Here is a 115,343-nt window from a genome sequence, read left to right on the forward strand (position 1 = left end):
AGGCACCATGCCTCTTTCGGGGTGCAAAATTACTGCAAAATTCAGACAATACCAAAAAAAATCCCAGCAATCTTTTACCGATTGCTGGGATTTTTATAAATTATTGATGATTTACGCATTCACTGCAACTGAAATCCAGTCGAAGACGAATGAGCAAATACCGAATGCTACGATACCTACGGTGCAGATTGCAAGCGCCAACTTGGTTGAGCATGCGCTCTGGAAAGTAGGAAGCGGATTATCGCTGTGCTTGATGAACATAGCCTTCACGATGAGCAGGTAGTAGTACAAGCTGATAACTGTGTTTACCAATGCGATGAATACTACGCCGTATGCCCAGGCTCCCAATGTGGTGTGGATGTCGTGTGTACCAACTGCTGCCATGAACACGAAGAACTTCGAGAACATACCGGCGAATGGAGGAATACCACCCAATGAGAACAATGCCAAGGTCATCAGGAATGCCAGACGTGGGTTGGTCTTGTACAAACCATTGTAGCTGTCCATCTGAACAGTACCGTTGTTGTGCTCCTCAATAGATGAGATGATGGTGAAGACACTCAGGTTGGCTACTACGTAAATCAATACATAGTAAGTCAGGGCGCTCACGCTCATCGCTGAGTTACCTACCACTGCCAACATGATGTAACCTGCCTGAGAGATAGAAGAGAATGCCATGAAACGCTTCAGGTCGCTCTGACGGATGGCAAACAGGTTGGCGATAGTGATAGAAAGTACAATCACGATGTAAAGCAATACGGTCCAGTACTCTACCATTGGCTGGAACACCTTCATGAGGATAGCGCAGAGAGTAAACGCTGCAGCACCCTTAGATACTACTGACAGATAACCTGTAACTGTAGTTGGTGCACCCTGATATGAATCGGCTGTCCAGAAGTGGAAAGGAACCAAGGAAATCTTGAAACCGAGACCACTGAAGAAGAATACCATACCGGCGATGGTCAATGGTGATGCTGAGATAACCTTTGCTACATCATCGAAGTACAAAGTACCACAAGCTGCATAGAGCAGAGAGATACCGTAGATCATCACGCCACTTGAGAAAGTAGCGGTAAGGATGAACTTAGCACCTGCCTCAGCAGAATTGTGACGGTACTTATCGAATGCTACCAAGCAAGCCATTGGCACAGATGCCATTTCGAGACCGAGGAAGAACAGGAGGAAGTGGTTGGCACTAACCATCATGTTCATACCGAGCAAGGTAGAGATAATCAGCATATAGAACTCACCCTCCTTGAAGGCTGTGTCTTTGCGGCTCAACCACTCCTTAGCCTGTACCATCACGATGAGGGTACCCAGCGCCAGGATAGTCTTCAAGACACCGGCAGCAGGACCTGTTGTGTACATGCCGCCAAATGCCTCTGTGGCTTCTGTTGGGAAGATATTGATGGCAATATGAGCCACCATCAAGAGACATACCAGAGGATTGAACCACTTACGGTCTGCGCTCTTGGAACTGCAGAAGTCAGCAATGAAAGTGATCAACAGAACTACCATCAGGGTAGCTTCTGGAATCATATTTAAAAATTGACTGTAATTCATTTCTTCTGATATTTATTACATGATTACACTAAAGATAGGACCGACAGCGTCCATGATAATCTTCTCTGCCCAGAGTGGGAACATACCGAGACCTGCAACGCAGGCGATAAGACCTGCTACAGCGATACGCTCGTCCCAGGTAGCATCGTGAAGTTTCTCCAACTTAGGACTAGGAACCTTCTGATAAAGGATCTTACCAACACAACGCAGGATGTAAACCGCTGTTACTACGATAGAGGTACATGCGATGATGGTACATACACGATGGAACATATCTGCATTCTGGAAGGCACCTACAAAGATGGTCATCTCGGCTACGAAACCTGAGAAACCTGGCAAACCGAGGTTAGCCAAACCAGCTACTGCATAACCTACAGAGAGGAATGGAATAATCTTCATCAAACCACCCAGATAACGTACGTCACGTGTACCAGCCTGATGATAAATCATACCGATAACGGCGAAGAAGAGGGCGGTCATCAAACCGTGAGACAACATCTGGAGGATTGCACCAGTAGCGGCTGTCTCGGTCATCATACAGAGAGCGAAGAGCACCATACCACAGTGAGATACTGATGAGTAAGCGTTGATGTACTTCAAGTCGGTCTGTACACATGCTGACAAAGCACCATACACGATAGAGATGGTAGTCAGTACGAGGAACACCTTGATCCAGAATCCGTGAGTAGCAGCTGGCAAAAGGAACATGGCGATACGGAAGCAACCGTAACCACCAAGCTTCATCAATACACCGGCGTGCAACATAGATACGGCTGTTGGCGCACTGGCATGACCATCAGGAGACCATGTATGGAATGGGAACAGCGCACCAAGGATACCGAAACCGATGAAGAGCAATGGGAAGAACACGTTCTGCACGCTCTCTGGAATCGCATGAGCACCATTAGTATGGTGAGCGATATCGAGGATTTCGAAGGTCTGAGCACCACTGTAGAAGTAGATACCCAGGATACCGATAACCAAAAGGGCTGAACCACCCATCAACATCAAAGTCAACTTCATGGCTGAATACTCCTTCGCACCACTACCCCATACACCGATGAGGAGGTACATAGGAATCAGCGCAACCTCATAGAACATGAACATAGTGAACATGTCGATAGAGATGAAGAAGCCATATACACCGATGCTCAGGAGTGTGAACCAGAGGAAGTATTCCTTCTTCATTGGCTCCATCTGCCAGGAAGCAAATGTACCGGTGAACACGATGATAGAAGTCAGGAGAAGCATCACCACTGAGATACCATCCACACCGAGTGAATAGTTGATGTGCAATGGTTCAAACCAAGGCACACAGTAGGTGAAGAGCATCGGAGCTTGGTCGGCTGGCATTGTCTCACGAGCTTCGAGAAATGCAAACACCAAATAGATGGAGAGACCGAGCAATACGCTGGCACCTGCTACCATCACACCACGAACCTGCTTGTCGTTGCGTGCCAACCAGAGGCCGAGCAACATCAGGAGTGGTACTATGACGAATATACTTAAATTCATTTCTTTTCTATTTACTTAATTGTGAGACTTTCATTAAAGAAGTGCGAGCAGGCACAATGTCAATGCTACGGTACCGGTGAGGAACCAGATAGCATAGCTGCGAACATCACCACTCTGCCATGGGCGGATGGTTTCACCTGCCTCCTGTGTACCCCAAGCCATGAAGTTGAAGGTACCATCGATAACGCGACGGTCGAACCATGCGATTGGCTTTGAGAAGCAACCGAAGACAATCTTGTGGGTGAAGAACTGCCAAGCATCGTCGATATAGAAACGGTTCAAGGCTGCCTTGTGCAACTTAGGCATCTTCTTAGCCAAAGTGTCTGCCAATGGAGTCTTCTTAGGAGCATACATGTAAGTAGCCAGACCGATACCGATGATAGCAACGATAACAGAGGTTGTTGCCACACTCATGTCGATATGGATATCGTAGCTCTGACCTGTTGCAGATACGAAGTGACCGAATGGAATCAAACCGCAGAGGCAAGAGATGATGGCGAGGAATACCAATGGACCCCACATCACGAAAGGAACCTCCTGTGGCTTGCGACGGTTCTCAGGATCAAGCTCATAGTAGCTCTGTCCCCAGAAGATGACGTAGTAGAGACGGAACATGTAGAATGCTGTCATACCGGCAACCACTGTCATGAACCAGCCCATGAATGGAGAGAACTGGAAGCAAGCTGAGATAATCTCATCCTTTGACCAGAAACCTGCGAATGGAGGAATACCTGCAATCGCCAAGCAACCGATGAGGAAGCAGATGTTGGTAATAGGCATGTACTTGTGCAAACCGCCCATGTAATCCTTGAAGTTGCTGCCGATGATGACGATGATGGCACCAGAGCAGAGGAAGAGCAACGCCTTGAACATAGCGTGGGTAAACAGGTGGAAGATACCAGCCATATAACCCAAACCACCATGGTGGTTATCTACTGCGAAGCAAACGCCGAGAGCTACGAGCATGTAGGCAATCTGAGAGATAGTAGAGAAAGCCAGACCACGCTTGATATCACGCTGGCAGCAAGCTACGGCTGCTGCATAGAATGCGGTGAAGGCTGCAATGTAAGCTACATAGTGCAATGTCTCAGGAGCATACTGTACCCAGATTGGGAAGAGGCTGGCTACCTGATATACACCGGCTACAACCATAGTAGCGGCATGAATCAACGCAGAAACAGGAGTTGGACCCTCCATAGCATCTGGCAACCAGATGTGCAATGGGAACATCGCACTCTTACCGGCACCACCGATGAACATGAGGAACAACGCTGTTGGCATTACCCAAGCAGCACCTGCCAAAGCAGAGTTGAGCTCTGGCTGAGCATTCAAGTCATAGTTGAAGGTTCCTACATAGAAGCTGTAGAACAGGATACCGATGAGGAAGAAGAGGTCAGCGAAACGGGTTACGATGAACGCCTTCTTGCTGGCATGAACTGCAGCATGCTTTGGATAGTAGAAACCGATGAGCAGGTATGAGCAAACACCCACCAACTCCCAGAACAGATACATCTGGAAGATGTTGGTAGCTACTACCAAGCCCAACATTGACATGGTGAAGAGACTCAGGTAAGCGTAGAAACGCTGCATACCCTTCTCGTATTCCTCAACCTTGTAGTTCTCATCACGCTCTGCCATATAGCCGAAGCTGTAGATGTGAACCATGAAGCTGACGGTGGTAATCACGATGAGCATCAATACGGAGATTGGGCTCAGACGGAAACCGATGTTGAAGGTGAGCAACTCAGTAAACTTCAACCATGTGAAATTAAATACGGTAACAGTTGGGTACATACCTGTTGAGGCATCGCGACCCACTGCAAAGAAGTACTCGTATGCTGTATAGACAGACATCGCGAATACACAGCCCATCAATACGGTACCGATGAGTGCTGCTACCGGTCTTTTCATCTTCATACCCACAAGTCCCAGAACCAGGAAGCTCAGGAATGGCAGAAGAAGTATCAAAAATGCATAATTGTATTCCATTGTCTTTTAGAATTTCATGTTTTCAATACTGTTCACCTGGTCACTGTGATAGTTGCGGTAAACGTTGATAATAATAGCGAGCGCTACGGCTGTCTCGGCTGCTGCTACTCCGATAGAGAACAATGTGAAGAAGAAACCTTCCAACTGTCCTGGGAAGAGGATGCGGTTGAACACAGCGAAGTTCAGGTCGGCTGCATTCAATACAAGCTCGATGGAGATGAGCATGGCAACGAGGTTACGGCGTGTACAGAAGCCATAGACTCCGATGAAGAACAAGAGTGCTGAGAGCACGAAGAAATATTGTACTGGAATCATTTCTTATCCTCCTTTCTTGCGATTAAGATACCACCGATGATACATGCCAACAGGAATACAGAGATAAACTCGAATGGCAATACATAGCCATACTTGTCAGCACCTACCAGTGCAGAACCTACCTGATCCATTGGCACCTCGGTGTCGGCTACGGTTGCAGCCATATCAATAAAGTGATTCTTCAACACGATGACTGCCAAGGTTACGAAACCAACGAGGCAGACGAGTGCGCGACCTACAATCTTGCTACCCTTGACATGCTCCAAAAGACCCTGGAGAGTACGCTTTGATACCAACTGGATAGCGAAGACATAAAGCATAGTGATACCACCGGCATATACAGAAATCTGAGCTGCACCCAGATAAGTATAGTCGAGCAGGAAGAACATGCCTGCTACACCGAAGAGTACGAACAACAGGAAGGTTGCCGCACGCATGATGCGCTTGGTGAACACGCACATGATGGCTGAGCCAAGGATGACTACTGCCAAGATGACGAACATAAATAAATTTGCTGTTATCATTGTCTAAAGTCCTCCTTACTTAGTCTTGGTGTTAAACTTACCGATTTCCAATGGGGCACCACCATCGATGAGGTTTGGAAGGCTACCGCCCTTATAAACCTCCTTGTCAAGGTGCATCACCAACTTGTTGCGGTCGAAGACTGCATTCTCGAAATCGTTGACAAACTTGATTGCACCGAAGTTACATGCGTTCACACAGAGCTCGCAGAACATGCAGTCGCCCAAGTCGTACTGGTAATCTACCAGCTTGCGCTTCTTCTTGCCTGTCTCTGGGTCCTCCACCATCTCGGTTACGATCTTGATGGTATCGTTAGGGCATGACTTCTCACACAATGTACAACCCACACACTTGTAAGCCTCGTTCTCATCACGAACGAAGACCAGGCGACCACGGAAACGTGGAGATACGTGGAGTGTAGTCTTGCGGTTCTCAGGATACTGCTCTGTGCTCTTTGGTGTGAAGTACTCCTTCATGGTAGTCTTCATACCGATAGCGAGGGTCTTCAAACCCGCTGCAATACCGCCGAAATATGAATTGTTAGACATACTTTCTTATTATTATAATAATGTGTATTAAAGATTATCCGTGGAATCCGAATGCTACGCATACTGTCATCAAGATCAGGATGACCAGTGACAATGGCATCAGATACTTCCACTCCAACTTCAGAATCTGGTCGATACGCAGACGTGGGAATGTCCAACGTACCCACATCAGGAGCCATACCACAGCAAAGGTCTTACCGAAGAACCAGATGAAACCTGGGATGAGGTTCATCAGATTGTCGAAGCCCTCGATACCGATGTTCAATGGCGCCCAACCACCGAGGAATACGGTAGAAGCGATACCAGAAATCACGAAGAGGTTGAGGTACTCTGCCAGGTAGTAGAAACCGAAGCCCATACCAGAATACTCAGTGTGGTAACCAGCGGTCAACTCACTCTCAGCCTCAGCCAAGTCGAAAGGACCACGGTTTGCCTCAGCATTACCTGCTACGAGGAATACGAGGAAAGCCAGGATAGCTGGCACATGACCCTTGATAATCAACCAGTTCCAAGCACCAGTCTGTGCCTCTACGATACCACTTACCTGCATGGTGCCGGTAAGAACGACTGCAGAAATCAGACAGAGACCGAGAGACATCTCGTAAGAAATCATCTGTACGGCACCACGCATGGCAGATACCACAGAGTACTTGTTGTTAGATGCCCAACCTGCGAGGAACACACCCAGCACGCCGATAGAACTTACGGCTGTGATGAGGAATACACCTACGTTGAAGTCAAGAATATGAGCTCCCTTGTTCCATGGAAGGAATGAGAAAGTACCTACAGAGGCAATGATCACGAGGAATGGTGCCATGTAGTAGAGCAGCTTGTCGGCTCTATCTACAGCGAAGATCTCCTTGATCAACATCTTGAGCACGTCGGCGAATACCTGGAAGATACCCCAAGGACCTACACGCATAGGGCCGAGACGGCACTGGAAGTAGGCACACACCTTACGCTCCATGAAGATAAGTACGATAGCGATGAGGGCGTATGCTGTCAAAATACAGATACCCACAAGCACGCACTCAATCAGAATCGACAGGAAGTCGCCCAGGCCCAAGGTCTGGCGAAGCAGATTGTCGATGAATGTTGTTACTATACTAAAATCAAACATAATTATCTATCAATATCAGGGATTACGAAATCGATTGCTGCACCTGTAGTGATGAGGTCGGCGATCTTCTGACCACGGAGCATTGGATCCAAGGCTCCTGTGAGTGAGAGACCCATCGGACGCATCTTCATACGGTATGGACTCTTGTCACCCTTTGAGTCGAGATATACACCAAACTCGCCGCTGGCACCCTCTACAGAGAAGTACCACTGTCCCTCTGGAACCTTGATGATTGGCTTCTGCTTGATGTAGTACTCACCCTCTGGAATGTTGTCAATCAACTGCTCGATGATGTCCAAGCTCTGATACAACTCCTGGATGTGTACATAGTAACGATCCATTGAATCGCAACCGGTAAGGGTGATTTCCTTCCACTCTACCTTGTCGTACATATCGTATGGATGACGCTTGCGGGTATCGTTCTTCCAACCTGATGCTCTGCCGGCAGGACCGGTTACGGCATAGTTGATACAATCCTCATAGTTCATTGGACCTACGCCTTCGAGACGGTTGTGAGTAATCACGTTGTCACCGAATACGTCGAGGTATTCCTGAATCATCGGACGGAGATACTTGCAGAGGGTCTTTACATTCTGAACGAAGTTAGGGTCGATATCTGCCTGCAGACCACCGATACGGTAGTAGTTCTGGATCAGACGACCACCGGTTGTCTCCTCCATCACGTTCAATACGTGCTCACGGTCGCGCATACAGTAAAGGAATGCAGTCAAGGCACCCAAGTCCTGTGCGGTACAGCCGAGGTACAACAAGTGTGAGTCGATACGCTGCAACTCATCCATAATGGTGCGGATGTAGCGGATGCGGTCTGAGAGTTCGATACCCATAGCCTCTTCGATAACGCCTACCAATGCGTGGCGGTGCATCATCGCAGAAAGATAGTTCAGACGGTCGGTCAATGCCAAGGTCTGTGGATAGGTCATGTTCTCCCACATCTTCTCGATACCACGGTGAATATAACCGAGGTGTGGATAGATGCGCTTCACGGTCTCACCATCGATAACGGTCTGCAATCGGAGCACACCGTGGGTAGATGGGTGGTTAGGACCAATGTTGACAACATAGTCGTTCTCATCAAAGCGACGCTTCTCTGTAGCAACAAGATGGCCATCTTCGCTCAAGGAATACTCCATGGTGAAGTCATCCTCTGGCTCATCAGTACAAGGGAACTTGTTTGCATCAGGACTCATATCGAAGTCCTTGCGCAATGGATAGCCCTGGAAATCGGTGCGGAGGAAGAGACGGCGCATGTCTGGGTGACCCAGGAACTTGATGCCGACGAAATCGAATACCTCACGCTCCAGGAGGTCAGCTACCTTCCAAAGGTTAATAACTGTAGGAATCACATCACTGCCATCCACCTTCTTGGCGATGGTCTTTACCGAGCAGCGCTCGTTGGTCTGAGTATTCTCGAGAATATAGATACATCCGAGACCTTCCTCACCGAAGTCTTCACCGATGATGGTAATAAGGTAGTCGAAATGCTTCTCGTTCTTCAACTTCGCCATTTCAGAGGCGAAATTATCAAAACTCAATTCAATATTATTCAGTTTCATGTTCTTATACCTTATTATATTAATCAGTTAGACCTTTCTGAGGGTCGAAATCCTCAGGTACTTCAGTTACGATGATAGGCTCCTTGTGTCCGAGCTTCTCGCTGTCAGAGAGGTTCTCGTTGCTCAAGCCGCGAAGACCACCCTTGCTCATAGAGAGTTCCTTTTCATTCTGAGTCATCTTGTGGTTAGCACCACCGAAGAATTTCTCAACCTTTACCTTACGCTGCAACTGCATCATACCATAAAGGATAGCCTCAGGGCGTGGAGGACAACCAGGGATATAAACATCCACAGGAACCAACTCGCTGATACCACGAACCACATTGTAGCTCTTCTTGAACGGACCACCAGAGATGGCGCATCCACCTACAGCTACCACATACTTAGGCTCAGCCATTTCATCGTACAAACGTTTGAAAACAGGTGCCATCTTATTGGTAATAGTACCGGCACACATGATCAAGTCAGCCTGACGTGGAGAGTTACGGGTTACCTCGAAACCGAAACGGGAGAAGTCGTAACGCGCACAACCTACAGCCATAAACTCGATACCACAGCAAGAGGTACCGAAGGTCAAAGACCAGAGTGAGTTACTGCGTCCCCAGTTAATGGCAGCATCGAGCGAACCGACTACCACGTTAGCACCACCCTCATTGAGCTCCTGCGCAATCTTTTCGAGGGTGTCATTGTCCTTAAACTCGTCGTAAGGAATACTCTTGATAGAGGCTCTTTTGTTTACTTCCATTCCAATGCTCCTTTCCGCCAAGCATAAGCAAGGCCAAATACCAATACCAACAGGAAGAACCCGATGCTCACGAGAGCCATAGATCCAAACTGCTTAACTACGACTGCCCATGGGTAAAGCAATACTGTCTCGATGTCAAACATCAGGAAAAGGATGGCGAAGAGGTAGTAGCCGATGTGTGATGGCAACCATGAGCTGCCACGAGTCGGAATACCGCACTCAAAAGGTTCACCCTTTACCGGATTGTATGAACGAGGACCGATCAACTTCGCGATGACATAAGCAGCCACCACCAAGGTTACAGCCGTCAGCAAAACGGTGATAAATAGTGTAAAGTTCATAAATTTGTTATAACGTTATTTTATATAAATGCTTCTAAGCGGTTGCAAAGGTAACACTTTTTTCTGAAAGAGCACATTTTTTTATGGTTTAATTTACATCTAAAGTGAAAAAACTCAAAAAACAGCCTGATTTCATCAGTTAACAGACAGTATTAACAAAGGTTCGGAAACAGCTAAAACGAGCGTATTTTGTAGCAAAAAGGAACAGAACAGTAGGAATTTTTACCCAAAAATTCATCCGCTTCGACATTGTTTCCGGCACAACTTTCATCGCCTCTCCTACCCTGTATAAGAAGGATGAGAAAGAGATTATCTATAATCTCAATGGCCAGCAAGTAGATAAGACCTCAGCTCAAGGCGGCATCTTCATCTCCCGCCAGAAAGGAAAGTTCTATAAAGCATCCGGTTCTTCCGGAGGAAGGAGATAGTTCTGCTGGCGTATTCAGATGTTTGAATAAGCAGAAGATTATGATTGAATAAGCGTATTCAGATGTTTGAATAAGCGAAAGAATATGATTGAATAAGCGAAAGGAGACGTTTCTTTGGGTTCAAAGAGACGTCTCTTTTAGTTTTAGGAGACTGCTTCCCGAGTTGAAGGAGACTGCTTCTCGAAGGTTGCCACTAGGCTCAGCAGCTCTACTGAGCCTAGTCAGCAGCTCTGCCGACTGCAGTCAGCAGCTCTGCCGAGCCTAGTGACAACACCTTTTAATCGTACAACTACAACCCTTATAGTTGTACAACTATAAACCCTTTAGTTGTACAACCATAAACCCTTTTGTTGTACAACCATAAACCCTTTAGCTGTACAACCATATACCTTTTAGCTGTACAACCATAAAACGCAACCCCGCCAGGCGTTCCTCCTTTGACGCCTAGCGGGGTTGCCCTTTTTACTTTTTTACCTTATAATAAGGACTTGGGGGACTAGCGATGGAATCGCTAGGAACGGGGGGCGAAAGGGGGTTAAGGTTCTTTTTACCTTTTTACCCTTTTACTTTTTTACTTTTAAACCTCCTTTTCAGCAAACAGGCCGAAGAGCTCAGCATCTATCAGGTCAGTAACCTTTCGGAAATCTTCCGGATTCTCTCCAAACTCCAGATTATCACCATCGATGATGATGAGGCGACCTTTATAATCCTTGATCCAATCCTCATAACGCTTGTTCAAACCCTGGAGGTAATCGATGCGGATGCTCTTCTCGAAATCGCGGCCACGCTTCTCGATATGCTTCACAAGCGTAGGAATGCTACTCTTGATATATATCATCAGGTCAGGAAGTTTCACCAGACTGATCATCAGATCGAAGAGATCGGTATAGTTTTTGAAATCCCTGTCGCTCATCATACCGATATCATGAAGATTAGGCGCAAAGATACGCGCATCCTCGAAGATGGTTCTATCCTGTACGATGGTCTGCTCTGAACGTGAAATCTCCACAACATCATGGAATCGTTTGTTCAGGAAGTAAATCTGAAGATTAAACGACCAACGTTCCATATCCTTGTAATAATCAGCCAGATATGGATTATTATCTACCGGCTCGAAATTAGCTTTCCAGCCATATCTCTTGGCAAGCATCTTGGTTAATGTTGTCTTGCCGCTACCTATATTTCCTGCTATTGCTATATGCATCTATGTCAATGTTGAATGTTAAATGTTGAATGTTGAATTGGGCTTAAGAGAACAGCCCGAAGAGCTTGGCATCTATCTTATCTACGATTTCACCAAACTGCTTGGGATTGTGCTCGAAATCGAGATTATCAACTTCTACGATGAGCACCTTGCCCTTATACTTGTTCATGATGAAATCTTCGTAAAGATTGTTGATACCTTCCAGATAATCCAAAGGCATCTTCTGCTCATAATCACGACCGCGCTTCTGGATATTCTTCACGAGGTGAGGAACTGAAGAACGGAGATATATCATCAGTTCAGGCATCTCCACCACTTCCATCATCGACTCGAAAAGCTCCATATAAGTCTCGTAGTCGCGCTGGTCCATATTGCCCATCTTTCGGTTGTTGGCCGCAAAGACATAAACACCCTCAAAGATGGTGCGGTCCTGGATAACCGTCTCTTTACTGTGTTGGATTTCCAGCAGATTCTTGAATCGCTGCTTCAGATAGAACACCTCCATATTGAGAGCCCATCGCGAGATATCCTTGTAATAGTCATCGATATAGGGGTTTTCAGCCACGGGCTCCAAGTACTGTTTCCATCCATAATGTTTAGAAAGCATCTTGGTGAGTGTTGTCTTGCCACTACCGATATTTCCTGCTATTGCTATATACATTTATTTTTAATGTTTAATGTTGAATGTTGAATGTTGAATTTTTGATGCGATACCACCCTCAATTCTACATTGGTTGCAAAAGTACAATAAAAAATCGGGATAAACAAAAAAATCCAAGCAAATATATGATTTGCTTGGATTTTTGTATTCTATTCCTGCCTTTCAGGGAATCTGTATGTTAATAGTCACGTTCGATGAGTTCGAGACACATACGGGAGTTGTGGTAAGGACATTTCCAGAAACCCGCCTTATCATCCTCCTTGTTCACCGTACCATCTTCCAGGATAGCCCAGTGCCACTCACCGTTCTTGTTATCCAGCAGATGCTTAGCTACATAATTCCAGCAGGAGATGGCAACCAGAAGATTCTCTTCGGTACGGAAATACTGATAGAGGTCGATATGTCCGATGATGTTCTCGCACTGCACCCACCACTGGCGCTGGAGATCATACTTATCTCCATCTTTCCAATGCTCATAAACCATACTGCCATCCGGACGCAAGCCTTCATCTGCTGCATCGGCTATACGACGGATGATGCGCTCTATCTTATGCAGCAATATCTTATCGTCTAAAACCAGCGCGGTTTCGTGGAGCAGCCAGGACGCCTCAATATCATGACCATAGCTCTCGATGTTGCGCTTGCCCTCCCACTCGTCATTGAAGAAGAGGTCGAGATGATAAGTCTCCTTGTTCAGAAGCTTATCGGTGAAGATATAGAGCAGATTGCGGATGCTCTTCTCCAGTTCCGGAGTCTTCCATACACGATAAAGATTGGTATATGGCTCGATGATATGCAGATGGGTATTCATCGTACGGGAACCATTCTCATCCTTATCAGAGAGACGCATGTCGGCAATCGGATTCCACTCACGGGTCAATGCCTCGATATATCCGTTGTTCTTGGCATCAAAGGCATGCTTCTCTATGTCATGATACAGGGAGATGGCGATATCCAACGCCTCCTTGTCACCTGTTGCACGGGCATACTCCGAGAAACCATAGATGGCAAAGCCGATGGCGTAAGTCTGCTTCTTGGTATCGAGCGGATTACCCTGATAGTCAACACTCCAGTAGATGCCGCCATATTCCCTGTCGAGGAAATAACCGCGCACATACTCCTTGGCACGGGTGGCAGCCTCAAGATACTCCGGCTTCTTCAAGACACGATAGGCAGCAGAAAACGCCCAGAGGATACGGGCATTCATCACTGCTCCCTTCTCGGCTACAGGATGTACCTGGTCGTTACCGTCTACACGTCCGTAAAAGCCACCGTTTTCTTCATCTTTCACTTTCGTCAGCCAATAGCTGAGGATGTTATTCTCCAGAACATCCCGCATCGTTTCTTTAAGATTTTCCATTTTTCCTTTCTTAATAGTGATTATTAGTTATGTTAAAACAGTTATTTGCGGATAGGGAACTTCCAAGACAGCACCATCAGCAGGAAGGCGATGACAGCTGGGAAGAGAGAGAACAGTGACCATACCATCGTAAGCACAGAGTCGGTAACACTGGCTGGGTCGATCATCGTATTACCCATCTTATCTGTTATCATGTTGGCACCTGCCCAGCCCAGGAAGAGGGCGATGAGAGAACCGGAAATGGCGGTACCAAACTTCTGGCTCATCGTACCGGAAGAGAAGATAAGACCTGTAGCTGATGTTCCGAAATGCTCGGTATGATAGTCGGCTACATCGGCATACATAGACCACATCAATGGCGAATAGATACCGATACCCATAGAGGTAAGGATAACGATGGCTATCATCACCCAGATATACGACGGATTCATCGGGATGAAGAAGAAGACAACCGAGAGAACCAGACAGAGTGTTGCAGCCCAGAAGAATGCCATGCGCTTGCTGCCTACCAGACGGGTGAACCAAGGAGATACACCACCGAAAATCATACAAGTTACTTCACCAAACGCCATGAAAACGGTATAGTTGATAATCAATCCCTCGATGGTTACATTGCCATGCAGACAGTAATCGAACATATAGCCGGCAACGGCATAGCGGAATCCGTTGAAGAAGTTGGTACACACGGCGATGGCTGTCATATAGAGCCAAGCCTTGTTGTGAACGAGGTCGGCAAACTGCTGGAAAGAGAACTTCTCAGCGCGCTTCGGCTTCATACGTTCCTTGGTAAGAAGTCCGCAAGCCAATGTCATCACAGCAGCAATAATACCGAGCACGGCACCAATGACAGCATACTGATGTGCGGCTGTTCCACCTACCATCTTCTGGAGATAAGGGAAAGAAAGCAGGGTGACGAATCCCATGGCATAAGCACCCACCATACGGAAAGAAGAGAACTGGTTCTTCTCATCATCATCCTCGGTCATCACACCGAGCAATGAGCCGTAAGGCACATTCACCATGGTATATACCGCCATCATCAGCAGATAGAGGGCGTAAGCATAGATTCGCTTGCCCACAGGACCGAAGTCTGGTGTATAGAGCAAGAGGGCGAATATCAATCCGAAAGGAATGGCACCATAGATGAGCCAAGGACGGTAGGTACCGAAACGGCTCTGGGTACGGTCGGCAAGAGTACCCATCAGTGGGTCAGTAACCACATCGAACATGCGGGCTACGAGCATCAGTACTGCCGCATCCGCAAACGAGAGTCCGAAGACATTTGTAAAAAACAGAGGAAAAGCGATAGACATCACCTTCCATACAATACCACCCGCAGCGGCATCACCCAATGCATAAGCTATTTTTTCTTTTAAACGAGCCATTGTTTTTATTTTTAATGTTGAATGTTGAGTGTTGAATGTTGAATGTTGAATGTTACTAAAAAAGGGATTCGCCCCTTATCCATATTCAATAATACGGATGAGGAGTACGAATCCCTACAATCTTAATACCTGAAACTTATTTACTTAAAGTCTGTTTATTTTTTGCTACCAAAGCCTTGATCTTCTCTACAGAGAACTGAGTACGATAATCATCCTTTGGTGTATTCATGCAGTAATCTACCAATCGGTCGATGGTAGAAGTTGCCACATGCATGCGGGTATCAGAAGAAGCGTAGTAGATGAATACCTTGCCATCCTCATCTGCAATCCAACCATTGGCAAAGACTACGTTCATTACATCACCGATATACTCAGGACCTTCCGGTACGAGGAGATATCCACCTGGTTCTGCAATCACCTTTGTAGGATCCTCAAGAGAAGTCATGTACATATAGAGCACATAGCGGAGACCGCTGGCACAGCCACGAACACCGTGAGCCAGATGCAACCAGCCCTTATCAGTCTTGATAGGATGAGGACCCTCACCGTTCTTCACCTCCTGGATGGTATGATAGTGACGGGCATTGATGATCTTCTCTTCCTTGATTTCGGCATGAGTGATATCATCAACCAGTGCCCAACCGATACCACCACCAGAACCTGTATCGATGAAACCATCCTGTGGACGGGTATAGAAAGCATACTTGCCATCAACGAACTCCGGATGGAGAACCACATTGCGCTGCTGGCTCTTGGTCTTCAGATCAGGAAGACGCTCCCAGTTTACCAGGTCCTTGGTACGGGCAATGGCTGCAGTAGCAGTAGCAGCACTGAGGTCGCCAGGCTGATCATCATCATGACGCTCAGCACAGAACACGCCATAGATGTAGCCATCCTCATGAGCTGTAAGTCGCATATCATAGATGTTGGTAGCAGGAACAACATCCTCCGGCATGGTGATAGGCTCATCCCAGAAACGGAAGTTGTCAACACCATTAGGACTCTCTGCTACGGCAAAGAAACTCTTGCGGTCAGCACCCTCAACACGAACAACGAGGAGATACTTACCATTCCACTTGATGGCACCCGAATTGAGGGTAGCATTCATCATGATGCGCTGCATGAGATAAGGGTTGCTCTTCTCATCGAAGTCGTAACGCCACTCCAATGGTGTATGTTCTGCGGTGAGGATTGGGTTCTTATACTTTTCGTAGATACCATTTCCCCACTCTATGGGTTCATTCTTGCGGCTCAACAATTCCTCATGATGAGTGCGAAGTGCTTTCACTTTGTCTTGAAATGTAGTCATATTTTGTTTTATATTAATGTTGAATGTTGAATGTTGAATGTTGAGTATAAAATGCACATTGGACTAATGCCAATTCAACATTCAACATTCAACATTTATTTAACCTTTAAAACCTCTTTGGCAAAGAGGACTTTCTTTTCCTTCTTGAATTTCTTGAAGTCCTCGACGATGGCACCGTCACCGACTCCAGGGAGGTAAGCCTCTTCCTGAGGTTTGTCCCAGGCATTACGCCAGAAGAGTACATAACTCAACTGATACTTCTGAAGTACAGGCCAAAGGGTTTGGGTAAACCAATCCTTCTTGCTGGAGATACCCCTGCAACCCGTTTCGGTGAGGGCAGGAATCTTACCCACCTTCTTGGCTGCCTCCATCAGCACATCGAGCGTAGCAGCAAGGTTCTGCTGATAGTTGGCATCGCTGTTGTCGAACTCGTAGACGTCAACACCCAGCATATCCACATACTTTTCTCCCGGGAATCGCTCCAGGAATTTTTCTACTGTCTTCTCGTCGCTGAGATTTGGTGACCAAGCCCAAACGATGTTATTGCACCCTGCTTTAGTAAGTATATTTAGGGTTTTTACGTATAATTGGTTATATTGTACAGGTGTGCAACTGCTAGCTCCCCACCAGAACCATCCGCCATTCATTTCATGCCATGGTCGGAAGATGACAGGAACCAGTTTACCATCGTTTGTCTTCAAAGAAAGGATGAAATCGGAAACCTTCTTGAGCCATCCGTCGAACTTCTGTTGCTGGGCGCCTCCATCCAGGACTGCAGCTACAGCATCACCTTTCGGATCCCAGGCATTCTCGCCAGTAACCGGATTCCAAGGATGCCAACTCAAAGTAACGATGCCTCCTCTCTCATTTTGGGCAATGATTTCTTTTCGCATACGATCGAAAGACACTCCATCAAGATTTTCCTTGCTGTCGAGCTCTAGCTTACCGAGATCAAAGCCCATCACGGCAGGATAATCACCTGTAGTGAGGAATACATCGCTCTTTCCTTCATCCCATTTCCAAGTAGTACCATACACCGGATCATCCTGATGACCGAGCATGATTCCCTTGTTCTGTAATTTCTGCAGTCTAACCTTCAGTTGCTCTGCCGGAGTATTGCTACATTGCTTTTTACCCTTGCAGCAGGAAGTATTGGCAGTCTGGACTGATGCGCCCGTAACGCCATCAACCTGTGCCATTGCTCCTTGCATCGCCATGAGGCAAGCTGCACCAATCAAAATTCTTTTTCCTATCATATATCTATTTCTTTAATTGCTGAATAATCCAAGCCTGCCATTCATCCCACTGCTCCTGATACCAGTAATGACCGGTCATCTGGTACAGACTCAATGTCTTTGGCGCTTTTACCGAATTATAAAGTCCGTAAGACGATGTTGGCGGAACCACCTCATCATTATAACCGAAACTGTACCAGCCAGGAACAGTGATACGACGGGCGAAGTTGACGCCATCATAATAGCGTGCACCTTCGAGTCTTGCCTTTTCCAAATCTGTAAGTTTCTGCTCTTTCCATGCAGCCCCCTGTGCCTTGTCTTCCTTATAGAAATAGTGAGGCCATCCGCCTGCAACTCCGTGAATCTCAGCTTCATAATCACACATGGCATCATGAACAGGAGCCAGGAATGTGATTCGCTTATCGAGAGCTGCCACAGCGATGGAAAGGAATCCACCCTGTGATGAACCCGTTACACCGATAGTCTTTCCGTTCCACTCAGGGAGAGAAGCGATATAATCCACACCACGGACAGCACCGGTTACTACCCGTCTGTAAGCATTGCGATAAGGATTCTCGAGATTGGTATCCCAGTAACCATTCAGTTCGCCGTTGGCAAGATCATCATAAATCTTCTGCTGCATGGTAACAGGAACACCATGAATACCGATTTCCAGTACGATGCATTCAGCAGGAGCCGTATAAGTATCGCCGGCATAAGGGCGTACACCCGCACCAGGTACACGGAGCAAAGCCGGATACTTACCTTCTTTTACCGGGACACTCAGGATGCCATACATCTTAGAGCCCCATCGGTTGTTGTTATAACTGATTTCATATACATTCTTATCCTTGGTACAACGCTCAGGCAGAAGCACCTTGGTAGGATTGAGGTCATTCTGTCTTGCCTCATCCAGTGCCTTCTTCCAGAAAGCATCGAAATCCTTAGGTTCCTGTGCGAAAGGCTGAATCTTCTCAGGAGAGAAACCTGCCGTGCAAAGTCCCTCGTAATCCTTGCCATCAACATGAGCGATAACCTTGAGGCGGTAGAAGCCCGGTCTGTTCAGACTGCCGCACCATTTCATGGTTCCGTCCTTGAGAGTGGTACTTTTCTTCACCTCCGGAAACATTGCCGGTCCGGCTTCATAATCTACCTTCACCTGGTTGAGTAGCGTACCGCTCTTTCTCACATTCACCGTGAAATTAGCCTTCTCGCCTACCCGATAATCCCAGTCCTGATGGTCAGGAGTTACCGTTACCACGATGTTGTTTCCTCTGATTTGTGCGCTGAGGCTTGAAGTCCCCAGCACACTCATCAGAACACCTATAATTATTAACCTAAAAACATTTGCTATACGATGATTCATATTGTCGTTGGTAATCTTGTTAGTTAAACATTCTGTTTTACGGTTGCAAAGTTAGACATAATTTCCGATATATCCGTGTATTATTTTGCTGAATAAACATACTTTGTTGCAAAGGCAGAAAAATATTTGGAAATATCTGAAAAAAGAAATAAGAATTGATGCACATCAAGTCAGAAAAAGCAAAGAAAACAACAAAATACACACTCTTTTCAACTCAAGAATTGACCGAAAACAACCAAAGACCAATTAACAAAGCACAAAAGGTTATGACAATTTATATAATAAATAATGTACGCGTACCTTATATATAATAGATAAATAATAGAATAATCAATATAAATCAACCATCAAGTAAATAAATTGTAACGCTAACACTTAATCTTTAATAAATATGACGAAAATTACATTTTATTTTCACTAAAGCAGAAAAGTATTAGTAATCAGCAAAATATGTACAAGCTATTTTGCAAAAAATAGCTATCTTTGCAGCAGATTTACAAAATAGCCTAAAGGTTTAGAATAAACAATATAAAACAAATAAATATAATCACAACAATGGAAAAAGTAAATGCAACCTAGAGCTAGCCTCTAGCCCTTCCTTCTCATCAGAAAAAGATGACGAAGGAATAATCAGAGAGCACTAATCCGTTTTGGATTCTTTCCCGTATCGATCATATAAGTGAAAGAGCCCAACTGTTTTAACCAACTAACAAAAATTGTATGAACTTTAAAAGTAGAGAAAAGTTGCTTGCTAGTGTAGCTGCCCTGAGTCTTCTCGGCATCTCCCCTCAGCAAACTTTCGCAGCCCAGATCACAACGAATCAGGCTGTGCAACAGACCAAGAAGATTACTGGTAACGTATCCGATGCAATGGGTCCTATCATCGGTGCAACAGTAAAAGTGAAAGGCACAAAAAATGCCGCAGTGACAGACTTTGATGGTAACTACACACTAAATGTAGCTGCCGGACAGACTGTAGAGGTAACTTACGTAGGCTATGTTACCAAAACTTTCAAAGTAGGAGGCCAAAGCAAGTACGACATCACTTTGGTAGAAGACAACAACAGTCTTGACGAGGTGGTAGTTGTAGGTTATGGTACCATGAAGAAGAGCGATATCTCAGGAGCTTCTGTTTCCATGGGAGAAGACCAAATCAAAGGTTCTATTATCACAAACTTAGACCAGAGTTTCCAAGGTCGCGTTGCCGGTGTTACATCTGTAGCGACTTCAGGTGCTCCAGGTTCTTCTACCTCAATCCGAGTTCGCGGACAGTCAACCATCAATGCCGGTGCAGAACCACTTTATGTCATTGATGGTGTCATCTTCCAGGGCGGCGGTTCAAGCGGCGGTTCATTAGGTTTGGGAGATGCCTTAGGAAACGGTTCTGTTTCTACCGTATCACCAATGTCAACTATCAACCCAGCCGATATCGTCAGTATGGAAATTCTGAAGGATGCTTCTGCTACAGCCATCTATGGTGCCCAGGGTGCAAATGGTGTTGTACTTATCACAACCAAACGGGGTAAGATTGGAGAAGCAAAATTTACATACGACGGCATGGCAGCATGGCAATACCAGGGAAAGCGTATTGACATTCTGAATCTTCGTGAATTCTCAGAATATTATAATGATTTTGTAAACAACGGATGGATTTCACAGGATCAGGCACGTCCTGATTTCTCAGACCCATCTATCTTGGGTCGAGGAACCAACTGGCAGGACGCTGTATTCCGCACAGCTTTCCAGCACCAGCATCAGGTTGCTGCACAAGGTGGTACAGAGAAGGTTAAGTACTATGTTAGTGGCGGTATGATGGATCAGGATGGTACTATCATCGGTTCTAACTTCAAGCGTTTGAACGTACGTGCCAATCTGGACGCCCAACTGAAGAAATGGTTCAAGATAGGTATGAATACTACATACACAAGAACCAAGGAGCGCCTGCTCCATGCTGATGGTACAGAAGGTGTTATTACATACGCATTGACTACACCTCCAGATATTGCAATCTATGACGTAGACGGAAACTATACATCTGTAGTACGTGACGGCTGGTCTTCACCAAACCCTATTGCACAGGCATTGAGCAAGGATATCACCATGAAGCGCAACAAGCTGACCGGTAACATTTTTGCAGACATTACTCCTATAAAGAACCTCACCTGGCATACAGAGTTGGGTTACGACTTGTCATGGAGTGATGCAGAGGTCTTTACACCTACTATGCACTTAGGCAACTGGAACCAGGACACAAACTCAGCAAGTTGGCAGAAGAATACAAGCAAGTATTGGCAGTTTAAAAACTACATTACTTATTATGGAAGTATCAAAAAGCATTCTTTCACAGCCATGCTGGGTCAGGAAACTTGGCGTAGTGACTGGGATTATACCTATCAGGCAAACTCTAATTTGCCAAACAATACAATCCATTTGCCATCTTTGGGTTCCAGCACTCCTAGTATCAAGTCTGGTTTCGGTGTTACAACAATGTCATCATTCTTTACACGTGAGACATACAACTACGATGACCGTTATTTAGCAACATATACATTCCGTCGTGACGGAAGTTCTAACTTCGGTCCTGAAAACCGTTGGGCTTCATTCCACTCATTCGCAGCAAGCTGGCGTTTCTCTAACGAGAAGTTTATCAAGAGCATCGCAGGTAAATGGTTGAGCAATGGTAAGATTCGTATTGGCTGGGGTCAGACTGGTAATGCCAATATCGGTGCTTACAAATGGGGTACTACCGTAACCAAGTTCCTTGTTGGTCAAACAAGCGTAGCATACCGTCCTACCAACATTCCAAACACTTCTATCAAGTGGGAAACTCAGGAACAGACCAATATCGGTCTCGATCTTGGACTCTTCAATGATAAGATTGGTTTCACTCTCGACTGGTACAACAAGGTTTCCAACGATATGCTGATGCCTTTACAGTTGCCTTCATATATGGGTACTCAAGGCAATGATTCTTCACGTCTTAATGCACCTTGGGGTAACTACGGTAAGATCAAGAACACCGGTTTCGAGTTGGCAGTAAACGCTCATCCTATTGCTAACAAGAACTTCTCTTGGGATACAGAGTTCAACATTTCTTGGAACAAGAACAAACTGGTAGGTCTCAGCGGCACAACCAATGCCAACATCATTGGCTATGGCCAGTGGAACGACGTGGTCTGTGTAAGTAACATCGGCAAACCTCTCTATCAATTCTGGGGATATCAGACCGATGGCGTATACAAGGATTTTGAAGATATCAAAAACTCTCCTAAGCCTAAGAGCTACAAGGAAGGAGCCCTGAATAAGGGAACAACCGTATGGCCAGGCGATATCAAGTTTAAGGATATTTCAGGTCCTGACGGAAAGCCTGATGGAGTTATCGACGATTACGACAAGACTTACATCGGTAATCCACAGCCTAAATATACATTTGGTTGGACCAACACATTCCGTTATAAGGACTTCGACCTGACATTGTTCGTCAGCGGTTCTGTAGGAAACAAGGTTATGAACTACCTGAATATCAGCATGAGCAAGATGAACAATGCCTGGGTAAACCAGAGTGCAAGTGTCAAGAATCATGCCGTACTGGCTCCAATTGATCCGAACAAGGACTACAGTAATGGTTATAAAGGCAACAATGCCAATACCGTATACAACTGGTATGATGACGTAGACAACATCTATGTAGTAAACGCAGGAACCAACATTCCACGTCTTGCTATCGGTGACCCAGCCGGAAACTCTAGCGTTATCAGTGACAGATATGTTGAAGATGGATCATACTTGAGAATGAAGAATATCACTTTAGGTTATACATTGCCTAAAAAGTATGCAAGATACCTTCATATTGAGAGTTTGAGAGTATATGCAAATATACAGAACCTCTTCACTATTACCGGTTACGACGGTTATGATCCAGAAGTAGGTGCAAGTACATCCGATTCACAGGGATACAGCTTCGGTGTAGATAACGGACGTTATCCTTCACCAACGATATATTCTTTCGGTATCAACCTTGCTTTCTAATTAAATAACAAAAGAATAAACAATTATGAAAAAATACAATATATATAAAACGGCCGTTTGCGCATTCGTCTTGGGTCTCAGCTTGTCTTCTTGCGGGGACTTTCTGGATCAGCCAGACAATTCCAACTACAATGCAGACACGTTCTATAATGGTGATGCAGAGTGCTATCAAGGCGCCAATTCTCTGTACAGTATGCCATGGTATGATTTCCAAAGAGGTTTCTTCAAAGTTGGTGAAGTTATGTCAGGAAACTATTATTGGTGGGGAAGTGAAGATACTCAATACTGGAACTGTAACGTATCTGCCAACAATGCCAACCTGAAAGATATGTCTTATTCACTTTGGACAGTAAATGCCTACGCCAACACCATTTATGATAAACTGAAAGGTGCCAACGCAAGCGCAAGCGTTAAGAGTGCATGTATGGGAGAATGCCTGACATGGAAAGCTATGGCATACTTCTATCTTGTACGTACATTCGGTGCAGTGCCAATCATCCATAACAACACAGACATTATCGGTGCCGGTACATACAATGACCAGTATAAGGCCAACATAGAGGATGTATACGATTACATCATCATGACCTTGAAAAAAGCCATTGAACTGTTACCGGAAAAAGATCCTACAGGTCTTGGACGTATTGACAAATACAGCGCAGAAGGCTTGCTTGCCAAGGTTTACCTGACAAAGTCTGGTTTCGATCCAGCAACTACAACTTACGAACAGGGAAGTGTGGCATACATCAAGACCACCAATCACCAGCGCAACCAGGAAGATCTTGACAACGCTGCCAAATATGCAAAGGATGTTATAGACAATAGTGGCAGAAGTTTGGAACCTGCAGCCAATTTCCCAGCAATGTTCTACAGCGCATACAAAGGTCCTGAATCACTCATCGCATGGCACTGGCGTGCCACACGTGACCCTTGGACATCTCAAAACTCACTTCAAAGTGACCTCGCTATTTCGGGTTTCGATGAAACAGGTAACAACTGGGGAGGATGGGCTGGTCCATCAGTAGACCTGATAGAAGCTTTCGGAGATAATCCAACAAGCCAGACTAGAAACAACACCGACATCCGCCGTAAGGCTACCATGATTATGGCTGGTGATAAATACGACTATTTCTACACAGACTGTGGCGGTTTCGATTTCCTGAAGCACGTATATAAAGGATACGAGAAGCACCAAGGTAACGGAGAACTCCAGAGTCCAACAGGAGCACAATGTGCCAAGCATCTTGTTGGTGATAAAGCCGACCATAACTTGCATATAGGCTGCGACTTTGATGTGATGGCTTATGGTAACTATACTCAGCTGTTACGTCTTGCAGATGTTTATCTCATCTATGCAGAAGCCAAGATTGGTAATGCAGGCTCAACAACAGATGCATCTGCCATTGATGCATTCTACAAAGTTCGCAACCGTGCGGTATCTACATACGAACGCCCAACATCTATCAGTTTCGAAGATGTATGGAAGGAGCGCAGATTGGAGTTAGCACTTGAGGGCGATCGCTGGTATGATTACGTACGCAGATACTACTTCGATCCTGATGCAACAATTGCTGAGTTGAACGCACAGAAGAGAAATGAGTATTATGGTCTGAATGCGCTCTATGAGACATGGTACAACAAGGGTAGCTATGATGGTCCTTGGAACTTGAACAGCGATGTAAGATACAATGATGATCCTGGTAAGCATCAGAACGTTCAGATGAGCAGTTTTACCATCCCATTCCCTACAGAAGATGCAACCATGAACCCTCATTTGCTGGAGGCACCACAGCATGTTGACATTTCTCAGTTTACTTATTAATATAAGAAACCTCAAAAACAGAACAATTATGAAGCTAAATAATAAAATATTAAGTATCATGCTTCTTGGAGCTACAGCTTTTACAGGTCTCAGTATCACAAGTTGTGTGGATGAGCCTGACAAATATGAAATAGCTGGTGGAACTCCTTCTATTGATTACGTTCGCCTGTGCGATGTAACCAAGAAAGATTCCATGTTAACTGGAGCATACATGGGTACAAGTATCTGCCTGGTCGGTAACAACTTGAGAAGTATAACAAAAATGCTTTTCAACGACCAGCAAGCCATTTTGAATACAAGTATGATTACAGACCATACCTTGATTGTAGATGTACCAAAGACTCTTACTGACAATCCTACCAATAAGATCTACATGTACAACAAGGATGGTGAGTGTACTGAATATGACTTCAAGACGCTCGTACCAGAACCGGTGGTAACATCATTGAGCAATGAGTTTGCAAAAGATGGCGAAACCGTAACCCTGAAAGGTGACTACCTGCTGGATTACGAGAATGCTCATCTTAAAATCACATTCCCAGGCAACGTAGATGTTACAGATTTCAAGAGCATTTCCAAGAGTGCCGTTACTTTTGTGGTACCAGAAGGTGCACAGAAAGGATTTGTCACAGTAGAAAGCATGTATGGAAAAGGTAAGTCTAAGTTCTATTTCCGTGACGACCGCTGCATACTCTTCGACTGGGATAATGACGGAGATGACGCAATAGCAACAGGTCATGGCTGGCGTGATGGAATTCAAAATGGTAACCGTATGAGGAATGATGTTGAAGGAGTTCAGCCTCTTGACGGAAATTACTACTACTTAGGAGGCAAGACCGTTAATTTCGATTCATGGGCTGAAGATGAATACTCATTCAACTACTGGCCAGAGCCGGCTGCAGGTTATCCTGAGTTGAACTCGCTGATGAAATGGGATGATGTTGACAACATGCAAGTGAAGTTTGAGGTTAACATTCCTAATGATTGGACAGGCTTGTCATTACAGGTATATTTTACCGGTAACGACCAGGTAACATACTCAACAGGCAACAACAACTATCTTGCAGATGACAAGTTTCCACGTGCACTTTGGACTCCATGGTATGGAGCAACCAACAACACATTCAGCACTTCAGGAAACTGGCAGACTGTTTCTATTCCATTATCAGAATTTGCATACGACAGATATGGAAACAAATTGGGTGGTTTGAAGTTTGAGAATCTCACAGGTATGACCATGTTCCTCTATACAGGACCATACAAAGAGGCTACTGTAGAATGCTCACCAACAATTTGCGTTGATAACATTCGTGTTTGCCCTATCAATGAATAAAATTTGCTGATGCTGGCAGTCATCCAACTGCCAGCACTGCAAACAAACAAAAACAATAAACGTCAATCATTATGAAAAGACATAATAAATCTTTCCTCTGGTTGGTTCTGCTACTGATATGCAGTACATTTGCGTTCACATCATGCGACCGTGATGACTTGAACACCGACCAGTATGGCAATGAAATATCTGTATTATCATACGGTCCAAACCCTGTACTCCGTGGGGGTGTCCTTACTTTCAAGGGAGCCAATCTTGACCAGATTACAGAAATAGATCTTCCTGGTGCAGAAGCTATTACCAGCATTAATGTTATTACATCAGGAAAAAACTCAGAAATCAATATTGAAGTTCCTGCAGAAAAATGTGAACCGGGTATTGTTACATTGAAGACCGCCAAGAATGGTGAAATCAAGACACTTACCCCAATCACATACATTGAGAATTTGAAATTCACAGGTTTCTACGTAGGTGAAAACAAGGAAAACCTGGTAGGAAATGTTGGAGACGTCCTCACCCTCGAAGGCGATTACCTCAACAACATTACATCTGTTATTTTTGCTAATGGCTACACTATGGATGCCGAGAGTTTTAAATCTCAGACACGCTATCAGATTCAGTTGGTTATCCCAGCAGAAGCAGGAGAAGGCAGATTCCAGATTAGCGATGGAAACAACTATATGTATTCTGAAGGTGCTTTAAGTATCAATGCTCCTGAAATCGATGCAAACAATGCTATCGGTAAGTCTCTCATCAAGGCTGGTGAAACAGAGGTCCTCAGAGGTACTTCACTTGACCAGATTGCAAGTATTGAGTTGAATGGTGCAACCGTAGAAGCAGCTGACTTCAAGTCACAAACAGCTTCTGAGATTACCTTCGTTATCTCTTCAAAGGTAGCAGACGGTGAAATTACAGCTGTAACAAAAAGCGGTATAAGAATTCCTTTCGGTGAGATTACGACCGTAGTTCCTAGTCAGCTCGTTGCAACTCCTTCCCCTATCAAGAATGGTGAAGAGATAACTATCAGCGGTAAGGATATGGATCTGATTACAGGTATCGCATTCCCTAATGCCAAGGAATCTAAACTTAACAAGGTTGAGACAACAAAGGTTACTTCTACAGTACCAGAGGATGCACAGGAAGGCGACATCACTTTGAGTCTTGATAATGGCAAGACTGTAACAGTAGCCTATACATTGGTTAAGCCAACCGTTACCGCTTGCGCTCCTGCAGCCATCACAGCTGGCGAGAAGACCATCATCAAGGGTACAGATCTCGACCTCGTGAAGAGCGTCACCTTCCCTGGCGATGTTGAGCAGACCGTAACAGACTTCAAGGGTACAGCCAATGCCATCGCAGTAACAGTTCCTACTGCCTGCGCCGGTTCAGGCTTCAAGCTCAACCTGAAGAATGGTACTACTGTCAACATCGATGGTCAATTGAGCATCAAGGCAGCAACAGATCCAGCTATTGCTTCCATCGCTCCTGGTGAGGCTATCGCAGGTTCAACCATCACTATTACAGGTAAGAACTTCCAGAACATCCAGAACCTCTATATCGGTTCTTATAAGGTAAACCGCTATACATCTCGCACCAACACAGAGATTGTATGCCAGGTTCCTGCCAATGCAGAAGTTGGTACCTACAAGATCGTGATGGAAGACCCAGACGGCAACAAGATTGAAGGTCCTGAGTTCAAGGTGGTTCCTGCAGAAAAGGATATCGCTACTATCACAACCAACATGGACAACAGCGCCATCAAGTATCCATACAACTTCACTTGGGATGACACCGGTCGTTTCCGCATCATGAAGGCAGACCTCATCAAGTTGGGTGTCAAAGTAGGTTCCAAGATGCTCTTCTATAAAGAAGCAGGAGCTACCGGTCAGATTCAGATCAACAACGCCAACTGGGGTGCCATTGATTCTCCAGCAGACTGGGATGGCAACAAGGATTGCATTGTGAAGGTATTCGATGCAGCCATGATGGAAGCAGTAAACAGCATCTCAGACGGTTGGAGCGATACAGCCTTCATTCTCCAGGGCGACTTGAAGAATGTAACTAAGATTGCCATCCTCCCATAAGATAGAAATATTTAACATAAAAAACGCATTTATGTGAAATATAATTCGTAAATTTGTGGCGTAGTTATATCAACTGCGCCACATTTTTGATTTTAACCAAAACATTAACCCGATATGAAGAAAATAGCATTATCCTTACTGGTAGCTCTCAGTTGCATCTCAGCCAAAGCTGCCGACGGCAAGTCGCTGTTTGTTTCATTCAACGATGGTAGCAAGATAGAGTTTGCACTGAGCACTCTACCGGAAGTAACCTTCGGAGATGATAAGATGACTGTAAAATCTACAGCTACTACTGCCAGTTACGAACTATGGAAGGTTTCCACCTTCACTTATGGTACAACAACAGGCATCAAGCAGGTAGAAACCAACAACAAGTTTGCCTTCGAAGGTGACCGCATCATCGTGGATGGTACCAACAACAAGGTAAGCGCCTTCGCACTGGATGGGAAGAACATCAAACTCTCTCCTATCACAGCTGGCGACAAGACCATCATCAATCTCAGTGAATTGACACATGGTATCTATATTATCAAAATCAATAACAAATCCTTAAAAGTAGCAAGACAATGAAAAAACTATTACTCTCACTCCTGGCAGTAATGATTTCATTCACAGCCTTGGCACAAACGAAAGGAGACAAATTGACCATCAACCTCAAGAATGGAAAGACAGAAGCATGGGATCTGACAGCAGATGGAAAGGCTCCAGTTTCTAAAATCACACACTCTGCAGATGGTAAAGTGGGATTCGTGATGACGGGTCTGGAAGACTATGGTGCTTTCGAAATCTACGACATCAACGACATCAACAATATCTCCTTCTCTATCTATCACGAAAGCGAAGTGGACGATGTAAATCTCGCCGACCCTTCAGCTACTGAAAAGACCAAGCGTCTCTACAAATATCTGCAGCTGAATTATGGTAGCAAGACCATCTCTTCGGTCATCGCCAACGTCAACTGGAACACCCAGGAAGCAGATAAAATTTATAAAGCAACAGGCAAGTATCCTGCCATTAACTGCTATGATTTCATCCACATCTTCGTACCTAAGCAGGGTTCCAACGGATGGATTAACTACAACGACATCACCCCTGTCACCAACTGGGCTGACCAGGGTGGATTGGTATCACTGATGTGGCATTTCAATGTGCCTAAGACAGAAAGCACTGTTCCGGGAATAGACGGAAGCGGTGTAACCTGCGCCCCATCCGAAACTTCCTTCAAGGCTGCCAATGTATTTACTGCAGGCTCTTGGGAGAACAAATGGTTCTATCAGGAGATGGACAAGGTGGTGGAAGTTCTGCAGAAGTTGCAGGATGCAGGCGTTGTTGCCGTTTGGCGTCCTTTCCACGAAGCTGCCGGCAATGCCGGTCTGAAATCAGGTGCCAGCTGGGGTAAGTCCTGGTTCTGGTGGGGATATGATGGTGCTGAAACCTACAAGAAGCTTTGGCAGACCATGTTCGATTACTTCCAGACTAAAGGCATCCACAACCTGATATGGGCTTGGACTACACAGAATTACAATGGCGATGCCAATACCTATAACAATGATGCCGACTGGTATCCTGGCGACAAGTATGTAGATATCATCGGCCGCGACCTCTATGGTTATAATGCAACCAAGCAGGCACAGGAGTTCAAGGAGATTCAGGCACGCTATCCTGGTAAACTCATCGCTCTGGCTGAGTGCGGAACTGATGCCAACAACAATACAGCTACAGCAGGTATTGACGAAGCATGGAACGCCGGTGCAAAATGGAGTTTCTTCATGCCTTGGTATGGAAGCAACATGCCATCCAACGACTGGTGGAAGGCAGCCATGAACAGCAAGAACGTGATTACCCGCGACCAGGTGAACCTGAACGCAAACTATGTAGAGGAAAGTGCTGTGGATGCTGTGAAGAACATGGGCATCGGTACCAATTTCGGCAACTGCACAGATGTGGTAGCCATGTGGATGAACATGAACAGCAATTCTGTTACTGATTTCGAGAAAGCTTGGGGACAGGAGCCAACGACCAAACCGATGGTAGATTTCCTGAAGAAGAACGGTTTTAATTCCGTCCGCATCCCCGTTACCTGGTTCCAGCACATGAAGGCAGACGGAACCGTGGATGAGGCATGGATGAACAGAATACAGGAAATCGTTGATTACGTGATTGATAATGGTATGTACTGCATCCTGAATGTTCACCATGATACAGGTGCAGACGATAAGGATGTGAAGCACTGGATCAAGGCTGATGAAGCCAACTATAAGGAGAACAAGGAGAAATTCGAGAGTCTCTGGACTCAGATTGCCACCCGTTTCAAGAACTACGACCAGCACCTGCTCTTCGAAGGCTACAACGAGATGCTAGATGCTGACAACACCTGGAATGCGCCAAAGAATGCTAGCAGCTACAAGGGGCTGAACGGATATGCCCAGAGCTTTGTGAATGCAGTACGTGCTACCGGTGGCAACAACGAGACCCGCAACCTCATCATCAATACCTATGCTGCAGCTAATGGTGACGACGTATTGAACAACCTCGCCATCCCTACCGACAAGGTGGATGGTCATATCGCAGTAGAAGTTCACACCTATGCTCCATGGGACTGGTTTGCCCAGAAAGGCAAGTGGGATGCTTCCTGCAGCAAGGAAATCGCTGATATGTTCACCCGCCTGAACAAGAAGTTCATCAGCAAGGGCATTCCTTGCATCATCGGTGAATACGGTACTCACGGAAGCAAGAGTGTCAGCAAAACCAGTTCTGCCAGCGAGATTCAGGCTGCTGCCGACCAGGCTGCCGACATCGTGAAGCAGGCAAAGGCATACGGCGTAGCGACCTTCTACTGGATGAGCATCTTCAGCGAAAAAGACAGAACGGTTCCTCAGTGGACACTCCCTACAGTAGTGGAAGCAATGAAAAAGGCTTATAATGAATAACAAATTATGAGAATCAAATATATTATATTGATGTTCGCGGCCCTCCTGGCTTTCTCTTCATGCGGTGAGAAGAAAAAGAAATCGTATGACGAGATTGCCATGAGCGGTCTCACAACCCGCACAGAGAATCTGAAAACCAACATCAAGGCGTATGCCAACAAAGGTACGCTGATAGGCCAGATGTATGGAACCTTAACCGGAATAGGCTGGAACCGCTGGCAATGTGACAGCGACCGATGCGACTTGAAAACTCTCTGCGGTTACAGACCGGCTGCAAATGGATATGAGTTGGCTGGTATTGAAAATGGAAAATCACAGAACATAGACGGCGTTCCGTTCAAGGCTATCAGGGAAGATGTGCTGAAACACTTTCGTAAGGGAGGCTTACTCATCATGAACTGGACAATGCCTGATTATAACGGCAATGATGATATGCTGGAGGAATATACCAAACAGGTTGCCAAATATCTTGATACACTGCAAGATGGTTATGGTATCAAAGCACCTGTAGTACTCAATCTTCTTCCTGTAGACGGTAAGACATGGTACTGTAAACTCAGCAAAGACGACTATATCAGTCTTTATAAGAAGATACAGAATCTCTTGGATGACGAGGATGTAACGAATGTAGTTTATAGTTATTCTGAAACCTACCAGCCGGGCAAGAATCTGATGGATCGCTATCCGGACAACAAGATTGATGTGATCAACGTGACATATCTGCAAAGCAAAAATGCCATCGACCTCCCACTCTACCAGAAGAGCATCAAGGAGATTGTGAAGCAGACTCTGCCTTTTGCCCAAGACCACAACAATGCCTTCGGACTGACAACAGGAGTAGAATCTATCGGTGATTCCAGTATTTTTTCAGAGACATTGCTTACAGTACTCAAGCAGCATCACATAGCTTACCTGATGTTTGGCAGAAACCAGGGAGAACCGATTGAGGAGCATTACTATACTCCATATCCTGGTGTATCGAACAAGAAGACTCATGGTTTCATGGAAATGATAAATGATGAAGTTTGTGTTTTCCTGGAAAAACTAAACGGACTATATCTTGAACATTAATCAATGTTCGAAACGGATAAAATCAAAAAGAGAGGGCATTCACATACCCTCTCTTTTCTTTTCAACAAACTAAAAATATAACTCTATACTATTTCTGAACATACTTTTTACCGTTCTTGATTACTACACCCTTATAAGATGCACCCACCTGCTGACCTGCAAGGTTATAAACCGGAGCATTCTTAGCAGCTGGAGCTACAAGCGCATTTGATATATTAGTTGGAGTATTGTCTTCCAATAATACATAAGCGTGAGCTAACTTGCAATTATTATAGATATTGAAAGTTACACCACCCTTATGATATTCACCATCAACATAAGCATCTGTACCATTTTTTGCAGCCTTCTTGAAATCACCAACAGTAACAAAGATATCAAAATTCTTACCATCAGCTGCCTTCAATTCATAGGTTGGACTCCAATTATCAGAATTGGCAAATCCACCAATACCCCAACCATTGCGAGATGCATAAGGATCTGTCGTATTCTCGAAGCTTAGTTTCACCTTTGTATCATCAGCATATTTGTCAAATTCTGAAGCCAAAATAGTATGACCTTCAACCAATGTCAATTCAACCTCAGTCTGCTTAACCGCATTTTGGAAATAAGCACTCTTGAAAGTGACAGTCTTAGGAGCTCCATCTACACACTGCAAATAAATCTGGCGAACAACGTTCTTATGATCAGCATTCAGTGGAACAGTAATCTTATTGTCGGTACCCATTGCAGTTGAGCAAATTGTTTTATCATCATCACCTTTGGCATCATATTCTACAACAACCTGAACATTAACCTTATCAGAATTTTCAATCTCTAACACGAAATCATCGTAATCAGAGCAATCCTTACTGCCAAGCCACCATCCTGGGCGATAGCTCCAATTTTCGTGGAATGTAATAATTTTGGTCGTTGCATCATACCAAACTGTTTCACCATCCTTCACATTGTTGTTTGGCTCTCCAATATCAAGAGTAGCTGCGTTAGCAAACATAGCAAATAATACGCCACACACGAGAGTAAATAACTTTTTCATAAGCTCTTAAAAATTTTTTATAGGTTTAAATATTGTTTTTAGAATCAACACGTTTATTGGTTCTTGTCGATGCAAAGTTACAACAAAAGTAGCGAAACAAATGATACTTTATTATCTAATAATGATACTATTTTATCAAAGTATAAAATAAACTATTTTTATAGCTAATATTCCTATAGTTCCCTCGTTTCAAGTGAGGCCTACTTGATTCTGGGCAGGATGTATCTGAAATTACATCGCGACGTATCTGTTGCTGCGTCGCGACGCGTCTGTTATTACGTCGGGACGCAGCAAATGCTACGTCGGGACGTAATTTCGGGAGCATCGGTAAGCGGAATCGCTTACCAATAGGAGAGACAACAGGTGGCAATAGGTGACAATAAAAATATCGCTTTTTGCCACCCATTATTCTCTCATAATCAGAGTGTTACAACACGAGTGGCAGATATAGCAACAAAATCGAAAAAAAATACAATAAACAGAAAAAAAAGGGTGCACCATGAACTGATGGCACACCCTCCTAAAACAACTAACAATTTCACTAAACTTATAACTTACCAATCTTCTTCATTCTGTCTACCTGCGTCTTTACTACATCCAATGTAGATTTATCGGTAGAAAAAACGGAGTTCAGACCTTGCGCTTCCTGAGCAGGATCACCGGTGTAGTCATCACCTACCTGCCACTGCTCATGCTTAGGATTGGCAAAACCGCCCCATCCCCAGAAGTTGCAACCGGCAAAGTAACCGCCAGATGCAGCATTGTCGCCAACAAGACTGAACACATACTTATAATATCCATCACGTGCTTCTGTTGTAGAAGAAGTTGAAAAAGAGAAACCATCACGAGGATAGCCGAACTCCTCCATCACCAATGGCTTCCTGATACGTCCGCATACCTCAAGATGTTCATCAATATACTCCTTTGTGTTCTTGCAGGAGATTCCCAAATCTTCCTGCAAATGGTCTTTTCTCGCCCAACTCCAGTTGTATGGCCAAAGATGAATGTTGCAATAATCTACATTCTTGTCGGCACAAATCCGTTCCCAACAGTTCAGTTCTCCTTCACATCCCCATTTACCTTCGCTACCGATAGAAATCAGATGATTCTTATCGAGCGAACGGATCAGCTTGCTCGCTTCACCCAACCATTTTTCGAAAGCAGGCAACTGCTCTTTGCTGAAAGCACGAGGCTCATTACCTATCTGCCATGACATGATGGCCGGGTCATCTTTATACTTCTTCTTTGTATATCTGTTGGTTCTCGTAAGTATGAATTTCACATAATCATAGAATAGCTGATGCGCCTTTTCGCAGGATGCATATTTGGCGACGAAGTTCATGAAGGCAGGATATCCATCTTCGTTAGGACGGGGAGCCTGACCCAAACCTGCCTGCTCCAGGTAATAGCCATAACCGCCACTCCATTCCCAGGAATTGTTCAGATAGAGCACGGCCAGCATCTTGCGTTTGCCCATCTCCATCAGCAGATAGTCGAGACCGGCAAGAATCGTATCATTATAAACGCCCGGAGCTTCCTGCAGCGTCGGCTCAACCTTGGTCTTCACTCCTCGCTTTCCATCAGAGCCCATCAGGATGCGGAGATTATCAATGCCCATCTCCTTCATCTTATCGAGTTCCCTACAGAGACGCTCACGGTTGCCGCCCTGTCCTTCTGAACCGAGGATGGCACCATACCAGAAATTGGTACCTACATAATAATAAGGTTTTCCGTCGCGAACGAAATGTCCGTCCTTTACCTGCACAAAGTTTGACTTCGCAGAGATATTGCATGTAGCCAATGCCATCATCAATAAAACAAATATCTTCTTCATTTATTTATTAAGTTTACAGTTTAAAGATTCATTTTCGGTTGCAAAGATACTAAATAAGGGCAAAAAAGCATGATACTTTTTTGCCCTTTCTACATATAAATCTAAACTATGCTTATTTATTATTGCTTTTTCTCTATTTTTCTAAGGTTTCGGATAGATTTTCAGGTAATCTTCCATCCCTTCGGCTGCTCCCTGCATCACACCTTTAAATATATAGGAGTCGGAAACCACCTGCTTCTTTCTGTCGAAGATGGTCATGTGGGGAAGAGGCTGCACATTGATATCCCAGACATACGGGATAAGACCTGCCTTCATCATTTCGGCAGTCACAGCACCATACCATGCCATCATACTCTCATTATGCTTCTCCTGATTACCACCGAAGAGAGAGGCATCCTTACGGTTGGCACCATATTCACCGATGACTACTGGATAGCCCAGATCCACAAACTTCTGTTTCATCTTCATCACCTGATTGGTGATATGCTGGTAGGCATCCACGTTCTTATTATTATACCAGATGGTGTTTACTGTTCGTCCCTGGTCATCGGCTGGCGCATATCCTTTCCAATAAAGAGCCACCTTGCCCCAATCGGCATCTTTGTCCATCAAGGTAAATATATAAGGATCGTAGAAATGAACCTCTGCCATCAGACGGTTCTTCACCTTATCCTTCAGACGGGTGATGTCGTAAGAATCCTTGGCAGCCAAATCAATCTCGGTCTTTGGAGTCTGTACGATGAGCACACGGCTGGCATTATTACCACCGGTAGCACGGACGGCATCGATAAACACCTGTTCGTATGCCAGGAGACGGTCGGCAAACTCCTTACTATCAGGAGCCAGCATGTCGCCTTGAACCTGCGGACTGGCACCTCCCACTCCCGGTTCGTTGAGGGCAGCAAAGAGAACCCGCTGGTCATACGTCTTGAATTCCTTTGCTATATTCGTCCACAGCTTGCGGAACATCTCCTTATATTCTGTCACATTCGCCCCACAGGTAAAGGCATCATGCTCCATCCATCCGCCATCCCAGTGTTCGTTGATGATGACACAGAGACCGGCATTGAGACCATAGTTTACGATTTCCTTGATTCGTTTCATCCAGACAGGATCTATGGTCATATTCTCCTTATCCGTAAGATGTCCAGCCACCCAGGATATAGGGATGCGAAGACTGTTGAATCCCTGCTGTTTCAAACTCCGGATATAGCTCTCAGTAGTCTTATCATTCTGCCATGAAGTTTCTGACTTCAGTCCTGCCAGATTGGTAAAGACATCATTCCAGTCGCACGCCTCCATCGTATTACCCAGGTTGACTCCTGGAGCCATATAGTGAGCCAGTTCGGTAGCCGTGAGTTTCATTTTCGAGATACGACCATCCACTGGTTTAACCTGTGCGCCAGCCCAAGCGAAATGAGCGGCAGCCCATATAATCATAACTATCTTCTTCATATATCAATCTAACGTATTATCGGGTTTTGAAGTTATCATGTTGCAAAGATAGCGAAAAAACTGTAGCGTGAATGTATATTTTTGATAAAAGGATAGGTATATTATGTTAGGATGTACGATATTTACACAAAAAAAGGACGCACATCAGAGAAAGATTCCCCTGATATGCGCCCACACCTACTTTATATCAAACCTAAAGACTTAATATCTCGTTTTTTATTTAGCAGGCCACTTTGCTGCAGCAACAGCAGCCTGGATACTCTCAAGCATATTAGTATTGCTAACACTTGCACCAGCACGGTTGAAGATAGTCATGCTAGGATAATTACTATTTGTATCCCAAGCCATTGGAACACAACCATTATTGATAGCACTAGTTACAACAGCCTTGTAATAGTCCTTAACTGATGCATCATGAACAGCATCCTTACCGATGGCCAGACGCTGGTTGGCACCAAACTCACCAATCAACACTGGATAACCCATGTCGAAGAAGTTGGTCTTCATCTTCTTCATCTGAGCCTCTACATAATCCTCATTGTATTTAGCATCAGCTGTACGACCAGCCTCAGAACCATTGGTGTTGTTCTTGCCCCAATAGAGGCAATACTTGCCCCAATCCTTGTCTTCACTCAGATCGGTAAAATTATATGGATCATAGAAGTGAACCTCTACCATCAGTCGGTCGGTAGCAGAATCCTTAATCTTAGACATGTAGTTGTTGGCTACGAATTTATCGATATCGGTATTAGGGCCCTGAACTATCAGAACTCGCTTGGCATTGTTGCCACCTGTGGCACGAACCGCCTCAATGAAAGTCTGCTCATACTCAGCAATACGGTTACTCATATCAGCCACACCAATGATATCACCTTCACCTGCTCCTACACCTGGCTCATTCATGCCGGCAAAGAGAAGATGCTCATCATATGTCTTGAAATTATCGGCAATCTGAGTCCATATTTTAGTGAGCTGAGCCTTGGTAGTCTTGATGTCTGCATTGGCTGTCATACCATTGTGCTCTATCCATCCACCATCCCAATGCTGGTTGATGATAACATAGAGACCATCCTTGATACAGTAATCAACCACTTCCTTTACTCGCTTCATCCAAGCAGGGTCGATGGTGCATTTTTCAGCATCAGTAATATGTCCCATCACCCAAGAACAAGGAATACGGACACTCTTGAAACCAGCAGCCTTCACTGCATCAATCAAAGCCTGAGTGGTCTTGGCATTCTGCCAGACTGTCTCTGTTTCGATACCGGCATTCTTCCAGAGATTCTTGCTGTCGCCACCTTCCAGGGTGTTACCGAGGTTCCAACCTGGATACATCAACTGAGCCACCTCCATGGCAGTCTTGTTCATATCAGCTGGTGGTACATCAGGAGTAACAACAGCCCCCTTCTTGGCACGGGTAATCGTAACATCCTTACGGCTATAGCCCTGGATGATGCGAACGGTAGCAGTAGTTACTTCATCTTCCTGAGAAGCGGCTACGGTTACATCGAAATTGTATGTGCCGGCAGCCTGATCCTTATAAGCAACAGAGCACCAGTCGGCACCTTCTATCACGGAAGCTGTAGGCTGAGCATCTGCCTGAACATTGATGGTCTGCACTCCGCCAGTACCGTCAAATGAAAGCTCTGGGTTGAGAACCTTGAAGCTAGGCTCATCGTAATCATCGTCTTCGTAAGAGCAAGCCGAGAAAGCCAATCCGCAGACTATGCCCAAGAGCAACAAATATAGATATTTGAATTTCTTCATTTTCTTTTCATTTTAGAGAGAACCCGATATGTTCTGAAAACTATCGGATTCTCTGTATTATTATTTATCAACCATTACCATTGTGGGACAGCGAAAAGACTGTGAACTGTAAACTTAGCGCGCATAGACTTATTAAAGCCCAGCTCTCGCATCAAATCACCATCCTTGACACCAAATGCACAATTATCCTTTGTAGCACCATAGCAATTAAACAATTCCAAACGATACTTAGGATTCTCATTGGCGTCAACCACCTTAGACTTATCGTAAGAAACAGCCTGACCGTCAAGATAGAACTCATCCAAAGTACTGTGTGTGCCTGGGAAGAAACCATAAAGGTCAGCAAACTCGATAAAGGTCATGATAGTACCACCTTCAAAGCCAGAACCTTCATAAGTCATATCGAACTGATTGTTCTCGAGAGAGTATTGACCCTTGTCACTCTTAACAACTTTCAAAGTAGAACCATCGTTATATCCCCACAACTGAGCCTCACCTTCACCCCAGCCACGAACGGCATTGAATGTAGGAGTGTAGACGCCAGTACCATCACTTGTTGTAGAAACTACAGTGAATGTTACCTCCAAGGTTTTGTTGAAGGCAAGAGCAGGTTCACCAGCATCACCAGGGCCTCCACTAGCTCGGAATGGGGAATTCTGAGCAGTACCAGAACCCCAGATATTGAACAACTCTATACGATAGTTGCCGTTATCTTCGATATCACCATAATGGAACTTGTTGGCATCAAACTTCAAATCCTGTCCATCAGCCTTGATAGCATCAATGCGAACCAATGCCTTAGGATATTTTGCAGCAAAGCCTTCCAAATCGAGGACGTAAACCTTACCATTGGTGCGGGCTTCTGTTGTTTCAAGTTTAACAGTATATTGACCAACAGCCTTTGAACCACCAGAAACGACTGTTGTTGCGCCATCCCAGTTGCCACCATCACCCCAAGCAGTCAACTTGGCAACATAGCCATTCTTGACATCAGAGGTTACATAGTTATAAATCATCAACTGACCATCACTAGAACGGATTACACCCAACTGAAGTGCCTCGTCAGAAAGAGACATCACCTTGATCTTGGTTTCATCAGTACGGGTGATACCACCGATATACTCTACAGCATTCAGAGGGTCAATGGTCATTGTGATTGTCTTATTCTTCTCATCAACGGTAAATGTACCTTCGGAATCCTTATAAGAACCATCAGCCTGAACCTGATGAACCTTTACCTTATCATTGCCATCTTTATCCTGATAGAATGTCATTGTACCATTACAATGGCTAGGATCAGTGATAGCCCATGACTTAATATTTGCATACTCTGCATCCCAACCGGTAGTTTCACCTACAACAGGCTGGTTATTGGTATAAGAAGCCCAACTTGCATCCTTGCCATAGAAGAATACAGGACCAACAAACTTGTAATGAGACTCATCTGGTTTCAAGTCAAACTCCCAAGTATTATACAACTTCTCCTTAACAAACTTCACGTTCTTAGCCACAGACACAGGGCGGATAGCCAATGCCTGATAAACAGGAGTGGTAGTACGGCGTGAAGAGTTCTGGTCGAAGTTGTATGCCATGGCAAAACGGTTGTCGGTGGCATTGATTGAACCAGAGAGATAGTAACCGTTCAAACCCTCGCCGGAAACATTGCCCTGAGTACGGGTACCGGCTGCAGGCAAGAAGATAGAGTTACCATTAGGACCGGTAAACTTGTAACCAGCTACATGATTCTCGGTATCCTCTACCCATTCTTTCTTACACTCTGTGAAGAGTTCCTCAAACTCATCGATGGTTGGCATGGTAACCCATGAACCATATACCTTGTTGGCAACATCGCGATCGGTCTTATAGATATCAGCTGAAGCATAATCTTCCAGATTGATAGATGTCTGGAAACCGGTCATATCACCAAATCCGAAGAGACCACCCAGCTGCTTCTCATCAGTAGCACCTACATTATACTTGGCCCACTTGGTAGAAAGGCCCAGGTCAACGAGGTCAGTATCAGGATTGAAATCAGCTGGAGCAGTAGTGAAGGTACGGTCTTCACCATATACAGTACCATTTCCGAGGTCGAGATAGGCAGTATAGTGGTAAGTTGTATTAGGCAACAGACCCTCTGCCTTGATTTCGTAATTGTCGTTGATGCCTGCAGCCACGATGCGAACACCGGCACGCACCTTCTCAGAACCCTCGGCACCAGAGATAACGATACCGCTGGTAGCCTCCTGAGGAGCCTTTTCTAACTTACCGGTCAGGATAACAGAGTTGGCTGTCAAATCCTTCGGTTCGCCGGTAATAGCCTTGGCATCGGTCATGATGGCACTCTGCACAGAACCCTTGTAGGTTACCCTACCCTGCAAGGTAACATAAGCCTGATAGTAAACCACATCACCTGGCATACCGGAAACCGTAGCTTGGAACTCATTGCTTCCTGAAGCAGCTACCTTCTCACTCAAGTTATCTTCGCTCTTACCATAGTAGAAGCCTAATGCATAGGCACTGGCATTCTGCTCTTCGAGTCCCTTTACCGTGCCATGGAATGTAGCGGATGTCACGGTCACATCAGCAGAACCTGTGGTCACCGACTCATCGGTGAGCAGCGGAGTATTGCTGATAGAATAATCATCATCGCTACAGCCTGTCATGAAGATACCCATGACGAAGGCTATAATTCCGTATAATATTTTATTCTTCATAAGTTTGCGCTATTAAAGTTATTGAATTGTGCAGGAAACTATCTCAATGTCGATGTTGTCGGTTGAGCCACCGTAGTCTCCAAAACCATCCAACTGAATTGACAGGTCGAGACATGTTGCCGTGAAGGTCTGTGTAGAACCGGTGGTATTGGTAAGTGAAACCGTAGTCTCACCGCCATTGGTATCTACTACAACAGCATCAGGAAGATCGTATGCACCTGGTTCCCATGTCTGCTTGATATTGTTATCAATCAAGGCACACTTAGGAGTCTTGCTCCATGTCACGCCACCCTTAATCTTAAAGGTAACGGTGATGGTCTGGTTCTTCTTCAGCTTCACAGACTTCACATCCTTGAAAAGTCCCACGCCTGTTTCACCATAATGATGGAAGCCGATGCGGAGGCAACCATTCTCAACCCAAATGATACCCTCGTTATGGATGATGGAATTGTCGATAGCTACCTTGGTAGGACCAACAGGACCGGTAGCAATCTTCTTGTAAGCCAACTTAGCTACGAGATAAGAGTTAACCAATCCATTCTCATCCTTTGTCTCAGGAATACCGATAGTAAGATACTGATCATCGGTAGAGTTGCCAAGGATATAGAACTTCTTGCCCTTCAATTCGATGGTGCGCTTATCGCCTGCCACAGCAAATACAGAGATTTCCTTATCGAAGGTCATGGTATTCTCGGTGATTTTCACCTTACCATCTACCTCACCACATTCATAATTGTAAGAGCCATCAGAAGCCTTACTGATAGTCAACTCGAAGTTATCGATTGCCTTGTCGCCAAGAGCAGGAGCCCATGTAGTATTGTACTTACCTCCGATTACGCTCTCCCACGCCTTCACATTAGGAGAACCATTCCACCACAAGAAATCATAAGGAGTCTCAGAATCCAAATTGAAAGTCATCTTGCTACCAACATACTTGTCACCATTGATATCAGCAGTGAACAAGTCGGTATGGATATTCTCGAAAGTTGGAAGAATTGGCTTCACTGTCTCAATCAGATTCTGGTCTGCCTTAGGAATGCAAGCACCCTTGGTAGCAATCACATCCTCTGAAACGAAGTTCCATACAAGATACCAGTTGCCCTCTGAATTGGTACGTTTTGTCACCAACTGAAGGAGGTATGGAGTCAACTCAACAATCTGAATGTCCTGAGTATAGTTGGAGCAAACTGCATCAAAACCTATATTATGCATCGCATAGCAGTCGTTGAAAGTGATGGTAGGCTTGGTCTTGTCGCCCAATCCCAGATTGAACTTGCCCACCATGTTGCTACCTGTGCTGGCACCCTTCTCACCCGACTCACCACGATACATGGTAGCCACACAACCATTCTTAGCATCCATGCTGAATGTCATGTAAGAATCCATGTAAGGATCAGTTTCTGGAATCAGCCAGCTCTGGAAGCCAGGATCCCAGTTTGGTTTCCAATTATCAGAACCGAAGAGGATATCCTTATAAACAGCATTTGCCTCTTCATCAGCAGTATATCCCTTACCGTCACCATCAGGATCGTAAGGAGAGCAATACATTACAGGACCCGTACAGCGACCGATGTTGTAATTGCCATCGCAAGGATACCATTTCTTGCTGACACCTGCAGCGAGCGTCTCGGCAGATGGGAAAGCCTCGCCCGTCTTGTAATTCTTATCTGCCAGGAGGAACCACTTGTCATCGTTCAAGAGAGAGAAGTCGTTCTTTGAAAGACTCAACTTATAAGGCTCGCCATAAACGATACCACCAGGAGTTTCCACACCAAAGGTTACCTCATAATCGCCGGCAAAAGGCAATTCTACATCCAAAGCCTGCTGGGACTTACGTCCCACAGGAGTTATCCAAAGCGGAGTGGCATCAGGAATCTTGGATTCCAGCTTCACGATGTTACCATCTATGGTAACCGTATAAGCCTTACCCTCCACCAAATCTTCTGGAGAGTATGTATTCTTGCCAAATCCGAAATCTTCTGGTGAGCAAGATGCCAACAAGAAGACTGCCATGGCAACAAGAAGCGTATATATAAGATTATGTATTTTCATATCTTCTTATTATTAAATGTTTATTATATTACCTACCCAACTTTACCATCCGGCATTCTGAGTAAGAACATTACCGGAAAGCGTAATCTGAGTATTAGGAATCTGCATCAGACCCTTCTTGCTGGTAAAGTTGTCAACAGCAAACTTGGTAGCTGCCTCCACTCCACCATTCTTTACCTTGGCACCATTCTGAGCCTTGGCAATTTCCTGTGCTGCATAAGAACCATCCTTGCCGTAACGCATCAAATCCCAGAAGTGAACACCTTCGAAAGCCAACTCGATGGCGCGCTCCTTGCGAATATTCTCAATACTGTAGTCTTCTGGTTCAAGACCCACACGGGCACGTACCTTGTTCAGACCATCGGCAGTGCCATTCAGCTCAGAGTGCATCAAGAGCACATCAGCATAACGCATGATGGTATAATCCTGATAGTAAGTGATGTTCTGATGCTGCTCACCCAACTGGAAGCCCACTTCCTGTCGAGTACCATCGGCAAAACACATTGGAGCATACTTGCGGGTATAATAACCCGTATACTCATAAGAGTCAGACTCATCTGCTGTAAAACCGGCATCCTTGCAGCTCCAGACACAGGCATTGAAACGAGGATCGTTTCTAAACTGCTCTACGAAATAAGGAGTAACCGGGCAAGCTCCCCAACCACTGGCGATGCATATATCAGTAGCACAACGGTTGCGAGGACCCAAATATACCGAGAAGGTATTACCATCACCATTGCCATTGTAATCGTGGGTAGAGTTCAGCTTCAGGTTCAAGACAATCTCCTTAGAGAGACTACCCTGTCCTGCCTTCCAGGTCTTTCCGTCATACCACTTGCCGGCATAGGTTGTTTCCCAGGCATAGTTACCCGTTGAAGAAGCATCCTTGGTACAGGAAGGCATCCAGAAATCGGCATAGTTCTTCTCCAACTCATAGCCACCGTTTTCTACCACATCATTGATGGCAGCAGTAGCCTCAGCCTTGGAACATGCAGGATGCTCCTCGCCGTAATAACCCGTATAATAAAGGTATGCGCGAGCCAGCAAAGCCTCAGCAGCATACTTGGTGATGCGGCCATCATTGGAATCACGGTCCTTCAAAGGATAAGCATCGGCAGGAATATTGGCTGCGGCATACTTCAAGTCATCGAAGATAGCCTGATATACTTCCTTCACCGGAGTACGCGGTATGTTTGCCTCAGAAGGTTCGAGCAACAAAGGCACATCACCAAACAAACGGACCAAATCGAAATAGAGGATGCCACGAAGGGCACGAGCCTCGCCCATGATACGGCCTTCTGCCTTGGTATCACCATTCCACTTGATGGTAGCATCAGCCTGAATCAGCTGATTGCAACGGTAGATAGCCTGATAATAATTCTTCCAATCCGTATTATAGAGATCTGTATATGATGGAGCAACTGTCAAATCAAACTGGTCGATGGCATTATAGTTCTTGGCATCAGAAAGACCCAAGCCTGCGAAAGCCTGCTCGGAGGCAAACTCAGCCGTCAGGTACATGCCGACACCTTCATCGCTCAATGTACGCTGCCATCCATCGTAGCAGCCTACAAGATCCATGTCTGCTGCAGCCGGTGTGCTGTAAGCAGTCTCGGAATTCATCTTTGTCTTAGATGAAGTGTCCAGGAAGTCATCGCATGACGTCAAAGCCATGGAAGAGAGAATCAGGGCACTCATCAATATATGTTTCTTATTCATATTACTTTCTGTTTAAGAGTTAGAATGCAAGATTTAAACCAACGATGAAAGTACGAGGATGTGGATAGTAACCCATATCAACTCCTGATACCCAAGAATCGCTGCTGTTACCATCAGTACCGTTGAATGAACCGATTTCCGGATCCATACCATCATACTTGGTCAAAGTAAAGAGATTCTGCACCTGGAAATAGAGGCGCATCTTAGAGAGTCCCTTCCAAGAGATGAGCTTCTTGAAATCGTAGCCCATGGTAAGGTTCTGCAAGCGGATGTAGTCACCATCCTGCAAATAGAGGTCTGAGAACAACCAGTTACCAACATCTCCGTAGGTAACACGAGGAATCTCATTGCTTGTACCCTCACCTGTCCAGCGCTTCAAGATTCTGCGACTGTAGTTAGCCTGAGATGAGCTAGGATCACGGTAAGACTGTGCAATCTGGAAACCGGCTGCACCTGTGAAGTTAGCACTCAGGTCAAAGCCCTTCCATGCCAGGCTGAAATTGAAACCGAAAGTATACTTAGGAAGACCATTACCCAAGTCAACCTTATCGCTGGCATTGATAACGCCATCATGATTCACATCAACATACTTTACATCACCAGGCTTTACATCTGCCTGATAAATACCGTTACCTGCAGCTATCCAATCGTTGATTTCCTTCTGGTTCTGGAAGAGTCCAGCTGTCTTGTAACCCCAGAAGTAACCGATGGCGTGACCATTCTCTGCACGATAGAACTCCTCGGCATTCTGATAAATCTGATTATCTTTACCATGGATGATACCATCAAGGGTCGGGATATTACCTACTTCATTATGGTTGTAGGCAAAGTTGGCACCTACACTGTAAGTAAAGTCTCTTCCGATGTTGTCATTCCATGAAAGTCCTACTTCGATACCCTTGTTCTTTACATCACCACCATTGATAACCGGACCACCAGTACCGGCAGTAGCCCGGATAGGAGCCTGAACCAACCAATCCTTAGTGCTCTTGATATAGCCATCAAGAGTCAAGGAAAGACGCTGACGGAGGAAACGGGCATCCAAACCAACGTTATACTGCTCTGAAGTCTCCCACTTCACCTTCTCATTAGCCAAACGCTCTGTATAAGCACCCATCACCCAAGCATCGGTACCACCAGTAGCACCAAAGTTGTAGTTGGTATTGGATGTTGTAACAGGAGCCAGATACTGATAGCAGTTGATATTAGCATTACCAACCTGCCCCCAAGAGAGACGGAGTTTCAAGAAATCCAACCAGGAAGCAGCTGACTTCATGAAATCTTCCTCAGTCAAAGTCCAACCGGCAGAAACAGATGGGAAATAACCCCAACGATGTCCCTTGGCAAACTTAGAAGAACCATCGGCACGCATGGTAGCATTCACCATGTAGCGATCTTTCCAAGACCAACCCAAACGGGCAAAGAAAGACTGACCACGGGTAGCATCGTAAGGACCACCACTAACCTTACGGTCAGCATGTCCCTTCTCAGTATTCTCTACATAGGCATGCTCCCAGTCATCAAAGCCTGCAGTCAGGTTCACACCATAACTACCTGTTGATTCACCATCATACTTAGTAGTCTCACTACCCAACAAAGCACTGATATGGTGCTCCTTGATATTGAAATCGTAGGTCAGGGTATTGGTCCAAACCAGAGAAGTACCATTGCCATTGCTCTGGTTCACCTTGGTGATACCATTACCACTCTGCGGAGTAAACTTATAAATAGGAGTAAATGAACGATAGTTAGAGCCACCATAGTTCAAACCGAATACGGTCTTGAACTTCAGGTTCTTGATAGGTTCAATCTGTACATAAACATTCGCATCAACCGAAGTACTCTTACTCTGGTTGTAGCGATTCATCATCATAGTACCATAAGGGTTACCATCATTCTTGTTCCAGTCAGAATCAACGGTAGAATAATAGTTACCGTCTGCGTCATAAACAGGAACCAGAGGAGAAGTTGAGAATGCACTGCGGAGGTTGTTGTTATAGATATTGCCGGTACCCATGCCACGGCTATCCTTATAAACAAAACCTACGTGCTCACCAATAGTTACCAATCCATTCCACATCTTATGTTCAGAATTGACACGAAGGTTATACCTTTTATAATAAGAAACGTCAGAACCGCCAATAAGACCGTCCTGTCCGGTATAACCACCAGAAATAGAATAAGTAGAAGTCTTACTACCACCGGTAAAAGCCAGACTATGGCTAGTGGTCAAGGCACCATTGTCTACAGCCTGGTCAATCCAGTCTGTATTATAAACATTACCATTTGCATCCCGGATAGCACTGAGAGAAGTCCAGTCGATAGGCGACATATTATTTGAATTCAGCAAAGCCTCATCCATAATCTGCATATACTGGTTGGAATTGAGCATTTCAAACTTGCGCCCCAGAGTCTGCCAACCTACATATCCATCGTATGTAATCTTGGAAGAACCTTCCTTACCGCTCTTGGTTGTAACGAGGACTACACCATTGGCAGCCTGCGCACCATAGATAGCAGCAGAAGCAGCATCCTTCAATACATCGATACTCTCGATGTCGGCTGGGTTCAAGGTTGTGATATCACCACCCACACCATCAATCAAGTAAAGAGGCTGAGAGTTTCCTACGGTACCCAAACCACGAATGGTAACACTCATGGCTGCACCTGGCTGACCAGAAGTAGAAACGATGTTAACACCAGGTGTCTGTCCCTGCATGGCAGAAAGAGGGTTGGTGGTGTTAAGCTTGGCGATGTCGTCACCCTTCAACTGAATGGTAGCACCCGTCACCAGCTTTTTCTTCTGAACACCGTAACCTACTACGACAACTTCATCAAGTGACTGCTTGTCTTCATTTAAGGTTACGTTGATTGTCGAACCTGTAACTTTAATCTTTTGGGTGATAAAGCCCAGATACGAAACTTCGAGTGTTTGTCCATTCTTTGCTTCAATGGTAAAGTTACCATCCAGGTCTGTAACGGCACCCGTCTTTGTACCCTGCACCATGACACTTGCACCAATCAATGGTTCATTGTCACTGCCAGAGATGACAGTACCCTTAACCGTCTGAGCATTGAGGACACCCGCTCCGATTCCTAACATTGCCTGGAACACCAACATGATGGCTACCAGAGCAACTTTGCAGAGCATGTGGCTCTGCGAGAATTTCTGAGATGTTTTTCTCATAATTACTTTAGGTTTAAATTAATAATTGTTGCTTCTAGGTGTAATATAGGACCTATGTAACATAGGTCGAATATTGCCTTTATATAAATAAGGTATAAGCCTCGGTTATGAGGATTGCCTCGATTTATCGTTGTTTACATTTACTTTTCGGGGGCAAAGATAGATAAAAAACAGACACAATGGGGTATGTTTTGGTTAATCAATTACGTATAAAATGTTGCGCAACCTACATTTTTTAACGAAAAAGCACCAAAATGTAGCATAAAATACATTTCGGTGCAAAAATTGCTTAATTAATATGATATTTTATCAATCCCGGCATCGGGGCTTTCAAAATCTGCGAAATCTTGAGATGAAACTCATCCTCCATCACATTTCTCAAAGGTGATTCAAAGTAATGGGCTATGCTTCCAACAAAACCAAGCATCGGGATTTCTTCTTCCAAGGATGAATGCCATGCCTTCATGCCTGGCTCCAACTGGCTTATATCCTCGGTGCTCGCCTTGACATATTTAATATAAGGTGTGAGATTCTTTGCGTAGAACTGATTGAAACTCTCCAGTATCATGCGATAGAGAGCCATCGCTTCGTTCAGTTCGTCAGTCCCGTTCTCATGTTTCTCACCTTCTGCTATCTGTTCTGAGATAAAAGGACAGATGGAAGCCAGAAAGCGATTGGCAAGCGGCTGTCTGTACACCTTATTAATAATAGTAGGATAATCCAATCCCGACCAGGCAAGATATTTATTCTTTAGTGATACAGGCAAAGTGCCCTTGAAGATACCATTGAGGAAAAGTTTGCCGATTACTGCCCCACTACCCTCATCGCCCAGGATATATCCCAACGGAGGAGTGTTCATCACAATCTTCTCTCCATCGTAAAGACAACTGTTGGCACCGGTACCCAAAATACAGGCGATACCCGGTTTCTTGCCAAACAGGGCACGGGCTGCTCCCAGCATATCACCTTCTGCCTCAACCTTGGCTTCGGGAAAAGACTGCTGCAAGAGTGATTTCATGCGAGACTTCATCGCCTCGGTTACTCCACTGCCATAAAAGAAAACCTCCTGAGGCTGCTCTGACAGAACAAGTTCCTTACACAACACATCCAATATCTCGGCATCACTCTGATGAATCGGACTGATGCCCTGCGTCTTACAGGTAACCATCACGTTACCCTGTTCATCAACCAGAGCCCAATCGGTCTTGGTACTGCCACTATCTGCTATGAGTATCTTCATATTCTTATCTGATTAATTAACGTATCCTTTGACGTTGCAAATGTAATCAATTTATATGAAAAATGCAAAAGATAACCCTAAAAATCGAACGTAAAGGTGCTAATATATCAAAAAAGGCGATTTTCTCTTTGCTTTTTCACGAATTATTAATAACTTTGCAGTCAAATTTACTAAATATGAAGAAGAGACTATACATCATAATTGTGCTGATGATGGCATTCGTGCTGCCAAGCAACGCTGTGCTCAAGGAAGCCAACCTGGACACAACGCTCTATATGCTGCGCACAGAATTGACCAACTATCACATAGACTTGGAGAAACAGAACCAAGCTGCCAAGGCTCAACAGTTGGCTGTGATTCAGGAACTCATCAGTATTGTGAAACAGGCTGACCAGAACTCCATCATGCTCTATTCGCAGCGCAATGGGTATATTTTCGACATGACGTATGCCTGTCATGAGGCTACAGAGCAGTTTAAGAAGTTTAAGTCGAAGGCTGTTCCTTTCCGCCAGATGATCAAGAAGAACAATGTTGAGGTGGCGCGTTTCGATTCGCTCATCAACTATCTCTACGGCATGAACACCATGTTTCTCAGCGAAGAAGCACAGGTGAACCGAAACGTTGACCTGACTCTGGCTGTCAATATCCGCCGCCAGCTGGTAGAGAAACAGAAACAGTTGCAAGCCTATGTGCAGGCTTACGACCGAACCGACCGTAAGTTACAGGCACTCAACGACTATGCCAACCGAAGATACGAAGATATCCAGAACAGCATCTTCAATAATGGAGGCGACAACTATCTGCGCATACTTCGTAACTTCAGCATGAACTATAAGGAGGCAAAGACGTCTGTAACCGAGAAATACAAGCCCGTACCGGGCATGATGTCACAATGGGATGTACGTATCATCTTCATCCTCTTCGGTATCATCATCTTCTGGGGTCTCATCTCCATCTTCCTCAATCTCTTTACCATCCGCATCGTGATTACCCAACTCATGAAGCATGGTATGTTCGAGAACAGAAAGGAAAGTTTTATGGCAAAACGACCATGCCTTATCATGGCGATGACGGTAGTAACCTTCGCATTCATCCTGGGTATCGTAAGAATGGCGGTTACCCAGAACTTCGTGATTATGGCAAGCCAGCTGCTGGTAGAATATTCCTGGCTGGTTGGCGTCATCCTGGTATCTATCCTGCTACGTGTAGACAACGATAAGATCAAGAATACCTTCCGTATCTATTCGCCATTGATGCTGGTAGGTTTCATCGTTATCGTGTTCCGTATCATCCTGATACCAAACGACCTGGTAAACCTCATCTTTCCACCAGTCCTTCTGCTCTGCGCTCTCTGGCAGTGGAATGTCATTGGCAGAAAGCACAACCAGGTATTGCGCACCGACAAGACATACGCATTCATATCGCTTGCCGTATTCGGAGTAAGTACCATTTTTGCCTGGACAGGTTTCACACTGCTTGCCGTCCAGCTTATCATCTGGTGGACCATGCAGCTTACCTGCGTGCTTACCATCACCTGTTGCGAGGGATGGCTCAGCGTATATGCCAAGCGTAAGAAGTTGGCAGACAAGGCGATTACCGACAAATGGCTGTATCGCTTTATCTATAAGGTATTGCTCCCTATTTCAGGCGTGCTCTCGTTCATCATCTCTATCTATTGGGCTGCAGATGTATTCAACATGAGTGATACGACTTGGGAGATATTCAACAAGGATTACATCAAGACCAGCAACTTCACAGCATCGCTTTTCAGCATTTCAGTGGTAGCTTGCCTGTACTTCCTGTTCAACTACATCAACATTACTTCTGTAGATTTCATGCGTCATCACTTCGAGAAGGCAGACCCGGCGTCGGCTGCTTCAAAGATTGTGATGTTCAAGAACGTGATGCAGGTGATTATCTGGGGTATCTGGCTGATGATAGCCCTGAACGTGTTCCAGGTAGGAAAATCATGGCTGCTTGCTATCTTTGCCGGCTTATCAACTGGTCTGGGTTTTGCATCAAAGGATATTCTCGAAAACATCTACTACGGCATCTCTCTGATGATGGGCCGTGTGAAGGTGGGTGATTATATCATCTGTGACGGCACCCGTGGTAAGGTGAGCAGTATCAGTTATACCTCTACGATGCTGGAGGCTACCGACGGTTCGGTCATAGCCTTCCAGAACTCGCAGCTCTTCTCGAAGAACTACAAGAACATGACCAAGAATCATGGTTATGAGCTGGATATTCTGGAGGTAGGTATTGCTTATGGCAGCAATGTGAAGGAAGTGAAACAGATTCTGATTGATGCCCTCATGAAACTGGACTGTATCTATCAGGACAAAGGCGTGAAGGTGTTACTGAAGAGTTTCGATGACAGCTGCATCACACTCAGAATCGTAGTATGGGTGAACGTGCTTACCCAAGCCATCGATGATGCCACCATCATGGAGTGCATCTACGATACGCTCAACGATCACAACATCGAGATTCCGTTCCCACAGCGTGAAATTACAATCAAACAAGTTAATAATTAACAGGTTACAGTTTACAGTTAATAGCAGGTTAGCCCCCTATTAACTATAAACTATCAACTATAAACTATAAAAAAATATGGCAACATTCATAGCAGGTCCTTGCGTCATCGAGTCGATGGAACTATTGGAAACAGTAGCTCAGGAACTCGTCCGCATCAACGAAAAGTTAGGAACCCAAATCATATTCAAGGCTTCATTCGACAAAGCCAACCGCACCAGCATCCACTCTTTCCGTGGTCCAGGACTGGAGAAAGGACTCCAGATGCTGGGAGATATCAGAGAAAAATACAACCTTCAGGTTACAACAGATATTCATGAGAGTTATCAGGCTTCAGCAGCAGGTGAAGTATGTGATATCCTCCAGATTCCAGCCTTCCTCTGCCGTCAGACCGACCTTCTGGTTTCTGCGGCCAAGACAGGCAAAATCGTCAACATCAAGAAGGCACAGTTCCTGAGCGGTAGAGATATGAAATATCCTGTAGAAAAAGCATTGGACAGCGGTGCCAAGGAAGTTTGGCTCACAGAACGCGGCAACTGCTTCGGCTACAATAATCTCGTGGTAGATTTCAGAAACATCCCTGACATGAAGGAGATTGTGCCAAATGTCATCATGGATTGTACCCATAGCGTTCAGCGCCCGAGTGCAGGTGACGGCAAGACCGTAGGCGACCGCAAATTCGTTCCAGCAATGGCAAAGGCGGCTAAAGCTTTCGGAGCTACCGGCTACTTCTTTGAAGTACATCCAGACCCAGACCAGGGCAAGAGCGATGCAGCCAATATGCTGGAATTAAACAAGTTGGAATCACTTATAGAAGAACTCCTGTAAGTGAAGAACGAAGAAACAACGTTCGGCGTCCGAAGGGAAAGCCAATTCAAATGATTTAGAAATGACCGATAAAAATAACAATATAGATGATAAGATTGTTCGCGGTTATGGCGAACAGGCTCTTAGAGACGAGGCGCAGGCCATCCTCGACCAGATACCTTATCTGGACGACAACTTTGAGAAAGCTGTAGACATGATGTATCATTGCCAAGGCAAGATTATCGTTACAGGTGTGGGCAAGAGTGGACACGTAGGTGCCAAGATTGCCGCTACACTTGCCTCTACAGGCACACCAGCCTTCTACATCAATCCACTGGATGTCTATCACGGCGACTTAGGTGTGATGACCGACAAGGATGTGGTTCTGGCACTGAGTAACAGCGGTCAGACCGATGAACTGCTTCGTTTCATCCCGATGGTACTCCACATGAATATTCCTATCATTTCCATCACCGGAAATCCAGATTCCCTGCTGGCAAAATACTCCAATCATCATATCACCGTAAAGGTAAAGAAGGAGGCTTGTCCGCTGAACCTCGCCCCTACCAGCAGTACTACTGCAGCATTGGCTATGGGTGATGCACTGGCTATCGCCCTGATGCAGGTACGCCACTTCAAGCCTCGTGACTTTGCCCAGTTCCATCCAGGCGGAGAATTAGGCAAACGACTGCTGACCACAGCAGAAGATGTGATGCGCAGCGATGATATGCCTATCATTCCTAAGGATATGCACCTGGGCGAGGCTATCATCCACGTAAGCAAGGGCAAACTGGGATTGGGTATCTCATTGGATGAAGACAACCGCGTCATCGGTCTGATTACCGATGGTGATATCCGACGCGCCATGGAGAAATGGCAGGCAGAATTCTTCAACAAGACTGTAAGCGACATCATGACCACCACTCCGAAAATGGTGACTCCGAAGACGAAGATTTCGGAGATTCAGCGCATCATGCACAAGTATAAGGTACATACGGTACTGGTTGTAGACAAGGATAATCATCTGAAAGGTATCGTAGACCACTATGCCTGCATGGTATAATTTTTTAGGCACGGATTACACAGATTACACGGATTTATAGATAACACGGTTATAGATAAGATGAGATATTTTTTATTAATAGCGACATTATGGCTGTCTTGTTCGCTGTGCAGCGCACAGACTAGCGATTCATTGATCGTTAATCAGCTTCGTGGGAAAGGTGTCAGCTTTTCTCACGATAATTCAGTAACCCTACTGATGAACGGTCAGGAAAAGTTTGATGATATGTTCCAGGCAATCCGACAGGCTAAACATAGTGTTCATCTGGAATATTTCAACTTCCGCAACGACAGTATCGCCTCCCTCCTCTTCGACCTGCTTGCACAAAAAGTAAAAGAGGGTGTAAAGGTGAGAGCCTTGTATGACGGTTTCGGAAATTCTTCCAACAACAAGCCTCTGCGAAAGAGACATCTCAAGAAAATCCGTGCCAACGGCATAGAGATTTATGAATATAAGCCCCTTAAGTTCCCATGGGTACATGCAATCTTCAACCGTGATCACCGTAAAATCGTTGTCATCGACGGGCAGATAGCCTATACGGGCGGTATGAACGTTGCCGACTATTATATAAAAGGTACGAAGGTTGTAGGAGAATGGCACGATATGCACTGCCGCATCGACGGAAGCGAGGTGAATACCCTGCAGAAGATATTCCTCAAAATGTGGAATAAGGTGAGCGGACAGAATGTGCACGGCACTGAGTTCTGGAGATACAAGAAGAAGGATTATCTGGTAGAGAATCTCAAGCCAGACACAACAGCTACTGCCTACAAAAAGATGGTAGGCATCATCAACCGCGAGCCTCATGTAACAAAGGATATCATCCGATATTTCTATGTGAATGCCATCAATGATGCACAGGACAGCATCAAGATTATCAGCCCCTACTTCACCTTGAGTCATAAACTCAAAAAGGCATTGAAGAATGCTGTGAAAAGAGGAGTAAAGGTAGAAATCATGCTCTCTACCAAGAGCGACATTCCGCTGACTCCTGACTGCGGTTTCTATAATGCCCACAAACTGATGAAGGCAGGATGCAATGTTTGGATGTACACACGGGGCTTCCACCATACCAAGATTATCATGGTAGACGGCAAGTTCTGTACCGTGGGCAGTGCCAATCTCAATGCCCGAAGCCTGCGCTGGGACTATGAAGAGAATGCAGTGATTGTGGATTCTTGCACTACCCAACAACTGGTACAGCTTTTTGATGGAGAAAAGAAAGACAGTTTCTTACTCAATGAGAAGAACTGGAGAGAGTGGCGTACGGGCTGGCAAAGATTCAAAGGATGGTTTGCGGCAAAGGTACTCACTCCATTCTTGTAAAAACAAGATATAAGTATAACCCAACTTTCACTAGCAGAAATAAAATAAACAGAGATGAATGAAGAAATGATGAAAGCCATGGCTGGCAAACAGATGCCGGAAATGGCAATAGTAGAGAGCAATACACTCGCCGCAATGGGACTCAGACAACTGCTTGAGTCGGTGATGCCCATGATGAAAATCTCGACCTTCGGTTCGTTCCGTCAGTACGAGGCAAACAATCCAGACCACTTTGTTCATAGCTTTGTATCTATGCACATTATATTGGAACACCGTTACTTCTTCACACAGGGCAACAGGAACCGCCACGTCATCGTTCTGACACCCAGCAACGATCCCAATTCGCAACTTGCAGAATTTCATTGTCTCTGCGTCAATATACCAGAAGGATACCTGATAAAAGAGCTTCTCAACCTGCAGCATTCCGGTCATCCTCATGGCGAACATATCCCTGCCATGCCCCCTGTCACTCAGGAAAAGATACTGTCTGATAGAGAAATAGAGGTATTATCTCTGGTAGCACAAGGGAAAATCAACAAAGAGATAGCCGACCAACTCTGTATCGGACTGACTACTGTGATTACCCATCGCAAGAATATACAGGAAAAACTGGGATTAAAAAGTGTGTCTTCACTCACCATTTATGCTGTGATGCATGGTTTTGTTGACATCAATATGATCTAGCCTTCACCATAAATAGTGATGCTGAATCATCACATACCTAAATATAATGATAGCGCCTTCCCCTCATGTGAGAGGAAGGCGCTATCATTTTAGGAAAAATAACATTATTTAAACTGATATTCCACAGATAAACTACAGCTTTACAGTAGAAATATCAACCAGATTGTTCACGATGGCATAAATTGTAAGACCTGCAGGAGAGTGAATCTGAAGCTTTCGGGCGATGTTTCTGCGATGCGTAATGACCGTATTGATAGAGATAAACAGGTGTTCAGCAATCTCCTTGTTGGTCATTCCCTGAACCAAAGCAACAATCACATCTTTCTCACGGTCGCTCAACTGTTCGTCACTCATCGGAGTCTGATTAATCATGCTCGAAATCTTGGCACTCACATCGTTCTGCTTCAGTTTACGCTCTGCATTTCTTACAGCAGGAATAAAGATTTCTTCCTCTACCTCAGAGTGATGGGTGAGCCATTCCTCATTATTATATATATCATAAAGAGTGGCACTGAGCTGGTTGTTATGCAGTCCATCCGAAGGCAGATACTTGATGATGATACTCTTCAACTCCTTCAACTTTATGTCCACCTGAGCATGATGCTTCGAGAAGGTCTCTATATCGAAGTTCGCACTGGCATTACCATCTATAAGTGCCTGAACATAAGGGAATACCATCTTTTCCTCATACTTCATGTGATTGGTGATGCTATGGGCATAGTCATCATAAAGCTTGAGGATAAGGCGTGCCAGATTATCCTTTTCATCCAGCGCTTCAACCAGTTCCTTACGGATAAACGGCAACTGGAAATCTATGTAATAAGCATGCGATGCCTTGAGATAATGCAAGAGGGTTGGCAGCGACAGGCGGTCGGCATTGTCATACTCCTTGTAACCATTAATCGTCAAGTTAACCACGGACAGGAAAGTATAGGTATCCACCTTCTGTTCTTCGCAAACTTCGCACACAGTTTTATCACCAAAGCCCAGGTTGATACCGAAGCTGCCGAGGCTCTGTAAAATGTTATAATTGTCTCTAATGATGCTGATCATCTTGTCATCAGCCTCATACATCTTCTGATTTTTCATCTTCTTTTATCCTTAAATGAAAACATCCTTGTATCAAGAACATTCATAATGTTTCTATTTCGGCTGCAAATATACAAAAAAGTTTTGAAACTCGCAATACCTAGAAATGGGGATGCCGCAGTTTACCGATTTTTAGGTATTGCAAGATATTTTAAAACTCCGTACCTTTGCACCCGAAATCGAGAAAGAGCGCGGTGATGATTGCCACTCCCGAACGGCAGAGCTGCGTAATTCCTTATCATGCCTCATGGCTTTAAGGAGATACTAGGCCTCTAAAGTGTCGAGACCGCAAGCAGACATCCGCGCTCTTTTCTTTATATAATGTAAGGATAATACGAAAATAATAATTCTAAAATAATAAAGATGAACAGTTTAAGAATTGGATTGATGTCCGCTGCCCTCGTTGCCGGCTTGGCAACGGCAAGTGCACAAACTGTGGCTGCTGACAGCGTGATGCAGCACGTGAATGGCAAGCGCCTCAGCGTGGGTGGTTATGGCGAGGTTGCCATGAGCCGCAACTTCTACAGCGACCACGTAAGCCGTTACAGTTTGGCTGACGAGCACAAGAATGACCCTAGCCATGGTCGTTTCGATATTCCTCATGCAGTAATTTACCTGGGTTACGACTTCGGAAAGGGTTGGACTATGGGTACCGAGATTGAGTTTGAGCATGGTGGCGTAGGAATGGCCTATGAGAAAGAAGACGAAGAAGGTGGCGAATGGGAACAGGAAGTTGAGAAAGGCGGTGAGGTCGAACTCGAACAGTTCTGGATTCAGAAGTCATTCGGTCGTTGGGCTAACATCAAGGCTGGTCACATTGTAGTGCCTGTAGGTTTGAACAACGCTTACCATGAGCCATTGAATTTCTTCACTGTTTATCGTCCTGAAGGAGAGAATACAGTTCTTCCAAGCACCTGGCATCAGACAGGTGTCAGTTTCTGGGGTAAGACAAAGGGCTGGAGATATGAATTGCAATTCCTGGCAGGATTGAACTCAGACAACTTTACCAATACAGGTTGGATCAAGAAGGGTCCAGGTACTCCTACCGAGGGAGAGATTGCAACCAAATATGGTACAGCACTCCGTATCGACAACTATTGCATCAAGGGCTTGCGCATCGGCTTGAGTGGATACTATGGTCATGCCATAGGCAACTCTTATCCAAACAACAAGGATGGAGCTGAATCTAAGTACAAAGGTGTGGTAGCTATCGGAGCCATCGACTTCACATACAATGATTATAACTGGATTGTACGCGGCCAGGCAGACTACGGCTACCTGAGTGATGCAAAACAGCTGAAGTACTTCACCAACCGTCTGAATGGTCTCTCTCCATTCCATCACTCAGCATTCGTCAGCAAGAATGCCTTTGCATACGGAATCGAGGCCGGCTACAATGTATTCTCACAAATAGAGAAACTCCGTCAGGATAACCAGAAGCTGTATCTCTTTGGCCGTTATGAGCACTATAATCCATACGCTTCCAAGACCAAGAATACATCATACGATTACACCAATGTAAAGCGTATGGCAGTTGGTATCAACTACTATCCAGTAAAACAGATTGTAGTAAAGGCAGAATATTCACATCGCTTCCTGAAGAGCCAGTACAACAATGAGCCAGCCATCAACATCGGTGTGGCTTACGAAGGATGGTTCCTCTAAAGATTCTTACAGAAGAACTTAATATAAAGTGATTGAAACAAACATATCAATAACAAAATACTTATATTAAAAATGAAAAAGGTTTTTAAAAGTGCAGTAATGCTCATGGCAGCCTTTATGTTGCCATTAGGTTTCACATCATGCAGCAGCGATGATGATCCAGTAGAGAACAGCGACTTTACAAACAAGGCATATGGCCAGGATGCTATGGATGCCTGCGATGAACTTTGCAATGCCCTCCGTGCAGCTTACAGCAAAGTAAACAACGCAAATTTGAGTGCAGATCAGGAAACATACCTGAAGAATGTATGTGCTAATGCAGTAGACAATACCATCCAGCCAACATACAAGTCACTGGCTGACGCTGTAGAGAAGTTGCACACTGCTCTTCCTAAGAGTGTAGATACCAACAACCTGACTCAGGAGAACATCAACAATGCCTGCGATGCTTTCAAGGAAGCACGTGCATTGTGGGAGAAGAGCGAGGCTTTCCTCGGTGGTGCAGCATCAGACTTCGATATTGACCCACACATCGACTCATGGCCATTGAACCGTACACTCCTCCACAGCTACTTTGCTACAGGTAAGTTTAGTGATGCTGCGCTTGAGGATGCTTCTATCCTTGGTTTCCACGCACTTGAGTTTATCCTCTTCCGTGATGGACAGCCACGTAAGGTTGCTGAGTTCAAGGGTAACGATACATACAATGGCTTTACAGATGTAAAGGGTTCTGAGGAGCTGAAGTATGCAGAGGCTGTTATCGAGGACTTGGTTAACCACGTATATGAGTTGGAGGTTGCATGGTCTGAGAATCCTAACAAATCTCGCCTCGCAGCAGTAAAGGCAGCAGATCTTGAGTACCTGACAGAAAAGGGGCAGTCATACGCTGCCAACATGAAGAATGCAGGTAAAACTTCTGTTAGTAAGTTCCCTTCTTTGAAGGCAGCCGTTCAGCAGCTTCTCTCTATGGAGGAAGGTTCAGCTTGGGGTATCTCTAACGAGGTAGGTACAGCCAAGATTGCCAACCCATTCCAGAACGGTGATATCAGCTACGTAGAGTCTCCATATAGCTACAACTCTATCACCGACTTCCAGAACAACATCCGTTCTATCGAGAACTTGTGGTATGGTGGCACTAATGGTACAAGCTCTAATGCTAAGTATAGCTTCCATCAGTTCTTCAAGGACAACGCATCTGCAGAAGGTCAGCGTGTTGAGACTGCCATCGCTAACGCTATCAGCAAAATCGGTGGTATGCCTTACCCATTCGTTAAGTATGTAAGTACCGTTTGGGGCAAGAAATTTGATGAAGTAAACCCAGAGTAATCTTGTGGTAAACTAACATACAGGAAGCATCTCACCATACTCTTTTTGGTGAGATGCTATTCTGCGCTAAACGAGAATATAAAACATTATAAAACAGAGTAACATTATGATTTATCAAAGAATTAGCAAAATGTTATTACTCGGCTTGCTTGTTTTGCCTTTGGCATCATGCTCCGATGATAACAATGTGGTAAACAATGACAATTTAAATGGTGATTCTCAGTTTGGTAAGGCTAACGATGTTTTTGAGGCTTCAGAATGGTATCCAGGCGGCGAGCTTGGAACAGACGAAGGTATGAGCTATTCAGCCGAAACACCAGCTACTACCAACCAGGGACTGTCAAACAGTTTCAACAAAGGTGAAGATTTCTTCGAGCACCTTTACACCATCACAGATGCTCCACGTAAGGGTCTTGGCCCAGCTTGGGTTCGCAGCAGCTGTCTCCACTGCCATCCTAACTATGGTCATGGTAAATTCCAGAACCAGTATCAGGCAGACCAGTTTGGTAACGGCTACCTGCTCGTGGTTTATCACCCTACAGCAGGTACTACAGCTGACGGAAAGCCTTATAAGGCAGACAGCTACATAACTGAGGTTCCAGGTATGCCACAGACCAAGGCTATGACTCCATTCTCTGCTCCTATCGACGAGAAGCAGATTAACATCAAGTGGAATGAGGTTACAACCATGCCTAGCGGTTTGGCAATGAAGTTCCCTAAGGATGGCGAGCCTTTTGCTTTGCAGTATCCAGAGGTTACCATCCCTCAGTCTGCATTCAATACCAATCCTAAGCCAAACAACTATGAAGTACGTTTGGAATCAACCATCGGTATCTATGGTACAGGCTTGCTTGATGCCATCGACGAGGATGATATGAAGAAGGTTTATCAGAATGAGGCGAAACACGTAGAGTTGAACCCTGCCATGTGGGACAAGACTGCTAACGATTGGGCTTCAAGTGCCTGGTACAAGTTGGCAGATGGAACCAAGAAGGTGAAGAAGTTTACCTATGCCCTGACCCGTGCTTCCCTGCAGGATGGTCCAGGTGCCAATGCCATCTGGAACATTACCAACGTAACACGTTCCGACCGTCATTATCTCTATACTACTCCAGCTTGGGCAAAGTATCAGAGTGAAGATCCAGAAGTAATCAGCTATATCAAGAAGCATGGTGCTGACGAGTCTTCTGTACTCCACCCATACTATGCAGATGGAACAGAGGAAAGTATCAAGAAGAGAGTAAACGAAATCTTGAGCTGCAGCAGTGCACCTAAAGATGGCGTAGAAAATGCCTTTGAAAAGTACCTTCTCAAGGGAGCGCCTTACAATGGCGAGGAAGAGATGAGCGATAAGGATTACTATGACTTCATGGTTTGGCATCGCGGTCTGGCTGTTCCTGCTGCCCGTAACCTCGACAATGCACAGGTTCAGAAAGGTAAGAAGCTCTTCACTCAGTGGGGATGCGTTAATTGCCACAAGCCATCTTGGAAAACAGGTGCTGACAACTATTGGGTAGATAAATCTATCAAGGCTTATGCCAAGAGCATTGGTCAGGATCCTAACACCATGTTGCCAAAGTATCCAGGCCAGACTATTTATCCATACACCGACCTGGTACAGCACCGTCTGTTCATGGCTAACGACATCCGCACAGGATGGTGCCGCACTACTCCACTCTGGGGACGTGGTTTGTCTAGCATGCTGACTGGTCGCAGCGACCGTTTGCACGACTGCCGTGCCCGCAACGTAGTAGAGGCAATCATGTGGCACTGCTATAACCAGCACAGTGATGCATACAAATCAGCACTCAACTTCTATAATGCAACCAAGGAAGAGCGTGATGCTGTAGTAGCATTCATCAATGCTATCTAAGTCATTACAAGAAGAAACAATAATAAGAAAAGCTGCCAGGCAATGAAAAGCATTTGGCAGCTTTTTTTTATCTGAATCTAAAAATATACGGATTAACTCTTGCATGTTTCCGAATAATATCGTAATTTTGCAGCGGAAATTCTATCAAGGTTCCAACTAAGTATGGTTAAAAAGATTATATTCATTCTTTACATCCTTGTGCTCGTATGCATGGCTGCCGCCACCATCGTGGAGAAAAGCCAGGGCACGGATTATGCCCATGCCCACTACTATGGGGCATGGTGGTTCATTCTTATCTGGGCAGTACTCGCTGCCCTCGGTGCTTTCTACATCATCAAAAGAAAAGTGAAGTGCGCTTCTACATTGGCACTCCATCTCTCCTTCATCATCATCCTTGCCGGGGCATTGCTCACACATATATCGGCTAAACGGGGCATGATTCATCTGCGCATCGGTCAGCCTACAGATACTTATATGGCTCAGGATGAAGAGCAGGGTATGAAGGAAGAGAAACTCCCTTTCTCGCTCTGCCTGCAGAAGTTTGAAGCGAAGATGCACGATGGAACCAACGCTGCGGCTGACTATTCTTCAAAATTCACCGTAATAGACGGAGATGATAAGAGCGAAGGCGAAGTTTCGATGAACAACATCTATTCCCACCGGTCTTACCGTCTTTATCAGTCATCTTACGATGAAGACGGCAAGGGAAGCGTGCTCGCTATTAATGCCGATCCATACGGCATACCTGTCACCTATACTGGCTATGCGCTGCTCTTCATCTCCCTAGTGTGGATGCTCTTCGACCCTAAGGGCGGTTATCGCAAACTACTGAAGAGTCCTTTGCTCAAGAAGGGAGCCTTGATGATAGCACTCATCCTCAGTATGGGCAATATACAGACACTGCATGCAGAATCTGCAACAGGCAATCTCCAAAATGCTGTATTGCCAAAGGAAACTGCAGAGAAGTTTGGCGAGCTTCATATTCTCTACAACGACCGCATCTGTCCGGTACAGACCTTTGCCCTCGATTTCTGCAAGAAGATATATGGAGCCAGAAGCTATCAGGGATTGACTGCAGAACAGGTACTCTCTGGTTGGGTATTCTATGGAAATACTTGGGCAAACGAGCCTTTCATCAAGATCAAAAGCGGAGAAATGAAAACAGCGATGAATCTGCCTGACTATGCTTCGCTCAATACTTTCTTCAATCGTGAGATGGGTGGCTATACCATCGGACAGTATGTTCAGGAATACTACAATGGTCAGCAGGACAAGTTCCATCAGCAAGCCGCCGATATCGATGGCAAGATACAAATCATCATGGAGTTGCGAGAAGGTATCTCATTGAAAGTTCTTCCTTACACCTTCACCAAGAATGTGAAGGCTACCAAGGATCATCCTTTCATCAAGGCGGGTACCACCACCTGGTTTTCACCGGTGGATAAGTTGCCACAGGCCGTGGAGCACCAGCATGCGCTCTATATTAGGAATGTATTCTCTCTGCTGAATGGTGATGTAAAGGCAGGCAATACGAGCCGTGTAAACGAGTTCTTCGTCAAGATGAAGAAATATCAGGAGGTTAGTAGCGGTAATTCGCTGCCAACAGCTACACAGTATAAGGCAGAACGCATCAATAATGCCTTTCCTTTTGCAACCATTCTCTTCATGGCAAACCTCACACTGGGCTTCATTGCCCTCTTCTACACCATCTATCGCATGACGAAGAAGAAAGAAATCAAGGCATTGAACATCGCTTTGCCTATCCTGCTTGGCGTATCCTTCCTTGCCTTAACCTTCGGATTGGCATTGAGATGGATTATCAGCGGCAACGTACCTATGTCTAACGGATATGAAAGTATGCTGACTGTAGCCTGGTTCGTGATGCTTATCAGCATTTTAATGCAGTTGCGCATCCGCATCGTCATGGTATTCGGCTTCCTGATTTCAGGATTCTTCCTTCTGGTAAGCCATATCAACCAGATGGATCCTGCCATCGGACAGATGATGCCGGTATTGAACAGTCCGTTACTCAGCATCCATGTCAGCATCATCATGATGAGCTATGCACTGCTATCCTTGACTTTCATCTGTGGCATCATGGGTATCTGCCTTCGCTCTCATGGCGAGGAGCTTCAGGCACTGAGCCGTCTCTTCCTCTACCCTGCCCTCACCACGATGGGATTCGGCATCTTCATCGGAGCCATCTGGGCTAACGTGAGCTGGGGTAATTACTGGAGTTGGGATAGCAAGGAGACGTGGGCGCTCATCACCTTTATGATTTATGCCGTAGTAGTGCATACGCAGAGTCTACCGGTCTTCCGCAAGCCGCTGGTATATCACATTTACATCACCCTGGCATTCATGAGCATTGCCATGACCTACTTCGGTGTGAACTATTTCCTCACGGGCATGCACTCGTATGCATAACCCATCAGAAGACAGAATATATTTAGTCTTAAGGCAAAATTTATTTTCCCTTAAGGCTAATTTTATTTTCCCTTAAGACTAAATATATGATGGTGTTGACATCAATCTAATCAAGAAGTATTCCGGACTAACCCAGAAACAGATAGAAAAAAATCCGTTCCCCCACACTCTTTTTATGTTTTTTTAATATCCTACGGTCACAATTGTTACCGTAGGATTATTTTTAAAGCCGTAATTTTGCAGCCGGAAACCAGGAATGGCAGATAGCCGCCTGGAAGAAAACATTAAAATAACTCATTAATTTATAGCAATATGGCAGAAAACAAAATGTTCTGTTTCCAGTGTCAGGAAACAGCTAAGGGTACAGGCTGTACCATCAAGGGTGTTTGCGGTAAGGAGGCTACAACTTCCAAGTGGCAGGATCTGCTGCTCAGCGTGGTTCGTGGCATAGGAACCATACAGCATAACATAGGCAAAGAGCCGGCACCAGAGGTAACCCGTTTCCTCACGGATGCACTCTTCACCACCATTACCAACGCCAACTTCAACGACCAGGATATCCTGCAAAAGGTAGATAAGGGCATCGTACTGAAGAAACAGCTGCTGCAAAAGGCAGCAAGCATGAATATCCACCTCCCTGCCTATCAGGAGGTAACCTGGGGTGGCGAGAAGACAGACTATGAGGCAGAGGGCGCCCGTGAATCCGTGCTCCGCCACGAGAATCAAGATATCCGCTCGCTCAAGGAACTCACCATGCTTGGTCTGAAGGGTATGGCAGCATACTACGAGCATGCAGCCCATCTGGGAGAAGAGAACAGCGAGATTATCAGCTTCATCTGCCGTGCTCTCGCCACCATCAGCAACCCTGATGCTGATATGAACACGCTGCTGGGCATGGTGCTCGAAACAGGAAAGTACGGCGTGGATGTGATGGCACTCCTCGACAAGGCCAACACCCAGGCATACGGTAATCCAGAACTCACCCGGGTGAACATCGGTACAGGCAACAATCCGGGCATCCTCATCTCAGGCCACGACCTGAAGGATATCGAAGATCTCCTCATCCAGACCGAAGGCACGGGCATCGATGTCTATACCCATGGCGAGATGCTTCCTGCCCACTACTATCCGCAGCTCAAGAAGTACAAGCATCTGGTGGGCAACTACGGCAATGCGTGGTGGAAACAGAAGGAGGAATTCGAGAGCTTCAACGGTCCTGTAGTCTTCACCACCAACTGCATCGTTCCGCCATCGCCATCGGCAGGCTACAGGAACCGCGTCTTCACCACCAACTCTACTGGTTTCCCTGGCTGGAAGCATATCCAGGCGGGCGCCGACGGCCACAAGGACTTCTCCGAGGTGATTGCACTTGCCAAGACCTGCCAGCCACCTAAGGAGATAGAGACAGGCGAGATCATCGGCGGTTTTGCGCATGCTCAGGTCTTTGCCCTAGCAGACAAGATAGTAGAGGCTGTGAAGAGCGGAGCCATCCGCAAGTTTGTGGTGATGAGTGGCTGCGATGGCAGAATGAAGAGCCGCAACTACTACGAGGAGTTTGCCAAGGCGCTGCCTCAGGATGTAGTGATACTCACCAGCGGCTGTGCCAAGTTCAAGTACAACAAGCTTAATCTGGGCGATATCAACGGCATTCCTCGTGTGCTGGATGCCGGTCAGTGCAACGACTCCTATTCCTGGGCGGTTGTGGCATTGAAGCTGAAGGAGATCTTTGGAGCCAACGACATCAATGACCTTCCTATCTTCTTCAATATTGCCTGGTACGAACAGAAGGCTGTCATCGTACTTCTTGCCCTGCTGCATCTGGGCGTAAAGAACATCCATCTGGGTCCTACGCTCCCAGCCTTCTGTTCACCAGCCGTACTGAAGGTTCTGGTAGATACCTTTGGCATTGCCGGAAACGGAACGGTAGAAGAGGACATCAAAAAATATATAGGATAAGAACAGCTGCTACTGAGTTAAGGGAGAATCTGTAAAACTCGGGGAAAAAATCAAAAGATAAGTTTTCATGTTTAAAAGGCACTTTGCAATAACACTCTCGATAGTGTTGCAAAGTGCCTTATTTTTTGAGCAAACAATAAATCGCAGGAAAATGCGTTATTGAATATAAAACTTAAATGTATGAAAGAATCAATATTCGTTACCTTGCAGAAATGCACGGTATTTGAGGGATATACTCCTGAGGAAATCAGAGAGGCGCTATCGATGGTAAGCTACCGGATGGTGGAGTTTGCTGCCAGGGAAACCTATGTGCTGGCAGGAATGCCCTGCAGATATGCCGACATCATCGTCGAGGGGGAGATGATAGCCCGCATGTCGGGATTGTCGGGCAAGCAGGCCCAAATAGAGCGGCTGGGAGAATCGATGCTGATAGCCCCTGCCTATATCTTCGCACATAATAACGAGATGCCCGTAAGCGTGGAGACAAGCAAGAAGACTACCCTCCTGCGCATGAGGCCTTCGGAACTGAAACTGCTGATAGATACCGACGAGCGCATACGCTGGAACTTCATCCAGCACCTGTCAAGGATAGATATCTTCCTTTCGCAGAAAATGCGCATGCTCTCCCTTTTCTCCATCAAGGAGAAGGTGGCGCAATACCTCATCAAGATAGCCACCGAACAGCAGAGCAGAACCATCCGACTGGATGTCAGCCGCCAGGAAATGGCGGATATCTTCGGTATCCAGAAGTTCTCGCTCCTCCGCTGCCTCTCCGAATTCGAGGAGAAGGGTGCCATCAGGATTGAGGGCAAGACCATCACCATACTCAACTCGGATGACATGAAATAAGAAGTAAGAATGAGAGGAAAGGAGAGAGAAATTGGCTAACGAAAGTAGTTTCATGCGCCCATGAAACTACTTTCGTTTTTTATTGCTTCTTCTACTATATTTTATACCATAAAAACGGAGCGCCAAAGACTGTAGCGCGCTTCAGGATTCAACCGCTCTAAATGCTGGAAGACGGCTTGCATATCCGCACGGCGGGTAGTCTCTTCGTAAGGGCACAACGCCTTCTGCTTAGTGAAATGCAACTCTTCTGCTACCTGCCGGATATCCGCCTCATGTACGAGACAGAGCGGGCGGATAATGGTAAGCGGATAATGTTTTAAAGGAAGACTGGGCAGCATGGTGGAATGAGAACCCTCAAAGGTGATGTTCATCAGCAGGGTAACGAGGATATCATCCATGTGATGTCCCAGAGCTATCTTATTGAACCCGTGGCTTACCGCGAACTCGAAGAGCGTCTTGCGGCGGTTCCAGGCACAGAGGAAGCAACGGGTCTTTCGGGGATCGGTGGATTCATCGAACGAACTATGAAGGATATGGAGCTTGATGCCATTCTCTGTACAGAAATCCTGCAGATAAGAGCGGTCGGTCTCGTAAGGAATGTTATCCATGATGATATGAGCCGCCTCCACTTCGATATGAGGTTTATAGATACGGGCACGCTGAGCCAGCAAACGGACCAATTCCAATGAATCCTTGCCTCCACTCAAGGCAATAAGAATACGGTCCCCATCCTCCAAAAGATGATAGTCAACACATCCTTTATTGAATCGCTTTAATACTTTCTGTTCTGCTTTCATCATATTCTAAAAGGGAAAAGAAAAGCCGCACCCTATAAACAGAGTACGGCTTTATCAAGATACATCTCTCTACCTTGCAGAAGAGAAACGACAATTTAAACTTCAAATATAATTCTATCTTACTTAGCGTAAGCTACACTACGGGTCTCACGAATCACAGTAATCTTAACCTGACCAGGATAAGTCATCTCATTCTGAATCTTGGTTGCAATTTCATCAGAAAGCTTGATGCTCTCTTCATCGTTCATCTTATCCGCACCAACGATGACACGGAGTTCACGACCTGCCTGGATAGCGTAAGTCTTGGTTACACCAGGATAACTCATGGCGATAGCTTCAAGATCGTTCAAACGCTTGATATAAGCCTCTACAATCTCACGACGGGCACCAGGACGAGCACCAGAGATAGCATCACAAACCTGTACGATAGGAGCCAATAATGTATTCATCTCCATCTCATCATGGTGAGCACCGATGGCATTGCAGATATCAGGTTTTTCCTTATACTTCTCTGCAATCTTGGCACCATACAATGCGTGTGGCAATTCACTCTCCTCATCAGGCACCTTACCAATATCGTGCAAAAGACCGGCACGCTTAGCCTTCTTAGGATTCAATCCCAATTCAGAAGCCATAACCGCACAGAGGTTAGCGGTTTCACGGGCATGCTGCAAGAGGTTCTGACCATAAGAAGAACGGTACTTCATCTTACCGATGATACGAATCAACTCTGGGTGCAGACCATGGATACCGAGGTCGATAGCTGTACGCTTACCAGTCTCGATAATTTCATTATCCAACTGCTTCTTTACCTTGGCTACCACCTCCTCGATACGGGCTGGGTGGATACGTCCGTCAGCTACCAACTGGTGGAGAGCCAGACGGCAAACCTCACGACGAACAGGGTCGAATGCTGAGATAACGATTGCCTCAGGAGTATCATCCACTACGATTTCTACACCAGTTGCAGCTTCCAAAGCACGGATGTTACGGCCTTCACGACCGATAATACGTCCCTTCACCTCATCATTATCGATATGGAAAACGCTGACAGAGTTCTCAATGGCTGTTTCTGTAGCAACACGCTGGATTGTCTGAATCACAATCTTCTTAGCCTGCTGGTTAGCATTGAGTTTGGCATCATCCATAATTTCGTTCACATAGCTTGCAGCATCGAGTTTAGCCTGATCTTTCAAACTCTCAATCAATCTCTGCTTAGCCTCTTCAGCACTCAGACCAGAAAGTTCTTCCAGTTTAGCCTGCTCCTGTTTCTGCATCTTATCAAGTTCCTGCTGCTTGACAGACAAGAGTTTCTTCTCGTTGTCAACACGCTGCTGATACTGATCAATCTCCATCTTGCGTCGACCGAGGTCTTCCTGACGCTGATTGAGAGAAATCTCGCGCTGCTTCAACTTATTCTCATTCTGCTGGATGCGAGAATTGCGCTGCTGCACTTCTTTTTCGAGTTCCGCCTTCTTGTTGAGGAATTTCTCCTTCACTTCCAAAAGCTTCTTCTCTTTTACTACTTCTGCCTCTTTGTTGGCAGCTTCTATCATTTCATTATATTTTCCCTTAATGACATAACGGAAAATGAAATACCCAGCAGCACCGCCGATAACAAGCGCCACCAAGGCTGCTATAATAGTTACTATCATTATATTATATATATATGTTTATTAATATTCTTATTTCAAAGCGTCTTCAATCTCGGAGGTAAGCTTCTCAAGAATATCATCATAAGGTTTCGTATCATTCCGATCCGATTCCTTCTCATATCTCAATGCCACATCAATGAGCGCCATATACAGGATTTCCTTATCGCTCTTTCTGCCTTTGAAAATCTTGGTATATGAGTTTACAATATCATCTATCAGCTTAGCTGATTTACGATAATACTCCTCGTCTTCCCTAGGTATTCTTACCGAAAGATCTGTATCATAGACGTGTAATCGTATGAGTAATTTATCTTGTTCTTGTTCTGCCATCGTTCCGATTTTTACTTTTCACCCAATAGTGTGATACACTTATTGACATCTCTTATGAGCTTGGCGATGCGCTTCTGAGTAGCTTCCATATCATTGTCAGAAATCGTCATCATCTTCGCCATCTTCAAGCTGTCGTAATCACTCTGCGCTTGAGCCAACTTTTCCTCCAATGCCTTGATTTTGGCATCGCGCTCATCCACCATCGCATAGAGTTCAGCATTCTCCTGCTTGACCTCGTCAAACTTGAGAATCATCTGCCTTACTCTTGTGGCAAACGTATTAATTGTTTTCTCATTTGCACTCATGACTATTATTTTTGGCTACAAATTTAAGAGAATTATTTGAATAAAACAAATATTCTGCTATTTTTTTTCATTTTGGACGCAACATTTGTTACTTTCCCATCTTCTGCTTTGCCTTTTCTACGTCTTCATTTGATGGACGTGGCTCTTTTTTGGCAAGCATCAATACCTGGAAGGTAAAGTCTGTTACCCATTGCTGGCTGAATGCCAAGCGCTTGTTAAACTGGCGCAACTGAAGCACGGTTTTCAGCACACTGGCATCAGAGAAATCATTCTTAGTGAAGATATCTTCTACAGTTTTAGCAGTCAGCTTGTAAAGTGAATTCTTCATGAAGCTAGGCAAACGGAGCTTAAACTTCATCAAGTTGCCCATCAGCATCATCAGATCCTGAGTGAAGTTCTGGAACTGGATGAGATATACGTTTACATCCTGCAGTTTGTGGCAGTTCTTACGGATACTGGAATCTATCTCCTTGAAGAAGGCATCATCCGTATCATAGATATTCTTCATCATTTTCTTCACCTGTGCCTTTTCGCCAATACCCAGACGATTGTTGACCGTCGGAACATGCAGACTTGTCTTGAAGACACGCAAGTCTGGCAACATGGCCAAATTGGTGATACCTAACTGAGAAGCAAGTGCAGCCTGAAAGTATACACGGACCAAAGTCATGTAATCTTCCATTCCACCTACCTTTTTATCGTCGTCTTTACGACCGAATAGTTTAGCAAAAATTCCCATTCCTTTATTATTTTATTTTCTATATCTATTTAAATTGTTCTGCAAAAATACAATAAAATCAGTAAATACCCAAATCAAAGCGACGTTTTTTATATAAAAAGGTGCTTTTTTTATCAAAAAATGCATTTTTATGGCTTATGATTTCACTCATTCAACTTTTTTTAGTAACTTTGCCGCGTTTTAAGATAAGACTATTCAACTTTATTATATTAGAAATAGAGAAGATATGAAAGGAATCGTATTAGCGGGAGGTTCGGGTACAAGACTTTACCCTATTACCAAAGGTATCAGTAAGCAATTGATACCAATTTTTGATAAGCCAATGATATACTACCCTGTTTCCGTGCTAATGTTGGCAGGAATCAAGGAGATTTTGATTATATCTACCCCATTCGACTTGCCTGGTTTCAAACGTCTGTTAGGCGACGGCAGCGAATTGGGTGTACACTTCGAATATGCAGAACAGCCATCACCCGATGGTCTGGCTCAAGCCTTCATCATTGGCGAGAAGTTTATCGGTAATGATACAGCCTGTCTGGTTTTGGGTGACAACATTTTCTATGGAGCCGGTTTTACGGGTCTACTCAAGGAAAGCGTAAAAGCTGCAGAAGAAGGACTGGCAAGCGTATTTGGCTATTATGTAAACGATCCGGAAAGATATGGTGTGGCAGAGTTTGATGAAAACGGCAACTGCCTGAGCATAGAAGAAAAACCGGAAATGCCTAAGAGCAACTATGCGGTTGTAGGACTCTATTTCTACCCAAACAGCGTGGTGCAGGTGGCTAAGAACATCAAGCCTAGCGCAAGAGGTGAGTTGGAAATAACAACTGTAAACCAGCACTATCTGACAGAAAAGACTCTGAAAGTAAGAACCTTACAGCGCGGTTTCGCCTGGCTAGACACCGGTACCCACGATAGCCTTTCGGAAGCCAGTACCTTTATAGAAGTCATCGAAAAGAGACAAGGTCTGAAAGTGGCATGTCTGGAAGAAATCGCATTCAAACAAGGATGGATTGACAAAGAACAGTTGCTGAAACTTGCCCAACCGATGCTCAAAAACGGTTATGGACAGTATCTGAAAGAACTAGCGGCAAGCAGATAGCACAGATTCTATCATTTATCTTATACGAATATAAAAAGGTGTAAACACAATAGAATATAAAATAATGGAAGAAACAAAGAACTTTGATTTGGGACGTGATCAAGAGCAGGAAGAGAAGTCATCTATTGACTTCCAGCTGATTTATTCTACTCTTATCCTCAACTGGAAATGGTTCGTTCTATCACTCATTGTATGTTTGGGATTGGGATATCTCTACATACGCCATGCAAGACCGCAATACCAGGCAACCGCTAAGGTACTGATAAAGGATGACGACCAGAGAAAGAACAGAGGAATGGGTAACAGCATGATTCAAAATGCTGCAAACCTCGGTTTTATTTCAAACTCAAACGGTATAGACAATGAGATTGAAATTCTTTCGGCTCAAGACTTGGCTAACCAGGCTGTAGTAGACATGAAATGCTACGTGAACTATTACCATAAAGGAACCTTCAGGGATCAGTTAGTCTATAAAGAGCAGGAAGTCAGCGTTGACTTAGACCTGGCTCATCTCAAGAAGCTGAATGCTCCTATCAAGCTTCTTATAGAGAAAACTGGCAGCCAGTATCAGGTAACAGGTTCATACTACATACCTGTAGATGCCTTTTCCTATCAGAAGGATCCTGTAAAGATTGAAAAGACTTTAGCTGGTCTGCCAGCAAGCATCAATACACGTGTAGGAACCCTCCACTTCACTCAGAACGGCAAATACGCATTGAAAGACGGTGAGAGCCTGAAGGTGATTATCGTGTCACCAGAAATGGCGGCTAAGGGCTATACAAAAGCACTGACTGTCAGCCAGACTTCAAAGACTACAACCATAGCCGAACTGGTGATGAAAGATGAAGATCCTCAGCGCAGCATCGACTATCTGAGAACTCTGGTAAATGTTTATAACCGCCAGGCCAACGAAGACAAGAATGAAATTTCTTTCCGCACAGAACAGTTCATCAACCAGCGTCTGGAGAAGATTAACAACGAACTGGGCAATACAGAAGGCCAGCTCGAAAGCTACAAGAAGCGTAACAATGTTGTAGAGATGAAGCTCAACGCAACAGCTGCCATCGCTAACTCAGACACATACGCCCAGAAACTCCAGGAGGCTAACACACAGGTTGAACTTCTGAATGAGCTTGGCAAATACATGAACGAACCTGGCAATAGATATCAGCCTATCCCATCAAACGTAGGTCTGACTGATGAAAGTTCAACAGAGTTGATTAACGAATACAACAAGATAGCTCTGAACCGCAACCAGATGTTGCATTCTGCCAGTGAGAATTCTCCAACCGTTACACCATTATCAGCCCAGTTGGATGACCTTACAAAATCTATCAAGCGTGCCATGCGCCAGGCTAAGCTGGGTATGGAAATCCAGCGTAACAGCATAGCCAAACAAGCTGCCATGTATGCCAGCCAGATAGGTAACTCGCCAGAACAAGAGCGAGTTCTTACACAGATTGGTCGCCAGCAGGAAGTAAAATCAGGTCTTTACCTGATGCTTCTTCAGAAACGTGAGGAAAACTCCATTTCGCTAGCAGCAACGGCAGACAAGGGTAAGGTTATCGATGCTCCTTCATTGGAAGGAAAGGTTAGTCCTAAGAGTCCTATCATTATGCTGATAGCACTGGTACTGGGTATTGCAATCCCTGCCGGCATCCTCTTCCTGAGAGAATTCTTCAAGTACAAGATTGAGGGACATGAAGACGTGATGAAACTTACCCAGATACCTGTCATTGCCGATATTCCTGTAGCAAGCGACGCTGCCAAGAAGGAAGGAAAGGCTGACATTGTGGTTCACCAGAATGTAAACAACCTGATGGAGGAGATTTTCCGTGGTCTGCGTACCAACATTCAGTTTATGCTGAAGAAAGGTGAAAAGGTCATGATGTTTACCTCTTCTACGTCAGGTGAAGGTAAAACCTTCGTGGCTTCCAATATCGGTATCTCGCTCGCCTTGCTGGGCAAGAAGGTTATCATGGTAGGTTTGGATATCCGTAAGCCACGTCTGGCAGAGCTCTTCGAGATTGACAACCACCATAATGGTATCACCAATCTGATTATACACGACCATAACACATGGGATGATATACAGAAACAGATTCTCTCTTCGGGTGTCAACAGTAAACTCGACCTCCTTATGGCTGGCCCTGTTCCTCCTAACCCAGGAGAGTTAGTAACCAGAGCAAGCCTTGACGACATTATCAGTCAGTTGAAGGAACATTACGACTATGTTATCCTCGATACGGCTCCTGTAGGTCTTGTAAACGACAGTTTGCAGCTTGGACGTCTGGCTAATCTCTGTGTATACGTCTGCCGCGCAGATTATACTCCAAAGGCTAGTTTCGGCATGATCAATGGTTTGAAAGCCGAGAATAAATTGCCTAACATGTGCTTAGTACTCAATGGCGTCGACCTCTCTAAGAAGAAGCACAGTTTCTATTATGGTGTTGGTAAGTACGGCAAATATGGTAAATATGGCAACTATGGTTCTTATGGATCATACGGCAAGTATGGCAAATATGGAACTTACGGCCAGTATGGCAGCTATGGCAACTATAGCAACAGCCACTATGGCAATGCCAACGACAACAGTATTAAGAAGTAATCAAAAACATACATTCAACAAAAATAAGAGTCTTTCTATCCAGATAGGAAGACTCTTTTAGATTAATAAAAACATTAAGACTATATGGCAACAATTGCAGTAGATTTCGATGGTACAATCGTAACCCACGAGTACCCGAAGATTGGTACAGAGCTACCTTTCGCCACAGAAACATTAAAGATGTTGATTAGAGACCACCACAAGCTTATTCTATGGAGCGTACGCGAAGGAAAGCTCCTGGACGAGGCAGTAGAATGGTGTAGAGAAAGAGGAGTTGAATTCTGGGCTGTAAATAAGGATTATCCTGAAGAGAGTCTGGAGAACAATAACCACTTCTCACGCAAGCTCAAAGCCGACTGGTTTATCGATGACCGAGGTATTGGCGGTTTGCCAGACTGGGGGGAGATTTATCAGATTATCACCAACCATACAAGCTATCGCAGAGTACTGAAGCAGAAGTTCGGCGAGCAGCAGGAAGCCCCTAAGAAGAAGCATTGGTGGAGCCGCGGATAAAGTGTTTCTCCAAAAGGATATCCTAGTAAATACGATAAAAGATAACCTGATAGATAAAATAAAAGATATTCCAATAAATAAAAAAGGTGTATTGCTCATTGGCAATACACCTTTTTTATTTATTGGAATGAATTTACTAGTCTGAATTAGAAGAACAAGTAGCGGTTATCAACTACATGAGCGTTCAGATAAAGCTCATTCATGAAGTTACCTGCATACTGCATAGCCTTCTGACGGCACTTCTGCTCGTATGTCTTGTCATCGAACTTAACAGGACGGTTAGTCTTATTTACAACCTGGAAGAGATAAACACCAGCGTTACCCTTCACAGCATGAGCAGAGAAAGCACCCTTCTTAGTACCTGCAACAGCACCAGAGAGAGCAGGCTCGCTAGCGCCAGTAGCTGCGATGAATACAGGAGCAGCGAAAGTAATCTGGTTTACAGAAGAAACCTTACCACCCTTAGCCTTAGCAGCTGCGATGTTCTTAACACCGTTCAACTTAGCCTCTATCATCTCAGCCTTCTTATCCTTGAGCACCTCTGCCTTAACAGTCTCCTTGACAACTGCATCATTCAAATCACGATAACCGATATGATGAATCTTATCAAGAACCACAACCAACAGGTGGTTGTTATCACCACACTCATAGAGAGGTGAAATCTCACCTTCCTTGCTATCGAAGATCCACTTCAAAGCCTCGCGTGTAGAATGTATGTTTGCTACATAGTGAACAGAAGTTGTAATATCCTTCAAGTCCTGAACCTTGTAACCTTCCTTAGCTGCATTCTTCAAGAGATCCTCTGACTTAGGATTAGCACTTACGAAACTAGAGAACTTGTTGTAAGCTGTACGGTAAGTACCCTGAGAGAAGTCGATAGGCTTCTTGATAACGGCAGCAGTATACTTGCTAACCATTGCCTTGCGGTCAAGAACCTGAAGAACTACATATCCCTGACCCAACTGAAGCTGGTTCAAAGAGTTAACTGCTGCAGTATTCAATGTATTGATGAATGTCTTGTTGTCCTTATCCATAGACTGGGCATACTCATACTGCTTGGTAGTCATCCAAGCCTTGTCACCAGTCTGGCCATACTTCTTAGCGATAGCCTCGAAATCAGCACCACCGGCAATAGCGCCCTGAATAGAATCTGCCTTAGTCTTAGCCTCAGCTACTGAGTTAGCAGCAACCTGAATAACACGATACTGTACTGAATCAGGCAATTCCTGCTTAGCTACCAACTTAACGATGTTCAATGTATTGTCACCGGCATTAGCCTTAACAGCAGAAGTAGAACCTACAGCCATAGAATCAAGCTGAGCTGCGATATCACGTGGGAAAGCATCCTTTGAAACAGGAATACCAAGGTAAGCTACTGTAGAAGCAGACTTACGTACAACCTCTGTAGGATCTGCTGCAGCAGCCAACTGTGAGTGATAACCTGCAAATTCCTTGTTAAGAGCAGCACGGTCTGCATTTGAAGCCTGAACCTCGATATCAACGAACTTGATGTCACGGCTCTCAACAGGCTGCTTGAAGCGTGCCTTGATCTCATCATACTTAGCCTTCAGATCGCTTTCAGAAATCTTTACCTTATCATCCTGAATGTCAGAGTAAGGGAAAGCAGCCAACTGAATCTGGCTCTCTTCATTCTCCTCCTTGAAAGCCATCTTTGCCTCTACAGGGTTTGACAGGAAGCAACCGGCGAGAAGAGCCTGATACTTCTGAGCCAAAGTCTGCTGGCGGAGAGTCTTCTCGATGAATGACCAGTAGTTGTAAATCTTGGTATACTGATCCATCATCTGTGCGTTAGCAGATGGGTTAGCCTTCTGTGCCTTGTAGTCTGCCAAGAACTTCTGGAGAGAAGATGCGTCGAAACGACCTGTCTGCTGATTAACGAAAGGAGTCTGCTGAAGCATAGGGTTAGTACCTGTCTTCAGGATGTCCTGAAGCTCTTCATCGGTCACAGTAAGGCCCAACTTGCTAGCTTCCTTAGCGATAATCTGGTTCTGGATGTAGGTATTCCATACCATATCCTTCACCTGATTCATCTGCTCTTCAGGAAGATTTTCCTGACCCTGTTGCATTTTAATAACTTCTGAATACTCATCAACGAGCTTCTGGAAATCCTGCACGCTGATTTTTTCGCCCAAAACCTCACCAATCTGCTGGCGCTCATTATTCTTTGCAGAATCGCAAGAGCGGAAAGCTTCCTCGGCAATAAAGGCGAAAAGGCCGAAACTGATGATACAAACCAGTATCACGCCTCTTTTTCTAATTGTTCCTAATGCTGCCATTACGTTTTAATTATTATTATTATTTTTATTTTTTCCTAAGTTTAGATTGAACCACTTTTGATGCTAGTAGCCAATTGTCTGCAAAAATACAAAAATAATACGAGAAAAGGGAATTTTTTGCTATCTTTTTTGACTATTACCTCAAAAAAAGCAAAAAATTCCCTTTTCCTGCTCAGCTATTTGATGATGTGGAGTTTAACAAGCTCTATTTTACGCGATGTTGACTTGATAATCTTGAACTCAAAATTATCAAACTTAATCACCTCGTTGAGTTTAGGAAAGCTCTGATATTCATGCAATATCAAACCGCCTACAGTCATATATTCATCACTTTCCGGCAGTTCAAGACCAAACATATCGTTCACCTTGTCAATCTCCAGTCGTGCAGAAAGGAGATAGTCACCATCATCGGTTTTCTTAGCTACATATTTGGCTGAATCGTGCTCATCTTCTATATCTCCGAAGATTTCCTCCACGATATCTTCCAGACTCACCAAACCGCTAGTACCGCCAAACTCATCTACAACGATACCTAAAGACTTCTTCTGCTGCAAAAAAGTCTGCATCAGTTTCTGCGCCTGCATCGTTTCCGGCACAAAAGGAAGTGTACGGATATGATCCTGCCAACGTGAAGGATGGTGGAAGAGTTCGGAACTGTGAATATATCCCGCAATATGGTCTATATCCTCTTCATATACAATGATTTTCGAATTACCGCTCTCTATGAATTTCTGCTGCAGTTCTTCGAGAGAAGTATCCATTTCAACAGCCTGAATCTCAGTACGGGGCACCATACAGTCGCGTACTTTAGTATCGGAGAAATCAAGGGCATTCTGAAAAATCTTCACCTCGTCATTAATTTCATCTTCATTGGTAGCATTATCGATACTTGACTGCACAAGATAATCAAGGTCTACCTTAGAAAAGCCTTCATCTGTCCCCTCTGCATCCATCTTCATACCTATCAGACGCAGCAGGCACTTACTCAAAAAAGTACTGAACTTGCTGATAGGCCACAATACCACATAGCACAGATAAGCTATCGGACTGAAGATAGAAAGCAAGCGGTTCGGATTAGACTTGAAAAGCGTCTTTGGCAGAAACTCACCTGTAAAGAGTACTATCAGCGTAGACAGAATGGTATCTGCAGGCACCGTAAAGGCTGCATCAAAACCTGCGAAAATCGTATTGTCGAAAAGACGGGCTATCAGGATACCATAAACTACAAGGGCTATATTGTTGCCCACGAGCATGGTACTGACAAAGCCATTCGGATGATTATAAAACAAAGATAACAGTCGTTGCGTAAGGCCGTTTTTCTCCTTATCCATCTCCGCCAACATACGGTTGGAAGAGACGAAGGCAATCTCCATTCCACTGAAGAATGCTGAGAAGACCATCGTAATGAGAATGCCTACGACTAAACTCATATCCACCTGTTCATTCATTATATCTTTTTCTTTTTAATTAGTGCATGATAGGAATCGTAGTGGCTCTGACTGGTGTAGCCGGCTGACGGAAGTTATTCTTGACAGAATCAGGCTGGCTGCTCAACGTATCGGCACCACCACCTCCTGTCAGGTCTCCCTTTTCAAAGCTACCCTTCGAATTGCTCACATAATAGCGCGTCATCTTTTCATCACTCCAGAAATGAGAACCCTGTAGCGTTCTTTCAGGAGTAACAAGTTTACTGAATACGTTACTTGACAATTCGTGCTTATTCTGATCCCAGGTAAGTTGCTCACTATTGAAGCGCAAACCATCTTTGGTCAGAATGCTCACCCTACCATAAAGCTTCCATATCTTCTGCTGATCATAATAATAAGCTGTATCACACTGGATATAACTATTAATATGGAATTTCTCATCAAACTGCTCCAGCAAAAGTCCCTTATCAAAGATCCACAAAGATGGATTCTTGCTGGTATTCACCTCCCACCGTTCTGTTACGATGCGATATTTCATAACTCCCGAGTCGCTTACCAATGTATTTACACCATACGACGTCATCATCGCCACCGAGTCTTGCGGACGGATGGCGGGCGCAGTATGTTCTACCTGGTTCTGGCAACCAGCCAAAATCAGGAACATCAGGATACCGACAACATAAGAGCCTTTTATTCTATACATTATTATATAGAGATTCTATACATTATTATATATAAGCGGAAGATTAATCCATCTTCCACTTCTTAAACCAATCCTCGTTGAATGTGAATCCGATATTGATACGGAAAGAATTTTCCTTAATCAGATCCTTAGCCGAACTCTTCACCCACTGACCGCTGATATTCAGCATAGAGCGGTTGTTGTAAGAATTCATGATAGGAATACCGAAACCGGCACTTACAGAGATTTCCTTCGGACCATCAACACCATTCATCTTATAATAAGGTGTGGCGTAGCTGGCACCTACACGATACTGAACACGCTTGAAGAAAGCACGGCTGCGCTCTCCATAGCAATACTGGGCACCGAGATTGAACTTGCTTCTATCCTTGTAGATACCATTTTTCAAGGCGTAGTTGGTTCCATCGAAACTAGGATACCCCAAGCTACCCCACTTCTGCAGACTGTAATCAAAGCCTACCTTCCACTGGTTGTTATGATTCCACATCACACCCGCACCAATCATGGTAGGCAACTTGTAAGCCTTGCCGATAGAGTAAGCGGTGGTATCGGTAACACCGTTCTGGGTATCATTAGAAATGATTTTCATATCAGCAGAAGCTCCCAGACCATGTCCTGGCGAGAAGGTGACACCCACGGTAGCCCAATCTTTTTTTGAGAACTGATGGGTATACTGTACACCGAAATCAACCTTATAGCTGTTCACCTGCATAGAATAGTAACGGGTGAGGGTCTTGTAATAAGAATTGCTGTAGCTGTTTGCTACACTTCTGTCTATACTACCCCAGAGATATGAGAAGTTGGCACCTACGGCCAAGCCCTTGACCGGTTCCCAACCAGCGCCGATGTATGCCTGATGCAAACCACCATCGCCGGAATAAGTATTAGTATAGTAAGCTTCCTTGTCAGCATTCACCCATTCTGATGCAGAATAATTATAGCCAACATTGGTAAAAGGAATGATACCGAAGCTCATACCTACATGTGGCAGCAAGCGGAAGCCTGCAACAACATACTCAAAATTTGAGTTGTTGGCATTCTTCTTCACACCATTCTCTTCAAAATTTGTCACCTGACCAGAGATGCCGGCATCAAGGATGAAAGTCATAGAATCAATCGAAGCATAAGATGCAGGGTTGAGATAGTTTACCTGATTATGCTCATGAAAGCCAAGACCGACTCCATTCATACCGCGATTAAAACCAGAAGTCTGGTCTGACAAGATGCCAAGACCATACTGGCTGTATGGCGAATTAGTACCACTTTGGGCATTAACCATAAGGGCTGAACCCAACAATAGGGTTGCTAAAAAAAGCTTTCTCATTCTTTAATAATCATTCAAAATTATATTCAGAGTGCAAAAGTATTAAAAAAAATCTAGAAAAAAGAAGGATAATTGAAAATAATAAGGTATTTTTGCATCGTGAAACGTTTTAAGCATATTTTTAGTGCCATTTTAGCAGTAATTTTAATCAATTTAACTACTGAAGTGGCTGCACAGGATTTTTCAAGAGACAAGGACTCTGATATTTCTGTGCAGAACAGTCGTGTCAATGAAGAAGCTACTGCGTGGCTCGATTCTGTTGACATATCTCTCCTGACTTGCGGACCAGGTCAGGAGGTGTGGTCGTATTATGGACATACCGCTCTACGCATCCAGAACAAAGCTATGGGAACGGATGTTGCCGTCAACTGGGGTATGTTCAGTTTTAACCAAAGTTGCTTCGTACTCCGTTTTGTTTTCGGACTCACCGACTATCAGATTGGCATCTACCCTATGAGCGACTTCATTGCCGAATATGCACATGAAGGCAGATGGGTAAGACAGCAACGTCTCCGCCTCTCCCGTACAGAGAAACTGGGAATTCTGAGAAGCATCGACAAGAATGCACAGCCGGAGAACCGCGTATACCGCTACAATTTCTTCTATGATAATTGTACGACCCGGGCACGCGAGATGATTCTCTCCAACATTGGAAACCAGAGTACCAACTTTAAAGATATCCCTACCACTTCTACCTACAGGGAAGAGATTCACAAGCTCAACGGACAGCACCGCTGGGCAAGATTCGGTAATGACCTTCTTTTGGGCTGTCAGGCAGACCGCCCTATCACACAAAGAGAATGGGAATTCTTGCCAGACAATCTGAGCAAAGACTTTGCCACAGAAGGAAGAACCGACTTTATTGATGCATCTCAGACTGCAGACGGCAAGACCAATGCAACAAGTGCCAGCGGCTATATCACTCTGGTAGATGAAACATCCGATATTATCCCAGCCCAGGCACAAATAATAGACGATACTCCTGTTACACCACAAATGATAGCCATAGCTCTGGCAATCATCATCATAGGAACAACGGTAAGAGAATGTGTAAAAAAGAAAAACTACTGGTGGTTTGATGCCATCCTGCTTGTTCTGACAGGATTACCGGGACTGATTCTCTTTGCCATGATCTTCTCGCAGCATCCTACTGTACAGATAAATTTCCAGATTCTGATACTGAATCCGCTCAACCTCATCTTTGCCTGGAAGACTGTCAAGAGGATGAAAGCAGGTCGTCAGTATTGGTATTTCGAACTTCTGGGATGGCTTCTGCTCATTGCCCTGTTCATGCAGATATGGCAGAACTATGCTGAGGGTATGAGTATTTTGGCACTTTCTTTGCTAGCGAGATACTGCGTCAAGTCGACCATGATGGATTTAAGTCCAAACAATTACGGTTTGCAGAAGCATATCGTAAAGAAATTCAGAAAGAATAAATAGACATAAAAATATACGTAAGGAAACGATTGGCACAATATCGTTTTCCGTACAGAAGAAGATAAACAACAATGATGGTAAACAGATATATCACAGCCCTTTTGGTTGTCCTGGCGGCAACCGGCATGGAGGCGCAGACTTATCAGCAGGCGCTGAAGTTTGCGCTTACGGATATATCCTACGATGAATTCATCCAGCAACCGGAGGCGAAGGCATTGGAGGAGGACATTCTCTGCGTGCTCAAAGCCATCAAAGCGGCATCAGAAGATGAGAGCATCGCTACGCATCATCCTATCCTGTCGGCAACACTTGCCGCCAATTCTTCTGACATTCTGACAGGCATTCATTCACATATTTATTATGATTCCCCTACGGAGCATAGATACAAAGTTCCGTATGGGAGTATTGTTATTCGAGGTCCAGACTGCTGATTTTATGCTTTCAGTAAGCAAAACTCAGAAGATTTGCCATAAAAACAGGTAATAATTGGCAATTCCTTGCAGATTTACAGATATTTTTAGTAAATTTGCAAGCTAGTAATAAACAACAGGAGATTTTACTCCCAAACATCATCGAATAATAATAAAAAATAAATATACAATGAACTTTAACAAAATTCTCCAGTCATTGTTTGGCAACAAGTCAACTCGCGATATGAAGTTGATCCAGCCAATCGTAGAAAAGATCAAGGCAGAGTATCCTAAGATGCAGGCCTTAAGCAATGACGAACTTCGTGCAAAAACAAAAGAACTTCAGAAGTACGTACAGGAGTACGCCAAGGAAGAGAAGGCTAAGATTGCTGAACTCAAGGCTAAAATTGAAGACACTCCTATTGATGAGCGTGAAGGTATCTTCAACCAGATCGACAAGTTAGAGCAGGAAGCACTCGACAAGTATGAGGAAGCCCTCAACGAGGTTTTGCCTCAGGTTTTCGCTATCGTTAAGGATACTGCTCGCCGTTTCGCTGAGAACGAGGAAACAATAGTTACTGCTACCGACTTCGACCGCGAGCTGGCTTCTAATCCAGCTAACGACTTCGTTACCATCGATGGCGACAAGGCTATCTATCACAACCACTGGACAGCCGGCGGTAATGATATGAAGTGGGAAATGATTCACTACGATGTACAGCTCTTCGGTGGTGTTGTTCTCCATCAGGGTAAGATTGCCGAGATGGCTACCGGTGAGGGTAAGACCCTTGTAGGTACAACTCCTATCTTCCTGAACGCCCTCACAGGCAATGGTGTTCACGTCGTTACCGTGAACGACTATTTGGCTAAGCGTGACTCTGAGTGGATGGGACCTCTCTATATGTTCCACGGTCTCTCTGTAGATTGTATCGACAAGCACCGTCCTAATTCCGACGAGCGTCGCAAGGCATACCTGGCAGATATCACCTTTGGTACCAACAACGAGTTCGGTTTCGATTATCTTCGTGATAACATGGCTACCAACCCAGCCGATCTGGTACAGCGCCAGCACAACTACGCCATCGTCGATGAGGTCGACTCAGTATTGATTGATGATGCCCGTACCCCATTGATCATCTCTGGTCCTATTCCAAAGGGCGACGATCAGATGTTTGAGCAGTATCAGCCATTGGTTGAGAAACTTTATGAGGTACAGCGCAAGCAGGCTACAGAATTGCTCGCCGAGGCTAAGCAGAAGATTAACGAAGGTACAAAAGCTAAGAATCAGGAACTCCTTGATGAAGGCTTCCTCGCACTCTTCCGTTCTTACAAGGCATTGCCTAAGAACAAGCCATTGATCAAGTATCTTTCTGAGGAAGGTATCAAGGCTGGTCTGCTGAAGACCGAGGAGTACTACATGGCAAACAACAACCGTGAGATGCCTAAGGCTACTGAGCCATTGTACTTCGTAGTAGACGAGAAAATGAATTCTGCCGACCTGACCGATAAGGGAACCGACTGGTTGGCTAAGCAGGTAAACGACAAGGAACTCTTCGTATTGCCTGATATCACAACAGAAATGAGTGAACTCGAGGCACGTACAGACCTTACCGACCAGGAGCGTCTTGACAAGAAAGACGAGATGCTGGCTCACTATGGTGTACAGAGCGAACGTGTTCACACCTTGCAGCAGCTCCTGAAGGGTTACACCATGTTCAATAAGGACGACGAATATGTTGTCATGGACGGACAGGTGAAGATTGTGGATGAGCAGACAGGACGTATCATGGAAGGCCGTCGCTGGAGCGATGGTTTGCACCAGGCTATTGAAGCTAAGGAGCACGTAAAGGTAGAGGCTGCTACACAGACCTTTGCTACCATCACACTTCAGAACTACTTCCGTATGTACCACAAACTCGCAGGTATGACCGGTACAGCAAGTACAGAGTCAGGTGAGTTCTGGGATATCTACAAACTCGATGTTGTTGAGATTCCAACCAACCGCCCTATCCAGCGTAAGGACTTGGATGACCGTGTATACAAGACTGCCCGCGAGAAATATCGTGCAGTTATCGACGAAATCGAGGAAACACGTAATGCTGGCCGCCCAGTCTTGGTAGGTACAACATCTGTCGAGATTTCTGAGTTGTTGAGCAAGATGTTGAAGATGCGCAACATTCCTCATAATGTATTGAACGCTAAGCTGCACCAGCAGGAGGCTCAGATTGTAGCCGAGGCAGGTCGCTCAGTAAACGGTAAGGGTGCCGTAACCATTGCTACCAACATGGCAGGTCGTGGTACCGATATCAAGCTGACTCCAGAGGTAAAGGCTGCAGGTGGTCTTGCCATCATCGGTACAGAGCGTCATGAGAGCCGTCGTGTAGACCGTCAGCTCCGTGGTCGTGCCGGTCGTCAGGGTGACCCAGGTTCTTCAGTATTCTATGTATCATTGGAGGATAAGCTGATGCGTCTCTTCGCTTCAGAGCGTATCGCCAAGGTAATGGACCGTCTCGGTTTCGAGGATGGCGAACGTATCGAGAGCCCAATGATCAGCAAGAGTATCGAGCGTGCTCAGCGCAAGGTTGAGGAAAACAACTTCGGTATCCGTAAACACCTCTTGGAGTATGATGACGTGATGAACCGTCAGCGTACCGTTATCTACGAGAAGCGTCGCCACGCCCTCATGGGTGAGCGTATCGGTATGGATATTGCCAACATCATCTGGGACCGCGTATTGAACATCGTTAACAACAACGACTTCTTCGGTGCCAAGGAAGAGTTCCTGAAAGTTCTCGCTATGGAGATTCCATTCAACGAGGATGAGTATGAGAACGGCAGACGTGAGGATTTGGCAGAGCGTGCTTTCCAGGAGGCTATGGCTACATTCAAGCGTAAGACAGACCGCATCCAGGCTACAGCTATGCCTATCATCAAGCAGGTATACGAAAACCAGGGTGCTATATACGAGCGCATCATGGTGCCTATCACAGACGGCAAGCGCATGTACAATATTCCTTGCAACCTCAAGGAGGCATACGAGAGCGAGGCTAAGAACGTAGTGAAGGAGTTTGAGAAGAGCGTTGTTCTCCAGATTATCGATGACGACTGGAAGGAGAACCTCCGCAAGCTTGACGAACTGAAGCACTCTGTACAGAATGCAAGCTACGAGCAGAAGGATCCTCTCCTCATCTTTAAGTTGGAGAGTGCCAAGGTTTGGGATGCCATGATCAATGACATGTACGACCGTATTGCAAGTATCCTGATGCGTGGTCAGATTCCAGTAATGGAGCAAGAGCAGCCAGTTCAGGAGGCAGCTCCTGAGCAGCACACTCAGCAGAACTATGTTGAGAGCAAGGTAGATTTGGATGCAGAGCGTGAGGCACAGGAGGCAGCTGCTAACCAGGATACCCGAGAGGGCGCACAGGTAAACCGCACTCCTTACCGTGCAGAGCACATGCCACGTCCTAACGACCCATGTCCATGCGGAAGCGGCAAGAAGTTTAAGAACTGCCACGGCAGAAACCTGTAATCACAATAAATGATGATGCTCTTATATATATAATAAGGTATAAGAACATTCATCATCAGAAATAATGATAAGAATACCTAGATTTGATGATACTCTCATCATTTCTAGGTATTTTTATTTTAAAACTACATTATTGCTACCAAGTTGCAAAAAATTATTAGTATTTTTGCAGTCGAAAAGAAAAAAAGCTGACCATGAGGTTATGCCCCAAAGAAAAGAACAAGATTAAAACAAGGAAAGATATATGAAATTATCAGAACTTAAAACAGGTGAAAGCGCCGTTATCGTCAAGGTATCAGGACACGGTGGCTTCAGAAAGAGAGTCATCGAGATGGGATTCATCAAGGGCAAGAAGGTAGATGTGCTTCTGAACGCCCCACTCCAAGACCCTGTAAAATACAAGATCATGGGCTATGAAGTTTCTCTCCGCCACAGCGAAGCCGACCATATCGAGGTGGTTTCCATTGATGAAGCCAAGAACGATGCAAAGCTCAGCAAGGCGGAAGAAGAAGACCGCCAACAGGTAATTAACTCAAAAGCAGTAGATTCCAACGATAGCGACGAGCAGGCACTCGGCGACAAGATGCTCGTGGCTGAAAGAAAAGACTCTGCCAGCAACGAAGCCTTGGCTGAACAGGAAGCAGAAAGACTCCACCGCGTCATCAATGTGGCACTGGTAGGTAACCCAAACTGCGGTAAGACTTCCTTCTTCAACTTCGCATCGGGTGCTCACGAACGTGTGGGCAACTACAGCGGAGTAACCGTGGATGCCAAGGTGGGCGAAGCCGAATACAACGGCTATCACTTCAACCTGGTAGATTTGCCGGGCACCTATTCGCTTTCAGCCTATTCTCCAGAAGAACTCTATGTGCGCAAGCAGCTCATCGAGCATACGCCGGATATCGTCATCAACGTCATCGACACCAGCAACCTGGAGCGCAATCTCTATCTCACCACACAGTTGATAGACATGCACATCCGCATGGTCTGCGCCCTCAATATGTTTGATGAAACCGAGAAGCGTGGCGATAACATCGACTACGACAAACTGGGCGAACTCTTCGGTATCTCGATGATTCCTACCGTCTTCACCAATGGCCGAGGCGTGGACAAGCTCTTCGAGACCATCATTGAACTCTACGAAGGCAAGGAAGATTCCAGCGCTCACTATCGCCATATCCACATCAACCACGGACATGAAATAGAGCACGGCATCGAACATATCCAGAAATATCTGAAGGCAGATGACTCCATCCGCCAGCGTTACTCCACCCGATACCTCTCCATCAAGTTATTGGAGAATGATAAGCATGCCGAGGAATACGTCAGCCAACTGAAATCGGCAAAGGAAATCTTCGCAGCCCGTGATGAGGCTGCCAAACGTGTGAAGGAAGAGAGCCTGGAAGATAGCGAAACCGCCATCATGGATGCCAAATACGGTTTCATTCATGGCGCATTGCAGGAAGCAGGCTATGAACCGGGCAAGGCGAAGGATACCTATCAGGTAACCCACCTCATCGACAGCATCCTGACCAATAAATATGTAGGATTCCCTATCTTCATTCTCCTGCTGTTCATCATGTTCTCAGTCACCTTCGTACTGGGCGAGATTCCTAAGGGATGGATTGAGGACGGCGTGGCATGGTTGGGAGAATTCATCAGTACCACAATGCCGGATGGACCAGTGAAGGATATGCTGGTAGATGGTGTGATTGGTGGTGTTGGTGCGGTCATCGTATTCCTGCCACAGATATTGATTCTGTATTTTTTCATCTCTTATATGGAGGATTCGGGATATATGGCTCGTGCAGCCTTCATCATGGATAAGCTGATGCACAAGATGGGCCTGCATGGCAAATCATTCATTCCGCTGATTATGGGATTCGGATGTAACGTACCTGCCGTGATGGCAACAAGAACCATCGAGAGTCACCGTTCCCGTCTGATTACGATGCTGATTCTGCCATTGATGAGCTGTTCGGCTCGTCTGCCAATCTACATCATGGTCATCGGAACGTTCTTTGCCATCCAATACCGTTCACTCATCATGGTATCGCTCTATCTCATCGGCATCTTCCTAGCCGTGATATTGAGCCGTATCTTAGCCAGTTTCGTGGTGAAGGGCGAAGATACCCCATTCGTAATGGAGCTGCCTCCTTACCGCTTCCCTACCTGGAAGGCGATAGGCCGCCATACCTGGGAAAAGGGTAAGCAGTACTTGAAGAAGATGGGTGGTATCATCCTTGTGGCAAGTATCATCGTATGGGCTTTGGGTTATTTCCCTCATAATGAAGAACTTGATAACCAGGCTCAGCAGGAACAGAGCTATATCGGCAGAATCGGTAAGACCATCGTGCCTATCTTCACCCCACAGGGTTTCGACTGGAAACTGGATGTGGGCTTGGTATCCGGTGTAGGTGCCAAGGAGATTGTAGCCTCAACAATGGGCGTGCTCTACAGCAACAACGACAGTTTCTCTGACGATCAGGATTACAACGATAAAGACGGAAAATATGAGGTTTTGAAGAAGCAGATAACTTCTGATTTGAAGAAGACCTACGGTTACAGCGATGCCGAGGCAGCAGCGAAGGCAACGCTCACCGCCTACAGTTTCCTCCTCTTCGTATTGCTCTACTTCCCTTGCATCGCCACCATTGCCGCCATTAAGGGCGAGACGGGCAGTTGGAAATGGGCAGGCTTCGCCGCCGGCTACACCACGCTATTGGCATGGGTAGTATCAGCCCTGGTCTTCCAGATAGGAAGTTTGTTTATATAATCAAGGTGTCTGCTTTAAGAAAACAAACAAAGAGAGCGCACAACACCTGAACGACAGCCGCACAACAGCTGAGCGACGCTTGCACAACACCTGTTGTGCAAGCGCACATCAGCTGTTGTGCGGCTTACTATATAATATATCTAGAAGACTTATTCTATATATCTGAAAGACTTCAAGTAACTGTTCGGAAGACTTTAGTCATATACTAGAACGTTATCAGTCATATACCTGAACGACATCAATCATATCATTAGAAGACATCAACCGTATCCTTATTCAGGATAATCTCTTTCCTACCTTTGCGGCAACAAACGCTATCATCAGACCCAGGCAGGCGGCAATGCTGATGGCAATGCGGAGACCGGTAGCCTCAGCAAGCCATCCGATAACCGGAGGTCCTACCAGGAAACCGAAGAAGCTGATGCTCGAAACGATGGTAATAGCGATGCTCGCCTTGATGGTTCCCAATTTTCCGGCGATACTGTAACAGATAGGAACCGACGAAGAGATGCCGAAACCTACCAGCAGGAAACCCAAGGTGGCAGGAATGAGATAAGGCAAGGCAGCAGCCAGCCACAAACCGCCCAATATCAAACCACCACAAACCTTCAATACTCTGGCTGGGCCGTATTTCGTAACAAACCCATCAGCCATGAATCTACCCAACGTCATCGCACCCATACCAGCCACATAGCCCGCACGGATAAAAGCCTCATCGGGTTTTACTACTGATGAAAAATATACGCTACTCCAATCGTAAACGGTACCTTCACAGAACATGCCTGCAAATCCCATCAGTCCCAAAAGGAACAGAATCGGGTCGATGGTCTTGAAAGAGAACTTCGGAACATCCTCCTCTTCTGCTTTCGCCATGGCATCATTAATCAGAAAGCGGAAACCGACAGCAATGATGAGAATACTCAGAGCCAGGATAGTTCCAAAGTGGACATCTATCGGGAGCAAAGTGTTGGCAAAGATGGCACCGATGATACCACCGGAGAATCCACCCAGACTCCACAGACCATGAAACGACGACATGATGTTGCGCCCATACATCTTCTCTACCAGACATGCCTGCGTATTGGTGGCAATGTTCATCAGATTCGCCATCATTCCGAAAGCAATAAGACTCAAAATCAGATGAAAAACCGTAGTACTGCTACCGATGCAAAAAAGAACCAGGGCATAGAGCACCTCAGAGAGAACCAGCATCTTCTTGCTGCCAAATCTACTCACCAGGATACCCGAGAAAGCCATCATCAGAAGTTGGCCGATAGGAATGGCGAAAAGCACCGTTCCCAACTGGCCGTTGCTCAGATGCAACATCTGTTTTACATCCGGAATACGGCTTGCCCAACTGGCAAACACTACTCCCGGCACAAAATAATAAGCCGCAACCGCCACTCGCTTGCGCGCCAAATCACTCAAATTACTTAAATTACTCAAACTGACTGTCATCCTTAATAATATACCTATTATAAATACTCATTTCTATTAGCGGCTGCAAAATTACAAAAAAAAACAGAAAAAGACTGATATTTAAACAATAAATGTTGCCCCGTTTGAGATTTTTGCCGTACCTTTGCACTCAGAAAAAGAATTAAAAACAAACTAGCAATGAAGAAACAAACAATGATTACCCTGGCACTCGCCCTCACTCTGGCAATGCCAACCCTACCCGCCTTCGCCCAGAAGGCGATGAGCAAGAAAGAAATTGCCGAAAAAGAAAAGGCTTTCAGGAACCTTCAGCATCCCTGGAAGGGAAAGAAGGTGGCTTACTTCGGCGACTCCATCACCGACCCTAACATCAAGGCATCAAAAGTAAAATACTGGGGATTCCTGCAGGATTGGCTCGGCATCACCCCTTACGTTTATGGTGTGAGCGGCAGACAGTGGAACGATATTCCCCGTCAGGCAGACCAACTGCAGAAGGAACATGGTGATGATTTTGATGCCATCCTCATCTTTATGGGAACCAACGATTACAACAACGGTGTGCCTGTAGGCGAATGGTATACGGAGACTTTCGACAGCGTGAGAGTAGCCCGCCACAAGCCAAGCGAAATGGTACAGCGCCGCCACCGCCACTTCTGCATGGACAAGAATACATTAAAAGGTCGCATCAACATCGCCATGTCGAAGTTGAAGCAGATGTATCCTACCAAGCAAATCGTGGTGATGACTCCTGTGCATCGTGCTCTCTTTGCCAGTGGTGACAAGAACATCCAGCCAGATGAGATGTACGAGAATGCGCGTGGCATCTTCTTCGATGAATACGTGAAAGCTATCAAGGAAACAGGCAATGTCTGGGCAGTTCCGGTCATCGACCTCAACTCCCTTTCCGGTCTCTTCCCTCTTTACGATGCTGGTGCGCAGATGTTTAACAAGCCGGATACCGACCGTCTTCATCCTAATGATGCCGGCCACTCCCGCATGGCAAAGACCATTATGCAGCAGCTATCTGCATTGCCTTGCGTCTTCTAGAAATCCGTGGCAATAGGTGACAATAGGTGACAATAAGAATACGTCTTATTGCCACCCATTTCTTTCTGTGTATCAAATACTTACAATCTGCGTGGCAGATGTGGAAATAAAATAGAAAAACTTTTTCCTACATACGCGATGAAACATAACCATCAATATCGCTAAATGTCGTATCCAGAAACGTCAGGTCTTTCATTTGCAAGACATCAATCATACGATATTCCTTATACAACTGGCGAGAAAAACGAAGTTCAAAGGCCAAACGCAAATCATCTGTTGCATCAGCCCCTTCATCCTGCTTTGCCTCTTTACCCGTAATGGTTCTCATTCTTACAATCTCATACACATCACGAATCCCCTTACCCTTGATATACGGCACGAAATAATGAAGATCCTGCAATGCTATGGTTGACGGGAACTTGGCACCCGTATAATATAAGGTGGCAGATTGATTCAAAAAACTCTTTTCGTACCCACGCCGATGACTCGGACGAACCACACCAACCAACACCCGATTATCCACTTCCATTACAGTACCCTTCTGCGGAATCACATGCTGCACGGTATCCTTCGCCTTCGTTTCTATCAGTTCCCGGATAAAACCTTCAAGCAATTTTCTGTTTTCGCTATCGTTCGGACGAAGCGGAAAAGCACCTATGTTCACCTCCTTGATAGTCTGATAGAACTTTGAAACCTCCACCTTCGCCGGTTCACCATCACCAGGAAAAAGGATGTATCCACCAATCACTTCCTTCTTTAGCGGAGCCTCAACATAATCACGATAATAAATGGCATCACGATAACGATGCATCTGATTGATGGCATCATCCGGCGGCACATCTACTCCACTCGCATTCTTGTTGGCTATCCGATATTTCGCATCGAAGAGATAAGTCATCTTCATATCTTTCTGCAGATCATTCTTGGTAAGTTGCAACACTATATCTGGCTTCTGAGGAACCGTTGGCACTATCAGATTCTGCATTCCAATACTATCGTTGGTCTGCTCCGTACTTTTCGGATTATATACCAATTCGGCAAGTTCTACCCCATCTTTTCTAAAGAGAATACGAGAATGCTCTCCCTTACCCAACTCCCAGGTAAACAGACCATTCAGTTCCATTCGGTTGCGATGTTCCACATCATCCATATCCAGATTCAACTCCTTCTTTACTATGTGGCTCACCTCTATGAAACACCATATTTCATAAAGCGTGGCGATGTCCTTGGATTGCAACCGATAGATGCCTTCGTTTAGCGAATAAGCCTCACGGAGCAAATTCCAAATCCGATAAACCTGACTATATCCCGTAGCTTTCTGAAGAACCATGCTTTCCTGATTCAACCCCTTGAAACGCCCAACAGTTCGGAAGAAAGGATTTTTCCTTAATCGATTCAGGGAAACATAAGTTGCCTGAAGTTCTTGCTTAGTAGCATCAGAAACCTCCTTAACCTGCTCTATACGAGTTTTTAAGAGTTCATACTTACTCGTAATCTGCGATAAAGCAAATTTCAGGAATCGATTTTCCTGGGTATCATTCGACTCTATTTTTTCGGTGATACGATAAAGATGAGCGGGTTCTTTGCGATGCTCAGCTATTTCATTTTCAAGAGACATCGGAATCCGCCGCAACTTATCAGCCCGCAGATAAGTTTCCCTGCCATGCAAGCGATGACGTGGTCGGTCGATAATGTGCCGACAAGCCTCCAAGAACTTCTTTTGTTCACCAGCAAAGATACTCCACCATATAATCTCTGGTGTTTCTCCCTGTTTATCAGGAGCAAAGCTATGATAGGTCCGTTTTAGAAAATCAAGCGAGAGCATCCGATACTCTTGCTCAATATCCTCTACAATTTTCTTCCAATGAGAATGATAATCCAATTTGGTACTCAACACCTCGAAGGAGAATGAAAACTTTCTTTTGATGAGCTCAGAAGATACACCATCTGATTTCTTTCTCTTGACAATATAATCAAAACAGATTTCAGAACGTCCTATCTCATTGCCGAAATTCAGAAAGCCAGCCAACATACCATGACGGAAACTGAACCTATCGTTTTCATTCTGCAAGATGGAACCAAAATGTGCATCTACAATCTTGGCATCATTCTTTTCCTCAAACTCCACCCATATCGGATAGTCTGCATTATCAAAGAATATGGCAGGAGCAGAAGAATCTTTTAATATCACCTTAGAAGTGGATTGGTCATTCAAATACCGCTCCACCAGTTCAACACCATCCGACCAGGAATATGTGGAGGAAAGTTTGTCTTCCCCTACATTCCTCTTCGCTTTATCCCAAATAGCATCAAACTTGGTGCATTCTATGGTCATCACAAAGTCGTGATGCTTGATTCTTAAAAGTTCCATTACCGTTAACTCCAAAAACTAGTGTAACCTGAACTAAGTTTCTTTTCCATTTCATCCAACTTAGCCAGAGAAACAGAACTATCTCTCATGTTTTCCGGCAACATCTTCGAAACAACTTCCTTTAAAGAAGCGAGCAACTCCGCCTTTACCTTCTCCTCATCGCCTTCTATTCTAGATAGGATTTTCATAGAAGTAATTTCATCCAAAGCACGGGCCACGACTTCATTTTGCGTCATTTCCAAACCTTGACTATTTTTACGATAAGGCAAATTATTGACCACATAAAGCAAGAACTCGTTACGGGTTCGATAAGCTATCTTAAAAGGTGTACCTTCCAATACTGCATTGATTTCCTGTAAGTACTGTATCGCCTGGTTGCAAACCTCCTGGTTTTCCTTATACACGTCAACACCCTCCACCTTATCTCCTACCAAGTCTTCAAAGTTGAGTTTTCCTATCTGTTCGTGTCGGGAAGTTAAGCCACCATATAAATCCACCTCATTCATTTCGATGGTCATGGCTCTGTCGAGAACTTTTCGGGAGAAAGAAAAGGTTGTTTCGTCCATATTGACGGTTCCCACGATAATGAGGTTCTGGGGGATTGTTAATCGCTTTCCACCTTCTTCTTTCAAATATAGATTTCTTTCTTCGTCATTATCTACAAAGAGTTGATCTATCAAATTTTTATAAGCTTCAGTCTGTTCATAATCAACAATCGGATCTGTTACAACAACGCCATCTTCATCAACTTGCCTGCTTTCTATCACACTCAAGAACTCAGCAAAGTATTGTTCTACAGGAGCAAGATTCATCTCATCCAGACATAAGAAATAAGGATGCTTTGGGTCATGGATAGCCTTAACCATAAATCGGAGAAATGGGCCAACTACAAAACGTTCGCCATTAATTCGGCTTACATACCCAATAAGTTCAGATGAGTCATGCCAATTAGGTTTCACCTGTACCATCTCAAAATTCTTTGGCTTATGCTCCTTATATTCAGGAGAATCAACATCCCAACAAGCACGAGCCAATTCACGAACGATTCTACTCTTACCAGTACCTGAGATACCTGCCAAGAGAAGGAAAGGCTTCGACTTGATGGCTGTGATATAAGGGCGATAAGCCTGGCTAATTTCAGAACAGAATTTACCATATTCCTTTGATTGTTTGGTGCTAGAATAATATTCATCAATATTCTCTCTTAAAATCAATAAACATTTGATGCTATCCATTCCTGCATAAAGAGTCTGTAAAAAAGGAGCTCGCGATAATTCACCAGCACGAGCTGTTACTGAATATGGTTTGTCAAAAGAGATGGTATTATTAGAAATTCCAAGCAAAGCTTTATACACAGAAGAATTCAACACTTCTACATCAAAATCTAGATGCAGCGGTGTTGTATCAAACCATTCATTTATAATTTCACTACCCAAATGATAATCATCACTAAATCTAGATAGCAAATCAACATTTGAAGGTATTACTTCAAAACTCTCGTATTTATACAAAAAGGCAATTAAAGAATAAACATTAATTCTTTCTTTAAAGAACCTTTCGTTGACATACTCTATCCATTTATCTGAAAATTTAACGTATAGATTAGAACTGCCATAATTTCCATTATAATCAGAAAGATAAAATTGAGAGTCAAGCCAAAACGCTAAATCTCCATCTAGCATGCCATAAGTCGTATTGGAATGAATGGCATCAGACTTTATGGTTTTTAATATGCCAAGCAATCCCCAAAACTTGTTCTCAACTTTTCCTATTAAGGAATTGAACGCTTGTACAGCAGTTTCTTTTGATAAGTAATACATAAGCTTTAATTATTATATGCCATTATCATATTTTGTGCAATTTTTTCTATAACAGGAACACTTACAGAATTTCCAAGTTGTTTATAGGCCTGATTATCAGACACAGTAAACTTAAAATCGTCAGGAAAGCCCTGCAAACGTTTAGCCTCCAAAACAGATAGCTTCCGATCTATATCCCAAAGTTTTGGAGTTCTTCCTGCAATGATAGTTGGCGCATAAGTATCCAAACACGCATAGAAAGCTTCCTGAATTTGGGTCTTAGCGGCATCACCAACATGAAATCTCAAAGAACCATCAGGCTTTTGGAAAGAATAGACTCCATATTTTCCTTTTTTAGTATTAGGAGCATACTTGGAGTTATCATGTTGTACCCTCTCTTCTTCATGACAATGAGCAAAATGATATTGTATTCTATCATGTTCAAACTTGCTCAACTTTAACGCAGGAGTGTCATCATTTAAATCTACGATATCACGCAATGTAGGACTTATAGCCAAAGGCTGAGGAAATTCAAAATTCACTTTTTTATCAAAGCCAACACAATACCAACGCTCTCTTTTCTGAGGCAAACCAAAATCCAAAGAACTTAAAACCTTCCAATGCACATCATATCCCAATTTCTTAAGATTATCCAATATTACCTTGATAGTATTACCTCCATTGTGCGATACAAGTCCCTTTACATTTTCTAAAAAAAACATCTTAGGTCTATGATAAGCCAAGATTCGACAGACATCAAAAAATAGCGTACCTCGTGTTTGATCTTCAAAACCCTTACACAAACCTGCATAACTAAAAGGCTGACATGGAAATCCAGCTGTCAGAATATCAAAAGAAGGAATATCTTTCGCTTCTATTTGCGTTATATCCCCAAATGGTTTTTCACCAAAATTATCAAAATATGTTTGCTGAGCAAACACATCTATATCAGAAGAGAAAACACATTTTGCCCCCAATCTTTCCAAAGCCAACCGGAAGCCACCAATGCCACAAAATAAATCAATAAATCTATACTTACTTGCCATTACTCATTTTCGTAAACACAACGAAACATACCAAAAGCGTAAATATGCAATAGAAGCCCCCACCTCATGCATAAAAAAACACACAAGATGGGCAGCCTATTTACTTAAATACACTTTTAGCAATACCAATAAAAAGCAGCAAATATTTTCTCCTGGAACAGATAAAACCAATAACCACCAGTAACTGATAATTGATTTATTTCTATTCCCAAAAAATGAAAATAAGATGTTCGACAATTCGTCTGTAACATCAGAATTGCCGCTATAGATGAGCGTTGAACTTCATTCAGAGAATGGGCTAACACACAATGCCCGAGAGATAGATACAAAAGAAGCGTGAGCTTCACTTATCATACTCTCAGGCATTTGGCGTGGCCCTCCCAACAGATAAGTTCAGCCCACGCTATAGCGCAGGCATTCACTTATTCTATTGTTGGGAAATACATCTGTTAATCGCCAAATTTCGAGAGTATTCCGAATATCGTAAACGCTTTGTATATTAATATGTTATATGTCTATAAAATTGTTCTTTCTGTTTCTTATTTTATTATTTAATTGTTATACATTCAGTTTATCGGTCGGTATGGGCGCAAGGCTCATCGTCCCGATTTGGTTGCAAAGATACAAAGAATATTTGAAACTTGCAACTCAAAGGCGCAAAATATCCTTAACGGAGAAGATTTTGCTGATTGCATCAAAGGAGAAGTATTGATCATCCATTATCATATAATCCTCCCTCTGCTTTTTGCTCATATTCTTTATCTCGGGAAACATCTTTACAGGAACTATCACCTCTCGACCATCGGTCAAGAAAACTGCCATTGCTCCACGTTTCACATTGAAATCTAACTTTTTGATTCCTAAAGTTGTATCTTTATATTTGCACATAATAGACCTCCCTTTATTTTATTGTTTTTATTCTAATTTTCTTGCCAGCAAAGACATCGTCAATCATTCTATTGAATTCATCCCAATGTTTATCTATAGCTTCAATAATCACAGCTTCTTCTGATGCCGACAGTTCAGACCAAGCTATCTCTATTTTCTTTTGTCCATTCTCTTCTATCCATATCTTAGCTACAGTATGTCCTCGATGAGAGTTCTTGCTTCCACGTTTTACCACATGGATATGCTTTCTGTTCTCATTTGCATCAGCAGGGAAAACAGAAAGAATGAAACACAATATCAATGCCAGTTTGCCCATCTTATATTTTTTATATTAAGCGATGGCAAAAATACAAAGAAATATCGAAATATACACATTTTTTTGGATAAATATTTGGTATATTGATAAAATAATCGTATTTTTGCCACAAAAGAAAGCAAAGATGCTGAAGGGTAGTAGATTCTATACCAAGGCTTTAGACGCTACAAGCATACCTACCATTGAGAGAGAAACAAAGATTATTGTGAAGAATGATGACAGCATACATTGCGGTCATCAATTGCAGCAAGAAGGATATAACCCTGTGGTGCTCAACCTTGCCAGCCGTCGCAACCCTGGCGGTGGTGTCCGTATATAGACAGAATTACAATCATCAAATAATCAATGAAATGAATGAAGCATATTCTGAAAACTTGTCATTGATTACTGAATATAACAATAAGAAATAAGAAATAAAAATATGAAACTTAACAAAATCCATCATGTAGCCGTGATTTGTTCCGACTATGAGAAATCCAAGCATTTTTATACAGATGTGCTCGGAATGAAGATCATGAGTGAAAACTACCGTAAGGAACGTGGCTCCTGGAAAGCAGACTGCTGGCTTGATGACAACTATATCATCGAGTTATTCTCCTTCCCTAACCCACCAGCACGTCCTTCCTATCCGGAAGCAGCCGGTCTGCGCCATCTTGCTTTTGAGGTAGATGATCTTTCGGATGCAATTGATGAACTTGACAGTAAAGGCATCGCGCATGAGCCTATACGCACGGATGAATATACAGGCAAGCGATTTGTATTCTTCAGTGACCCAGATGGTTTGCCGATTGAATTGTATGAAAAATAAAAATTCAAGGGCAAACCATGCTAGGTATGTAGGCATCCGGTATTTATATTAATCTCCTTTCTTACCAATTCAGTACCCAACTTGCATTGGAGTATTTTCCGATAGTCTCAGCATCCTTGAGAGCGTCAAGCTGACGGACATGCTTGTTTCTCTTGCTGATATCTATGGTTTTACCTTTCCTGTCATGGCTGTTGAATTCCAGGAGATTTACCGTAGATGCCGACTCATCTATGGGACCAAAGCCTTCCGAAGGCACACCATCAAGCGTACAGTTCAGCAGCACGCATTCCGCATCAGGATAATTTCTGCCCTTGTTGTCAGGAAGGCGGGCTATCACGGCATCCTTGCCCAATCCCTTGAAGGTACAGTCATTGAAGATGTTACCATGGTTCTCCCTGGTATTTCTAATCCACATGAAAGCACCATAGCTGGAAAGGGTACAGTGATTGAAATAGGATGGACCTCTACCCAGCACCGTGTCACCTCCTCCATCAATCACGCAGTTGAGCCAGTAGGCTGAACCATTCACCTGAAGAGCATCACCATCACCGATTACATGCACATTCTCAGCAAAGTTTCTTTCACCATTGAGCAGGAATCCCTCAGCCTGTCCCTTGCAATCCGTCTTGAAGGTGATATCCTTGAAAATCATGTCGGCACAGTTGTCTGCTGCCACTGCTGCACGGCGAGAAGGGAATGTTCCTTTCTGCTCATTGGTCTTGATATCAACCGGGTGAGGATTGAACACCTCGTTATTTGGGTAATGTACCACTACCCCATCCATGGATTCTCCCTGGATAGTTACAAATCGCTTATTGCGGAAATAAACCAACTCTTCATAATCTCCATTCTTCACGAAGACCTTTTTCCTGCTGGCTTCAGAAGGCAATGAGTCTGGTATCCAATCCATGGCACCTTGCAGAGTGGAGAAGTCTCCGCTACCATCAGCTGCCACAACGATATGGCTCAAATCTGCAGAAGGGGCGTTTTTCTTAGTCCTAAACGTCCATGACTTCTTGCCATTCCATCCCTCAATCGTACCCTTGCTAATCTTGATTTCATATTCATGTCCATATTCCAGCATATTGTTATGCAGATAAATGGTTGCTTTGTTCCCATGACAGATGACAGGATAGAAGTGGAAGGCATCAGAGAATCCACCAATGATGGTCTTCTGATACTTGCGCTTGTCTTCCTTGGCAGCACCTGATGGAGTTCCAGGACGGGTATTGCGATTGGTTACATTCTCCACCTTATATATATAGGGAACGGGAGTATAGACAGCATTTGGATTCTTGGGCTGTCCTTCGGTTGGTCCCGCCGGAATGCTCATGTCGATTCTATCAACCACCTTTCGAGTTGTCTTGTCCGTAACAGTGATTATGCCCTTGCTGCCAGTCTTTACAGTCTTGTCAAACACGATGACCAGATGTGTATCGATGTTGATGTCTTGGGCATTCTTCTGAGGATAAAAACTGACTGGAGTTTGTGCCATCAGGTTCATACAAGTGATGATACCTGTCATTGAAATAAAGATTCGTTTCATATCAATAGTCTTTAATGTTATTTTGGGTGCAATATTACGAAAAAATTTCGAAATAACGTATTTTTTTGATGGAAAAATGATTTTTATTTTTGGCTGCGTAAAAAGACAGCATCCTTGTGGCTGGTTGGTGCAATGCATCAGAAAAGCATTTCCCTACTTCCAGCAGTAATCAATGCCTCGTTTCTCACACTCTCCTCGCAGGGCGGCGAGGAAGTAGCTGCGTTCGCTGCCCCAACCACGAACCTTGCGCTCGTGATCTATGGTCTGCTTCAAGCGCTCATCGCTGTAAGCGGCAAAACGGGCAGCATACTCTGAAATTCTTGACTCGGCATAACCTGCATCAACAGTTGATGACTCGGCATTAGCTGCCTTAATTGTTGATGACTCGGCATTAGCTGCCATTACATTCTCATTGTTCTTTAAATCTGAATTTGGATTCATAAAGATAATTATTTTAAGTTGTTAAACACTTACACATTCTTTTACCACCGTGGTTATCTCTATGCGAAACTCGGTTGGTGTGCCACAACTGGGCAACTCGTAATGCTTGATTTCGGGTGCAAAAGTACATCATTATTCTGAAACCACCAAATTTTTTCGGGATTATTTTTCCTGTTTTTTTCCTTCTTCTAAAGAAGAAGATTTTTCGGGGTAGCAGATAGTAAGGAAGAGAAATCCTTTAATGGTTAAACTTTCCTATATTTGCATTATAATAGTATTATAATAATAAAATTATAATTACCTTTGTAAAATGACAATCAGAAAGATACAAACAATTGAAATATAAAAACAAAGAATGATATGATACAACAAGTAGAATTTTCATTGCGTCCGCTTCCTCGCGGCTTTCACCTCGTAACCAACGAGGTGATGAGGAACCTGCCAGCGCTGCCTAAGACAGGGATTCTAAATCTCTTCGTAAGACATACCAGTTGCGGATTGTCGCTGAACGAGAACTTCGACCCAGATGTGAGACATGACTTGAAGGGGATCTTCGAAAGACTGGTTCCGGATGGCGACCCAAGATACCTGCATCAGGATGAAGGACCGACGGATATGTCGGCTCATGCCAAATCGAGCATGGTGGGTGTATCGCTCACCATTCCCATTACCAACGGCAGATTAAACCTCGGAACATGGCAGGGAATTTACCTCTGCGAATTCAGAGAGGGAGGCGGAAGCCGACACCTCATCGCAACGATTATCGGGGAATAAAGATAAAAACGAGGATGTTCGCACATCCTCGTTTTTACGTTAACATAATCATTTATTCTATCGCGTCCAATTCCGCTTCATCCTCTTCCTTCTCCTCTTTCTTTCCGAAATTAGGATCAATCTTCAGGAAAGCAGTAACCAGGAAAGTGATGGCGCAACATGCCATCACGATGATGAAGAACATGCGGTAACCTACCATATCCTTCAGATATCCAGAAACCATGCCCGGCAGCATCAATCCGAGATAGGAGATGCCCGTACAGATGGAATAATGGGAGGTCTTGAACTTTCCCTGACTGTAGAACAGCATGTAGAGGGTAAGAACCGTGAAGCCCAGACCATAACCCAACTGCTCGACAAAAAGACAGCTGGAAACCACGATGAGGTTGCTGTTGAGCGAGTAACTCAGATAGATGTAAACCACATCAGGCAAGGTGATGGCGCAAACCAGAGGCCAGAGCCATTTCTTCATTCCATCCCTGCTCACCAGAATACCACCAAGAATTCCACCCAGCAGCAAACCTATCAATCCCACAGTACCGTTAGCAAAGCCATATTCCTGAGGTGACAGTCCCAGTCCACCCTGCGAATTAGGACGGAGGATGAAGGTCTTGGTCATGGTGTTCAGAAGCGCTTCAGGGAATCGGTAGAACAAGAGAAAGAGCATCACACAGACGGTTTCACCCAATCCGAACTTCACGAAGAAGGTGCGGAACATGTTCTTCAGTTCATGAGCCACTTCACCCACCGTTCTGTCGGTCTGCACATCATCCTTCGGGCGCGGCATGAAGCGGCTGTGGTAGAGCCACAAACCGATGAAGATACCTGCCAGTCCGTAAAAGATAAGCGCCCATGAGAAGCGAATCTGGTTGCGGAAGAGAACCTGAAGCACACCTGCCAGCATCACCAGAAAACCATTCACAAAGATGATGGCGAGGCGGTAGAAGGTATTTCGCAAGCCTACAAACTTAGTCTGCGTATGTTCATCCAGCTCAATCATGTAGAAACCATCTGCCGAAATGTCGTGGGTGGCACTACAGAAAGCGATGAGGAAGAAGAAGCACATCGTTGCCTGAAACCAGAAGGCTGTAGGCAGCGAGAAGGCGATGCCGGCAAGGGCAGCTCCGATGAGAGCCTGCATGGTGAGCACCCACCAGCGCTTAGTCTTCAGCAAATCTATGAACGGACTCCACAAGGGCTTGATGACCCAGGGAAGGGCGAGCCATCCGGTATAGAGACCCACCTCAGCATCGGTCAGCCCCAACTGCATGTACATCACCACAGAGAGGGCGGTTACGATGACGTTGGGGAGTCCTTCGGCAAAATAGAGGGTCGGAATCCATGCCCATGGACTCCGACTGTTTTTCTTTGTTACCATTTTACATCACTATTTATAAAGTTTCTTGATTTCAGCACCCTGATAGTAGTGCAGCAGGATGGCATCATAATGATAACCCTGCTCGCCCATCACGGCAGCACCAATCTGGCAGAGGCCTACTCCATGCCCCCAACCGGCTCCGATGAGTTCGAAACGCTGAGGCACTCCCTGTTCATCCTTATCATACTTATCCACCACGAAGGCTGAACTCAGCAGATGACTGTCGCTCAGCGTACGGCGGATTTCGAGTTCCTTACCGATGGTAAAGGTCTTCTCTGTTCCGATGATCTGGAGTTTGCTGATTCTTCCACTCTTTCCGCGCTCCACGGCCTTCATGTCTAGGATGGCACCCAGGTCCATCTTCAGTTTGTCGGCGATGAGCTGCTGCAACTTCTCCTGGCTGAGCGTTTCCTTCCAGCGGTAGAAATTGACGGTTTCCTGATCATAGTCGTTGAGCACTTCTGACAGGATTTTCTTGTCCTGCGTGTTGCAGAAAGCTGGCGGATTGAAGCGGATCCATTTCTCTGCCTCTTCCTCATTGGTCAGATTAGGCAGTGTATGTTCCACGCCCAGGGCAATGTCGCGAACCGCCGTGAGATAAGTCTTCGGCGTGTTCTCCCAGCAATACTGAAATTCCTCGGTTATTCCGCCGCAGCATTTCGAGAATCTTGCATCGCAGATTTCTTCGCCGTCCATCAGAATCTGTCCCTTGGTCTGGCGGATGGCTTCAGCTACATGGGGCGATGTTTCCTTGGTGATGCCCTGGTAGCGCTGGCAGTGGTCGTCGGCACATACATCAAAGAGGGTGTGGTCTTCGCGGTCGTACCAGCGGATGAGCGTATCTTCCTTCTTGGTGAAAGAGAAGAAGTTGTTGCCGCTCTCAGCCACCTCTCGGCGCTTCTTCATCTGTGCCAGGAGCCATGAACGGGAGATGACGGCGTGCGCCTTCAGAAGTTCGAGACTCGAAGTGGCACTCATCTCACTGCTGATGACGCTCTCCAAATATTTCTCTACAGGCAACTCATTGATTGCCACAATCTTATCTGATTCTACCACAAAGCGGAGCGTGCCCAGGAAGGTTTGGGTTTCCTTGCGCTCCCAGTGGAAGTTGACACCGATGGTTACGTCGCTCAGCGAAAACGAGGCGTCGGCACTCTGCGGATGGAAGGTGAGCTGGCTGTACTGGTTGCCGTTCCAGAGCACACCGCCCTCAGAGAATTCTACCACCTGTTCGCCCAGCACCTTTTCGCCCTTGGCAAGATAAGGTTTGTTGAGCGAGAAATGAATCTTCTGCGCACTCACGATGCCCACCGTTACGTCGGGCTGCTTACCTTTATTATATAAGGTGGAAGAGGCTTCGGCTGCATCCTCGGCATCCTTAGATGCTTTCAGTTTGGCGATGATGGCGTTCATCTTTTCTTCCGAAACGCCACATTCCTGCAGCAGCGAGAGGGCTTTCTCCTCGGTCAGCTTTCGGAAATCTTCCTCACGAGGGGTGATGATGAGTCCGCTCATATCCAGTGCTCCCGGCGAAACCACAAACTGGGCGTCGCCTTCGGCAAAATAGGCTTCCGGACGGTGCTTTTCTCTCGGAATGACCACGCTGATGAATTCCTCGCCCTTGCGCCAGGAGATGATGTTCATCATTGGTTCGGTTTCGTCGCCACGCTGAGGCATTGCCTTGTAGAGACGGCGGAAGAGGGCCTCATCGCTCTCAGCACTCTTCGAGATGATGACGAAGGCGGGAACGATGAAGTCGCGAACCACAGAGATTTTCTCCTCATCATTGAGAGAGATGATGTCGGTCAGGTTGCGGGAAAGACGCTGCCAGTTGGTCTGAAGAGGAAGGATGCCGTTGGTTCCTGCCTGGAAATGAAGATGGTCTGGAGCCGATGCACCACACTTCGGACCGTTGTAGAACACCATCAGGTCGCTGTGCAGACTGATGAAGCGGTGCATCTCGCCGTAATTCTTGTAGATGAGCTGAGGCTGATGCTTGCGTGCCGGAATGGTGAAGTGGACTGGCAGAATCGGGAACGGATTCACCAGAAGATGGAATTTCTCGTCTATCTGCTTCGACATCTGTTCCTTAGGACGGTTTTTGTCGCAAAGGAAACAAGGGCGCTCGCCCAGGGTTTTCTTATCTATCTTGGCGCCCGTACTTACGATGCGGGCTGGGTTCCACTGCAATTTCAGCTGGTCGGAGAACTGGCGGGTTTCTACATGCTTGAGGTCGCGGAAGCGGTGGCGCGCATCGGTCCAAACCTCCAGCTGACGGTTGAAGAAACGCGAGATGCTGCTGTCTTCCATAATGTCGGCCTTGCCCTGCAGCATGTGCTGGCGTGCCTTCAGTTCCATGGTGCGCAGGCGGTCCTTATACAGGTTGTTGGCGTTCACCTTCTCTACGCTGAGGGCTGCATCGCTGTTACCTCCCCAGCGGCGGCAGAGGTAGAGTTCGTCGTAGATTCTGCCGATGCGGTAACGGCGCGAAAATGCCAAGCCGAGCGCATAATCCTCACCATACGAGGTGTTAGGAAACTGGATCTGTCTGACCAGCGGAGTGAAGAAGGCGCGCGGAGCACCCAATCCGTTGATACGCAGCGCATTGTTGCATCCGTTTTCATCGGTCCACTCCTTGTGGTCTATCAGTCCCGGTGGCAGGGTGTTGAGGTCGAAGTCGCACATGCGGTACGAGCCGATAATCATGGCTGCCTTCTGCTTGTAGAAGGCATCTACTATCTTCTGAAGTGTCTTTGGTGAAGAATAGAGGTCATCGCTGTCAAGCTGTACAGCAAATTTTCCGCAGAAACTGCTGTTGATGGCTTCGTTCCAGCATCCGCCTATTCCCAGGTCGGTTCTCTCCGGCACAATCTGTATCAGGTTGTCGGCTTTAAGTTCATCCAGTATTTCGCCGGTGCGGTCGGTAGAATGGTTGTTTACCACGATGACGTTAAACTTGAAGTTAGCCTTCTGTCCCAGCGCACTCTTCACGGCATCAGCCACCGTCTTTTCGCGGTTGAAGACGGGGATGATGACAGATGCCTCGTATTCAAAATCCTGCTCACCGAAGTCGGGCTGGCGGTAGAAGGTGGTGTCTATCAGGGCGCCCACCTTGCCCAGATGCTGGGTGCATGCCTTTTCCATCTCAATCTGAACCTCGCGGTTGCGCGGGTTTACATAGTCAAACTGCTTCTCGCCGCTCTTACGGGTGTCGAGTTCGGCTTCTGAATAGAGGAATTCGTTGAGATGGAAGATTTCGCCCACACGGCTCAGATAGAGACGGAGGTCGTAGAGGGCGGCAAACTGATACTCTTCGCGGTCGGATTGGGCGATGTAGTCGGCCAGCGCCTGTGCCTTGATGCACCAGAGGCTTCCAAAGTCGAAGTCATCTCGCAAAGAACCTGACTGGTAGTCAATTACCGGATGTTTCTCCATTTTGCCTTCCACCATCTTGTAGTGGTCGGCGTAAACCATGACGGCATCCGTATCATCTGCCACTCTGAGGAATCGCTCCAGCGTGTTGTTTCCCCATCCTATGGTGGTGTGGCGGGTACAGATCATCACGTAGTCGGCATCTGTATTTTCAGCGATGCTGACAATGGTGTTACTGCTTTCCAGGCGGTCGGTGATGACAAACGTACATCCTTCGGGTACCTGATGATGAGCGGCAAAATCAGCACTCACCAAGAAGTGGATATGCTGTACAGTCTTGTACTCATGAAGCACCGACAAGGCATTCTGCGCATCGTCGATGTATTCGCAAGGCAAGAAAAGGTCTATTTTTTCTCTCATTTTCTTACGTTATTTTTGTTCACTTCAGCCCTTTTCGGGGGGCTAAATCTGTGTTTTTTATCTTTATTTTATCTTATTATATTAAAATATGTGGCAAAGATACTAATTTTTCGGCAAAAAACACTATCTTTGCAGTATGAATAATGAAAAAAAATATCTTTTGGGCCTTACACTTGCCGAATTGAAGCAGGTAGCAAAGGACTTAGGCATGCCCGCCTTCACCGGTGGGCAGATGGCGAAGTGGCTCTATGAGCAGCATGTGAAGAGCATTGATGAGATGACCAACATCTCTAAGGCGAACCGTGCCAAACTCGCTGCCGAATACGAAATAGGATGCTTCGGATATTCCGATGCGCAACATTCGGTGGATGGTACCATCAAGTACCTCTTCCCTACCCGGAGCGGCAAATTTGTCGAGACGGTTTACATCCCCGACAAAGACCGCGCCACGCTGTGCGTTTCTTCGCAGGTGGGATGCAAGATGAACTGCCTGTTCTGCCAGACCGGCAAGCAGGGGTTTGAGGGCAGCTTGCCTGCAGGCGACATTCTGAACCAGATTTACTCGCTGCCGGAGGTGGACAAGCTTACCAACATCGTGTTCATGGGTCAGGGCGAGCCGATGGATAATCTCGACAATGTGCTGCGCGCCACAGAGATTCTCACCGCCGACTACGGCTGGGCATGGAGCCCGAAGCGCATCACGGTAAGTTCGGTGGGCGTGAAGAACAAGCTGAAGCGGTTTCTGGAAGAGAGCGACTGCCATGTGGCCATCAGCATGCACGACCCTATCCCTTCTGAGCGCGCAGAACTGATGCCTGCCGAAAGGGGCATGGGCATTGAGCAGGTAGTAGAACTGCTGAGGAACTATGATTTCTCTCATCAACGCCGCCTGAGTTTCGAATACATCGTGTTTAAGGGCGTAAACGACAGTATGCAGCATGCCAAGGCCATCATCAAGCTGGTGAAGGGACTTGACTGCCGCTTCAACCTGATCCGTTTCCACCAAATTCCAGACATTCCTCTGCAAGGTGTGGATGATGAGAAGATGGAGCAGTTCCGTGATTATCTCACCCAGCATGGTGTCTTCACCACCATCCGTGCCAGCCGCGGCCAGGACATCTACGCCGCCTGCGGTCTGCTCAGCACCTCGAAGAAAATCGGAGAAATCCGTGAGCACGAGGATGAAGAGAAGATGAATAAGTAAGGAAAGGTGGGGGAAAAATGGTTAGAGAATCTTTAAAGATCCTACTTGCCGGCTGTCTTTTGTTCCTTTTTCTGGCAAGTTGCAGCCCGGGAGGAGGAAGAAACAGAAAACTGCCCAAGAGCACAGGACAGCCTTACGAGGTGGTGCTCGAGGGAGATACCGACAGCATCGTGACGAAGATACTGACGGAAGAGGTGCCTGCCCTGCCCCAACCCGAACCGCTCTGCCGGCTCATCCAGGTTAAGAAGGGCAAGATTCACGGCAGCTACCTGCTCGTAAGAACTCGCATCGTAGTGAACATCCCGGCAGCGGAATTCTCAGTCAGGCTGAGCCGCAACGAGAATGCTTCACCGCAGACCGTCATCCGCATCTCAGCCCGCTCGCTGCAGCAACTCAGAGAGAAACTCAACCCCGAGAAACTGCGCCAGCTCGTAGATGAGACTGAACTGGAGCACCTCGCCTCCATCATCTCCACCAACCCGAGCAAACAGAACCGCGAGATGCAGCAACTGGTAAAGAAGAACTTCGGCATCAGCATGATCATCCCTGCCGAAATGCAAGCAAGCAAGAAGGCCGGGAACTTCATCTGGATTTCAAACAACGCCAGTTCGGGCATGAAGAACCTCATCCTCATGAAAGTGAAGAGGGAAGAACGAAGAGGGAAAGCCAATTCTGATGCTTTTCCTGCTCAAGAGAAGCAGCAGATTGACAGCATGCTCCGCACAAACATGCCCGGCGAAACCGACAGCATGTACATGATAATCCCGGTCCTTTCAGAAAAAGGACTCTGGGAGATGAAGGGCGACGCCATGGGAGGCCCCTACGCGATGAGGCGCATCCGCCTGAGAAAAACGGGGGATGAAATCATCATCATCGGCTTCGTCTATGCGCCCGAAATGAAAAAGAAAATATTAATCAAGCAGCTAGAAGCTGCGATTTCTACTATAAAATAAAACGATAAATGGACAGCAAAAAGATTAGAGTGGCCATCACTCACGGAGATACCAACGGTATCGGATACGAACTCATTTTTAAGGCATTCAGTGAGCCAGAGATGTTGGAGTATTGTACCCCTATCATCTACGGTTCGCCTAAAGTGGCAGCTTATTACCGCAAGGCGATGAATCTGCCTGCCCAGTTCTCCATCATCCAGAAAGCAGAAGATGCTGAAGACGGAAGAATCAACCTCCTGCCAGCCGTAGACGAGGAGGTAAAGGTTGACATGGGCATGCCTACTCAGGAATCGGGTACGGCAGCCATCAAGGCACTTGACCGAGCCATGACCGACTACCGCGACGAGCTCTTCGACGTGCTCGTTACCGCACCGGTAAACAACCAGAACGCACAATTTGAGGGCTTCCAGTTCAAGGGTCACAAGGAATACATAGAAACTTGCCTGGGCGAAGGTGCCAAGGGCCTTTCCATCCTCTGCGGCGGCGACCTTCGCATCGCATCCGTAACCGGAAAAACTCCGCTCAAGGACGTGCCGGCAGCTATCACCCAGGAGCTCATCATCGAGAAGATGAAGCAGATGCACACATCACTGAAGCGAGACTTCATGATTACCAACCCGCGCATCGCCGTGCTCGCCCTGAATCCTAGCAACAATGGTGAGGAGAGCTGCGGACCAGAGGAAGCCAGCAGCATCATCCCAGCCATTGACCAGCTTGCCGAGCAGAAAATACAAGCTTTTGGTCCTTACCCTACTGACGAGTTCTTCGGCAACGGCCATTTCGTAGAGTTCGACGGCATCATGGCCATGTATCATGATCAGGCTACTACCCCGTTCCATTCTCTCTACACCGAGGATGGCGTACTCTTTACTGCCGGTCTGCCACTCGTGCACACCGCCGCCAACACCACTCCTAGCTACAGCATCACGGGCTGCAACGAAGCCGATGCAATCTCCTTCCGCCACGCCATCTACTTGGCGCTGGATGCCTTCTGCAACCGCGAAGACTATGATGAGGCCTACGAGAATCCACTGCCTAAACTCTACCACGAGAAGCGTGACGAGAGCGAGAAGGTAAGATTCTCCATCCCTAAGAAAAAGGGATAAGAGAAAGATTCCCTATTCCCGAGAAAAAGCGGAATAAAGAAAGATTCGGGAGGGCAGATGACGCAAAAAAGGCAAATCTGCCCTGTAATCAGACCTTCCGAACGTTAAAATTAAAAAAAAATGCAGATAATTCAGAAAAAATGAGTAATTTTGGCAGCTAAATGGATACTTCCGAACTACAAAAGATAAAACAACGCTACAATATCGTCGGTAACAGCGACGGATTGAACCATGCGCTCGACGTAGCCCTACAGGTAGCGCCGACCGATCTCTCCGTGCTCATCATCGGCGAGAGCGGTGTGGGTAAGGAAATCATTCCAAGGGTGATTCACGACAATTCGCCACGCCGCAGAGAGAAATATTTCGCCATCAACTGTGGAAGCATTCCGGAAGGAACCATTGACAGCGAACTCTTCGGACATGAGAAGGGTTCCTTCACTGGAGCCATAGGCGAAAGCGAAGGATACTTCGGTATTGCCAACAAGGGTACCATCTTCCTCGACGAGGTGGGCGAACTCCCGATACAGACGCAGGCAAGACTGCTACGCGTGCTCGAAACGGGAGAATACATCCGCGTGGGTGGAACTGAGATAAGGAAAACGGATGTCCGCATCGTGGCAGCCACCAACGTAAACATGCGCAAGGCTGTGAGCGAAGGCCGCTTTCGCGAGGACCTCTACTACCGCCTCAACACCATCCCGATACAGATGCCTGCATTGAGAGAGCGGGGCGACGACATCCTCCTGCTCTTCCGCCTCTTCGCCATGCAGATGGCCGAAAAATACCGTCTGCCTAAGATTTCACTCTCAGATGAGGCCAAGCAGATTATGCTGAAATACAAGTGGCCGGGAAATGTGAGACAGCTCAAGAACATTACCGAACAGATGTCAGTGCTGAGCCGAGAAAGAGAAATCGATGCACAGACCCTCACCCAGTTTATTCCGAGAGATGAGGAGTCTACACAGCTCGCCACCATACAGAAGGATGGCAAGGACGACCATAGCTACGCCAGCGAGCGCGAACTGCTATACAAGATTCTCTACGAACTGAGGGGCAACGTGAGCGACCTAAGACGAGAGATGAACAGCCTGCGCAAGCAACTCGATGAGGCACGCCAGTTGGGCGGTACAGGCGGATATGTTTCTCCGGTTCAGCCGAATACCCAGGTAGCTCCAGTATCATCCGTATCTCCGGTTTCATCGGTTTCTCCGGTTCCGTCCGTATCATCCGTTCCATCGGTTTCTCCGGTATCTTCCGTACCTCCGATTACCGATCTCGACGAGCTACAACACATCCGTCAGGAAATAGCAACAGGAGGCATGAGGGGCACTTACAAACCCGAAGCCGAGGATGCTGAGATTGAGGAGATCAAGGAAGAAAACGAGAATCTGAACCTCAGCGACCTTAGCAAGCAGATGATAGAAAAGGCACTGGAGAGAAACAACGGAAACCGCAAGAAAGCGGCAGAAGAACTGGGAATCTCCGACAGAACTCTGTACAGAAAGATTAACAAATATAAGTTATGAAGCATATACGCGCGTACCTATATATAATAGGAGTCACACTGATGGTGGCGGTCATGGCAGCATGCTCCGTGAGCTACAAGTTCAACGGTGCCAGCATCGACTACACCAAAACCAAGACCATACAGATAGCCGACTTCCCTATCAGAAGTTCGTATGTATGGGGTCCGATGGGTCCGATGTTCAACAACGAACTCAAGGATAAGTTTGCCAGCAACACCCAGCTCATACAGGTGTCACGCAACGGAGACCTGAAGATAGAGGGCGAAATCACCCAATATTCTCAGCGCAACAAGTCGGTTAGTTCTGAGGGATACTCAGCACAGACCGAGCTCAGTATCACCGTAAACGTACGTTTCACCAACACCAAGAACCATGCCGAGGACTTCGAAAAGCAGTTTACATCTGCCAAGACCTACGACACCACTCAGAGCCTAGCCTCGGTGCAGGAAGAACTGGTAACCCAGATTATCAAAGACCTGGTAGACCAGATATTCAACGCTACGGTAGCTAACTGGTAAAGTAAGTGAAGAACGAAAAGTGAAGAGTGAAGAATTCAACGGCTTTACTGCTCATAAAGTTCAAAACTCAATGTTCAAAGTTCAAAGTAAAATAAAGTAAAGTAAAAATATCGTGGAATTAAGCAGATTGATACAACACCCGGAGGAAATGAACCGAGAGACGCTCTACGACTTGCGCGCCCTCTTGGCCTTATATCCGTATTATCAGACGGCACGCCTGCTGATGTTGAAGAATCTGTACCTGCTCCACGACCCGAGTTTCGACGAAGAACTGCGCCGTGCAGCCATCTACATCACCGACCGTAAGATTATCTTCGAGATGGTAGAGGCAGCACACTATCAGATAAAAAACGCCCCTGAAGAGGCTGAATCCAACAAGCAGCAAGGCGTAAGAGGAATAGGAGCAGAAAAACACGGAGACCGTACTAGCGACCTCATCGACCACTTCCTGGGATCCATTCCTATGGAAGAAGATGAAAAAGAGAAGAAGGAGAAACGTAAGCCTACACCTGCTGACGCGGCTGTAGACTATGTGGCTTATCTCATGGAGACCGAAGACCAGCAGGAGCCAGAAGATACTTCGCGCACCATGAGTCTCATCGACGACTTTATGGAGGATGGCGGTTTCAAACTGCCTAAAATCCAGCAGGACGAAGATTACAAACCAGAATTTACTCCCGAACTTCAGACCGATTCCGGCAAGGATGGCGAAGAGGAAAACAGCGGTGTATTCACCGAAACCCTCGCCCGCATCTACATCAAGCAGGGCAAGTATCAGAGGGCTTACGAAATCATCAGCCGCCTGCATCAGCAGCATCCTGACAAGAACGGATATTATGTTGACCAGCTCAGATTCCTTGAGAAACTGATGCTGAACAGCAAGAAGAAATAAAGAAGAATAATAAATAAATAAAACTAGTTTTAAAAAATGGCTTACACATTATTAGTAGTATTAATCGTCCTGGTAGCTATCCTGATGATTTTCATCGTGCTCATCCAGGAATCAAAGGGAGGTGGACTTGCAAGTAACTTCTCTTCAACCAACTCAATCATGGGTGTTCGCAAGACCACTGACATTGTTGAGAAATTAACATGGGGCCTCGCTGCAGCCTTGGTTGTCATCAGCGTGGCATGTGCTTATGTAGCCCCTCAGGCAGCTGGCGAAAGCAGTGTTTTGGAGGGAGCCACTCAGGAGCAGACCGCTCTTCCTGCTATGCCAGGTGCTAGCAAGGATGCAGCAGCAGGTGCTCAGAAGGCTGTTCCTACAGCTGGTGCAGATGCCCAGAAGGCAGCTCCAGTTGTTCCAACAAGCCCTGCAAAATAAAAAATAAGAAAAAAGGTACGAAAAAATTTGGTAGAACCATTTTTTTTTCGTACCTTTGCACCCGCTTAACAAGAATATGGTGGACGTAGTTCAGTTGGTTAGAGCGTCAGATTGTGGTTCTGAATGTCGTGGGTTCGAGTCCCACCTTCCACCCAACTATTTTTGAAAAAGCAAAACATAACCAATATGGTGGACGTAGTTCAGTTGGTTAGAGCGTCAGATTGTGGTTCTGAATGTCGTGGGTTCGAGTCCCACCTTCCACCCAAGGTAAACCCTGCAAGATTCATTTTTTGCAGGGTTTCTTGTTATATATCCATATTGAGCGGAAATTCTTTTTTGTCATATAAACGAATTGCAATAGTACTTCTTTAAGTATATTATAGACTGAAAACATACAAAAAAGCCTGCTAAGGGAAGAAAATATCCCTCTAGCAGGCATTTCATATAAGGATGAATTGAAAACTTATCTGATTACTTTCACTTCACCATCCTTAGCAATCTTAACGATGCTGGAAGGCTGATGAGGTTTATGCTCCTGACGGCGGCTCCAGCAAACATAATCTACAGCATTGAGGATTTCCTCGGAGATGTCGCGATAATTCTGTGCAGCAGGCTCACCACTCACATTAGCACTTGTACTTACAATAGGCTTCTGAAAACGGTAACAGAGTTGTTTGGAGAAAGGCTCATAGGTAATACGCATCGCCAGACTTCCATCCTCTGCTACCAGATTATTAGCCACTCCACTCGCATCATCAAGAATAACCGTAGTAGGCTTTACAGGCATGGCTGCATCGATGAAATCCCATGCTACCTGTGGCACATTGCGGAAATAACGCGCCATGCGGTCAGCAGAATCTATCAGGCAGATAAGCGCCTTAGAATCGTCACGTTTCTTTATTTCATAAACTTTCTTTACCGCTTCAGGGTTGGTGGCGTCGCATCCTATGCCCCATACGGTATCTGTAGGATAGAGTATCACTCCACCCTTTCGCATGCACTCTATAGCACGCTTGATGTCTTCTTCTACAGTCATAATACTATAAAACTAAAAAATCAAAAATCTTTTGAATCTTAAAAATCGTCACTAACATCTTTCTTCAAACACTCATAATAAGCTATGTCCTTCATACCATTGAGAAAAGCAGAAGCATCCATGCGTTTCTTGCCACTGAGCTGCAACTCCTGAATAATGAGCCATTCGTCAAGGCAGGCTACTTGTAACGACTTCCCCTCAACGCGGAGCGATCCCACAGGCGCATCACCACGCTTCATACATGAAAGACGGGTAGAAAATATCTTAAGTACCTGAATTTTCTGTGTACTCTGCTTATGGGATGGATGAGTAGTAGGCTCAGGGAACCTCACGTAATCATCATCTCCCTTAGGATCGTCAAAGAATACTACAGTCTCCTTCTTCTTAATTTCAGTCCATGCACCAGGGTATGGAGAAAGACCGCGGATGAAATCATACACCTGTTTGGCAGGCTTGTGGAAGTCGATGCGGCAGGTATCCTTGAAGATTTTCGGAGCCGGCTTGAGTTCGGCACCCTGTCCTATCATTTCGCTCTGAGGAATGGAACCGATATTGCCATCGGCAGCGATGAGTGCATCAATGGTTTCCAGCGCCAATTCAGCACCAAGATGCATCAACCCGTCGTAAACATACTCCACATTTGCCGTCTCCGGAATAGAAAAACGTTTCTGCAGGATGATGCGACCGGTATCAATATCGTGGTCGAGGAAGAAGGTGGTAACACCCGTCTCCTTCTCGCCATTAATCACTGCCCAGTTGATAGGCGCCGCACCGCGATACTGCGGAAGGAGGGCTGCATGCACATTAAATGTACCATATTTCGGCATCGCCCAAACCACCTCAGGCAGCATGCGGAAAGCAACAACCACCTGCAAGTCAGCCTGATAAGAACGCAACTGCTCCACAAAGTCAGGGTCCTTCATCTTTACAGGCTGCAGCACCGGTAAACCATGCTCTACGGCATACTGCTTAACCTGCGAAGGTTGCAGCGTATCCTGATGTCTGCCCACCGGTTTATCAGGCTGCGT

The 115,343-nt window shown here is 45.4% G+C and carries 84 protein-coding genes, 2 tRNA genes and 1 riboswitch (1 of these 87 cut by a window edge); of the genes, 38 read left to right on the top strand and 48 right to left on the bottom strand.

The window, feature by feature from the left end; all coding sequences use genetic code 11:
* Nucleotides 1–111: 111 nt before the first annotated feature.
* From F7D47_RS10390 to F7D47_RS10470, 17 genes are all read right to left on the bottom strand, one after another.
* Nucleotides 112–1,563, bottom strand: a complete 1,452-nt coding sequence (locus F7D47_RS10390; RefSeq protein ID WP_118081960.1) for an NADH-quinone oxidoreductase subunit N — start codon at nucleotides 1,561–1,563, stop codon at nucleotides 112–114.
* Between the two features lie 15 nt (nucleotides 1,564–1,578).
* Nucleotides 1,579–3,078, bottom strand: coding sequence for a complex I subunit 4 family protein (locus tag F7D47_RS10395; protein ID WP_153083865.1), 1,500 nt, complete (start codon nucleotides 3,076–3,078; stop codon nucleotides 1,579–1,581).
* Nucleotides 3,079–3,111: 33 nt separating this feature from the next.
* Nucleotides 3,112–5,067, bottom strand: a complete 1,956-nt coding sequence (gene nuoL, locus F7D47_RS10400; protein ID WP_022120138.1) for an NADH-quinone oxidoreductase subunit L — start codon at nucleotides 5,065–5,067, stop codon at nucleotides 3,112–3,114.
* Nucleotides 5,068–5,073: 6 nt separating this feature from the next.
* A complete protein-coding gene (nuoK, locus tag F7D47_RS10405; RefSeq protein WP_006846356.1) occupies nucleotides 5,074–5,382 on the bottom strand; it encodes an NADH-quinone oxidoreductase subunit NuoK in 309 nt (102 codons plus the stop codon).
* Entirely contained in the window at nucleotides 5,379–5,906 is a 528-nt protein-coding gene (locus tag F7D47_RS10410; protein WP_118085634.1) for an NADH-quinone oxidoreductase subunit J family protein, read from the bottom strand. The genes nuoK and F7D47_RS10410 overlap by 4 nt, the downstream gene beginning before the upstream one ends.
* Before the next feature lie 15 nt (nucleotides 5,907–5,921).
* Nucleotides 5,922–6,452, bottom strand: coding sequence for a NuoI/complex I 23 kDa subunit family protein (locus F7D47_RS10415; protein ID WP_006846358.1), 531 nt, complete (start codon nucleotides 6,450–6,452; stop codon nucleotides 5,922–5,924).
* Between the two features lie 34 nt (nucleotides 6,453–6,486).
* Nucleotides 6,487–7,572, bottom strand: a complete 1,086-nt coding sequence (gene nuoH / locus F7D47_RS10420; protein WP_006846359.1) for an NADH-quinone oxidoreductase subunit NuoH — start codon at nucleotides 7,570–7,572, stop codon at nucleotides 6,487–6,489.
* Between the two features lie 2 nt (nucleotides 7,573–7,574).
* The gene (locus tag F7D47_RS10425) at nucleotides 7,575–9,146 is read right to left on the bottom strand and encodes an NADH-quinone oxidoreductase subunit C (protein WP_153085804.1); all 1,572 of its coding nucleotides are present in this window, start codon (nucleotides 9,144–9,146) and stop codon (nucleotides 7,575–7,577) included.
* 19 nt (nucleotides 9,147–9,165) lie between these two features.
* Nucleotides 9,166–9,891 carry an NADH-quinone oxidoreductase subunit B gene (locus F7D47_RS10430; RefSeq protein ID WP_119236368.1) on the bottom strand — a complete coding sequence of 242 codons (726 nt, stop codon included), beginning with the start codon at nucleotides 9,889–9,891 and terminating at the stop codon, nucleotides 9,166–9,168.
* The gene (locus F7D47_RS10435; RefSeq protein WP_022120133.1) at nucleotides 9,882–10,232 is read right to left on the bottom strand and encodes an NADH-quinone oxidoreductase subunit A; all 351 of its coding nucleotides are present in this window, start codon (nucleotides 10,230–10,232) and stop codon (nucleotides 9,882–9,884) included. The genes F7D47_RS10430 and F7D47_RS10435 overlap by 10 nt, the downstream gene beginning before the upstream one ends.
* A 1,005-nt stretch (nucleotides 10,233–11,237) precedes the next feature.
* Nucleotides 11,238–11,864, bottom strand: a complete 627-nt coding sequence (locus tag F7D47_RS10440; protein ID WP_117587062.1) for a deoxynucleoside kinase — start codon at nucleotides 11,862–11,864, stop codon at nucleotides 11,238–11,240.
* 43 nt (nucleotides 11,865–11,907) lie between these two features.
* Complete coding sequence (locus tag F7D47_RS10445; RefSeq protein WP_022121469.1) at nucleotides 11,908–12,525, bottom strand: deoxynucleoside kinase; 618 nt, start codon at nucleotides 12,523–12,525, stop codon at nucleotides 11,908–11,910.
* A 178-nt stretch (nucleotides 12,526–12,703) separates the two neighbouring features.
* The gene (locus tag F7D47_RS10450) at nucleotides 12,704–13,885 is read right to left on the bottom strand and encodes an AGE family epimerase/isomerase (RefSeq protein ID WP_194252569.1); all 1,182 of its coding nucleotides are present in this window, start codon (nucleotides 13,883–13,885) and stop codon (nucleotides 12,704–12,706) included.
* A gap of 41 nt (nucleotides 13,886–13,926) precedes the next feature.
* A complete protein-coding gene (locus F7D47_RS10455; RefSeq protein WP_153085806.1) occupies nucleotides 13,927–15,270 on the bottom strand; it encodes an MFS transporter in 1,344 nt (447 codons plus the stop codon).
* Nucleotides 15,271–15,406: 136 nt separating this feature from the next.
* The gene (locus tag F7D47_RS10460; protein WP_153085808.1) at nucleotides 15,407–16,579 is read right to left on the bottom strand and encodes a glycoside hydrolase family 130 protein; all 1,173 of its coding nucleotides are present in this window, start codon (nucleotides 16,577–16,579) and stop codon (nucleotides 15,407–15,409) included.
* Between the two features lie 95 nt (nucleotides 16,580–16,674).
* Nucleotides 16,675–17,835: a glycoside hydrolase family 26 protein gene (locus tag F7D47_RS10465; protein ID WP_228112461.1), complete on the bottom strand. Its 1,161-nt coding sequence runs from the start codon at nucleotides 17,833–17,835 to the stop codon at nucleotides 16,675–16,677.
* Between the two features lie 4 nt (nucleotides 17,836–17,839).
* Nucleotides 17,840–19,129 carry an acetylxylan esterase gene (locus F7D47_RS10470; protein ID WP_153085822.1) on the bottom strand — a complete coding sequence of 430 codons (1,290 nt, stop codon included), beginning with the start codon at nucleotides 19,127–19,129 and terminating at the stop codon, nucleotides 17,840–17,842.
* Nucleotides 19,130–19,900: 771 nt separating this feature from the next.
* On the opposite strand from F7D47_RS10470, the gene F7D47_RS10475 reads away from it, so the two are divergent.
* The 7 genes from F7D47_RS10475 to F7D47_RS10505 all read left to right on the top strand — a co-directional run bounded on the left by F7D47_RS10475 (nucleotide 19,901) and on the right by F7D47_RS10505 (nucleotide 32,449).
* Entirely contained in the window at nucleotides 19,901–23,209 is a 3,309-nt protein-coding gene (locus tag F7D47_RS10475; RefSeq protein WP_153095723.1) for a SusC/RagA family TonB-linked outer membrane protein, read from the top strand.
* A 25-nt stretch (nucleotides 23,210–23,234) separates the two neighbouring features.
* Complete coding sequence (locus F7D47_RS10480) at nucleotides 23,235–25,031, top strand: RagB/SusD family nutrient uptake outer membrane protein (RefSeq protein WP_117587940.1); 1,797 nt, start codon at nucleotides 23,235–23,237, stop codon at nucleotides 25,029–25,031.
* Nucleotides 25,032–25,059: 28 nt separating this feature from the next.
* Nucleotides 25,060–26,364 (top strand): glycan-binding surface protein, encoded by a 1,305-nt coding sequence (locus F7D47_RS10485; RefSeq protein WP_228112388.1) that lies wholly within the window; start codon nucleotides 25,060–25,062, stop codon nucleotides 26,362–26,364.
* Nucleotides 26,365–26,435: 71 nt separating this feature from the next.
* Nucleotides 26,436–28,448, top strand: a complete 2,013-nt coding sequence (locus F7D47_RS10490; RefSeq protein ID WP_153085005.1) for an IPT/TIG domain-containing protein — start codon at nucleotides 26,436–26,438, stop codon at nucleotides 28,446–28,448.
* Nucleotides 28,449–28,562: 114 nt separating this feature from the next.
* Nucleotides 28,563–29,018, top strand: a complete 456-nt coding sequence (locus F7D47_RS10495) for a T9SS C-terminal target domain-containing protein (RefSeq protein ID WP_153085006.1) — start codon at nucleotides 28,563–28,565, stop codon at nucleotides 29,016–29,018.
* Complete coding sequence (locus F7D47_RS10500; protein ID WP_153085007.1) at nucleotides 29,015–31,378, top strand: cellulase family glycosylhydrolase; 2,364 nt, start codon at nucleotides 29,015–29,017, stop codon at nucleotides 31,376–31,378. Before F7D47_RS10495 ends, F7D47_RS10500 begins: the two co-directional genes overlap by 4 nt.
* A gap of 6 nt (nucleotides 31,379–31,384) precedes the next feature.
* A complete protein-coding gene (locus F7D47_RS10505) occupies nucleotides 31,385–32,449 on the top strand; it encodes a hypothetical protein (protein WP_153085008.1) in 1,065 nt (354 codons plus the stop codon).
* Nucleotides 32,450–32,537: 88 nt separating this feature from the next.
* On the opposite strand, the gene F7D47_RS10510 is transcribed toward F7D47_RS10505, so the two are convergent.
* The 9 genes from F7D47_RS10510 to F7D47_RS10550 form a co-directional block, all read right to left on the bottom strand.
* Nucleotides 32,538–33,482, bottom strand: coding sequence for a hypothetical protein (locus F7D47_RS10510; protein ID WP_153085009.1), 945 nt, complete (start codon nucleotides 33,480–33,482; stop codon nucleotides 32,538–32,540).
* A 547-nt stretch (nucleotides 33,483–34,029) separates the two neighbouring features.
* Entirely contained in the window at nucleotides 34,030–35,316 is a 1,287-nt protein-coding gene (locus tag F7D47_RS10515) for a glycoside hydrolase 5 family protein (RefSeq protein WP_153085010.1), read from the bottom strand.
* A gap of 141 nt (nucleotides 35,317–35,457) precedes the next feature.
* Nucleotides 35,458–36,771 (bottom strand): glycoside hydrolase family 5 protein, encoded by a 1,314-nt coding sequence (locus F7D47_RS10520; RefSeq protein ID WP_153085011.1) that lies wholly within the window; start codon nucleotides 36,769–36,771, stop codon nucleotides 35,458–35,460.
* Between the two features lie 216 nt (nucleotides 36,772–36,987).
* On the bottom strand, nucleotides 36,988–38,538 hold the full coding sequence (locus F7D47_RS10525; RefSeq protein ID WP_153085012.1) for a cellulase family glycosylhydrolase: 1,551 nt from the start codon (nucleotides 38,536–38,538) through the stop codon (nucleotides 36,988–36,990).
* Nucleotides 38,539–38,612: 74 nt separating this feature from the next.
* Nucleotides 38,613–41,252, bottom strand: a complete 2,640-nt coding sequence (locus F7D47_RS10530; RefSeq protein WP_153085013.1) for a hypothetical protein — start codon at nucleotides 41,250–41,252, stop codon at nucleotides 38,613–38,615.
* An 18-nt stretch (nucleotides 41,253–41,270) separates the two neighbouring features.
* Complete coding sequence (locus tag F7D47_RS10535) at nucleotides 41,271–43,304, bottom strand: hypothetical protein (protein WP_153085014.1); 2,034 nt, start codon at nucleotides 43,302–43,304, stop codon at nucleotides 41,271–41,273.
* 42 nt (nucleotides 43,305–43,346) lie between these two features.
* Entirely contained in the window at nucleotides 43,347–45,023 is a 1,677-nt protein-coding gene (locus F7D47_RS10540; RefSeq protein ID WP_153083370.1) for a RagB/SusD family nutrient uptake outer membrane protein, read from the bottom strand.
* A 19-nt stretch (nucleotides 45,024–45,042) separates the two neighbouring features.
* Complete coding sequence (locus tag F7D47_RS10545) at nucleotides 45,043–48,210, bottom strand: SusC/RagA family TonB-linked outer membrane protein (RefSeq protein ID WP_153085015.1); 3,168 nt, start codon at nucleotides 48,208–48,210, stop codon at nucleotides 45,043–45,045.
* 289 nt (nucleotides 48,211–48,499) lie between these two features.
* Nucleotides 48,500–49,450: an ATPase gene (locus F7D47_RS10550; protein WP_118065655.1), complete on the bottom strand. Its 951-nt coding sequence runs from the start codon at nucleotides 49,448–49,450 to the stop codon at nucleotides 48,500–48,502.
* A gap of 176 nt (nucleotides 49,451–49,626) precedes the next feature.
* Between F7D47_RS10550 and F7D47_RS10555 the strand changes: the two genes are divergently transcribed.
* The 5 genes from F7D47_RS10555 to F7D47_RS10575 all read left to right on the top strand — a co-directional run bounded on the left by F7D47_RS10555 (nucleotide 49,627) and on the right by F7D47_RS10575 (nucleotide 55,865).
* Complete coding sequence (locus F7D47_RS10555; protein ID WP_153085017.1) at nucleotides 49,627–51,987, top strand: mechanosensitive ion channel family protein; 2,361 nt, start codon at nucleotides 49,627–49,629, stop codon at nucleotides 51,985–51,987.
* A 76-nt stretch (nucleotides 51,988–52,063) separates the two neighbouring features.
* The gene (gene kdsA / locus F7D47_RS10560; protein WP_153085018.1) at nucleotides 52,064–52,813 is read left to right on the top strand and encodes a 3-deoxy-8-phosphooctulonate synthase; all 750 of its coding nucleotides are present in this window, start codon (nucleotides 52,064–52,066) and stop codon (nucleotides 52,811–52,813) included.
* A 61-nt stretch (nucleotides 52,814–52,874) separates the two neighbouring features.
* On the top strand, nucleotides 52,875–53,855 hold the full coding sequence (locus F7D47_RS10565) for a KpsF/GutQ family sugar-phosphate isomerase (RefSeq protein ID WP_153085019.1): 981 nt from the start codon (nucleotides 52,875–52,877) through the stop codon (nucleotides 53,853–53,855).
* Nucleotides 53,856–53,915: 60 nt separating this feature from the next.
* Complete coding sequence (cls, locus tag F7D47_RS10570) at nucleotides 53,916–55,181, top strand: cardiolipin synthase (protein WP_153085020.1); 1,266 nt, start codon at nucleotides 53,916–53,918, stop codon at nucleotides 55,179–55,181.
* 54 nt (nucleotides 55,182–55,235) lie between these two features.
* Nucleotides 55,236–55,865, top strand: a complete 630-nt coding sequence (locus F7D47_RS10575) for a response regulator transcription factor (RefSeq protein WP_153083376.1) — start codon at nucleotides 55,236–55,238, stop codon at nucleotides 55,863–55,865.
* A gap of 132 nt (nucleotides 55,866–55,997) precedes the next feature.
* Here the strand turns inward: F7D47_RS10575 and F7D47_RS10580 are convergent, their stop codons facing one another.
* Nucleotides 55,998–56,954, bottom strand: a complete 957-nt coding sequence (locus F7D47_RS10580; RefSeq protein WP_153083377.1) for a LuxR C-terminal-related transcriptional regulator — start codon at nucleotides 56,952–56,954, stop codon at nucleotides 55,998–56,000.
* A gap of 363 nt (nucleotides 56,955–57,317) precedes the next feature.
* On the opposite strand from F7D47_RS10580, the gene F7D47_RS10585 reads away from it, so the two are divergent.
* The 6 genes from F7D47_RS10585 to F7D47_RS10610 all read left to right on the top strand — a co-directional run bounded on the left by F7D47_RS10585 (nucleotide 57,318) and on the right by F7D47_RS10610 (nucleotide 67,050).
* On the top strand, nucleotides 57,318–58,619 hold the full coding sequence (locus F7D47_RS10585; RefSeq protein ID WP_153085021.1) for a hypothetical protein: 1,302 nt from the start codon (nucleotides 57,318–57,320) through the stop codon (nucleotides 58,617–58,619).
* 72 nt (nucleotides 58,620–58,691) lie between these two features.
* Nucleotides 58,692–59,945: an imelysin family protein gene (locus F7D47_RS10590; protein ID WP_153084477.1), complete on the top strand. Its 1,254-nt coding sequence runs from the start codon at nucleotides 58,692–58,694 to the stop codon at nucleotides 59,943–59,945.
* A gap of 130 nt (nucleotides 59,946–60,075) precedes the next feature.
* Nucleotides 60,076–61,818, top strand: coding sequence for a di-heme oxidoredictase family protein (locus F7D47_RS10595; protein ID WP_437181607.1), 1,743 nt, complete (start codon nucleotides 60,076–60,078; stop codon nucleotides 61,816–61,818).
* A gap of 162 nt (nucleotides 61,819–61,980) precedes the next feature.
* The gene (gene ccsA / locus F7D47_RS10600) at nucleotides 61,981–64,245 is read left to right on the top strand and encodes a cytochrome c biogenesis protein CcsA (protein WP_153085023.1); all 2,265 of its coding nucleotides are present in this window, start codon (nucleotides 61,981–61,983) and stop codon (nucleotides 64,243–64,245) included.
* A 312-nt stretch (nucleotides 64,246–64,557) separates the two neighbouring features.
* Nucleotides 64,558–66,201 (top strand): hydroxylamine reductase, encoded by a 1,644-nt coding sequence (gene hcp / locus F7D47_RS10605; RefSeq protein ID WP_153085024.1) that lies wholly within the window; start codon nucleotides 64,558–64,560, stop codon nucleotides 66,199–66,201.
* 180 nt (nucleotides 66,202–66,381) lie between these two features.
* Nucleotides 66,382–67,050, top strand: a complete 669-nt coding sequence (locus F7D47_RS10610; RefSeq protein WP_153085025.1) for a Crp/Fnr family transcriptional regulator — start codon at nucleotides 66,382–66,384, stop codon at nucleotides 67,048–67,050.
* Between the two features lie 101 nt (nucleotides 67,051–67,151).
* Here the strand turns inward: F7D47_RS10610 and F7D47_RS10615 are convergent, their stop codons facing one another.
* From F7D47_RS10615 to F7D47_RS10635, 5 genes are all read right to left on the bottom strand, one after another.
* Entirely contained in the window at nucleotides 67,152–67,850 is a 699-nt protein-coding gene (locus tag F7D47_RS10615; protein WP_153085026.1) for a tRNA 2-thiocytidine biosynthesis TtcA family protein, read from the bottom strand.
* A gap of 116 nt (nucleotides 67,851–67,966) precedes the next feature.
* Entirely contained in the window at nucleotides 67,967–69,502 is a 1,536-nt protein-coding gene (gene rny, locus F7D47_RS10620; protein ID WP_117586134.1) for a ribonuclease Y, read from the bottom strand.
* A gap of 30 nt (nucleotides 69,503–69,532) precedes the next feature.
* Nucleotides 69,533–69,832, bottom strand: coding sequence for a cell division protein ZapA (locus F7D47_RS10625; RefSeq protein WP_022120985.1), 300 nt, complete (start codon nucleotides 69,830–69,832; stop codon nucleotides 69,533–69,535).
* Between the two features lie 11 nt (nucleotides 69,833–69,843).
* The gene (locus F7D47_RS10630; RefSeq protein WP_022120986.1) at nucleotides 69,844–70,137 is read right to left on the bottom strand and encodes a hypothetical protein; all 294 of its coding nucleotides are present in this window, start codon (nucleotides 70,135–70,137) and stop codon (nucleotides 69,844–69,846) included.
* An 88-nt stretch (nucleotides 70,138–70,225) separates the two neighbouring features.
* Entirely contained in the window at nucleotides 70,226–70,876 is a 651-nt protein-coding gene (locus F7D47_RS10635; RefSeq protein ID WP_119237158.1) for a hypothetical protein, read from the bottom strand.
* 226 nt (nucleotides 70,877–71,102) lie between these two features.
* On the opposite strand from F7D47_RS10635, the gene rfbA reads away from it, so the two are divergent.
* The 3 genes from rfbA to F7D47_RS10650 all read left to right on the top strand — a co-directional run bounded on the left by rfbA (nucleotide 71,103) and on the right by F7D47_RS10650 (nucleotide 75,099).
* The gene (rfbA, locus tag F7D47_RS10640) at nucleotides 71,103–71,978 is read left to right on the top strand and encodes a glucose-1-phosphate thymidylyltransferase RfbA (RefSeq protein WP_153085027.1); all 876 of its coding nucleotides are present in this window, start codon (nucleotides 71,103–71,105) and stop codon (nucleotides 71,976–71,978) included.
* Nucleotides 71,979–72,042: 64 nt separating this feature from the next.
* On the top strand, nucleotides 72,043–74,586 hold the full coding sequence (locus F7D47_RS10645) for a GumC family protein (protein WP_153085028.1): 2,544 nt from the start codon (nucleotides 72,043–72,045) through the stop codon (nucleotides 74,584–74,586).
* Nucleotides 74,587–74,670: 84 nt separating this feature from the next.
* Nucleotides 74,671–75,099 carry a BT0820 family HAD-type phosphatase gene (locus F7D47_RS10650; protein ID WP_006846429.1) on the top strand — a complete coding sequence of 143 codons (429 nt, stop codon included), beginning with the start codon at nucleotides 74,671–74,673 and terminating at the stop codon, nucleotides 75,097–75,099.
* Nucleotides 75,100–75,245: 146 nt separating this feature from the next.
* Here F7D47_RS10650 and F7D47_RS10655 read toward each other — a convergent pair whose 3' ends face one another.
* The 4 genes from F7D47_RS10655 to F7D47_RS10670 form a co-directional block, all read right to left on the bottom strand.
* A complete protein-coding gene (locus F7D47_RS10655; RefSeq protein WP_022120992.1) occupies nucleotides 75,246–77,396 on the bottom strand; it encodes a peptidylprolyl isomerase in 2,151 nt (716 codons plus the stop codon).
* A gap of 176 nt (nucleotides 77,397–77,572) precedes the next feature.
* Nucleotides 77,573–78,844: a hemolysin family protein gene (locus F7D47_RS10660; RefSeq protein ID WP_153085029.1), complete on the bottom strand. Its 1,272-nt coding sequence runs from the start codon at nucleotides 78,842–78,844 to the stop codon at nucleotides 77,573–77,575.
* Nucleotides 78,845–78,863: 19 nt separating this feature from the next.
* Nucleotides 78,864–79,487 (bottom strand): LPS export ABC transporter periplasmic protein LptC, encoded by a 624-nt coding sequence (lptC, locus tag F7D47_RS10665; RefSeq protein WP_373121377.1) that lies wholly within the window; start codon nucleotides 79,485–79,487, stop codon nucleotides 78,864–78,866.
* 82 nt (nucleotides 79,488–79,569) lie between these two features.
* A complete protein-coding gene (locus F7D47_RS10670) occupies nucleotides 79,570–80,850 on the bottom strand; it encodes a hypothetical protein (protein WP_153085030.1) in 1,281 nt (426 codons plus the stop codon).
* Nucleotides 80,851–81,015: 165 nt separating this feature from the next.
* On the opposite strand from F7D47_RS10670, the gene F7D47_RS10675 reads away from it, so the two are divergent.
* From F7D47_RS10675 to feoB, 4 genes are all read left to right on the top strand, one after another.
* Nucleotides 81,016–82,293, top strand: coding sequence for an Lnb N-terminal periplasmic domain-containing protein (locus tag F7D47_RS10675; protein ID WP_228113332.1), 1,278 nt, complete (start codon nucleotides 81,016–81,018; stop codon nucleotides 82,291–82,293).
* Nucleotides 82,294–82,361: 68 nt separating this feature from the next.
* Nucleotides 82,362–82,721 carry a hypothetical protein gene (locus F7D47_RS14975; protein ID WP_228113333.1) on the top strand — a complete coding sequence of 120 codons (360 nt, stop codon included), beginning with the start codon at nucleotides 82,362–82,364 and terminating at the stop codon, nucleotides 82,719–82,721.
* 169 nt (nucleotides 82,722–82,890) lie between these two features.
* Complete coding sequence (secA, locus tag F7D47_RS10685; protein WP_022120998.1) at nucleotides 82,891–86,229, top strand: preprotein translocase subunit SecA; 3,339 nt, start codon at nucleotides 82,891–82,893, stop codon at nucleotides 86,227–86,229.
* Nucleotides 86,230–86,473: 244 nt separating this feature from the next.
* Nucleotides 86,474–89,005 carry a ferrous iron transport protein B gene (feoB, locus tag F7D47_RS10690; protein WP_153085032.1) on the top strand — a complete coding sequence of 844 codons (2,532 nt, stop codon included), beginning with the start codon at nucleotides 86,474–86,476 and terminating at the stop codon, nucleotides 89,003–89,005.
* A 276-nt stretch (nucleotides 89,006–89,281) separates the two neighbouring features.
* Here the strand turns inward: feoB and F7D47_RS10695 are convergent, their stop codons facing one another.
* The gene (locus F7D47_RS10695; RefSeq protein ID WP_228113334.1) at nucleotides 89,282–90,451 is read right to left on the bottom strand and encodes an MFS transporter; all 1,170 of its coding nucleotides are present in this window, start codon (nucleotides 90,449–90,451) and stop codon (nucleotides 89,282–89,284) included.
* A 171-nt stretch (nucleotides 90,452–90,622) separates the two neighbouring features.
* Here F7D47_RS10695 and F7D47_RS10700 point away from each other — a divergent pair, with 171 nt between their 5' ends.
* Nucleotides 90,623–91,489 (top strand): SGNH/GDSL hydrolase family protein, encoded by an 867-nt coding sequence (locus F7D47_RS10700; RefSeq protein WP_228113335.1) that lies wholly within the window; start codon nucleotides 90,623–90,625, stop codon nucleotides 91,487–91,489.
* A 127-nt stretch (nucleotides 91,490–91,616) separates the two neighbouring features.
* Here F7D47_RS10700 and F7D47_RS10705 read toward each other — a convergent pair whose 3' ends face one another.
* The 5 genes from F7D47_RS10705 to F7D47_RS10725 all read right to left on the bottom strand — a co-directional run bounded on the left by F7D47_RS10705 (nucleotide 91,617) and on the right by F7D47_RS10725 (nucleotide 97,909).
* A complete protein-coding gene (locus F7D47_RS10705) occupies nucleotides 91,617–93,860 on the bottom strand; it encodes a DUF2357 domain-containing protein (protein ID WP_153085033.1) in 2,244 nt (747 codons plus the stop codon).
* 5 nt (nucleotides 93,861–93,865) lie between these two features.
* Nucleotides 93,866–95,680 (bottom strand): McrB family protein, encoded by a 1,815-nt coding sequence (locus tag F7D47_RS10710; protein WP_153085034.1) that lies wholly within the window; start codon nucleotides 95,678–95,680, stop codon nucleotides 93,866–93,868.
* A 5-nt stretch (nucleotides 95,681–95,685) separates the two neighbouring features.
* The gene (gene dcm, locus F7D47_RS10715; protein WP_153085035.1) at nucleotides 95,686–96,705 is read right to left on the bottom strand and encodes a DNA (cytosine-5-)-methyltransferase; all 1,020 of its coding nucleotides are present in this window, start codon (nucleotides 96,703–96,705) and stop codon (nucleotides 95,686–95,688) included.
* A gap of 648 nt (nucleotides 96,706–97,353) precedes the next feature.
* Nucleotides 97,354–97,593 carry a hypothetical protein gene (locus tag F7D47_RS10720; RefSeq protein ID WP_119228735.1) on the bottom strand — a complete coding sequence of 80 codons (240 nt, stop codon included), beginning with the start codon at nucleotides 97,591–97,593 and terminating at the stop codon, nucleotides 97,354–97,356.
* A 13-nt stretch (nucleotides 97,594–97,606) separates the two neighbouring features.
* The gene (locus tag F7D47_RS10725; RefSeq protein WP_153085036.1) at nucleotides 97,607–97,909 is read right to left on the bottom strand and encodes a hypothetical protein; all 303 of its coding nucleotides are present in this window, start codon (nucleotides 97,907–97,909) and stop codon (nucleotides 97,607–97,609) included.
* Nucleotides 97,910–98,012: 103 nt separating this feature from the next.
* On the opposite strand from F7D47_RS10725, the gene F7D47_RS10730 reads away from it, so the two are divergent.
* Together F7D47_RS10730 and gloA2 are read left to right on the top strand one after the other, a co-directional pair.
* Nucleotides 98,013–98,228, top strand: coding sequence for a poly(ADP-ribose) glycohydrolase domain-containing protein (locus F7D47_RS10730; RefSeq protein ID WP_194252571.1), 216 nt, complete (start codon nucleotides 98,013–98,015; stop codon nucleotides 98,226–98,228).
* Between the two features lie 102 nt (nucleotides 98,229–98,330).
* Complete coding sequence (gloA2, locus tag F7D47_RS10735) at nucleotides 98,331–98,717, top strand: SMU1112c/YaeR family gloxylase I-like metalloprotein (RefSeq protein ID WP_153085038.1); 387 nt, start codon at nucleotides 98,331–98,333, stop codon at nucleotides 98,715–98,717.
* Between the two features lie 61 nt (nucleotides 98,718–98,778).
* On the opposite strand, the gene F7D47_RS10740 is transcribed toward gloA2, so the two are convergent.
* Nucleotides 98,779–100,263: a pectinesterase family protein gene (locus F7D47_RS10740; RefSeq protein ID WP_194252572.1), complete on the bottom strand. Its 1,485-nt coding sequence runs from the start codon at nucleotides 100,261–100,263 to the stop codon at nucleotides 98,779–98,781.
* A 153-nt stretch (nucleotides 100,264–100,416) separates the two neighbouring features.
* Nucleotides 100,417–100,704 carry a hypothetical protein gene (locus tag F7D47_RS10745; RefSeq protein WP_153085040.1) on the bottom strand — a complete coding sequence of 96 codons (288 nt, stop codon included), beginning with the start codon at nucleotides 100,702–100,704 and terminating at the stop codon, nucleotides 100,417–100,419.
* A riboswitch (SAM-I-IV-variant riboswitch) is annotated at nucleotides 100,704–100,815 on the bottom strand. It overlaps the preceding gene by 1 nt.
* Before the next feature lie 249 nt (nucleotides 100,816–101,064).
* Here F7D47_RS10745 and F7D47_RS10750 point away from each other — a divergent pair.
* Nucleotides 101,065–101,478 (top strand): secondary thiamine-phosphate synthase enzyme YjbQ, encoded by a 414-nt coding sequence (locus F7D47_RS10750; RefSeq protein WP_006846346.1) that lies wholly within the window; start codon nucleotides 101,065–101,067, stop codon nucleotides 101,476–101,478.
* A gap of 52 nt (nucleotides 101,479–101,530) precedes the next feature.
* On the opposite strand, the gene F7D47_RS10755 is transcribed toward F7D47_RS10750, so the two are convergent.
* Together F7D47_RS10755 and F7D47_RS10760 are read right to left on the bottom strand one after the other, a co-directional pair.
* Entirely contained in the window at nucleotides 101,531–102,856 is a 1,326-nt protein-coding gene (locus F7D47_RS10755; RefSeq protein ID WP_153084463.1) for an MFS transporter, read from the bottom strand.
* A gap of 9 nt (nucleotides 102,857–102,865) precedes the next feature.
* Nucleotides 102,866–106,648, bottom strand: coding sequence for a DUF4922 domain-containing protein (locus F7D47_RS10760; RefSeq protein WP_153085041.1), 3,783 nt, complete (start codon nucleotides 106,646–106,648; stop codon nucleotides 102,866–102,868).
* A 136-nt stretch (nucleotides 106,649–106,784) separates the two neighbouring features.
* On the opposite strand from F7D47_RS10760, the gene rlmN reads away from it, so the two are divergent.
* From rlmN to F7D47_RS10805, 9 genes are all read left to right on the top strand, one after another.
* Nucleotides 106,785–107,852, top strand: a complete 1,068-nt coding sequence (gene rlmN, locus F7D47_RS10765) for a 23S rRNA (adenine(2503)-C(2))-methyltransferase RlmN (protein ID WP_022121005.1) — start codon at nucleotides 106,785–106,787, stop codon at nucleotides 107,850–107,852.
* 17 nt (nucleotides 107,853–107,869) lie between these two features.
* The gene (locus F7D47_RS10770; protein ID WP_153085042.1) at nucleotides 107,870–108,805 is read left to right on the top strand and encodes a DUF4837 family protein; all 936 of its coding nucleotides are present in this window, start codon (nucleotides 107,870–107,872) and stop codon (nucleotides 108,803–108,805) included.
* 8 nt (nucleotides 108,806–108,813) lie between these two features.
* Entirely contained in the window at nucleotides 108,814–109,911 is a 1,098-nt protein-coding gene (locus F7D47_RS10775) for a PdxA family dehydrogenase (RefSeq protein ID WP_153108148.1), read from the top strand.
* Between the two features lie 161 nt (nucleotides 109,912–110,072).
* Nucleotides 110,073–111,437 carry a sigma-54 interaction domain-containing protein gene (locus F7D47_RS10780; RefSeq protein ID WP_117692064.1) on the top strand — a complete coding sequence of 455 codons (1,365 nt, stop codon included), beginning with the start codon at nucleotides 110,073–110,075 and terminating at the stop codon, nucleotides 111,435–111,437.
* Nucleotides 111,434–111,955, top strand: a complete 522-nt coding sequence (locus F7D47_RS10785; protein ID WP_006846339.1) for an LptE family protein — start codon at nucleotides 111,434–111,436, stop codon at nucleotides 111,953–111,955. The genes F7D47_RS10780 and F7D47_RS10785 overlap by 4 nt, the downstream gene beginning before the upstream one ends.
* A 112-nt stretch (nucleotides 111,956–112,067) precedes the next feature.
* On the top strand, nucleotides 112,068–112,847 hold the full coding sequence (locus F7D47_RS10790; RefSeq protein ID WP_218482529.1) for a tetratricopeptide repeat protein: 780 nt from the start codon (nucleotides 112,068–112,070) through the stop codon (nucleotides 112,845–112,847).
* Nucleotides 112,848–112,883: 36 nt separating this feature from the next.
* Nucleotides 112,884–113,279, top strand: a complete 396-nt coding sequence (secG, locus tag F7D47_RS10795; RefSeq protein WP_118151969.1) for a preprotein translocase subunit SecG — start codon at nucleotides 112,884–112,886, stop codon at nucleotides 113,277–113,279.
* Between the two features lie 78 nt (nucleotides 113,280–113,357).
* Nucleotides 113,358–113,433: transfer RNA gene (locus F7D47_RS10800), tRNA-His, on the top strand.
* A gap of 34 nt (nucleotides 113,434–113,467) precedes the next feature.
* Nucleotides 113,468–113,543 (top strand) — tRNA-His (locus F7D47_RS10805).
* A gap of 199 nt (nucleotides 113,544–113,742) precedes the next feature.
* Here F7D47_RS10805 and F7D47_RS10810 read toward each other — a convergent pair.
* Together F7D47_RS10810 and fmt are read right to left on the bottom strand one after the other, a co-directional pair.
* On the bottom strand, nucleotides 113,743–114,315 hold the full coding sequence (locus tag F7D47_RS10810) for an L-threonylcarbamoyladenylate synthase (protein WP_118079018.1): 573 nt from the start codon (nucleotides 114,313–114,315) through the stop codon (nucleotides 113,743–113,745).
* Between the two features lie 38 nt (nucleotides 114,316–114,353).
* A protein-coding gene (gene fmt / locus F7D47_RS10815) for a methionyl-tRNA formyltransferase (RefSeq protein ID WP_153085044.1) crosses the window boundary here: on the bottom strand, nucleotides 114,354–115,343 show its 3' portion. It continues 105 nt past the right edge of the window; only the last 990 of its 1,095 coding nucleotides appear in the window; the start codon falls outside the window, past its right edge; it ends in the stop codon at nucleotides 114,354–114,356.

The organism is Segatella copri, from assembly GCF_009494835.1.
In the GTDB taxonomy this organism is placed as follows: domain Bacteria; phylum Bacteroidota; class Bacteroidia; order Bacteroidales; family Bacteroidaceae; genus Prevotella; species Prevotella copri_F.

Coding starts and splice junctions, on each gene's coding strand:
- F7D47_RS10475 (WP_153095723.1), top strand. CDS start 19,901: ATGAACTTTAAAAGTAGAGAAAAGTTGCTTGCTAGTGTAGCTGCCCTG.
- F7D47_RS10395 (WP_153083865.1), bottom strand. CDS start 3,078: ATGAATTTAAGTATATTCGTCATAGTACCACTCCTGATGTTGCTCGGC.
- secA (WP_022120998.1), top strand. CDS start 82,891: ATGAACTTTAACAAAATTCTCCAGTCATTGTTTGGCAACAAGTCAACT.
- nuoH (WP_006846359.1), bottom strand. CDS start 7,572: ATGTTTGATTTTAGTATAGTAACAACATTCATCGACAATCTGCTTCGC.
- F7D47_RS10625 (WP_022120985.1), bottom strand. CDS start 69,832: ATGGCAGAACAAGAACAAGATAAATTACTCATACGATTACACGTCTAT.
- F7D47_RS10810 (WP_118079018.1), bottom strand. CDS start 114,315: ATGACTGTAGAAGAAGACATCAAGCGTGCTATAGAGTGCATGCGAAAG.
- hcp (WP_153085024.1), top strand. CDS start 64,558: ATGGCAGAAAACAAAATGTTCTGTTTCCAGTGTCAGGAAACAGCTAAG.
- F7D47_RS10755 (WP_153084463.1), bottom strand. CDS start 102,856: ATGGTAACAAAGAAAAACAGTCGGAGTCCATGGGCATGGATTCCGACC.
- F7D47_RS10510 (WP_153085009.1), bottom strand. CDS start 33,482: ATGAAAAAGTTATTTACTCTCGTGTGTGGCGTATTATTTGCTATGTTT.
- feoB (WP_153085032.1), top strand. CDS start 86,474: ATGAAATTATCAGAACTTAAAACAGGTGAAAGCGCCGTTATCGTCAAG.
- F7D47_RS10495 (WP_153085006.1), top strand. CDS start 28,563: ATGAAGAAAATAGCATTATCCTTACTGGTAGCTCTCAGTTGCATCTCA.
- nuoK (WP_006846356.1), bottom strand. CDS start 5,382: ATGATTCCAGTACAATATTTCTTCGTGCTCTCAGCACTCTTGTTCTTC.
- F7D47_RS10710 (WP_153085034.1), bottom strand. CDS start 95,680: ATGTATTACTTATCAAAAGAAACTGCTGTACAAGCGTTCAATTCCTTA.
- F7D47_RS10740 (WP_194252572.1), bottom strand. CDS start 100,263: ATGAAACGAATCTTTATTTCAATGACAGGTATCATCACTTGTATGAAC.
- F7D47_RS10410 (WP_118085634.1), bottom strand. CDS start 5,906: ATGATAACAGCAAATTTATTTATGTTCGTCATCTTGGCAGTAGTCATC.
- F7D47_RS10470 (WP_153085822.1), bottom strand. CDS start 19,129: ATGAGTGTGCTGGGGACTTCAAGCCTCAGCGCACAAATCAGAGGAAAC.
- lptC (WP_373121377.1), bottom strand. CDS start 79,487: ATGTTCCTGATTTTGGCTGGTTGCCAGAACCAGGTAGAACATACTGCG.
- gloA2 (WP_153085038.1), top strand. CDS start 98,331: ATGAAACTTAACAAAATCCATCATGTAGCCGTGATTTGTTCCGACTAT.
- F7D47_RS10590 (WP_153084477.1), top strand. CDS start 58,692: ATGAAAAAGGTTTTTAAAAGTGCAGTAATGCTCATGGCAGCCTTTATG.
- F7D47_RS10655 (WP_022120992.1), bottom strand. CDS start 77,396: ATGGCAGCATTAGGAACAATTAGAAAAAGAGGCGTGATACTGGTTTGT.
- cls (WP_153085020.1), top strand. CDS start 53,916: ATGAGATATTTTTTATTAATAGCGACATTATGGCTGTCTTGTTCGCTG.
- F7D47_RS10525 (WP_153085012.1), bottom strand. CDS start 38,538: ATGAAGAAATTCAAATATCTATATTTGTTGCTCTTGGGCATAGTCTGC.
- F7D47_RS10545 (WP_153085015.1), bottom strand. CDS start 48,210: ATGAGAAAAACATCTCAGAAATTCTCGCAGAGCCACATGCTCTGCAAA.
- F7D47_RS10460 (WP_153085808.1), bottom strand. CDS start 16,579: ATGACTACATTTCAAGACAAAGTGAAAGCACTTCGCACTCATCATGAG.
- F7D47_RS10615 (WP_153085026.1), bottom strand. CDS start 67,850: ATGATGAAAGCAGAACAGAAAGTATTAAAGCGATTCAATAAAGGATGT.
- F7D47_RS10635 (WP_119237158.1), bottom strand. CDS start 70,876: ATGGGAATTTTTGCTAAACTATTCGGTCGTAAAGACGACGATAAAAAG.
- F7D47_RS10700 (WP_228113335.1), top strand. CDS start 90,623: ATGAAGAAACAAACAATGATTACCCTGGCACTCGCCCTCACTCTGGCA.
- F7D47_RS10390 (WP_118081960.1), bottom strand. CDS start 1,563: ATGAATTACAGTCAATTTTTAAATATGATTCCAGAAGCTACCCTGATG.
- rfbA (WP_153085027.1), top strand. CDS start 71,103: ATGAAAGGAATCGTATTAGCGGGAGGTTCGGGTACAAGACTTTACCCT.
- F7D47_RS10645 (WP_153085028.1), top strand. CDS start 72,043: ATGGAAGAAACAAAGAACTTTGATTTGGGACGTGATCAAGAGCAGGAA.
- F7D47_RS10455 (WP_153085806.1), bottom strand. CDS start 15,270: ATGGCTCGTTTAAAAGAAAAAATAGCTTATGCATTGGGTGATGCCGCT.
- F7D47_RS10705 (WP_153085033.1), bottom strand. CDS start 93,860: ATGGAACTTTTAAGAATCAAGCATCACGACTTTGTGATGACCATAGAA.
- F7D47_RS10450 (WP_194252569.1), bottom strand. CDS start 13,885: ATGGAAAATCTTAAAGAAACGATGCGGGATGTTCTGGAGAATAACATC.
- F7D47_RS10750 (WP_006846346.1), top strand. CDS start 101,065: ATGATACAACAAGTAGAATTTTCATTGCGTCCGCTTCCTCGCGGCTTT.
- F7D47_RS10415 (WP_006846358.1), bottom strand. CDS start 6,452: ATGTCTAACAATTCATATTTCGGCGGTATTGCAGCGGGTTTGAAGACC.
- F7D47_RS10660 (WP_153085029.1), bottom strand. CDS start 78,844: ATGAATGAACAGGTGGATATGAGTTTAGTCGTAGGCATTCTCATTACG.
- F7D47_RS10520 (WP_153085011.1), bottom strand. CDS start 36,771: ATGAAGAAGATAGTTATGATTATATGGGCTGCCGCTCATTTCGCTTGG.
- F7D47_RS10760 (WP_153085041.1), bottom strand. CDS start 106,648: ATGAGAGAAAAAATAGACCTTTTCTTGCCTTGCGAATACATCGACGAT.
- F7D47_RS10610 (WP_153085025.1), top strand. CDS start 66,382: ATGAAAGAATCAATATTCGTTACCTTGCAGAAATGCACGGTATTTGAG.
- F7D47_RS10650 (WP_006846429.1), top strand. CDS start 74,671: ATGGCAACAATTGCAGTAGATTTCGATGGTACAATCGTAACCCACGAG.
- F7D47_RS10670 (WP_153085030.1), bottom strand. CDS start 80,850: ATGAGAAAGCTTTTTTTAGCAACCCTATTGTTGGGTTCAGCCCTTATG.
- F7D47_RS10725 (WP_153085036.1), bottom strand. CDS start 97,909: ATGGGCAAACTGGCATTGATATTGTGTTTCATTCTTTCTGTTTTCCCT.
- ccsA (WP_153085023.1), top strand. CDS start 61,981: ATGGTTAAAAAGATTATATTCATTCTTTACATCCTTGTGCTCGTATGC.
- F7D47_RS10580 (WP_153083377.1), bottom strand. CDS start 56,954: ATGAAAAATCAGAAGATGTATGAGGCTGATGACAAGATGATCAGCATC.
- F7D47_RS10630 (WP_022120986.1), bottom strand. CDS start 70,137: ATGAGTGCAAATGAGAAAACAATTAATACGTTTGCCACAAGAGTAAGG.
- F7D47_RS10565 (WP_153085019.1), top strand. CDS start 52,875: ATGACCGATAAAAATAACAATATAGATGATAAGATTGTTCGCGGTTAT.
- rlmN (WP_022121005.1), top strand. CDS start 106,785: ATGAATAATGAAAAAAAATATCTTTTGGGCCTTACACTTGCCGAATTG.
- F7D47_RS10535 (WP_153085014.1), bottom strand. CDS start 43,304: ATGAAAATACATAATCTTATATATACGCTTCTTGTTGCCATGGCAGTC.
- rny (WP_117586134.1), bottom strand. CDS start 69,502: ATGATAGTAACTATTATAGCAGCCTTGGTGGCGCTTGTTATCGGCGGT.
- F7D47_RS10440 (WP_117587062.1), bottom strand. CDS start 11,864: ATGCATATAGCAATAGCAGGAAATATAGGTAGCGGCAAGACAACATTA.
- F7D47_RS10530 (WP_153085013.1), bottom strand. CDS start 41,252: ATGAAGAATAAAATATTATACGGAATTATAGCCTTCGTCATGGGTATC.
- F7D47_RS10555 (WP_153085017.1), top strand. CDS start 49,627: ATGAAGAAGAGACTATACATCATAATTGTGCTGATGATGGCATTCGTG.
- F7D47_RS10780 (WP_117692064.1), top strand. CDS start 110,073: ATGGATACTTCCGAACTACAAAAGATAAAACAACGCTACAATATCGTC.
- F7D47_RS10540 (WP_153083370.1), bottom strand. CDS start 45,023: ATGAATAAGAAACATATATTGATGAGTGCCCTGATTCTCTCTTCCATG.
- F7D47_RS10490 (WP_153085005.1), top strand. CDS start 26,436: ATGAAAAGACATAATAAATCTTTCCTCTGGTTGGTTCTGCTACTGATA.
- F7D47_RS10550 (WP_118065655.1), bottom strand. CDS start 49,450: ATGAAGATACTCATAGCAGATAGTGGCAGTACCAAGACCGATTGGGCT.
- F7D47_RS10425 (WP_153085804.1), bottom strand. CDS start 9,146: ATGAAACTGAATAATATTGAATTGAGTTTTGATAATTTCGCCTCTGAA.
- kdsA (WP_153085018.1), top strand. CDS start 52,064: ATGGCAACATTCATAGCAGGTCCTTGCGTCATCGAGTCGATGGAACTA.
- F7D47_RS10775 (WP_153108148.1), top strand. CDS start 108,814: ATGGACAGCAAAAAGATTAGAGTGGCCATCACTCACGGAGATACCAAC.
- F7D47_RS10575 (WP_153083376.1), top strand. CDS start 55,236: ATGAATGAAGAAATGATGAAAGCCATGGCTGGCAAACAGATGCCGGAA.
- F7D47_RS10445 (WP_022121469.1), bottom strand. CDS start 12,525: ATGTATATAGCAATAGCAGGAAATATCGGTAGTGGCAAGACAACACTC.
- F7D47_RS10435 (WP_022120133.1), bottom strand. CDS start 10,232: ATGAACTTTACACTATTTATCACCGTTTTGCTGACGGCTGTAACCTTG.
- F7D47_RS10515 (WP_153085010.1), bottom strand. CDS start 35,316: ATGAAGAAGATATTTGTTTTATTGATGATGGCATTGGCTACATGCAAT.
- secG (WP_118151969.1), top strand. CDS start 112,884: ATGGCTTACACATTATTAGTAGTATTAATCGTCCTGGTAGCTATCCTG.
- F7D47_RS14975 (WP_228113333.1), top strand. CDS start 82,362: ATGATGGTAAACAGATATATCACAGCCCTTTTGGTTGTCCTGGCGGCA.
- F7D47_RS10500 (WP_153085007.1), top strand. CDS start 29,015: ATGAAAAAACTATTACTCTCACTCCTGGCAGTAATGATTTCATTCACA.
- F7D47_RS10770 (WP_153085042.1), top strand. CDS start 107,870: ATGGTTAGAGAATCTTTAAAGATCCTACTTGCCGGCTGTCTTTTGTTC.
- F7D47_RS10465 (WP_228112461.1), bottom strand. CDS start 17,835: ATGATAGGAAAAAGAATTTTGATTGGTGCAGCTTGCCTCATGGCGATG.
- dcm (WP_153085035.1), bottom strand. CDS start 96,705: ATGGCAAGTAAGTATAGATTTATTGATTTATTTTGTGGCATTGGTGGC.
- F7D47_RS10485 (WP_228112388.1), top strand. CDS start 25,060: ATGAAGCTAAATAATAAAATATTAAGTATCATGCTTCTTGGAGCTACA.
- F7D47_RS10430 (WP_119236368.1), bottom strand. CDS start 9,891: ATGGAAGTAAACAAAAGAGCCTCTATCAAGAGTATTCCTTACGACGAG.
- F7D47_RS10785 (WP_006846339.1), top strand. CDS start 111,434: ATGAAGCATATACGCGCGTACCTATATATAATAGGAGTCACACTGATG.
- F7D47_RS10595 (WP_437181607.1), top strand. CDS start 60,076: ATGTTATTACTCGGCTTGCTTGTTTTGCCTTTGGCATCATGCTCCGAT.
- F7D47_RS10745 (WP_153085040.1), bottom strand. CDS start 100,704: ATGAATCCAAATTCAGATTTAAAGAACAATGAGAATGTAATGGCAGCT.
- F7D47_RS10585 (WP_153085021.1), top strand. CDS start 57,318: ATGAACAGTTTAAGAATTGGATTGATGTCCGCTGCCCTCGTTGCCGGC.
- F7D47_RS10480 (WP_117587940.1), top strand. CDS start 23,235: ATGAAAAAATACAATATATATAAAACGGCCGTTTGCGCATTCGTCTTG.
- F7D47_RS10505 (WP_153085008.1), top strand. CDS start 31,385: ATGAGAATCAAATATATTATATTGATGTTCGCGGCCCTCCTGGCTTTC.
- F7D47_RS10720 (WP_119228735.1), bottom strand. CDS start 97,593: ATGTGCAAATATAAAGATACAACTTTAGGAATCAAAAAGTTAGATTTC.
- nuoL (WP_022120138.1), bottom strand. CDS start 5,067: ATGGAATACAATTATGCATTTTTGATACTTCTTCTGCCATTCCTGAGC.